This window comes from Chitinophaga silvisoli (assembly GCF_003412465.1).
Taxonomy (GTDB): Bacteria; Bacteroidota; Bacteroidia; order Chitinophagales; family Chitinophagaceae; genus Chitinophaga; species Chitinophaga silvisoli.
In genome coordinates this window covers 576,714-692,056 of sequence record NZ_QTJV01000001.1, presented here as the reverse complement: position 1 = coordinate 692,056, position 115,343 = coordinate 576,714, and the positions used below count along the sequence as shown (strand labels likewise).

At 45.1% G+C, this 115,343-nt stretch carries 101 protein-coding genes and 1 riboswitch (1 of these 102 only partly in view); of the genes, 29 read left to right on the top strand and 72 right to left on the bottom strand.

What is annotated here, in order from left to right; translation table 11 throughout:
• The first annotated feature begins 234 nt into the window (after positions 1-234).
• The gene (gene kdsA / locus DXN04_RS02895; RefSeq protein WP_116851792.1) at positions 235-1,056 is read left to right on the top strand and encodes a 3-deoxy-8-phosphooctulonate synthase; all 822 of its coding nucleotides are present in this window, start codon (positions 235-237) and stop codon (positions 1,054-1,056) included.
• Positions 1,057-1,184: 128 nt separating this feature from the next.
• The gene (locus tag DXN04_RS02890; protein ID WP_116851791.1) at positions 1,185-1,586 is read left to right on the top strand and encodes a hypothetical protein; all 402 of its coding nucleotides are present in this window, start codon (positions 1,185-1,187) and stop codon (positions 1,584-1,586) included.
• 173 nt (positions 1,587-1,759) lie between these two features.
• Here DXN04_RS02890 and DXN04_RS02885 read toward each other — a convergent pair whose 3' ends face one another.
• Positions 1,760-1,981: a PspC domain-containing protein gene (locus DXN04_RS02885; protein ID WP_083720643.1), complete on the bottom strand. Its 222-nt coding sequence runs from the start codon at positions 1,979-1,981 to the stop codon at positions 1,760-1,762.
• A gap of 217 nt (positions 1,982-2,198) precedes the next feature.
• Between DXN04_RS02885 and DXN04_RS02880 the strand changes: the two genes are divergently transcribed.
• Together DXN04_RS02880 and DXN04_RS02875 are read left to right on the top strand one after the other, a co-directional pair.
• Positions 2,199-4,466 (top strand): aconitate hydratase, encoded by a 2,268-nt coding sequence (locus DXN04_RS02880; protein WP_116851790.1) that lies wholly within the window; start codon positions 2,199-2,201, stop codon positions 4,464-4,466.
• Between the two features lie 77 nt (positions 4,467-4,543).
• Positions 4,544-5,179: an HD domain-containing protein gene (locus DXN04_RS02875; RefSeq protein WP_116851789.1), complete on the top strand. Its 636-nt coding sequence runs from the start codon at positions 4,544-4,546 to the stop codon at positions 5,177-5,179.
• Here the strand turns inward: DXN04_RS02875 and DXN04_RS02870 are convergent.
• Entirely contained in the window at positions 5,159-6,163 is a 1,005-nt protein-coding gene (locus tag DXN04_RS02870) for a DUF4421 domain-containing protein (protein ID WP_262512426.1), read from the bottom strand. The genes DXN04_RS02875 and DXN04_RS02870 overlap by 21 nt on opposite strands.
• Positions 6,164-6,261: 98 nt before the next feature.
• Positions 6,262-6,753 carry a metallophosphoesterase family protein gene (locus tag DXN04_RS02865; protein WP_116851787.1) on the bottom strand — a complete coding sequence of 164 codons (492 nt, stop codon included), beginning with the start codon at positions 6,751-6,753 and terminating at the stop codon, positions 6,262-6,264.
• 119 nt (positions 6,754-6,872) lie between these two features.
• On the opposite strand from DXN04_RS02865, the gene purU reads away from it, so the two are divergent.
• Positions 6,873-7,736 carry a formyltetrahydrofolate deformylase gene (purU, locus tag DXN04_RS02860; RefSeq protein ID WP_116851786.1) on the top strand — a complete coding sequence of 288 codons (864 nt, stop codon included), beginning with the start codon at positions 6,873-6,875 and terminating at the stop codon, positions 7,734-7,736.
• A 54-nt stretch (positions 7,737-7,790) separates the two neighbouring features.
• Here purU and DXN04_RS02855 read toward each other — a convergent pair whose 3' ends face one another.
• The 7 genes from DXN04_RS02855 to DXN04_RS02825 all read right to left on the bottom strand — a co-directional run bounded on the left by DXN04_RS02855 (position 7,791) and on the right by DXN04_RS02825 (position 14,755).
• Complete coding sequence (locus DXN04_RS02855; RefSeq protein ID WP_116851785.1) at positions 7,791-8,390, bottom strand: hypothetical protein; 600 nt, start codon at positions 8,388-8,390, stop codon at positions 7,791-7,793.
• Positions 8,391-8,425: 35 nt separating this feature from the next.
• Complete coding sequence (gene hutG, locus DXN04_RS02850) at positions 8,426-9,370, bottom strand: formimidoylglutamase (protein WP_116851784.1); 945 nt, start codon at positions 9,368-9,370, stop codon at positions 8,426-8,428.
• Positions 9,367-10,572: an imidazolonepropionase gene (gene hutI / locus DXN04_RS02845; RefSeq protein WP_116851783.1), complete on the bottom strand. Its 1,206-nt coding sequence runs from the start codon at positions 10,570-10,572 to the stop codon at positions 9,367-9,369. Before hutI ends, hutG begins: the two co-directional genes overlap by 4 nt.
• Positions 10,569-12,239: a urocanate hydratase gene (gene hutU / locus DXN04_RS02840; protein ID WP_116851782.1), complete on the bottom strand. Its 1,671-nt coding sequence runs from the start codon at positions 12,237-12,239 to the stop codon at positions 10,569-10,571. The genes hutI and hutU overlap by 4 nt, the downstream gene beginning before the upstream one ends.
• Positions 12,217-13,785 carry a histidine ammonia-lyase gene (gene hutH / locus DXN04_RS02835; protein ID WP_116851781.1) on the bottom strand — a complete coding sequence of 523 codons (1,569 nt, stop codon included), beginning with the start codon at positions 13,783-13,785 and terminating at the stop codon, positions 12,217-12,219. Before hutH ends, hutU begins: the two co-directional genes overlap by 23 nt.
• A gap of 9 nt (positions 13,786-13,794) precedes the next feature.
• The gene (locus tag DXN04_RS02830; RefSeq protein ID WP_116851780.1) at positions 13,795-14,277 is read right to left on the bottom strand and encodes a MarR family winged helix-turn-helix transcriptional regulator; all 483 of its coding nucleotides are present in this window, start codon (positions 14,275-14,277) and stop codon (positions 13,795-13,797) included.
• A gap of 88 nt (positions 14,278-14,365) precedes the next feature.
• On the bottom strand, positions 14,366-14,755 hold the full coding sequence (locus tag DXN04_RS02825) for an SET domain-containing protein (RefSeq protein ID WP_116851779.1): 390 nt from the start codon (positions 14,753-14,755) through the stop codon (positions 14,366-14,368).
• A gap of 94 nt (positions 14,756-14,849) precedes the next feature.
• Here DXN04_RS02825 and DXN04_RS02820 point away from each other — a divergent pair, with 94 nt between their 5' ends.
• Together DXN04_RS02820 and mgtE are read left to right on the top strand one after the other, a co-directional pair.
• A complete protein-coding gene (locus DXN04_RS02820) occupies positions 14,850-15,719 on the top strand; it encodes a bestrophin family protein (RefSeq protein ID WP_116851778.1) in 870 nt (289 codons plus the stop codon).
• Between the two features lie 51 nt (positions 15,720-15,770).
• Positions 15,771-17,147 (top strand): magnesium transporter, encoded by a 1,377-nt coding sequence (gene mgtE, locus DXN04_RS02815; RefSeq protein ID WP_116851777.1) that lies wholly within the window; start codon positions 15,771-15,773, stop codon positions 17,145-17,147.
• Here mgtE and DXN04_RS02810 read toward each other — a convergent pair.
• The gene (locus DXN04_RS02810) at positions 17,144-17,665 is read right to left on the bottom strand and encodes a histidine phosphatase family protein (protein ID WP_116851776.1); all 522 of its coding nucleotides are present in this window, start codon (positions 17,663-17,665) and stop codon (positions 17,144-17,146) included. The two genes, mgtE and DXN04_RS02810, sit on opposite strands and share 4 nt — an antisense overlap.
• A 193-nt stretch (positions 17,666-17,858) precedes the next feature.
• On the opposite strand from DXN04_RS02810, the gene glmS reads away from it, so the two are divergent.
• The 4 genes from glmS (at position 17,859) to DXN04_RS02790 (ending at position 23,445) form a co-directional block, all read left to right on the top strand.
• Positions 17,859-19,694, top strand: coding sequence for a glutamine--fructose-6-phosphate transaminase (isomerizing) (gene glmS, locus DXN04_RS02805; protein WP_116851775.1), 1,836 nt, complete (start codon positions 17,859-17,861; stop codon positions 19,692-19,694).
• Positions 19,695-19,709: 15 nt separating this feature from the next.
• Entirely contained in the window at positions 19,710-21,920 is a 2,211-nt protein-coding gene (locus DXN04_RS02800) for a DUF4954 family protein (protein WP_116851774.1), read from the top strand.
• A gap of 348 nt (positions 21,921-22,268) precedes the next feature.
• Complete coding sequence (locus tag DXN04_RS02795) at positions 22,269-22,808, top strand: hypothetical protein (RefSeq protein WP_116851773.1); 540 nt, start codon at positions 22,269-22,271, stop codon at positions 22,806-22,808.
• Positions 22,809-22,881: 73 nt separating this feature from the next.
• The gene (locus DXN04_RS02790) at positions 22,882-23,445 is read left to right on the top strand and encodes a DNA-3-methyladenine glycosylase I (protein ID WP_116851772.1); all 564 of its coding nucleotides are present in this window, start codon (positions 22,882-22,884) and stop codon (positions 23,443-23,445) included.
• Here DXN04_RS02790 and DXN04_RS02785 read toward each other — a convergent pair whose 3' ends face one another.
• The 14 genes from DXN04_RS02785 to DXN04_RS02725 form a co-directional block, all read right to left on the bottom strand.
• A complete protein-coding gene (locus tag DXN04_RS02785) occupies positions 23,446-24,492 on the bottom strand; it encodes a cytochrome-c peroxidase (protein WP_116851771.1) in 1,047 nt (348 codons plus the stop codon).
• Complete coding sequence (locus DXN04_RS02780; protein WP_116851770.1) at positions 24,492-25,199, bottom strand: MbnP family protein; 708 nt, start codon at positions 25,197-25,199, stop codon at positions 24,492-24,494. Before DXN04_RS02780 ends, DXN04_RS02785 begins: the two co-directional genes overlap by 1 nt.
• Before the next feature lie 202 nt (positions 25,200-25,401).
• Positions 25,402-25,878, bottom strand: a complete 477-nt coding sequence (locus DXN04_RS02775; protein ID WP_116851769.1) for a hypothetical protein — start codon at positions 25,876-25,878, stop codon at positions 25,402-25,404.
• A gap of 169 nt (positions 25,879-26,047) precedes the next feature.
• Complete coding sequence (locus DXN04_RS02770; RefSeq protein ID WP_116851768.1) at positions 26,048-26,440, bottom strand: hypothetical protein; 393 nt, start codon at positions 26,438-26,440, stop codon at positions 26,048-26,050.
• Between the two features lie 3 nt (positions 26,441-26,443).
• Positions 26,444-26,704, bottom strand: coding sequence for a hypothetical protein (locus DXN04_RS35170; protein WP_199414973.1), 261 nt, complete (start codon positions 26,702-26,704; stop codon positions 26,444-26,446).
• A gap of 373 nt (positions 26,705-27,077) precedes the next feature.
• The gene (locus DXN04_RS02760; protein WP_116851767.1) at positions 27,078-27,413 is read right to left on the bottom strand and encodes a DNA binding protein; all 336 of its coding nucleotides are present in this window, start codon (positions 27,411-27,413) and stop codon (positions 27,078-27,080) included.
• Between the two features lie 153 nt (positions 27,414-27,566).
• Positions 27,567-27,698 (bottom strand): hypothetical protein, encoded by a 132-nt coding sequence (locus DXN04_RS35560; RefSeq protein WP_262512425.1) that lies wholly within the window; start codon positions 27,696-27,698, stop codon positions 27,567-27,569.
• A gap of 922 nt (positions 27,699-28,620) precedes the next feature.
• On the bottom strand, positions 28,621-29,868 hold the full coding sequence (gene fucP / locus DXN04_RS02755) for an L-fucose:H+ symporter permease (protein ID WP_116851766.1): 1,248 nt from the start codon (positions 29,866-29,868) through the stop codon (positions 28,621-28,623).
• A 30-nt stretch (positions 29,869-29,898) separates the two neighbouring features.
• Entirely contained in the window at positions 29,899-30,681 is a 783-nt protein-coding gene (locus DXN04_RS02750; protein WP_116851765.1) for an L-fucose dehydrogenase, read from the bottom strand.
• 45 nt (positions 30,682-30,726) lie between these two features.
• Positions 30,727-31,554: an amidohydrolase family protein gene (locus DXN04_RS02745; RefSeq protein WP_116851764.1), complete on the bottom strand. Its 828-nt coding sequence runs from the start codon at positions 31,552-31,554 to the stop codon at positions 30,727-30,729.
• Between the two features lie 51 nt (positions 31,555-31,605).
• Positions 31,606-31,935 (bottom strand): L-rhamnose mutarotase, encoded by a 330-nt coding sequence (locus DXN04_RS02740; RefSeq protein ID WP_116851763.1) that lies wholly within the window; start codon positions 31,933-31,935, stop codon positions 31,606-31,608.
• 114 nt (positions 31,936-32,049) lie between these two features.
• Complete coding sequence (locus DXN04_RS02735) at positions 32,050-32,901, bottom strand: fumarylacetoacetate hydrolase family protein (RefSeq protein WP_116851762.1); 852 nt, start codon at positions 32,899-32,901, stop codon at positions 32,050-32,052.
• 34 nt (positions 32,902-32,935) lie between these two features.
• Positions 32,936-33,679 (bottom strand): hypothetical protein, encoded by a 744-nt coding sequence (locus DXN04_RS02730; RefSeq protein WP_116851761.1) that lies wholly within the window; start codon positions 33,677-33,679, stop codon positions 32,936-32,938.
• Between the two features lie 89 nt (positions 33,680-33,768).
• Positions 33,769-34,551 carry an SDR family NAD(P)-dependent oxidoreductase gene (locus tag DXN04_RS02725; protein WP_199414972.1) on the bottom strand — a complete coding sequence of 261 codons (783 nt, stop codon included), beginning with the start codon at positions 34,549-34,551 and terminating at the stop codon, positions 33,769-33,771.
• Positions 34,552-34,666: 115 nt separating this feature from the next.
• Here DXN04_RS02725 and DXN04_RS02720 point away from each other — a divergent pair, with 115 nt between their 5' ends.
• Positions 34,667-35,284, top strand: coding sequence for a M15 family metallopeptidase (locus DXN04_RS02720; RefSeq protein WP_158568821.1), 618 nt, complete (start codon positions 34,667-34,669; stop codon positions 35,282-35,284).
• A gap of 88 nt (positions 35,285-35,372) precedes the next feature.
• Here DXN04_RS02720 and DXN04_RS02715 read toward each other — a convergent pair whose 3' ends face one another.
• Genes DXN04_RS02715 through leuC form a run of 5 tightly spaced genes read right to left on the bottom strand, consistent with a single transcriptional unit; the run spans position 35,373 to position 40,839 of the window.
• On the bottom strand, positions 35,373-36,884 hold the full coding sequence (locus tag DXN04_RS02715; protein ID WP_116851759.1) for a 2-isopropylmalate synthase: 1,512 nt from the start codon (positions 36,882-36,884) through the stop codon (positions 35,373-35,375).
• Positions 36,885-36,915: 31 nt separating this feature from the next.
• A complete protein-coding gene (gene leuB, locus DXN04_RS02710) occupies positions 36,916-37,995 on the bottom strand; it encodes a 3-isopropylmalate dehydrogenase (RefSeq protein ID WP_116851758.1) in 1,080 nt (359 codons plus the stop codon).
• Between the two features lie 29 nt (positions 37,996-38,024).
• A complete protein-coding gene (gene leuD, locus DXN04_RS02705) occupies positions 38,025-38,624 on the bottom strand; it encodes a 3-isopropylmalate dehydratase small subunit (protein WP_116851757.1) in 600 nt (199 codons plus the stop codon).
• Positions 38,625-38,672: 48 nt separating this feature from the next.
• On the bottom strand, positions 38,673-39,431 hold the full coding sequence (locus DXN04_RS02700; RefSeq protein ID WP_116851756.1) for a methyltransferase domain-containing protein: 759 nt from the start codon (positions 39,429-39,431) through the stop codon (positions 38,673-38,675).
• A gap of 10 nt (positions 39,432-39,441) precedes the next feature.
• Positions 39,442-40,839, bottom strand: a complete 1,398-nt coding sequence (gene leuC, locus DXN04_RS02695) for a 3-isopropylmalate dehydratase large subunit (protein ID WP_116852410.1) — start codon at positions 40,837-40,839, stop codon at positions 39,442-39,444.
• 241 nt (positions 40,840-41,080) lie between these two features.
• On the opposite strand from leuC, the gene DXN04_RS02690 reads away from it, so the two are divergent.
• A complete protein-coding gene (locus DXN04_RS02690; RefSeq protein ID WP_116851755.1) occupies positions 41,081-42,634 on the top strand; it encodes a hypothetical protein in 1,554 nt (517 codons plus the stop codon).
• Here the strand turns inward: DXN04_RS02690 and DXN04_RS02685 are convergent.
• The 9 genes from DXN04_RS02685 to DXN04_RS02645 form a co-directional block, all read right to left on the bottom strand.
• Positions 42,631-45,207 carry a hypothetical protein gene (locus DXN04_RS02685; RefSeq protein ID WP_116851754.1) on the bottom strand — a complete coding sequence of 859 codons (2,577 nt, stop codon included), beginning with the start codon at positions 45,205-45,207 and terminating at the stop codon, positions 42,631-42,633. The genes DXN04_RS02690 and DXN04_RS02685 overlap by 4 nt on opposite strands.
• Positions 45,208-45,232: 25 nt before the next feature.
• Positions 45,233-45,985 (bottom strand): N-acetylmuramoyl-L-alanine amidase, encoded by a 753-nt coding sequence (locus DXN04_RS02680; RefSeq protein ID WP_116851753.1) that lies wholly within the window; start codon positions 45,983-45,985, stop codon positions 45,233-45,235.
• Positions 45,982-46,464 (bottom strand): hypothetical protein, encoded by a 483-nt coding sequence (locus tag DXN04_RS02675; protein ID WP_116851752.1) that lies wholly within the window; start codon positions 46,462-46,464, stop codon positions 45,982-45,984. Before DXN04_RS02675 ends, DXN04_RS02680 begins: the two co-directional genes overlap by 4 nt.
• A 134-nt stretch (positions 46,465-46,598) precedes the next feature.
• Positions 46,599-49,214, bottom strand: a complete 2,616-nt coding sequence (locus DXN04_RS02670; protein ID WP_116851751.1) for a glycosyl hydrolase — start codon at positions 49,212-49,214, stop codon at positions 46,599-46,601.
• 118 nt (positions 49,215-49,332) lie between these two features.
• Positions 49,333-50,409 (bottom strand): Gfo/Idh/MocA family protein, encoded by a 1,077-nt coding sequence (locus tag DXN04_RS02665; RefSeq protein WP_116851750.1) that lies wholly within the window; start codon positions 50,407-50,409, stop codon positions 49,333-49,335.
• A 15-nt stretch (positions 50,410-50,424) separates the two neighbouring features.
• Positions 50,425-51,297: a YegJ family protein gene (locus DXN04_RS02660; RefSeq protein WP_116851749.1), complete on the bottom strand. Its 873-nt coding sequence runs from the start codon at positions 51,295-51,297 to the stop codon at positions 50,425-50,427.
• Between the two features lie 183 nt (positions 51,298-51,480).
• Complete coding sequence (locus tag DXN04_RS02655; protein ID WP_116851748.1) at positions 51,481-52,833, bottom strand: outer membrane beta-barrel protein; 1,353 nt, start codon at positions 52,831-52,833, stop codon at positions 51,481-51,483.
• A gap of 162 nt (positions 52,834-52,995) precedes the next feature.
• Entirely contained in the window at positions 52,996-54,102 is a 1,107-nt protein-coding gene (locus tag DXN04_RS02650) for a hypothetical protein (RefSeq protein ID WP_116851747.1), read from the bottom strand.
• Positions 54,089-54,730: an ABC transporter ATP-binding protein gene (locus tag DXN04_RS02645; RefSeq protein WP_116851746.1), complete on the bottom strand. Its 642-nt coding sequence runs from the start codon at positions 54,728-54,730 to the stop codon at positions 54,089-54,091. The genes DXN04_RS02650 and DXN04_RS02645 overlap by 14 nt, the downstream gene beginning before the upstream one ends.
• A gap of 475 nt (positions 54,731-55,205) precedes the next feature.
• Between DXN04_RS02645 and DXN04_RS02640 the strand changes: the two genes are divergently transcribed.
• Both DXN04_RS02640 and DXN04_RS02635 read left to right on the top strand, forming a co-directional pair.
• Positions 55,206-56,177, top strand: a complete 972-nt coding sequence (locus DXN04_RS02640; protein WP_116851745.1) for a ribonucleoside-diphosphate reductase small subunit — start codon at positions 55,206-55,208, stop codon at positions 56,175-56,177.
• 107 nt (positions 56,178-56,284) lie between these two features.
• Complete coding sequence (locus DXN04_RS02635) at positions 56,285-58,687, top strand: ribonucleoside-diphosphate reductase subunit alpha (RefSeq protein WP_116851744.1); 2,403 nt, start codon at positions 56,285-56,287, stop codon at positions 58,685-58,687.
• 54 nt (positions 58,688-58,741) lie between these two features.
• On the opposite strand, the gene DXN04_RS02630 is transcribed toward DXN04_RS02635, so the two are convergent.
• Positions 58,742-59,329, bottom strand: a complete 588-nt coding sequence (locus tag DXN04_RS02630) for a TrmH family RNA methyltransferase (protein WP_116851743.1) — start codon at positions 59,327-59,329, stop codon at positions 58,742-58,744.
• A 103-nt stretch (positions 59,330-59,432) separates the two neighbouring features.
• Between DXN04_RS02630 and DXN04_RS02625 the strand changes: the two genes are divergently transcribed.
• Both DXN04_RS02625 and DXN04_RS02620 read left to right on the top strand, forming a co-directional pair.
• Positions 59,433-62,117: an AsmA family protein gene (locus tag DXN04_RS02625; RefSeq protein WP_116851742.1), complete on the top strand. Its 2,685-nt coding sequence runs from the start codon at positions 59,433-59,435 to the stop codon at positions 62,115-62,117.
• A 207-nt stretch (positions 62,118-62,324) separates the two neighbouring features.
• Positions 62,325-62,735 carry a hypothetical protein gene (locus DXN04_RS02620; RefSeq protein ID WP_147319819.1) on the top strand — a complete coding sequence of 137 codons (411 nt, stop codon included), beginning with the start codon at positions 62,325-62,327 and terminating at the stop codon, positions 62,733-62,735.
• A 75-nt stretch (positions 62,736-62,810) separates the two neighbouring features.
• Here DXN04_RS02620 and DXN04_RS02615 read toward each other — a convergent pair whose 3' ends face one another.
• The 6 genes from DXN04_RS02615 to DXN04_RS02590 form a co-directional block, all read right to left on the bottom strand.
• Positions 62,811-65,987, bottom strand: a complete 3,177-nt coding sequence (locus DXN04_RS02615; protein ID WP_116851740.1) for an efflux RND transporter permease subunit — start codon at positions 65,985-65,987, stop codon at positions 62,811-62,813.
• A gap of 38 nt (positions 65,988-66,025) precedes the next feature.
• Positions 66,026-67,180 carry an efflux RND transporter periplasmic adaptor subunit gene (locus DXN04_RS02610; protein WP_116851739.1) on the bottom strand — a complete coding sequence of 385 codons (1,155 nt, stop codon included), beginning with the start codon at positions 67,178-67,180 and terminating at the stop codon, positions 66,026-66,028.
• 56 nt (positions 67,181-67,236) lie between these two features.
• Positions 67,237-68,568 (bottom strand): TolC family protein, encoded by a 1,332-nt coding sequence (locus tag DXN04_RS02605; protein WP_116851738.1) that lies wholly within the window; start codon positions 68,566-68,568, stop codon positions 67,237-67,239.
• A gap of 478 nt (positions 68,569-69,046) precedes the next feature.
• A complete protein-coding gene (gene lipA, locus DXN04_RS02600) occupies positions 69,047-69,970 on the bottom strand; it encodes a lipoyl synthase (protein ID WP_233525506.1) in 924 nt (307 codons plus the stop codon).
• Between the two features lie 186 nt (positions 69,971-70,156).
• Positions 70,157-71,011 carry a hypothetical protein gene (locus DXN04_RS02595; RefSeq protein WP_147319818.1) on the bottom strand — a complete coding sequence of 285 codons (855 nt, stop codon included), beginning with the start codon at positions 71,009-71,011 and terminating at the stop codon, positions 70,157-70,159.
• A 242-nt stretch (positions 71,012-71,253) separates the two neighbouring features.
• Positions 71,254-72,555 (bottom strand): DUF2851 family protein, encoded by a 1,302-nt coding sequence (locus DXN04_RS02590; RefSeq protein WP_116851736.1) that lies wholly within the window; start codon positions 72,553-72,555, stop codon positions 71,254-71,256.
• Positions 72,556-72,668: 113 nt separating this feature from the next.
• A riboswitch (SAM riboswitch) is annotated at positions 72,669-72,792 on the top strand.
• A 128-nt stretch (positions 72,793-72,920) separates the two neighbouring features.
• Here DXN04_RS02590 and DXN04_RS02585 point away from each other — a divergent pair.
• Together DXN04_RS02585 and DXN04_RS02580 are read left to right on the top strand one after the other, a co-directional pair.
• Positions 72,921-74,099: a trans-sulfuration enzyme family protein gene (locus DXN04_RS02585; protein WP_116851735.1), complete on the top strand. Its 1,179-nt coding sequence runs from the start codon at positions 72,921-72,923 to the stop codon at positions 74,097-74,099.
• A gap of 50 nt (positions 74,100-74,149) precedes the next feature.
• Positions 74,150-75,331, top strand: a complete 1,182-nt coding sequence (locus tag DXN04_RS02580; RefSeq protein WP_116851734.1) for a homoserine dehydrogenase — start codon at positions 74,150-74,152, stop codon at positions 75,329-75,331.
• An 84-nt stretch (positions 75,332-75,415) separates the two neighbouring features.
• On the opposite strand, the gene DXN04_RS02575 is transcribed toward DXN04_RS02580, so the two are convergent.
• Genes DXN04_RS02575 through DXN04_RS02560 form a run of 4 tightly spaced genes read right to left on the bottom strand, consistent with a single transcriptional unit; the run spans position 75,416 to position 78,277 of the window.
• Positions 75,416-75,976 (bottom strand): Maf family protein, encoded by a 561-nt coding sequence (locus DXN04_RS02575; RefSeq protein ID WP_116851733.1) that lies wholly within the window; start codon positions 75,974-75,976, stop codon positions 75,416-75,418.
• Positions 75,976-76,917 (bottom strand): geranylgeranylglycerol-phosphate geranylgeranyltransferase, encoded by a 942-nt coding sequence (locus DXN04_RS02570; protein WP_116851732.1) that lies wholly within the window; start codon positions 76,915-76,917, stop codon positions 75,976-75,978. Before DXN04_RS02570 ends, DXN04_RS02575 begins: the two co-directional genes overlap by 1 nt.
• Positions 76,918-76,940: 23 nt before the next feature.
• Positions 76,941-77,462, bottom strand: a complete 522-nt coding sequence (locus DXN04_RS02565) for a KdsC family phosphatase (RefSeq protein ID WP_083720760.1) — start codon at positions 77,460-77,462, stop codon at positions 76,941-76,943.
• Between the two features lie 50 nt (positions 77,463-77,512).
• Positions 77,513-78,277 (bottom strand): Rossmann-like and DUF2520 domain-containing protein, encoded by a 765-nt coding sequence (locus DXN04_RS02560; RefSeq protein WP_116851731.1) that lies wholly within the window; start codon positions 78,275-78,277, stop codon positions 77,513-77,515.
• A 385-nt stretch (positions 78,278-78,662) separates the two neighbouring features.
• Between DXN04_RS02560 and topA the strand changes: the two genes are divergently transcribed.
• A complete protein-coding gene (topA, locus tag DXN04_RS02555; protein ID WP_116851730.1) occupies positions 78,663-81,017 on the top strand; it encodes a type I DNA topoisomerase in 2,355 nt (784 codons plus the stop codon).
• A 125-nt stretch (positions 81,018-81,142) separates the two neighbouring features.
• Positions 81,143-82,018, top strand: a complete 876-nt coding sequence (locus tag DXN04_RS02550) for a transglutaminase-like domain-containing protein (protein ID WP_116852408.1) — start codon at positions 81,143-81,145, stop codon at positions 82,016-82,018.
• A 73-nt stretch (positions 82,019-82,091) separates the two neighbouring features.
• On the opposite strand, the gene DXN04_RS02545 is transcribed toward DXN04_RS02550, so the two are convergent.
• Positions 82,092-84,218, bottom strand: coding sequence for a carboxy terminal-processing peptidase (locus DXN04_RS02545; protein WP_116851729.1), 2,127 nt, complete (start codon positions 84,216-84,218; stop codon positions 82,092-82,094).
• A 284-nt stretch (positions 84,219-84,502) separates the two neighbouring features.
• On the opposite strand from DXN04_RS02545, the gene DXN04_RS02540 reads away from it, so the two are divergent.
• A complete protein-coding gene (locus DXN04_RS02540; protein WP_116851728.1) occupies positions 84,503-85,762 on the top strand; it encodes an MFS transporter in 1,260 nt (419 codons plus the stop codon).
• Between the two features lie 13 nt (positions 85,763-85,775).
• Here DXN04_RS02540 and DXN04_RS02535 read toward each other — a convergent pair whose 3' ends face one another.
• On the bottom strand, positions 85,776-86,267 hold the full coding sequence (locus DXN04_RS02535) for a YkgJ family cysteine cluster protein (RefSeq protein ID WP_116851727.1): 492 nt from the start codon (positions 86,265-86,267) through the stop codon (positions 85,776-85,778).
• A gap of 167 nt (positions 86,268-86,434) precedes the next feature.
• On the opposite strand from DXN04_RS02535, the gene gcvP reads away from it, so the two are divergent.
• The 5 genes from gcvP to DXN04_RS02510 all read left to right on the top strand — a co-directional run bounded on the left by gcvP (position 86,435) and on the right by DXN04_RS02510 (position 93,225).
• Entirely contained in the window at positions 86,435-89,305 is a 2,871-nt protein-coding gene (gcvP, locus tag DXN04_RS02530; RefSeq protein WP_116852407.1) for an aminomethyl-transferring glycine dehydrogenase, read from the top strand.
• Between the two features lie 189 nt (positions 89,306-89,494).
• On the top strand, positions 89,495-90,013 hold the full coding sequence (locus DXN04_RS02525) for a hypothetical protein (RefSeq protein ID WP_116851726.1): 519 nt from the start codon (positions 89,495-89,497) through the stop codon (positions 90,011-90,013).
• Positions 90,014-90,189: 176 nt separating this feature from the next.
• Positions 90,190-90,543, top strand: coding sequence for an MmcQ/YjbR family DNA-binding protein (locus tag DXN04_RS02520; protein WP_116851725.1), 354 nt, complete (start codon positions 90,190-90,192; stop codon positions 90,541-90,543).
• A 5-nt stretch (positions 90,544-90,548) separates the two neighbouring features.
• Positions 90,549-92,441 carry a CocE/NonD family hydrolase gene (locus DXN04_RS02515; RefSeq protein WP_116852406.1) on the top strand — a complete coding sequence of 631 codons (1,893 nt, stop codon included), beginning with the start codon at positions 90,549-90,551 and terminating at the stop codon, positions 92,439-92,441.
• Between the two features lie 67 nt (positions 92,442-92,508).
• On the top strand, positions 92,509-93,225 hold the full coding sequence (locus DXN04_RS02510; RefSeq protein ID WP_116851724.1) for an FKBP-type peptidyl-prolyl cis-trans isomerase: 717 nt from the start codon (positions 92,509-92,511) through the stop codon (positions 93,223-93,225).
• A gap of 128 nt (positions 93,226-93,353) precedes the next feature.
• Here the strand turns inward: DXN04_RS02510 and DXN04_RS02505 are convergent, their stop codons facing one another.
• From DXN04_RS02505 to DXN04_RS02470, 8 genes are all read right to left on the bottom strand, one after another.
• Positions 93,354-94,349 carry a chorismate synthase gene (locus DXN04_RS02505; protein ID WP_116851723.1) on the bottom strand — a complete coding sequence of 332 codons (996 nt, stop codon included), beginning with the start codon at positions 94,347-94,349 and terminating at the stop codon, positions 93,354-93,356.
• A gap of 26 nt (positions 94,350-94,375) precedes the next feature.
• On the bottom strand, positions 94,376-95,665 hold the full coding sequence (gene aroA, locus DXN04_RS02500; protein WP_116851722.1) for a 3-phosphoshikimate 1-carboxyvinyltransferase: 1,290 nt from the start codon (positions 95,663-95,665) through the stop codon (positions 94,376-94,378).
• Between the two features lie 16 nt (positions 95,666-95,681).
• Positions 95,682-96,707, bottom strand: a complete 1,026-nt coding sequence (aroB, locus tag DXN04_RS02495; RefSeq protein WP_116851721.1) for a 3-dehydroquinate synthase — start codon at positions 96,705-96,707, stop codon at positions 95,682-95,684.
• 38 nt (positions 96,708-96,745) lie between these two features.
• Positions 96,746-97,843: a chorismate mutase gene (locus DXN04_RS02490; RefSeq protein WP_116851720.1), complete on the bottom strand. Its 1,098-nt coding sequence runs from the start codon at positions 97,841-97,843 to the stop codon at positions 96,746-96,748.
• Positions 97,844-97,952: 109 nt separating this feature from the next.
• Entirely contained in the window at positions 97,953-98,795 is an 843-nt protein-coding gene (locus DXN04_RS02485) for a prephenate dehydrogenase (RefSeq protein WP_116851719.1), read from the bottom strand.
• Positions 98,796-98,807: 12 nt separating this feature from the next.
• The gene (locus DXN04_RS02480) at positions 98,808-99,968 is read right to left on the bottom strand and encodes a pyridoxal phosphate-dependent aminotransferase (RefSeq protein ID WP_116851718.1); all 1,161 of its coding nucleotides are present in this window, start codon (positions 99,966-99,968) and stop codon (positions 98,808-98,810) included.
• A gap of 22 nt (positions 99,969-99,990) precedes the next feature.
• On the bottom strand, positions 99,991-100,812 hold the full coding sequence (locus tag DXN04_RS02475; RefSeq protein WP_116851717.1) for a prephenate dehydratase: 822 nt from the start codon (positions 100,810-100,812) through the stop codon (positions 99,991-99,993).
• A 557-nt stretch (positions 100,813-101,369) separates the two neighbouring features.
• Entirely contained in the window at positions 101,370-101,603 is a 234-nt protein-coding gene (locus tag DXN04_RS02470; RefSeq protein ID WP_116851716.1) for a hypothetical protein, read from the bottom strand.
• A 252-nt stretch (positions 101,604-101,855) separates the two neighbouring features.
• On the opposite strand from DXN04_RS02470, the gene DXN04_RS02465 reads away from it, so the two are divergent.
• Together DXN04_RS02465 and DXN04_RS02460 are read left to right on the top strand one after the other, a co-directional pair.
• Complete coding sequence (locus tag DXN04_RS02465) at positions 101,856-102,425, top strand: RNA polymerase sigma factor (RefSeq protein ID WP_116851715.1); 570 nt, start codon at positions 101,856-101,858, stop codon at positions 102,423-102,425.
• Between the two features lie 36 nt (positions 102,426-102,461).
• Complete coding sequence (locus tag DXN04_RS02460) at positions 102,462-103,541, top strand: S1C family serine protease (RefSeq protein ID WP_116851714.1); 1,080 nt, start codon at positions 102,462-102,464, stop codon at positions 103,539-103,541.
• A 175-nt stretch (positions 103,542-103,716) separates the two neighbouring features.
• Here DXN04_RS02460 and DXN04_RS02455 read toward each other — a convergent pair whose 3' ends face one another.
• From DXN04_RS02455 to ilvB, 12 genes are all read right to left on the bottom strand, one after another.
• Positions 103,717-104,430 (bottom strand): carboxypeptidase-like regulatory domain-containing protein, encoded by a 714-nt coding sequence (locus DXN04_RS02455; RefSeq protein ID WP_116851713.1) that lies wholly within the window; start codon positions 104,428-104,430, stop codon positions 103,717-103,719.
• Between the two features lie 105 nt (positions 104,431-104,535).
• Positions 104,536-104,685, bottom strand: coding sequence for a lmo0937 family membrane protein (locus DXN04_RS02450; protein WP_116851712.1), 150 nt, complete (start codon positions 104,683-104,685; stop codon positions 104,536-104,538).
• 1 nt (position 104,686) lies between these two features.
• On the bottom strand, positions 104,687-104,872 hold the full coding sequence (locus DXN04_RS02445) for a CsbD family protein (protein ID WP_083721418.1): 186 nt from the start codon (positions 104,870-104,872) through the stop codon (positions 104,687-104,689).
• Positions 104,873-104,942: 70 nt separating this feature from the next.
• Positions 104,943-105,896 (bottom strand): aldose 1-epimerase, encoded by a 954-nt coding sequence (locus DXN04_RS02440; RefSeq protein ID WP_116851711.1) that lies wholly within the window; start codon positions 105,894-105,896, stop codon positions 104,943-104,945.
• A 189-nt stretch (positions 105,897-106,085) separates the two neighbouring features.
• Entirely contained in the window at positions 106,086-107,414 is a 1,329-nt protein-coding gene (gene xylA, locus DXN04_RS02435; protein ID WP_116851710.1) for a xylose isomerase, read from the bottom strand.
• Positions 107,415-107,518: 104 nt separating this feature from the next.
• Complete coding sequence (locus tag DXN04_RS02430) at positions 107,519-108,991, bottom strand: xylulokinase (protein ID WP_116851709.1); 1,473 nt, start codon at positions 108,989-108,991, stop codon at positions 107,519-107,521.
• Positions 108,992-109,056: 65 nt separating this feature from the next.
• Complete coding sequence (locus DXN04_RS02425; RefSeq protein ID WP_116851708.1) at positions 109,057-110,754, bottom strand: sodium/sugar symporter; 1,698 nt, start codon at positions 110,752-110,754, stop codon at positions 109,057-109,059.
• A 104-nt stretch (positions 110,755-110,858) separates the two neighbouring features.
• Positions 110,859-111,968, bottom strand: a complete 1,110-nt coding sequence (locus DXN04_RS02420; RefSeq protein WP_116851707.1) for an NAD(P)/FAD-dependent oxidoreductase — start codon at positions 111,966-111,968, stop codon at positions 110,859-110,861.
• 11 nt (positions 111,969-111,979) lie between these two features.
• Positions 111,980-112,936, bottom strand: a complete 957-nt coding sequence (locus DXN04_RS02415) for an NADP-dependent oxidoreductase (RefSeq protein WP_116851706.1) — start codon at positions 112,934-112,936, stop codon at positions 111,980-111,982.
• Between the two features lie 101 nt (positions 112,937-113,037).
• On the bottom strand, positions 113,038-114,294 hold the full coding sequence (ilvA, locus tag DXN04_RS02410; protein ID WP_116851705.1) for a threonine ammonia-lyase IlvA: 1,257 nt from the start codon (positions 114,292-114,294) through the stop codon (positions 113,038-113,040).
• A gap of 146 nt (positions 114,295-114,440) precedes the next feature.
• Positions 114,441-115,031, bottom strand: a complete 591-nt coding sequence (gene ilvN / locus DXN04_RS02405) for an acetolactate synthase small subunit (RefSeq protein WP_116851704.1) — start codon at positions 115,029-115,031, stop codon at positions 114,441-114,443.
• A 27-nt stretch (positions 115,032-115,058) separates the two neighbouring features.
• Positions 115,059-115,343 carry the final stretch of a biosynthetic-type acetolactate synthase large subunit gene (ilvB, locus tag DXN04_RS02400; protein WP_317128893.1) on the bottom strand. The gene runs 1,473 nt beyond the window's last position, so only the last 285 of its 1,758 coding nucleotides appear in the window; its start codon lies off the right edge, out of view — the gene reads right to left on this strand; it ends in the stop codon at positions 115,059-115,061.

Sequence of the window (115,343 nt, the reverse complement as noted above, 5' to 3'; positions counted from 1 at the left end):
CTAACTCGTGATTAATTTTCAGAACGTAATATTACTGGGTTCCGCAAATATTACGATCATCTCCCTAAATCGCATGACAATGCGGTAACAATTTGTGAAGGTAGCTAAAAGCATAGATAGGCCCAGCAAGCTTTTATATTTGCCAGCTTACAAATTCATGACAATTAGCACTTCCTTCCTAATCGGAGTAATCCCTGAGAATAACCTACCTTTGCATTCTCAAATACAAAAATCATGTCTGTTTCACATTTGAAAGCTCTTTTTAACGAAAGATATAATCCAGAGAATTTCTTCCTGATAGCCGGCCCATGTGTGGTGGAAGACGAAGCGTTGCTGATGCATGTTGCAGAAAAAGTTTCCCGCATTTGTGAACGTTTACAGATACCTTATATTTTCAAAGCATCTTACCGTAAGGCGAATCGTACCAGTATCAATTCGTTCAGTGGTATTGGTGACGTGGAAGGACTGGATCTGCTGCAGAAAGTGGGTCAGACCTTCAATCTGCCTGTGACCACCGATATTCACTCTGCTGCAGAAGCTGCGATGGCTGCTGCTTATGCCGATGTATTGCAGATTCCTGCATTCCTGTGCCGCCAGACAGATATCCTGATTGCGGCTGCAGAAACAGGCAAGGTGGTGAATGTAAAGAAAGGCCAGTTTGTAAGTGGAGAAGCGATGAAGTTTGCAGTAGAAAAGGTAAAACAGGCAGGTAATGATAAAGTGATGCTGACTGAACGTGGTACTACCTTTGGATACCAGGACCTGGTAGTAGACTATAGGAATATTCCTATCATGAAAGAGCATGGAGTACCTGTGATCATGGATTGTACTCACTCATTGCAACAGCCTAACCAGACAAGTGGTGTAACAGGTGGTAATCCAAAGCTGATCAGCACTATTGCGAAAGCAGCGATTGCAACCGGTGCCGATGGCTTGTTCATCGAAACACATCCGGATCCTAAATGTGCGAAATCTGATGGTGCAAATATGTTACATCTGGATCTGCTGGAAAAACTGCTGGAAGATCTGGTAAGAATCAGAGAAGTAGTAAGATAAATTTTTTCAGAACGCTTCTGCCTTTGGCAGGAGCGTTTTTCTTTCAGGTAAAATGGCGGCCTGCTGCCGGTCTGATTTTTGGGTAATTTTCGTAAATTCAGTTAATAACACCCAAAAATATCCACACAATGATCAACTTACATGATGTAAAAGCAGGAGATACTGTTATAGTGGAATATGAAGGCGAAAAACATGAAGGCCTTGTATTGGAAGTAAATCGTGAAGACAAACAGGTTTGTGTGCAAACAGGCGAACAGGAATTCTGGTATGAGCTGGCCGATGTGTATTCTATTCCACTGAACGAAGAACAGTTACTCAAACTGAAGTTCACCAAAGAAGAGATTTCCCCGGACCCTGACAACCGCAGGATCTATGTCCGTGGACCATTTTCCGTAATGTTTCATGATTTGGATGGCCGTGAGGCAACCCGCCTGGATTACAGGGATGAGCACCGGGAAATAAAGGGTGTGCTGACTGTAAACCAGTTACAGAATCACTATCACGAAATGACCAATTTCCACCTTGATTAAGAAAATAAAGGCTGATCAATAGCGATGTTGATCAGCCTTTTTCCTGTAAGAACATTTAACTGGTCTACCTGTAAGTAAAGCGTAGTCAATGCCCTGTATACAGTAAATACAAGGACTATAGCACGCTTAAACCATGCTTATAGCAAGGGGACCATTTTGTTTTAATGTGGTGGTTACAAATACCTTAGGGGGTTCCTTCTGGCATTGAGAATGTAATTCTTCATGTTGACCCAAAAAGCCATGATCAGGTAAACAATGATTGGGGATCCCATCGTCAGGAAAGACACATAGATAAAAAACAAGCGGATGCGGGAAGTCGCTACTCCCAGCCTGTTGCCTATCGCGGTGCACACACCGAAGGCCTGCCATTCCACAAAATCTTTAAATCTATTCATATATCAAATTTATCACAAACTCATATGAAAAACAAGTGCCAATTTTTCCGGAAAAGGCCGCTTGCAGTGTATTAGCAGTGATTTAACAACATATTAATGGATTCATCCTGGAATGAAGGCCTGATGTTTGGGGTTTATCGGGTACATAACTTTTATTAACTGTCTTAAAATGGTTAATTTTGCGGTGCATTTTTAATTGGTCTTAAATATTTTTTCCATGGTGTTTGATATCGAAATGATTAAAAAAGTGTATGCGGCACTCCCGGGTAAGGTGGAAGCTACCCGTAAGCTGTTAGGACGCCCGCTCACACTGTCAGAAAAGATTTTGTATGCCCACTTATATGCTCCGACTACGTCCGCATATGAGAGAGGTAAATCTTATGTTGAGTTTGCACCCGATCGCGTAGCGATGCAGGATGCCACGGCACAGATGGCCCTGTTACAGTTTATGACCTGTGGGCGTGCCAAAGTAGCAGTTCCTTCTACTGTACACTGTGACCACCTCATTCAGGCTAAAACAGGCGCAGAAGCTGACCTGGCAACTGCTAACAACACCAATAAGGAAGTTTACGAATTCCTCTCCTCTATCTCCAATAAATATGGTATCGGCTTCTGGAAACCAGGTGCTGGTATTATCCACCAGGTAGTACTTGAAAACTATGCTTTTCCGGGTGGTCTGATGATCGGTACTGACTCCCATACTCCAAACGCGGGTGGTCTCGGTATGCTGGCTATCGGTGTCGGCGGTGCTGATGCGGTAGACGTTATGGCTGGTCTTGCATGGGAACTGAAGATGCCTAAACTGATCGGTGTAAAATTGACTGGTAAGCTGAGCGGATGGACCTCCCCCAAAGATATTATCCTGAAAGTAGCTGGCGTACTGACCGTAAAAGGTGGTACCGGCTGTATCGTTGAATACTTTGGTGAAGGTGCTGACAGCATCAGTGCTACCGGTAAAGGCACTATCTGTAACATGGGTGCTGAGATTGGTGCTACCTGCTCCGTATTCGCCTACGATAGCAAAATCGCTGCTTACCTGCAGGCAACTGAGCGTAGCGAAATCGCCGCACTGGCTGACAGTGTGAAAGATCAACTGCGTCCGGATGCTGAGGTATACGCTGACCCTACCAAATACTACGACCAGGTGATCGAAATCAACCTGGACGAACTGGAGCCACACGTAAATGGTCCGTTCACTCCGGATCTGGCATGGCCTATCTCCAAATTCGCCCAGGCAGTGAAAGAAAACAACTGGCCTGAAAAACTGGAAGTAGCCCTGATCGGCTCCTGTACCAACTCTTCTTACGAAGACATTTCCCGCGCAGCCTCCCTGGCTAAACAAGCCATCGACAAAAATCTGCCTGTTAAATCTGAATATACAATCACCCCCGGTTCTGAACTGGTTCGCTTCACCATCGAAAGAGATGGCCTGCTGAACACCTTCAACCAGATCGGTGGCGTAGTACTGGCTAATGCCTGCGGTCCCTGTATAGGTCAATGGGCTCGTCACATCGATGATCCTAACCGTAAGAACTCTATCATCACTTCCTTCAACCGTAACTTCGCGAAGAGAAATGATGGTCTGGCAGGTACCCACGCTTTCGTAGCTTCTCCTGAAATCGTAACTGCCCTGGCTATTGCCGGTGACCTCACCTTCAACCCGCTGACTGACACCCTGAAAAACAAGGATGGCCAGGAAGTGAAACTGGATGAACCAAGTGGTTTTGAACTGCCGGTAAAAGGCTTCGCAGTAGATGATCCGGGTTACCAGGCCCCTGCTGCCGATGGTAGTGGTGTACAGGTAGTGGTTTCCCCTACCAGCGATCGCCTGCAACTGCTGGCTCCTTTCGCGGCATGGGAAGGTACTGACCTGAAAGGTCTGAAACTGCTGATCAAGGCTAAAGGTAAATGTACTACCGACCATATCTCTATGGCTGGTCCATGGTTGAAATTCCGTGGTCACCTTGACAACATTTCCAACAACATGCTGATCGGTGCGATCAACGCATTCAACGATAAATCTGACACCGTCAAAAACCAGCTGACTGGCGAATATGGCGCTGTACCTGCTACCCAGCGTGCTTACAAAGCTGCTGGTATCGGTTCAATCGTAGTGGGCGATGAAAACTACGGTGAAGGTTCCAGCCGCGAACACGCTGCTATGGAGCCACGCCACCTGGGCGTTCGCGCAATCCTGGTAAAGTCCTTCGCACGTATCCACGAAACTAACCTGAAGAAACAGGGTATGCTCGGCCTCACCTTCGCTAACAAAGAAGATTACGATAAGATCCAGGAAGACGATACATTCGATATCCTTGGTCTGACTACCTTTACCCCTGGTAAACCATTGACTGTGGTAGCCCACCACAAAGATGGCAGCCAGGACGAGATCACAGTAAACCATACCTACAATGAACAACAGATTGAGTGGTTCAAAGCAGGTGGTGCACTGAACGTAATCCGTGCTGAGTTCGCGAAAGCATAATCAGGAGACTTTCATTAGTAATGATAAAAGACTGACTTAGGAATTAAGTCAGTCTTTTTTTTGTCTACATTTAGGCCATGAAATCCCATCCACTATTTTATGTCTGGGAAAGCCTCGTAAGCAATTATACCAACGACTCGTTGCTGGTACAGGAAGGCTTTAATTCCATACTAACCCATTACAGTGAATCACACAGGTATTACCATAATCTGGATCATATTCAGACATTACTCGTATTCATTGAAGAATATAACCACCTCGTACAGGATCTGGAAACCCTGCAATTGTCCGTATTTTTCCATGATATCATTTATGACGTACAGAGAGCTGATAATGAAGAGAGAAGTGCACTGGTAGCCACGCAATTCCTGGAGCAAACCAGCTATCCCGCAGAGAAGATAGCCCTGGTATCAGAATACATCAGAGCTACGAAATCGCACCAGAATCCCCACAAAGATTCAGACCTGGATTGCTTCCTGGACTTTGACCTGTTTATACTGAGCGGTCCTGAACGAATGTATCAGGCCTATGCTAAGAATATACGCAAGGAATACGGCATCTACCCTGATGCAGTATATATACCCGGCAGGAAAAAGATCTTACAACACTTCCTTGACCAGCCCTCGATTTACAAGACGGAAGGTTTTAGAGAGCGATTTGATGCTGTGGCAAAGGAAAATATAAAGAAGGAATTAGAAAAGCTGTCGCTTTAGTCCAAAACGTCTTGCCAAACTTATTCTGAAATTGCCAGCGCCAATGGTCTGCCAGGAATGTTCAATAGGTGACTGACTACGTGTAGTCAGGTTCACATAGTGAATGCCTGCAAAGTACTTACTGGAATTATAGCCGAAAGAGGCCCGCACAGTATTGTTCAGCTGGACCCCAAACTTACGGAGGTCATTGGCATCATCCCTGAATAAACGGGTGTAATTACCGCCGAAACTACCAGAGAGAGATAAAGTAAGAAAGAAGTGTTGTTTGTAGACAAATGTATAAGCATACCCGGCGTTTGCAGCAGCGCTGAATATGCTGGTGGCCGAGTAGGTAATACCATCAATAAAATCCTGGTTGGTAATATTATGAGGAATCAACGAAGAATCGCCCTTCATCCTGGCTGTAAACAGCTCTCCTCCGATCAGGAACGAGCCTGCACTCTTCTTTTGATATTCATTCTGCAAATAAGCCGCTCTATAGGAGAATTTCTTGTCGTTGAAGACGTATTCCACACTCATCCCTATATTCAAATTTCGGATATCAGGACGCACAGGAAGCGGGCCTTTCTCATCAAAACCATTTAGCAGGCCACGGGAGTTGGCGATATAATAACCTTTGTAACGTTGCCCATAAAAATCTACCACCAGTTTTCGCAGGTAATAATGCGCCTGAAGATCCAGTGCCTTCGTCTTGCCATACTTATCCGTACTGTTGATAACCGGAAGGTTGAAAACAACATTGATACCGATAAACTTATAGTTAAAACCAAAACCGACGTTAAATGGCGTATTCGGGCGGTACATTACCTCCGTCTTCCGCTTACGGTCCACGATGTCGTATAAGTTATATTTTCTGGACCCGACAAGTCGTGTTGTCAAATCTTTTGTATGATCCTCTATGTAAGCAGTATCATTTTCTGTATGAAACCAATCTCCTATCTTATTAATGAAAGACGAACGTTGACCCCTTGCGAAATGAAACATACACAGACAAACGGATATTAATATGTATCCTTTGCGCATTATTGACAGTTGTAGTAACTCTAAGATTTGCAAAAAATGTGCGAGTGCCGGCTTCCGTACTATTTGGGCAACTCTATCACCTCCAGATTCCTGATATTTCCTTCGCTTACATCGAAGCGCAACAAAGTTTTTACCTTATGCCAGCCCTGCTGGCCGCATGCCCCCGGATTCATGTGTAATAGTTGCAAAGCCGGGTCCGGCATCACTTTCAGAATGTGCGAATGACCGCAGATGAACAGTTTGGGGGAATTTTTCAACAATAAGTCTTTGACTCCCGGGGCATATTTGCCTGGATAGCCTCCAATGTGCGTAATGAATACTTTGACTCCTTCCACTTCGAAGAACAGGTTTTCCGGATAACGCAGCTGCAGATCCCTGCCATCTATATTGCCATATACCGCCCTGAAAGGTTTGAAAGCTTCCAGTTCATCCGCAAGGGATGTGGTACCAATATCACCGGCATGCCAGATCTCATCTACTTTTTCAAAGTATTTGAAGACCTGGGGATGGAGATAACTGTGCGTGTCTGACATTAATCCTATCTTCTTCATAATTTTCCCTTAGCAGGCCCAAAAATAGAATAAGAATTCGGGATTGATTGACCGCCAGAAAAAAATCCGGAGAATCCTTTCCCTTTTGTATTTTACATAGTAATATATATTTCATTTTTATGCAGACTGATATAACCGGCAGGCTTTTGATCTCCTGTCCAGACCGCCCTGGTATCGTGGCCGGTGTGTCCCAGTTCCTGTACGCCTGTGGCGCTAATATCCTCGATGCCAGCCAGCACAGTACGGATCCCAAAGAAGGACTCTTTTTTATGCGCATGTCTTTCCAGCTGGATAATCCTTCCTTCACCAAAGAACAACTGGAAAAAGACTTCCAGGAAAAAGTTGCCGCCCCCCGCCAGATGGAATGGCGCATTGACTACCCAGATCGTCGCAAACAAATGGTGATTATGGTATCCCGTTATGACCACTGCCTGATGGAATTGCTCTGGCGCTGGCGAAGCGGGGAATTGCCCGTGGATATTCCACTCGTCATTTCCAATCACCTGGAATTAAAACAATTCGTGGAAGACTTCGGGATTCCCTTCCACTACCTGCCTGTAGATGCAGGCAATAAGCCATTGCAGGAACAGGAAGCGATTAAACTGATCAGAAGAGCGAATGCTGACTTCATCGTGCTTGCACGTTATATGCAGATTCTCTCTCCTGAATTTGTAAGCGTTTTCCCGGGGCGCATCATCAACATTCACCATAGCTTCCTGCCGGCATTCGCAGGTGCCAATCCTTATAGAAACGCTTATAACAGAGGCGTAAAACTAATAGGTGCAACCGCCCACTATGTAACCAATGATCTGGACGAAGGGCCCATCATCGACCAGGACGTAGCAAGAGTGAGTCATAAACACGAGGTAACAGACCTGATTTTGTTGGGTAGAGATATAGAAAGACAGGTGTTAACAAGAGCAGTGATTGCACATATTGACGATAGAGTCATTATTCATGGTAACAAAACTATTGTATTTTAAATAAAAAGAGAGGCGGGTGAATCACCCGCCTCTCTTTGTTACAACTGTTTCTTATTACAACTGTTTTCTGATTGCCTTTGCCAAAGCCTTTGCAGCATCTGCATAAGCTTCCTGGATCCTCAATCCGGTATCAAAGTCAAAACCGCCGAAAATACGACCCTGTGCCTTATCTACCGTGAACTTAGCGATCACCTTACTCTTATCAGCCGTTTCCACTATCCATGCTTCACCATCCATAGATGCATTCTTTCTCCATACACCCACATTGAAACCCGGCTCTATAAATTTGGTCTTGAAGATGAGCGTGTACTTCGCAGAAGGATATTTGCCAGCGCTAATACCACCACTGTTATCAGTAAATAACTGATTGAATTTAGGTTCGAATTTTTCAGCCCTGTCACTCTTCCATGACTTAGCCCAGGTATCACCCCTGCCGGCTTCTTTCTTGTTATAGTCTTCCGTCTTTTTGTGGATGTAATCCTCCTCGTTACTGAACTCACCTACCTTTACATTGTCATACGTAAATTCGGTATTTAGTTCTGTAATACCTTTTAGTGGGGAAACACTGCCTTCTACGAGCTTAATACGTTGTGCACTCACAAACACGGGTGCTACAGTGATGGCGACAGCCATTAATAAAGTGTGAAACTTCATGACAATTAATCTTTTGGGATATCCCAAAGATAATATTATTTCCCACTTAACAAAAAGCTCACTGCTTCAAATATTAATGCAGCACCCAGTTTGGCGGTACGTTGATCTATGTCGAAAGAAGGATTCAATTCTGCTATGTCCATTCCCGCTAGTTTTCCACTTTGCAGGATGGTACGAAAACATTCTAAGAACAAACCATCCGGACGAATTCCATTAAACGCTGTTGCACTTACACCGGGGGCATATGCTGCGGCAAAAACATCCAGGTCTATGGTGAGGTATAACTGGTCTGCTTTTTTTATAAACTCAGCGACAGCTGCTGACAACAGTATACGATCCTGGAAATGAAAGGTATCAGCTTCCAGATAGAGCGCATCCAGCTCTCCGGCTATCCTGAAGAGTTGCTGTGTATTGCTCAGTTGCTGGATGCCAAGTGCCAGGTATTGAAATGGAGCATGCTCCTGTGAGAGCTGCCAGAAACCAGTGCCGGAGCTAACGCCTTCAGGGCGTAAGTCGAAATGGGCATCGAAATTAATCAGGCCCAATCGCTCGCCTGGCATTGATTGATATAAACCTGTTGCATGTCCGTAAGTGATCTCATGCCCGCCACCTAATAATAAAGGAGTATGACCTGCACGTTTGATCAATTGTACCGCACCACTCAGTGCCTGTTGGGCAGCTTCCAGGTTTTCATCAGGACAGATGATATTACCGCCGTCCATCAACATGCCATCGAAGTGCACAGGGAAACTACCCATGGCCTGTCTTAATGCTGCGGGACCTGCTGCAGCACCTACCCGTCCTTTGTTTCTACGCACCCCTTCATCTACAGCAAAGCCTAATAATACAACTCCATTGCCCTCAGGCAAAGACGAAGATAAATCTACACATTGCACCCGCTGATGCCAGCGGCTCACTTCCTCATCATTGCCATCTATTCTGCCGGTCCATGCTACCGGTTGTTGATAATATGCTTTCATATTTTTTCACCTCCTTTCCAGACCTGCGAAGGTTTCATTTTTCCCTGATAATACAAAAGGTCTCTATAATCGTTGGTAGGATATACCTGCATATCCGCAACAAAACCTGCTGCCAGTTGTCCGGCATTCGTGAGCTGCAAAGCCCTCGCTGCCCTGAATGTAAGGCCTGCCAATACTTCGGCTGTAGATAGTTTTTCAGCAGCACTCATCACTGCCGCTTGCAGGAGCAGATCTCCCATGGGTGCGGAACCGGGGTTCCAGTCACTCGCAATCGCCACACAAGCGCCTGCATCCAGCAATTTACGCGCAGGAGCATAATGCATACCTAATCCTAAAGATGCTCCCGGCAATACCACCGATACAATATCAGCTGCCGCCAGCCTGGCTATATCTGCTGCATCACTGGCTTCCAGGTGATCTGCTGAACAAGCGCCTGCTGCTATGGCCACCGCAGAACCACCACTGCTAAACTGGTCTGCATGCACTGTCAGCGAGAAACCCAGTTCTTTTGCTTTTAATAAATACGGTAAAGCTGCTTCCGCTGAAAAAGCTGTTTCTTCTATGAAGATGTCTACTCTTTTGCAGTTGATAACAGGTAATAAGTTCTCCACTACATCCTGCAAATAATCGGTGCCTGTATAGTCTTTCGGCATCATATGCGCAGCCAGACAAGTAGGTATCAGCGTTGCTTTTGTATACTCGCCAGCATGCCTGATAGCCTGGAGCATTTTTATTTCTTCTGCGACAGACAAGCCGTATCCACTTTTTACTTCAATGGTGGTCACTCCTTCCAGCAAATGCCTGTTGGCTCTTTCAGCAGTGTTGATTCGTAATGTTTCAATGTCTGCAGCCCTGGTCTTCATGACAGAATCCCAGATTCCTCCACCTGCGCGGGCAATTTCAAGATATGTTTTCCCCGCTATGCGCATGGCATAATCACGGTTACGATTGCCATCAAAACAGATATGCGTGTGGCAATCAATAAAGCCCGGCAGTAAAACCGCCGGGCCATAAATCAAAACTGGCAGTGCATGGGAATACTCATTACGCAGTTCATTGTAATCACCGACTGCAACTATCTTTCCTTCGTGTGTTACCACACCTCCATCTTCAATGACAGAGAGCTGTGCATCCTGCAAGGCTCCCTTCAAAGGCAAACCCGTCAGGGGAATGATCTGTGAAAATGGTCCTATAAGTTTCATCTGTACAAATCGAATTGAGTGGCTACTTCCTGTGCTTTTTCATAACCGGCATCTGCGTGTCTGTAGATGCCTAATGCAGGATCATTGAACAATACTCTTTGCAAACAGGCTGCGGCCCTGTCAGTACCATCTGCCAGCACCACCATACCTGCATGTTGGGAATACCCCATACCTACACCGCCACCATGATGGAAAGATACCCAGGTAGCGCCACCACCCGTATTGGCCATCAGGTTCAGCAAGGTCCAGTCGGATACTGCATCGGAGCCATCTTTCATTGATTCCGTTTCCCTATTGGGAGAAGCGACTGAACCACAGTCCAGGTGATCTCTTCCTATTACAATTGGGGCTTTCACCTTTCCACTGCGTACCAGTTCATTAAAAATCAGGCCTGCCTTTTCACGCTCTCCCAATCCCAGCCAGCATATCCTGGCAGGCAATCCCTGGAAGGCCACTTTCTCCTGTGCTTTTTTCAACCAGTTGATCAAAGGTTTGTTGTCAGGAAATGCTTCCATCAAAGCCTGATCAGTTGTATAAATATCCTGTGGATCTCCTGACAATGCCACCCATCTGAAAGGCCCTTTCCCCTCACAGAATAAGGGCCTGATATAAGCAGGTGTAAATCCGGGAAAATCAAAAGCATTCGGCTCGCCTCCTTCTTTTGCGAACTCGCGCAGGTTATTACCATAATCAAAAGTAATAGCACCTTTGCGCTGCAATTCAAGCATAAACCCTACGTGCCTTGCCATGCTTTTCAAGGCCAGCTGTTTGTACCCCGCCGGATCATTTTTACGCAGTTCCGCAGCAGCTGCCAGCGTCAATCCATTCGGTACATACCCATTGATAGGGTCATGTGCAGAAGTCTGATCAGTCAGTATATCGGGAACAATATGGTCCTGCAATAATCTTTCCAGCATATCACCTGCATCACTCACCAGTCCGATAGACAGTGCTTCTCCTTTTGCCATCGCATCCCTGGCCCAGCTGATCGCTTCTTCATAAGAATGGGTGATCCGATCAATGTATTTGGTGGCTATACGCTTCCTGATCCTGCTTTCATCCACGTCTGCACCTAAGAACACAGCACCCGCCATGGTAGCGGCCAGCGGCTGTGCTCCCCCCATTCCACCAATGCCGGCTGTCACCAGCAGCTTTCCTTTCAGGTCGCCGCCAAAGTGCTGACGGCCACATTCTACAAAGGTTTCATAGGTTCCCTGCAGAATGCCCTGGGTACCAATGTAGATCCAGCTACCAGCAGTCATCTGTCCGTACATCATAAGACCTTTTGCACGCAGTTCGTTGAAATGCTCCCAGGTAGCCCATTTGGGCACCAGGTTACTATTAGCCAGCATCACCCGTGGTGCCTGCGGATGTGTACGTACTATGCCTACCGGCTTACCGGATTGAACCAACAGTGAATGTTCTTCATCCAGTGTAAGCAGGGTTTCGATGATCTTTTGCAAAGCCTCCCGGTTACGTGCAGCCTGCCCGATACCGCCATAAACCACCAGTTCGTCGGGGTTCTCGGCGACTTCGCTATCCAGGTTATTCAGGAGCATGCGCAGGGGTGCTTCCGTTTGCCAGGAGCGGGCATGCAGCTCAGGGCCATGAGGAGCCCTGTAATGGGGATGTGCTGCGTATTGCTTAATAAAATCCAAACTGGTCATGATAAATACCGTTGAGTGATAAATGATTTGCCAGGGCGGTTTCATTGGCTACCCTGACAATAGATTGCTGGCGTATGAGTGTATGTAACTGCTGGATGTCGTAAGCGAAAATGCGGTCTTTTGCAGCAAAAGGCACTGTCTCTCTTACAAAGGCATGCACAGCTTCCAGTACCGGACCCGATGTAAGTGGTCGTCTGAAATTCACTGCCTGTGCAGCATACAGCAATTCTATAGCGAGTATATATTCGAGATTATCTATTACCTGGTGCAGCTTACGGCCACTGATAGACCCCATGGATACATGGTCTTCCTGGCCTAATGAAGTAGGTACACTATCAGCGCTGGCAGGGAAACACAGCGTTTTATTTTCTGTGACCAGGGCTGCGGTGGTATACTGCGGAATCATGAAACCGGAGTTCAACCCCGCATCTTCAATCAATAACTTAGGCAATCCATACCTGCCTTCAATCATCATATAGCAACGGCGATCTGAGATATTGCCCAGTTCTGCAGCCGCTACAGTCGCATAGTCCAGTGGCAATGCCAGGGGTTGTCCATGAAAGTTACCACCACTGATAGTATCGTCTGCACTAAAGATAATAGGGTTATCAGTTACAGCATTCAGTTCAATCGTTACCAGATCCAGCAAATGCAGCCAGGCAGTACGTGAGGCTCCATGTACCTGAGGCATACAACGCAGGGAATAAGGGTCCTGTACCCTGCCACAATCCACATGTGCGGCCATGATGCCTGAACCATCCAGCATTGTTTTAAGACGATGCGCTACCAGCTGATTGCCCGGGAAAGGCCTGATAGCGTGGATCCTGGGATCAAATGGACGGGCAGTACCCATTAAACCTTCCAGTGATAAGGCACCTACAATATCCGCTGTTTCCAGGGCATTGTGCAGTCGCTGTAATGCCGTTACTGCAAAAGAGAGTATGAACTGTGTACCATTAATGAGGGCTAATCCTTCTTTAGGGCCCAGGGCAACAGGTGCCAGACCTTCCGCCTGTAATACAGCTGCTGCCGCTTGTCGCTGTCCTTTATAATAGACTTCGCCTAACCCGATCAAAGGCAGGAACAGGTGTGACAATGGAGCCAGGTCTCCGGATGCACCTACAGAACCTTTTTCAGGTACCACAGGCGTGATGTGTTCATCGATCATCCAGATAATGCGCTCCAGGGTGGCAGGTGCTACACCTGAGTATCCCTGCGCCAGTGCATGAACCTTGGTAATAAGCATTACCCTGGCTATAGTGACCGGGATAGGATTGCCAACACCTACACTATGGCTTTGCAGGATATTGTATTGTAAGGTCCGGGTGTCTTCTTCATTGATCCGGGTATCGCAGAGGGGGCCAAAGCCGGTATTGATACCATATACCGTACTATGCTGCGAGACGATGGTTTGTACGTGACCATAACTGGTAGCGATACGATCAGCCACTTCCGGCACCAGTATCCCTTTTACATGCCCGTCGGCAATGGCAAGGGCTTTACCGGGAGTGAGCTGATCTACCCCGTATTTGAATTGGTGTATCATTATAAATAGTTATTTCAATGCTTTTAAAATCCTGGCGGACAAAGCTTCTGCTTCCACACTGTTTTCCACAGCAGTTACTGCTTCCAACACCTGTTTGCTCATTTTGTTTTCATTCGCCAGATCGGTCATAGCCTGGGTAATGGCTTCCCATATTGGCTGAATCTGTTGGAGCATTTCTTCACCTTTCTTACTTAGCATCACCAGTTGCCGGCGGCCATCATCCGGGCAGGGAGCGGTCTTTACCAAACCTTTCTTTTTCAGGCCCGTCACCAGCTGACTGATAGCTGAGTGGCTTACTTCCAGCTGTGCAGCGATGTCGATCAGGGGCATAGGCTGCTCTTTGCCTAGTATGTAAAACACCGGAAACCAGCTGGCCTCAAAAGGGATCCCGGCCTGTTCATAAACCTTATTAACCTCGCTCAGGAAGTATTCACTCAATCGCCGTAAACGGCTGCCAAACACCAGGAAGCCCAAAGAAGAATAGAAGCTCATGTAAATTATATAAGTACTTATATATTTAGGTACAAGTATAAGGAATTTCTCAATTCCTTTAATTGGGATCAACAGCCTTTTATGTTAATTATTTTTTCCTGACATCGAACCAAACAGGTGATGAGTCGGATGGTTCCCCATTATAATTGATCTGCAACTCCTCTCCTTTCTTGATTTCCCTTCGGGTAATGATACTCATGGTTTCTTCTTCAAAATCCATTTCGTATATACAATTGGGGTCGTAAGAGTGATTGTAGATGGAGCATAAACCCAATGCTATGCAGGAACGGGTTTCACGCACTCCCCATAAAAAGATGTAATTATGCAACTTTGTCTTATCTACGATTTCTGTGTCATCATAAGATAAAACGAGTACAGGCGAGGTTTCTATTCTGGTGCCGGCAGGTATTCTTTCTTTCGTAAACACCCCACGGCCCTTGCCTTTTGTCTTCTCGACGTATAAATATGGTTTAATCATATAGCTGTAAAAACTTCGTAAAGTAAAGGTAAAGGAAGAAGTTATCAAAATCAGGCATAAAAATTTTAGGTTTGCGGAAATCTAACGTTCAAAGATGATCGATTACAATCCTAAGGCCTGGTTTACTTTTATATTCAGGATTCATAAGGCCGACACAGTACGCAAGTTGTTCCCCATGTTCATTGCCATTGGTTGTTACTCAGCTGTGGTTGCTCTGCTGGAGCTGAAGGTCCTGCACCTGTCGGACATAGCTGAATGGAAAAATATTGTCTTTGTTCACAGTGTACTGGGGTTTGTGATCTCCCTGCTCCTCGTATTCCGTACAAACACAGCCTACGACCGCTGGTGGGAAGGCCGCAGGCTCTGGGGCACCCTGGTGAACAACAGCCGTAACCTGGCCCTTAAGCTCAACGCGATGGTGCCAGCCAGCAATACTGCCTCCAGGGACTTCTTCAGGATCATGATCCCTAATTATGCCTTTGCCCTTAAAAACCACCTGCGTAATAAATATCTCCCTGAAGAGCTGGAACAGGGTCCGGGTATGGAGATAGACGAAAAAAAGCACGTTCCCAATCAGATTGCTGGTCAGATCATTGCACATGTCAATGACCTGTACCGGAAGCAACAGATCACCGGCGAGCAACTCATCATCCTGAATGATGAACTGCAGGCCTTTACTGATGTATGCGGCGCCTGTGAGCGGATCAGGAATACCCCCATCCCCTTCTCCTACAGCGTATTTATAAAGAAGTTCATTTTCTTCTATGTAATGACCTTACCCTTTGGATATGTATTTACCGTAGGTTTCCTGATCATTCCCATAGTCGTTTTCATTTTCTATGTACTGGCCAGCCTTGAGCTGATTGCCGAGGAAATCGAGGACCCGTTTGGTTTTGATGCCAATGACCTGCCAACGGACACTATTTCTGCCAACATTCGTAAGCATGTGGCAGAGATATTGTGATGTTCCAACGTCAACTTTCTTTAATTTCGCCACCTGACAGCCTTTTGGACTATGGAAAATGAAGCTTTACTGGAAAAATTCGAGCAGCTGATCAACGAGCAAGGCTACCAGGAACTGAAAGTGTACCTGGATGATCAGCTCATTACTGATATAGCAGAACTCATTCATGAAATGCCGGAGCAGGCGGGCATTATTATTAATAATTTGTCCATAGGCCGGGCAGCGGCAGCTTTCAGAATCCTGGAATTCCATGTCCAGGAAGATGTAATCAGGGAATTGCCTGCTGCCAAAGTAGCCGAGCTGCTGAACGAGCTCCCTGCCGATGACCGTACCTCCTTTCTGGGGGAACTGCATAGCGACGTTGTAAAAGAACTGATCAAGCTCCTCGACCCGGAGGAACGCAAGATCACCCTGAGCCTGCTGGGTTATAATGAGACCAGCGTAGGCCGTATCATGACCCCTGACTACATCGCAGTCCGGGAGGAATGGTCCGTGAAGCAGGTACTGGACTTCATTCGTGAATATGGTAAGGATAGCGAAACGATCGATGTAATATATGTGGTGGATGAAAAGGGCAAGCTGATCGACGACTTCCGGATCAGGGAATTCCTGCTGGTAGCTACCGATACCATGGTGCACACCCTGATGGATGACCGCTTCGTAGCCCTGCATGTGAATGACGAACAGGAAGAAGCCATCCAGATCTTCAGGATGGAAAACCGTGTAGCGCTCCCGGTAGTCGATGACGAAGGAATCCTGCTCGGTATCGTGACCATCGACGATATGTTGTGGATTGCAAACGAAGAACACACAGAAGATATCCAGAAGATTGGTGGTACCGAAGCCCTGGATGAACCTTACCTGGATATCCCCCTGCTTAAGCTGGTGAAGAAACGTATTGGCTGGCTGGTGATCCTCTTTATAGGCGAAATGCTCACTGCTACTGCCATGGCCTTTTTCGAAGGCGAAATCGCCAAAGCAGTCGTACTGGCATTATTTGTTCCCCTGATCATTTCCAGTGGTGGTAACAGCGGCTCCCAGGCCTCTACCCTTATTATCCAGGCCATGGCACTGGGTGAAATTACCCTGACTGACTGGTGGAGGGTGATGCGCCGCGAGATCATATCCGGCCTGCTGCTGGGTGGTGTACTGGGTATTATTGGTTTTATCAGAATCGTATTCTGGAACTCCCTCTTCCATAGCTATGGAGAGCATTCTATACTGGTAGGTCTTACAGTGGGTATTTCACTGGTCGGCGTAGTATTATGGGGCACCCTTTCCGGCTCTATGCTCCCCCTCATCCTGAAAAGGCTGGGCGCTGACCCTGCTACCTCTTCCGCACCTTTTGTGGCGACACTGGTAGATGTAACAGGATTGCTGATTTATTTCTCTGTGGCTTTTGCCCTGATGAAAGGAACCCTGCTTTAATAGCGGATCCGCTTGCACATGGCTGTATCCCTGCTTTTCCGGACAATAAATAAACTGCTATAATCCGTTTCTTTTACGGAATCTACTGGTGCCTTTGCTTTCAATGAACGAATCACTGGCACCAGTGTTTTTTGTTGCCCTATTATCAACAATCGCTTGCCCCAGTCCTCTCTGCGGGTAATTTCGTACAACAAATCCTCTCCCGAAGAATCAGGCGTATAAGTTACTGTATCTATCTGTGCATAAGTTCTGAGTGATTCTGCCGTTTCCCTGGCAGAAGAGTTAGGAGTAATGTATATACGTTGTACACCGGAGTCCTTCAGGAACCGGTACAAGGCACCTGCTTTCGCATAGCCGCTGTCAGTAAGCATAGTAGAATCACATTCCTGCGCATGCCTTACGAGATAAAATACACCGGTCAGGAACGTACTGTCTTCTGATACAGGTACCGGCTGCCGTTCAGTTAACGGCTGCTGGCATGCCATACAGCTTAACAGTAATATTACAACATATCTCATAGGATAACTTATTCAATTTCCGGGACAAATTACGCATTTTCCAGGCATTCGCCATATTAGAAGCAGCGCTTTCTGACCTTAACTATATCATGATCATTAGATTATATTTAAACTTTCTTACCCTTTATTTGTATGATTTTCACATTTTTTAGGCATATTGCACCCCATCTCCATGTAAAAACTGAAAAACAATATGTGCGGAATAGTCGCTTATATAGGCCAACGAGAAGCCTACCCCATCGTTCTCAAAGGATTGAAAAGATTGGAATATCGTGGCTACGACAGTGCCGGAGTTGCCCTAATGAACGATGGCCTTAAGGTCTATAAGAAAAAAGGTAAAGTATCCGAACTGGAAGATTACCTGACCGGAAAGAACACAAGCAGTCACATTGCAATTGGGCATACCCGCTGGGCAACCCATGGCGAACCATGTGACAGGAACTCTCATCCCCATACTTCAGGGAATGGTAAGCTGGCCATGATTCACAATGGGATCATTGAAAATTATACCCAGCTGAAACAGGAATTGTTGAACAAAGGACATCAGTTCAGCAGCGATACCGATACCGAAGTACTGATTCACTTCATCGAAGAGATTCAGCAAAGCAATCAGTGTGGCCTGGAAGAAGCCCTGCGCATTGCCCTGAAAAGAGTAGTAGGGGCCTATGTAATCGTGATTGTAGACCAGGACAACCCCGATACCCTGATCGCTGCACGTAAAGGTAGCCCCCTGGTAATAGGCGTGGGCAAAGGCGAGCATTTCCTCGCTTCCGATGCTTCACCTATCGTAGAATATACAAAAGAAGTAGTATATGTAAACGATTACGAAATCGCCATTATCAAGGCTGATGAACTGATCCTGAAAAATATCTCCAACGAAAGACAAACGCCTTATATCCAGAAACTGGATATCGAGCTGGCGGCTATTGAAAAAGGCGGCTTTGATCATTTCATGCTCAAAGAGGTATTTGAACAACCACAAACCATCCTGGATAGCCTACGTGGCCGCCTGGATGCGAAAAAAGGAACGCTCACTATCGGTGGTATCCGTGATCACCTGTCACAGCTGGCAGGCGCTAAACGCATCATCATCGTTGCCTGCGGTACCTCCTGGCATGCAGGCCTGGTAGCAGAATATATGATCGAAGAACTGTGCCGCATACCTGTAGAAGTAGAATATGCTTCTGAATTCCGCTATCGCAACCCGGTGGTAGGAGAAGGAGATGTGATCATAGCAGTATCACAATCCGGCGAAACTGCCGATACCCTGGTAGCCATAGAAGCCGCCAAGAAAAAAGGCGCTACCATCTTAGGCGTGTGTAACGTAGTAGGTTCTTCTATCGCCCGTATTTCTGATGCAGGTGCTTATACACATGCCGGTCCTGAAATCGGGGTGGCAAGTACCAAAGCATTTACCGCCCAGCTGGCTGTATTATGCCTGATAGGTCTGAAAGTAGCAATGGAGAAAGGTAGTATCACCGAACAGCGCTTCCAGCACCTGCTCGATGAACTGGACCACATTCCTGAAAAAGTAGCTGCAGCCCTGCAACTGAATGAACAGATCAAAGAAATCGCAGCTAAATACAAGGATGCCCGCGACTTCCTCTACCTGGGTCGTGGTTATAACTTCCCTGTTGCACTGGAAGGTGCCCTTAAACTGAAAGAGATCTCCTATATACACGCAGAAGGATACCCTGCCGCCGAAATGAAACACGGCCCTATCGCCCTGGTAGACGAAAATCTGCCGGTGGTATTTGTAGCCACCCGCGACAGCTATTATGAGAAAGTAGTATCCAACATCCAGGAGATCAAAGCCCGCAAAGGCAAGGTAATTGCTGTAGTGACAGAAGGCGACCTCACCATTCCTGCTATGGCGGACGATGTGATCACTGTTCCGGAAGCTGACGAACTGGTAGCTCCTATTGTTTCTGTAATTCCTTTACAACTGCTCGCCTACCACGTCGGCGTACTGAAAGGATATGATGTGGATAAGCCAAGAAATCTGGCCAAGTCTGTGACTGTTGAATAATCTCAAAACGCTTACATGAACCTGATACAGAAAAAACCGCTCGTTGAGCTGGGGTACAATTTTGTAGCAGCGCCTTATCTGCCGGAAGGAAAAGATGAATACTATCTCCGTAATCAGCAATGGGGAAAGTCCAACATCTACCGGCATCTATCTGCTCTGGAGATAGAGACGCTTGTTAGAAATGACAACACTTCTGACAATTGGAATAATATTTCTGTTACGAATGATTTCAATCCCCAACTGGTCAAGCACTGCCATTTCTTTGGTCTTGTGCGTATCGGTAAACTGGAACCCTATTACCTGGAGTTCCACAACCTAAGGCTCCCTGTGGGATTGTACAACAGTACAATTTCTTCCTGCGACTTCGGCGACAATGTAGTCGTGCACAATGTGAACTTCCTCTCCCATTACCTGATAGGTAATGAAGTGATGATCTGTAATGTAAATGAAATGGCCACTACCGGTCACGCTAAATTCGGGAACGGTATTGTGAAAGACGGCGAACCTGAAAGCGTTCGCATCTGGCTGGAGCTATGCAACGAAAATGGTGGCAGGTCTATCATGCCCTTCGATGGCATGCTGCCCGGCGATGCATGGCTGTGGACACGTAACCGTGACGACAAGACATTGCAGGATAAATTCAAATCCTTTACCGAGCAACAGTTCGATAAGAAACGTGGTTACTATGGTATGGTAGGCGACCGCTGTGTGATCAAGAATGTTAGCATCCTCAAGGATGTAATGATCGGCACTGATGCTTACCTGAAAGGTGCGAATAAAATAAAAAATGTTACCATCAATAGTAGTGCAGAAGCAACCACTCAAATAGGTGAAGGATGTGAACTGGTGAATGGTATCGTAGGCTATGGATGCCGCGTATTCTATGGTGTGAAAGCCGTACGCTTCATCATGGCTTCCCATTCACAGCTAAAGTATGGCGCGCGGCTGATCAACTCTTACCTGGGAAACAATGCCACCATCTCCTGCTGCGAAGTATTGAATTCACTCATCTTCCCGGCACATGAGCAGCACCATAACAACTCCTTTTTATGTGCGGCCCTCATTATGGGACAGAGCAATATGGCAGCCGGTGCTACCATCGGGTCCAACCACAACTCAAGAGGTCCTGATGGTGAAATCATAGCAGGACGCGGCTTCTGGCCGGGACTCTGCGTAAGTTTAAAACACAATTCCCGCTTTGCCACCTTCACCCTCATTGCCAAAGGAAATTATATGCAGGAGATGGATATTCCATTTCCGTTCAGCCTCGTGATTAATGATGAACAGCACAATTGTCTGAAGATCATGACAGGCTATTGGTTCCTGCATAATATGTATGCACTGGCACGCAATTCCTGGAAATACCTGGACCGTGACAAGCGTACTGACAAGACACAGCTGATAGAATACGATTACCTGGCTCCTGATAGTGTAGAGGAAATGATTCATGCCATGGCACTGATGGAAGCTGCTACCGGCAAAGCATGGTACCTGTATACAGAAACTGATTGCCAGGAGCTGACGGAAATGAATTACCGCCAGAAAGGACAAGATCTGTTGCTCAATCATCCAGGTGATGTAGCAAAGCTGAAGATCCTGGTCAAAGGTGTGGAGAATAGCAATCGTGAAGTGCACTTATTGAAAGTACACAAAACCTATCCGCTGTTCCGTGCACTGATCGTATTGTATGCGGTGAAAAACGTAATGCAGTTTGTAGAAACAAATGAGATCAAAACATTTGAGGCTATTCACAACATAGCACTTACCGCACAACGCGAACCCTGGCATAATGTAGGCGGACAACTCATGCCGGCATCTACCCTACACGCATTGAAAGAAGGTATCCGTGAAAATAAAATCAGTAGCTGGGCCGATCTGCACGAGCAATACCAGGAGATAGGCAAACAATATGCGACAGATAAACTGCAGCATTCAATTGCATCACTGCTGTATATCCAGGAGAAAACAATTGCTGATTTTAATGCTGATTTCTTCGTTGAATGCCTGCAGGCATCTATTCAAACCCAGGCAGTATTGACAGAAGGTATTTACAAATCCAGGGCAAAGGATTATGAGAATCCATTCAGGAAGATGACGTATGAAACGGAAGCAGAGATGGATGCGGTGGTTGGGAAACTGGAAGATAATAGTTTTATAAAACAGACGCAGGAGGATCTGGTGGTGTATAAGCAAAAGGTGAAAGCGCTGATTAAATTGCTGGCGTAGGTTATAAATATCATATTTAAGAAGCTGGCCGCAGGCCATTTGTGCCCGCCCCCATTGCTGATGCCTAAGGCATCAGCAATGGGGGCGGTTCTTTTTTGGGGATTATAAATCCATAATAAAATCTTATTCGGCCTATACGCTCAGACTCTTATACTGTGATATCGTTACCCAAAGGTCACTATAAGGTTACCATAAGGTCATTAAAAGGGCGCTTATATATCAATTGGATATTGAGGTGAATATTAAGTGATGTATTAGTACTCATTTAGTATCGAAGAAGCACCGAATTACCAAACTAATCAGTAAATTGATCTTATAACCCCAATTAATAACTCCAAAATTGCTTATATGGCACTTGTTAAAGACAATTTACTGCTACAGGCCGTTACCGGTTCACTCGGCGATGAAATCACGATTTACGAAAGGAATGGACAGATCATCATAGCGAAAAAACGTGGTCCGTCTAAGTATCCACCCACAATAAAACAGCTGGAAGCACGGTATAAAATGAAAGTGGCCGCCGCTTATGCCAAAGTGATCATACAGGACCCGGAAATAAAAGCTTACTACAAATCGCTGGCTGGCCCGGGGCAAAATGCTTACAATATGGCCGTGAAAGATGCCTATCAGTCTCCCGAAATTCAAAATATCCAATTCGAAGACACCACTGTGATAGTAAGAGCGAAAAATGAATTCAGGGTGGCAGAAGTAAGCGTACGTGTCATGGATGCCCAGGGTAATTTACTGGAAAGAGGAAAGGCTGTACCTGCACGGAATGGGGTGGACTGGCATTATAAAACAGACCACTTACCTCCCAACGGGAAAGTGATCATCGTGGCTGTTGACCTGCCGGGCAATGAAACGGTAAAAGAAGTGCTACTTACCTAACGGTATTTACGAAATAAATAAAACTTGCCTCATAATATTTATGAGTCGCCCCCTTTTTGTTTAAATTGCGGCTATGGAACCAAACCGCTGCTCCTGGTCTAACAAAGACCAGCTTTACAAAGACTACCACGACAATGAATGGGGTGTTCCGCAACACGACGATACCCGCTTGTTCGAAATGATCAATCTCGAAGGTGCGCAGGCCGGACTTAGCTGGTACACTGTGCTTACCAAGAGAGAAAACTACCGCAAAGCATTCGATAACTGGGATGCAAAGAAGATTGCTAAATACACCGATAAAAAGATCGAATCGCTCATGGCGGATGCCGGTATTATCCGTAACCGGTTAAAAATAAACGGGACTGTGCTCAATGCGAAAGCATTCCTGGAAGTGCAGAAAGAATTCGGCAGTTTTGATAAATATATCTGGAGTTTTGTTGGTGGAGAGCCAATCATTAATCACTTCAAATCATTAAGTGAATTACCTGCTAAAACAGCTATTTCTGATGCCATGAGTAAAGATCTGCTCAAGCGTGGATTTAAGTTTGTAGGGTCTACTATTTGTTATGCGTTTATGCAGGCAACGGGTATGGTAGATGACCATGTAGCAGATTGCTGGAGGAGAAAGAAAAAGTAATTAATCGTCTATCATCACTTCACTGAATTCCTTATTCTTCAGGAAATGTGTATCCGTAAGGGTATTTAAAAACATATAAAGTTGCCGTTGTTCCTTTGGAGACAGTTGCATACCGCGGACTAAAGGATCAACGGTACTCCCTTTTTCCTGTCCATGATCATACATGGCAAAGACCTGGAAAATATCAAAGAAACGGCCATCATGCATGTAAGGGGCACTCACCAATATATTGCGTAAAGAGGGCACTTTAAATTTCATATAATCTCCCGTATTGTTTGTAATGCGCATCCGGCCCATATCATTCATATTCGGACTGTAAGGAAGCCCATTGTTCCGAGCACTGAAATCAGTAAAGAAAGGCTCTTTATGACAACCTGCACACTTCTGCTGAAAAGTACTGTAGCCGCCTGCTTCTTCTGCTGTAAAGGCAACTCCCGGTTCTTTCCTTTTTACACTGTCGTACTTACTGTCAAAGCTGATCATGGTCGCCATGAACTGTGCCAGCGCCTTGAACATCCGCTGACTTGTCACCTCTTCTGTACCATAAGCTGCTTTAAATAGTTGCTGGTATTTTTCATTGCATTTCAGTCGCTCTATGAGTTCATTCAATGGCATATCCATTTCATTCTCTGCTGTAATGGGCGACATAGGTTGTATGTCCAGGTGATTGACTCCTCCATCCCACATGAAGTCTTTTTGCCAGATCAGGTTGAATAAGGTAGGCACTGATCGTGTTCCCATCCTGCCATATACACCATGTGCCAATGGATGGTCAAAATGCCCGAATGCAGCAAACTGCTGGTGACAGAATCCACAGGAAACAGAGCTATCGCGGGATAACTTAGGATCGTAGAACAGGTATCTGCCTAATGCAATCCCTTCCTTCGTCAGCGGATTTTTAGAAAAGTCATACACGGGCTTCGGGAGACTATCAGGCCATTTGAGCGTAACATAGGTGACACCTGGTCCCGGCCCTCTCCCCCTGAGACTAATTCCCAGCAGGAACAGGCAGAAAGCCATGATTACATATGTCGCCTTTTGATTCATTATTTCGATTTAACGGAAAACATGTGGCTGTAATTATCTGCGATGCGGTCGCCTATCGTACCCGGGGTCATAAATCCCGATGTTTCACTAAACCGGATGGGCGTTGCGCCATTGAACCAGGTAGCGGCATCGGCGACCAGGTTAATTACCGCAGTCTTTTCTGCTGCCACTACGAAAGGAGCATTTAATCGCACCATACGCTGAGACTGGTGTGCACCCCTGTACCCCCCGATATGAAACTGCAATGAATGGTCCGGTACGCGGGAAGCAGGGGATGTGCCTTCCAGCTTAGCCATGATGTAACCACTGTTCCAGGTCCAGAACATGCCATAAATGGGGTCTAAGGCGCCGCTCTGTGCCCCCGTGCAGTTCATGATGCTGTCTACCCCGATCATAAAAGAAACTGCCTTATATCTCCCTAATGGGAGCCCTGTGAGCACGACCTTTTTGCTGGCAGCACTATCCTCACTTACCAGGAAGTATTCGGGAGAGAGCCGGATGTTTTCTTCTGTTTCACTGATAAATGAGAAATTACTGAGATAGTATTTGAACTTGGTAATGGTAAAGGTATCGCCCTGGGCAGTATAGTAAGCCTTGTTTGCCCGCATAGGCTGATGGTTCACCTCGTGGGTAAAGGTGAGGATGACGGACTGTGAAACCGCCGTGTTACCGATCAGAAGGGAGAAGAATAGGAATAACCGGTTCATGGATCGAATGTAGGTAAAAAAACAGGAGGGTGTCTCTTTTTATTATAGAAAATATTAAAGCATTACCCGGGGAGGAGCAAGAAAAAATCTATTACTTTTTGATATGGTTATTACTTACAACGATACTGTAAAAGCTCACTCAAAATCACAACAAATACCTGCCGCTTTGTTGTTTATAATATAATTAGTCCAAAAACTTGAATTACATCCTGAACATATTCCAATGCCAATATTGACCATAAAAAATAAGATATAAGATGAGCAGTAATATTGGAGTAAAAAACAATAAAAGCTTGATCAATTTATTAGCTTGTATATCAGGTAATAAACCATTCTTATTAAAGAGACTTTTTGTAGTAAAGTAAATGCTGGTAAAAACAAGAATCGATGGTAAAGTAATCAACAATAACCTCCAATTAAAAATTTCATCTTCAAAAATGCTTTTTAGAAACATAATACTAAAAGGTAGTATTAATAAACAACCGATTATTCCTACAATTAACCCGACTCTTGTCTTATATAAAATTATTGGAGCAGCGCCTGAAAACAATACCAAAGCGCCTAATAGGGCTGCTACTGGAGCATAGTTAGCAAATCCTGTTGATACCCCATAATAAAGCATAATCACATAAAAATTGAAAACTGCAGCCAGTATATAACCTATGTATAATTTTATCATCGGTGCTGGTGTGGATGTGTATTTAAAAACTCTTATTCCAATTTACTATATTATATTTCTGATCGCCAACTTTTTTAAAATGGATCTGTTACGACTTATGATTATATTTATCAAACAGTAGAATGCATAGCGGCTGCCCCGTCTTTTGGACAGCCGCCTGTATGATGATCTATTCGATTTTTTTATAAAATTTCCTGGGTATGGGTGACTTTATTGTAAACGTTGTATCAATAATAACTTCGTAACTCATTACCTGCTGGGAAATCTCTATAGGCACTGTATATTTTTGAGGATTCCCATAAAACCCAATAGTGATTATATCATTCTGGAATTTTAAATCAGCTACATTATTGGCAATACAAATTGTATCTATTTGCGACCCTTTTTGTATAGTAATATAATCTGGGGTTTCTGATGAGACTGTAGAATAAAAGAACCATTTTAGCTTTATTGAATTACTACTTATTTCTTTTAAGTACAATCTATCTTTTTCCTCTGATTTAAAACTAGGGACACAACCATATAAAATCATCGCTAATAATAACATTTTTACTTCTCTCATTGCTTACTTAGAAAAAAGGTTGTTAAAGTATCCGTAATATATATAACTTCCTGAATAGGTATGTTCACCATAATATGGAGCTCCTGCATTATAGCCGTTACCGCCATTTTGACTTTGATTATAGCTTCCCACTTTCTCCATCACTTTTCTATAATACCCCCAATCAAAACGACTGGAGGTACTTTCAAAGCAATGTCGTGTAAGAACATTGATAACATCAGAAAGGAATAACCCTCTTAAATATTCCAACAATTCGCTAAACATGTACGTATTTTAGTCATCTTTCTTCATACATTACTAAGTAAGAAATCTCCACATAATCGCCAGTGGATTTTCTAATGCCAAATCCTGACTCACTCCCGTTTGAGCCAATCTGAATTATCTCACCTGAAAAACCACCATCCAATACTATTTGGTAGTAAGGGTTAATCTTCAAAATATCCGAAATAGAATATAACTCAATAAAGGAGCTTTTCCATAATCTTCCATATAGACTCCCCAAACAGGTATCCTATTAGTTATGAAAAGTTGTCGACAAATAAATAATTTCTTTTCCAGATAACCCCGCAGGAAATAATTCAGCCGATCGGTGATACTGAATTTTCAGCAATTGTTAGAGCATTTGCACGGCTCACACTCAATATCCATTATCCAATTCTGTCACTATCAACTCTGGAGCATCTATAGCATATCGAAAACTAATGGAATCTCCTTCTTCTAAATTATGAGGATTACTATCCCATCCACCACTATAATTATATTCCTTACCTCCAATCTTATATTTTACATCTAAACTGTGACCTTTATAAGACTTTTTCCGTACAATAATTCCTTTGGAGTAGCCATAGCCTTTATTTATCAGGTTTAGCTTATCTGATTTCGATTTACTCGCATTATTAGCTATCCAATAAAGAGCAGCAACAATAATTCCGACAATTACAACAAATGTCAAAATCAACTTAATTTTATTCATTTATCTATTCGTTTGTTATTGAATTAATATGGGAAAATACCTATTTCTCCATTGGGTTTTCCTCCATCAAGTCGTTCTTTTGAATCATATACATGAGGGTTCTTTGAATTGGGAACGAACTCCTTGTATTATTCTACTTCCAGAATCATCACCTTATGTAGTATACTTATCATCTTCTTCAATCACCCAAACATTTTCAAAGTCTGCAATTCTCTTGATAGTATACTCAAGACAGGCATTTTCATCTTGCTTAAGTATTGAATTGATTTCTTGTTCATTTATCATAATAATATTTTATTCATTTCTTCTACAAGTTTTTTCAACCCGATGTTGATCATTGTGTAAGTCTAAATCTTGAACTTTTGAATGATCGTATCCATAACCCTTTTGCCATTGAAAATAGATACCGAAGGGATAATGGTGAATTGTGAATTTGGAAACGTATATGGATACAGGAAATCATACTATAATTTTAGTTCCCCTTTTACTTTATTATTGATCTTATATTTTTTTGACAATCCTGATAACAAACTGGATTTATTAACTCAATTACGTCCGTCTTCTCTAGCCCAATAGTGAAATGGAATTGTGAATGATCTCCCCTTATTTAAAAGATCGGAGCTCCTTGCTCTCATAGGTCAACACAATACAGTCCTATTCGGAACCTAATCCCAGCTTGTAGATAAAGAAGAACATGAACAATCGATAATGCTGCGGGTTAAGATTACACAGCATTTGAAATTGGGATTAATACATCCACATAAGATTATTATTGTTCCGATTCTATTCAAAGAATCATCTTACATACTATTAATTACTCAATCATGAATATGTATTTTTCCGAAGTTAATAATGGGTAAACGTCCAATTCCTGGCAGCATCTGAACATCGGTATAGAAAAGGATCACATCAATCTGGGATAAGGGTTACTTATTAATATTTACGAACTATTGTGCTAGTTGCAACAAAATAGCTAATGCGAATGTAATGGAATAAACAATTTTCAAACAACTTTTACAGTAAAAAATTAATGATTATCATCATTCTTCAAAAGAGTCTTTCGATAACAAGGGGTAATTGGGGCAAATGTATTGTTCTTTTACCTTAGCAGATAAGACCGGAGATACAACTACCCGGATACTTACAAGACAAAACGGGTGCATCATTTATTCATGAGACACCCGTTTTACAGATTTTATGATAAGAATCATCGTTGTTTGTAGCCCCAACCACCAAAATAGAACACCACCGCGAAGCAGATCATCGGTATTGCATAAGCCATGGCAGTTGACTGTAAATCAGCTACTGTACCCATTACATAAGGTACAATTGCACCACCCACAATGGCCATGATTTGGAACGAAGAAGCTCTCTTGGTATGAACACCCAAATCTTTTACACCTAATGCAAAGATGGAAGGGAACATAATAGACATAAAGAAGAAAATAGCCATCAAACCATATACAGAGATCTCTCCCTGACCGGCAATCACCAGCATACAAAGCAGTATGTTGATAAATGCGTAGATCATCAGCAGCTTATTCGGCTTTATTTTCCGCATGATAGCCGTACCGACAAATCTGCCGGCCAGGAACAATCCCAGGCCTATTGCGAGCAATGAAGATGCCTGCTTGCTGGTGGTACCATGCCAGTATTCTGTAACATAGTTAATGAATAAGGCAGCCACTCCTACCTGAGCAGCTACATAAAAGAACTGCGTGATGATGCCCCATACAAAATGAGAATGGGAGAATAATGGTTTTACCTTTGCAGCGGCATTGCTGCCTTGTTCTTTATCTTCCCTGATCTCCGGCAAGGGTGTACGGAAGAAAAACATTGCAATCAGCACCACAACGATACCAATGACAATATAAGTCGTCTGAACAATCGTCAGGTCTTTTGCTGCATTCGCTACACCCGTTTTATCTTCCAGGAACAGCTGTCCGCCGATGTAAGCACCTAATGAGGATCCAGCACCATTAAAACACTGAGACAAATTCAAACGGAACTCGGAAGTTTCGCTTTTGCCTAATATGGTTACATAAGGGTTTGCGGCAGTTTCAAGACAGGCCAGTCCGCAGGCAAGGATAAACAATGCCGCCAGAAAACCGTTGAAACTAAGTGCACCCGCAGCAGGATAAAACAGGAACGCGCCTATGGCATACAACACTAATCCCAGCAGGATACCTTTCTTGTAGCCAAACTTATTCATGAAGAAACCCGCCGGCAACGCCATCAGGAAGTAAGCGCCAAAATAAGCAAACTGCAGGAGGGTGGACCTCCTTTTCGTCACTTCCAGTACATCCTGAAAATGCTTATTTAAAATGTCGAGCAACCCATAAGCAAATCCCCATAAAAAGAACAGGCTTGTTACAAGTATAAACGGGAACAGGTAACTCTTATTCGAATCGATGTTTGCCTTAACTGTGGAAGAGGGCATTGCGGCTCCGGCCATTGTGGAAATTTTAATAAATTAGAAAATAGACTAGCTCACAGATCTGTCCAGGTGGGTATAACCACCATCGACATAGATGATCTGGCCGGTAGTATGAGACGACACGCCGGACAATAAAAATACCGTCATATTAGCGATTTCTTCGGAGGTGGTCATTCTCTTCTCTAATGGAATTTTAGATACGATAGCAGCCAGTTTCTCCTTTGGATCAGGTAAGGAATTGATCCAGTTTGCATAAAGTGGGGTCCATACTTCTGCAGGGATGACCGTATTTACACGGATGCTGTAAGGCAGCAATTCTACCGCCCACTCACGGGTCAGTGCATTGATCCCACCTTTGGATGCAGCGTAACCACTGGTATTACCCTGGCCGGTTTCAGCTACTTTAGAACCGATATTTAAAATGCTGCCTTTAGTTGTTTTCAGGTAAGGCAGCGCGTAATGCGCGAGATTATAATAGTGGGAAAGGTTCTTTTGGAGAGAAGCCATGAATTTTTCAGGGCTGCCGTTTTCCAGGCCAACACCGTCATTCACGCCGGCGTTGTTTACAAGACCATCGATGCGGCCATATTCTGCCACTACCAGGTCAATTACTTTTTTGCAATCTTCCACTTTACCCAACTCAGCGGCTATGCCAAAAGCTTTGCCACCGGTAGCTTTGATCTCAGCTACAGTTTTATCATTATCAGCTGCATTTCTCCCAGCCACTACAGCAATACCGCCTTCAGCTGCTATCAGTTTGGAGATGGCTTCGCCTATTCCTTTTGCACCACCGGTAACAATAAATACTTTATCCTTTAATCCCAGATCCATGTGAACGATTTAAATATTGTTTTGAATAATGTTGTGTGTTTAGTATCAGAGCCCATAAAATGCGATCGCATTTCCACCCATTATCTTCGCCTGCTCTGCCGCTGATAAATGACTGATATAATCAGTCACAATCCCTTTTACCTGTGTATAACTACCTGCTACCTGGCATACAGGCCAGTCGGAGCCAAATAGTAGTCGGTCAGGTCCGAATGCTTCCAGGCATACATCCAGGAATGGTGCAAAATGAGCCGGTTCCCAGTTGTTCCAGTCAGCTTCAGTGACCATACCACTGAGTTTACAATATACATGCGGATGCTGCGCGATGGCCCGCATTTGTTTTGCCCAGTTGTCAATATTCCCGGTCTTGATATAAGGTTTGGCCAGATGATCAATTACCAGCCTGTGATCCGGGAATCGCTGTACAAACGTAGCTACAGCCGGCAATTGCACCGGGTAGACCAGAATGTCGTAAGTAAAGTTATATTTGGACAGGAGGTGTATGCCCCTGCAAAAGTCTTCCCTGATTATAAATGCAGGATCAGGCTCGCCCTGAACGATATGCCTGAAACCCTTTAACACAGGAAACTGGCTGTAATGTGCCAGCCTGTATTCAAGATCTGCATCACGCAGATCTATCCAACCCACAATGCCTTTAATAAAATCATGTCTGGCAGCAAGACCTAACAGGAAATCAGTTTCTACTTCTGACTGGTCTGCCTGTACAGCGACACAGCCATCTACATTGTTTTGCGCCAAAACCGGTTGCAGGTGTTGCGGCAAAAAATCCTGTTGAATCACTTTCATATCATCAGTGATCCAGGCATCCTTAACAGGATGATATTGCCAAAAATGCTGGTGAGCGTCTATGATCATTTTTCATAACGTTTGCTTCCTAACTAAATGCGCTATCGTAGTAGTCTCTTCTTACAATGCAAAGATCTTCTCCATAAATATCCATTTTTCTCCAGGCTTAGCCACTGGTAATGCCTGCTGGTATTTCCACATCAGTGCTTCCCATTCCTGTACTTTGGGGTTAGCAGCATCTGCAGCATTTTTCTTTTCGAATGAAAAGCTGTCATCTACTTCCATAATCATGAACAGGCGGTCCATGATACGGTATATTTCCATATTCACAATACCGCTGTCTAAAATACTCTTTTTGATCTCCGGCCATATCTCCTTGTGATACGCTTCGTACTCAGCGATCAAAACCGGGTCATTTTTCAAATCTAACGCAAGACAGTGCCTTTTCATATCCTGGCAAATTACAAGTTTAAAGGGAATAATTGTCAGAAATACAGTAAGTGGAAAATTTAGCGGTCAGACGGCAAAAGCAGTCTGACCGCATTAAAATGTCTTACAGCATTCTTATTTGAAAGCAACAGCTGTTTGTTTGGATGTACCCAGACCGTCAATGCCCAGTTCAATCACATCTCCAGCTTTAACATATACATTTGGTTTCATTCCCAAACCTACGCCTGCAGGTGTACCTGTTGAGATAACATCGCCTGGCAGCAGGGTCATAAACTGACTCAGGTAAGATACAAGGAACGGGATTTTAAAGATCAGGTTGGCTGTAGTACCATCCTGCATGGTTTTACCATTCAGCGTTAACCACAGGCGCAGGTTATCTATATCTTTAATTTCCTCTTTGGTTACCAGCCATGGGCCCAGCGGTGCAAAGGTATCGTTGCTCTTACCTTTTACCCACTGACCGCCACGTTCCAGCTGGAACTCACGCTCGCTATAGTCATTGTGCAGCGCATAACCTGCTATATATTCCAGCGCATCTTTCTCTTCCACATAGCTGGCCTTTTTGCCAATTACTACTGCCAGTTCCACTTCCCAGTCAGTCTTTACGCTGTTGCGGGGAATGATTACATCATCATTCGGGCCTACCAGCGCTGTGGTACTTTTGAAAAATACGATTGGTTCCTGAGGAATTGCTGCTCCGGTTTCCTTTGCGTGGTCAGCGTAGTTCAGACCAATGCAAATGATCTTGGAAGGCCTTGTAATGGGACTTCCCAGACGGGTACCTGCAGGCACGGAAGGACAATTTTTTTCATTTTGTGCCCACCATGCAGCCAGACGGTTCAAGCCATCTGTAGCCAGAAATTGCTCCCCAAAATCTTCACCGAATGCGCTTACATCAAACATGCCGGCTTCGGTTACCACTCCCGGCTTCTCAGCTCCCGGTGCTCCAAATCGTATCAGTTTCATATGTTAATTGTACTTTGTTTTTTATTATAAACACTTATCTCAGTGTATTGATCTTCAGGTGACCATTTTCCACTTTGATTTCCACAAGGTTCGTGTACTTTTTGTTCATAATCTGCACCAGAAACGCCTGCTCCGGATGAGATGCTGAATGCACGATACCTGTAGTTGCTTCTGCCGGTACTACCATTCCAATAGTTTTGTTTGCACCACCGTATTCTGCATAGATCTTTACAGAATCAGGAGTAGAAACAGGCAGTTTTTTCACGATCAGGTCAGCGATGATTGTACCGGATTGTAACTGTTGCTCGTAAGAATCAACTGCTTTCATATCCAGGCTGATGGTACCCAAACCAGCTTTTTCTTCAGCATAATGCCAGATTGCTTCAGGAGGAGTACCTACCTGATTGATCTTTGCAGTGCCGTTGTCAACGCTGGCATGGTAATACCTGGTGCTATGGTCACTCTTCAGCACACCAATATATACGCTGTTAGGCTTGTCCCATACGGCACGATACAGGTCCTGTTCGGCCACGTCTCTTGCCAGTGGCAGTTCAAACGTTTTGTCTGAAGACTGTCCATCTGCTTCGAAATGGATAGAGATACGAGTCGTATCCGCATCTGCCGGGAAAGCTACTGCTACCGTACCCGATGGTGTAGCTGGTTGAAACGCAGCTGATGTGTCTGACCCCTGCTGGTCACCGCCAGCCTTAGTACCGTTACCGCCACAAGCGTACATTAAGATTGTGGCTGGTATGATAACTGACCAAATAGATTTCATGAATAATGGAATTGTGGTTGATTAATTACAAATTAGAATTTACGAATATAAGATACCTTTTGCCTTATTTCATAATTCTTTACTTATAATTAATTATTAAGCTTTATAAATCCACCATCCAAAGGATAATCACAGCCGGTAATAAAGCCTGCTTCGTCTGAGCACAGGTATAATGCCAGGGTACCTACTTCAACCGGCCTGGCCATGCGTCCAATTGGTTGTGTCTGAGAGAGTTTCTCAAACATTTCAGCTTCTTTACCAGGGTAATTTTTAGCGATAAATCCGTCTACAAATGGTGTGTGCACACGTGCAGGAGACACGCAGTTACACCGGATGCCGTCCTTAATAAAATCTTTTGCCACGGAAAGGGTCATTGTAAGTACAGCACCCTTACTCATAGAATAGGCGAACCTGTCAGGGATCCCTACGCTGGAAGCAATGGAAGCGATGTTGAGGATCACACCACTCTTTTGAGCTTTCATCTGACCGATTACGGCGTACATACAGTTGTAAGTACCTTTCACATTCACATTATATACCCTGTCCAAATCTTCTTCTGAAGTGGTGTCCAGCCGGCCTACGTGAGCAATGCCGGCGCAGTTTACCAGGATGTCGATGCGGCCTGCGGCAGCAGTGATCTTTTCCATCACGGCGACTACCTCCGACTGCCTGGCTACATTGCAGCCATATACAGCAGCTTTACCGCCTTCGGCAGTGATGTCTGCAGCTGTCTGACGACCACCGTCTTCATTCAGCTCTATGATGTGAACACTGGCACCCTGGGCACCAAATACCTTTGCAATAGCCTGACCAATTCCGCTTCCGCCACCCGTGATGACTGCCACTTTATTATCTAATCTAAACAGGTTCATAATTTCCTTAATTTAAGGGTTCTAAAATAGCCTTTTTAACAAGGGAAAATCTATCTTTTTTTAGCAGTATTCTATACTTTATTACCATATTTTAAATTTTTTAAATAAATTAAGGTTGAAAATCAATTACACTATTGCTATTTTCTTCATTTTATGGTACCATTTTGCTATAGGGCAAAGCAATCCTTACCAGTTAGTTGACCTCACGAAGTATATTCCACATATCAGGCTGGATATCCGGTATGCAACTTCCAATAATTTTACTCACCAGGTATTGTATTCAAAAGCTGCTGCTTATTTGAAATTGCCAGCGGCAAAGGCGCTGAAAGAAGTCCAGGAGGAGTTGGAGCAGCGGGGATTAGGATTGTTGGTATATGACGGGTACAGGCCATTTAGTGTCACAGAAAAGATGTGGGAGATAGTACCGGATGAAAGGTATGCGGCGAATCCGGCCAAAGGGTCGGGGCATAACAGGGGGATAGCAGTGGATCTTACATTGTGTGACCTGAAGACAGGGAAGCCTTTGGCAATGCCGACGGATTTCGATGACTTTACCGAAAAGGCACATCAGGCGTATCCGGTGCAGGATAGTTTGGTAGCCAACAACCGGAAGTTACTCAGAGATGTAATGGAAAAACATGGGTTTGTAAATCTAACTACAGAATGGTGGCATTTTTATTTAAAAGATGGACAGGAATATCCAATTATGAATATACAATTCCAAAAACTATAAAAGGTTTGCTTTCGCAAACCTTTTATAGTTTTTGGCCCTGCAAGTTTCTACGCTCAGCAGAGCTGAGCGTAGAAACTTGCAAACGGGTTTAGTATATTTTATTCAGCGCATCCACATAAGCATGCATAGAAGCATTCACAATATCAGTCGAAGTACCATATCCATAGTAGCTCTGACCATTATGTTTCACCCTCATATTTACCTTACTCACATCCTTACTACCCCCTCTCATTGACTGAATATTAAACTCATCAATATCTATCTGATCTTTGATGATCTCATGGATCGCATTGATAGCCGCATCTACCGGACCATTACCAGCAGAACTGGCTTCCTTCTCCTCACCATTGATCTTCAGCTTCACTGTCGCCATAGGGCGCAGCGGATCGCCACATACTACCTGCAACAAGGTCACCTTAATCGCCTTATCATCTGTATAATTCTGATCATTGCCATTCCCCATCAGTTCCAGCAGATCTGCATCAGAAATCTCTTTCTTGCTGTCTGCCATGACGAGGAAGCGCTGATACACCTCATCCAGATTTACTTTATCCAGCTTATAACCCAGGCGCTCCAGGTGGTGCTTCAGGGCATGACGGCCACTACGTGCAGTCAGGATAATAGCATTGGACTCGATACCTACATCCTCCGGATTCAGGATCTCATAGTTTTCACGATGCTTCAGCACACCATCCTGGTGGATACCGGAACTATGTGCAAATGCATTGCGGCCAATGATCGCCTTATTCGGCTGCACCGGCATACGCATCATAGTTTCAACCATGTTGCTCAGATGATACAGTTTCTTAGACTGAATGCCTGTATGATACCCCAGCGCATGGTGTGTTTTCAGGATCATGGCTACTTCTTCCAGGGAAGTATTACCTGCACGCTCACCAATACCATTGATCGTACATTCTACCTGGCGTGCACCGTTGATCACACCTGCGATTGAGTTGGCAGTAGCCATACCCAGGTCATTGTGACAATGTACAGAGATAATTGCTTTATCAATGTTTGACACATGATCCATCAGGTACTTGATCTTCGCGCCATACTGGTCAGGCAGACAATAACCATTCGTATCAGGAATGTTTACAACAGTCGCACCTGCAGCGATCACCGCTTCGATCATCTGCGCGAGGTATGCATTGTCTGCACGACCTGCATCTTCTGCATAAAATTCTACATCGTCAACGAATTTACGTGCATATTTTACTGCATCAGCAGCACGCTTCAGGATCTCTTCGCGGGTACTGTTGAATTTATATTTAATGTGCATATCGGAAGAACCGATACCTGTATGAATACGCTTACGCTTTGCAAAACGCAGGGCTTCGGCAGCAGCATCAATATCCATAGTGTTCGCACGGGTCAGTGCACAGATCACCGGCTCACTCACAGCTTTCGATATTTCTACTACGCTCTGGAAATCGCCGGGGCTCGATATTGGGAAACCGGCTTCAATAACATCTACTCCCAGCGCTTCCAGCTCCTTGGCTATAGTGATCTTTTCAACTGTGGTCAGCTGACAGCCTGGCACCTGTTCACCATCGCGGAGAGTAGTATCGAAGACGTATACACGATTTTTATCGCTCATCTTATGTTGATTTGTTATTGTTTTTTAAAAATTAGCTTAAGTTTTCCAGTACTTTGGCACCCATCGCATCAGTACCCATCACCAGATGGTTTTCTGTATGCTTGTTAGCAATATCCATTGTACGGAAGCCTTGTTTCAAGGTAGCTTCCACTGCCTTAATCACACGCAGAGACTCATTTTTCAGACCAAAAGAAATGTCCAGCATCAATGCTGCAGACAGGATAGAAGCCAGCGGGTTGGCAATACCTTTACCTGCAATGTCATGTGCAGAACCATGGATAGGCTCATAGAAGCCAACGCTGTCACCTACAGAAGCAGAAGCCAGCATACCCATAGAACCAGCGATCTGGGAAGCTTCATCTGTCAGGATATCGCCAAACAGGTTGCCGGTTACCACTACGTCGAAACGCTTAGGATCCTTCACCAATTGCATAGCAGCGTTATCGATGAACATATGTTCTACCTCTACATCAGTATATTCTTTTTCCAGTGCCTGTACTACTTCGCGCCACAGACGGCTTGCTTCCAGTACATTCGCTTTATCCACAGAGCACAGTTTTTTACGACGGGTGCGCGCTGCTTCAAATGCTTTGCGGGCAATGCGTTCTACTTCATACTTATGATAGATCATCAGGTCAGAAGCAGTGTTGCGGTCTTCTGTACGTTTCTTTTCACCAAAGTAAACATCACCGGTCAGCTCGCGGAAGAACAGGATATCTGCTCCACGCAGGATTTCAGGCTTGATGCTGGAAGCTTCCAGCAGCTCATCAAACAACTTAATAGGACGCAGGTTTGCATACAATCCCAGTTCCTTACGGATCTTCAGTAAACCCTGTTCTGGACGTACCTTCAGCGTAGGATCATTGTCATATTTGGCATGTCCGATAGCGCCAAAAAGGATAGCATCACTCTTGCGTGCTTTATCCAGTGTTTCATCTGGCAGGGGGTTGCCGGTAGCTTCGATAGCTACGTGTCCCATGATGCCTTCTTCAAACGTAAAGTTGTGCTTGTAGTTAGTTGCTATTGTTTCCAGCACTTTCCTTCCCCAGGTAGTCACTTCTTGTCCGATACCATCACCCGGAATTACCAGTATTTTTTTGTCTACGCCCATTTAATGTTTAGTTGAGTTAAAGCGAAAAGTTAAAAATTAAACTCCCGGGTGGCTTCGTAAGCTTCAATATCCTTACGCAGGCTTAACAGGTAGTCAATATCATCATAGCCATTAATCAGGCATGCTTTCTTGTATGGATTGATGTCGAAGGAGGTTTCTTCACCTGTAGATACGATCTTCAGGGTCTGTTTTTCCAGGTCTACAGCCAGTTTCGCATTAGCATCCTTTTCTATTGCGGAGAAGATCTTGTCGAGGAATGCATCAGTTACCTGGATTGGCAGGATGAAGTTGTTCAGTGCATTGTTCTTAAAGATATCAGCAAAGAAACTGCTGATCACTACTTTGAAACCATAGTCAGCAATCGCCCATGCAGCGTGCTCACGGCTGGAACCACAACCAAAGTTCTTACCAGCTACCAGTACCTGCCCACTGTAAGTAGGATTGTTCAGTACGAAGTCTGCTTTGGGTTTGTTGTCGCCATCAAAGCGCCAGTCGCGAAACAGATTTTCCCCGAAACCGTCACGGGTAGTCGCTTTCAGGAAGCGCGCCGGAATGATCTGGTCAGTATCAATGTTTTCGATTGGAATAGGAACTGCTGTAGATTCCAACTGTTGAAAATTCTTACTCATTATATTTCGCCTCCGTAAAGAGGACTTTAAATTTACGTGTTTTACAAATTATTGTGCGTCTGCAATTTTCTCTGCTTTCACGCGCAACCTTACATACTTAGTATACCATTTGCCATCGCGGAAGTTGGTGGCACGCAGGCTTTCCTGTGCTGTTTTAAGAATAGGCAGTCTGTCTGCTTCAGGTATTGCTTCGAGGTAGTGTGCCCCAAACATCTGCAGCCATTCTACGATCCCATTCTCCGGATCAGCCAGCTCAGTTTCACGGTCAAAGTAGTTCAGCTGGTTTACCCGGAAACCATATTCTTCCAGCAGGGAAGTATATTCACCGGGGGATGGAAAATACCAAAAAGGTTTAAATTCATATCCCTTTTCTTCCATCGCTTTACTCAGTGCACCTGTAATATCGCCTACATTGCCTTTTCCTCCCATCTCCAATACCAGTCTGCCACCGGGCTTCAGGTGATGCCAGATCCTGTCCAACACTTTTTCTTTCTGGCGGATCCAGTGCAGGGTTGCATTGGAAAATACCGCATCGAAAGTCTGGTTCAGGGAAAAAGTAGTACCATCTGCTACTTCAAAATCAATAGCCGGAAAATGACTTTTTGCACTGGCAATCATACTGGCGGATGCATCTATCCCTTTTACCTTAGCCCCACTCTCAGCAATCTGAGCAGTGAGTTCGCCTGTACCACAACCCAGGTCGAGAATGCTCTCCCCTGCTTTGGGCTGCAGCCATTCTACTACGCTGTTGCCATAGTTGAATACAAAAGCGTGCTTCTCTTTATATAAATCCGCGTTCCAGGCCATGATAATACTTTTATACGAGTTCTCTTACATCTGTTACTTTACCAGTGATCGCTGCAGCTGCTGCTGACAGTGGGCTGGCCAGGAAGGTGCGGGCATTGGGGCCCTGACGGCCTTCAAAGTTGCGGTTGGAGGTAGAGATGCAATACATGCCGGCAGGAACTTTATCTTCGTTCATACCCAGACATGCAGAACACCCTGGTTCACGCAGCTGGAAACCGGCAGCTTCAAATACCTTGTCGATACCTTCTTTCTTCGCCTGCGCTTCTACCTGTTTGGAACCTGGTACGATCCAAACCACTACATCATCTGCCTTATGCTTACCTTTTACAAATTCAGCCACCATACGCAGGTCTTCGATGCGGCTGTTGGTACAGCTACCGATGAATACATAGTCCACCTTTTTGCCCAGCAGCCCGCTGCCAGCCTCGAGGCCCATATAATCCAGCGATTTTTTGAAGGAAGGTTTTTCTTTCTCATCCAGCTGTTCCAGGGATGGAATGTGCTGGGTTACACCAATACCCATACCCGGGTTGGTACCGTAAGTGATCATTGGTTCGATATCTGCAGCATCGAAGGTGATAACGGAGTCAAACTCAGCATCAGCATCGGAGTACAGTGTCTGCCAATAAGCCAGGGCTTTATCCCAGTCTGCACCTTTTGGCGCAAACTCGCGGCCCTTGATATAGTCGAAAGTAGTCTGGTCAGGAGCAATCAAACCTCCACGTGCCCCCATCTCGATACTCATGTTACAGATGGTCATACGGGCTTCCATGCTCAGGCTGCGGATCGCCTCACCGGCAAACTCCACAAAGTAGCCGGTAGCACCGGATGCAGAGATTTTGGAGATGATGTACAGGATGATATCCTTGGATACCACTCCTTTTTTCAGCTGACCATTTACCTCAATTTTCATTCGTTTTGGACGGTATTGGAGCAGACACTGGGTTGCCAGCACCATTTCCACTTCGGAAGTACCAATACCGAAAGCGATAGCACCAAAGGCACCGTGAGTGCTGGTATGGCTATCACCACACACAATGGTCATACCTGGCAGGGTGATACCCAGCTCGGGGCCGATTACGTGAACAATACCCTGGTAAGGATGGCCCAGACCGTACAGTTCTACGCCAAACTCTGCTGTGTTCTGTGTCAGCATTTCTACCTGCTTACGGCTCAGCGCTTCCTTGATAGGCAGGTGCTGATCCATGGTAGGTACGTTGTGGTCCGCAGTAGCACGGGTCTTGCCGGTACGGAATACCGGAATGCCCCTTTTGCGCAATCCGTCAAATGCCTGTGGACTGGTAACTTCGTGGATAAAATGTGTGTTGATGTACACTACATCCGGAAATCCAGGCTTGCTTACCACGATATGATTGTCCCAGATCTTGTCAACTAATGTTTTTCCCATTCCGTAATTACTTTTTATGAGCCTGTTGCACAAATTTGTTACATAAAATTTTGTATCATACTTTACTTCGTGCAAGCCAGGCGAAATCATTAATTTTGTGCTTCCCTGTTTGTTTGTAACTTCAAATCTAATAGCAAACCTTAATTACCATATAGCTAAATTTGCTTTAATTACGATATATAACATAGCCTGACGAGAACTAGTGGTTTGATTGTCAGTCAATTATAACATATTATAAACGATGTCCAACAGTCAGCATGATGCGCTCTTTATACTGATAAAAACGCTCACCAAAGCAGAAAAACGGAATTTCCAGCTTGCTTTTAACAAAAATAACTCTAAGGAAGACGTTTTATTCATTCAGCTTTTTAACACACTGGACAAACTGAAAGAATACGATGAAGAACAGATCCTGAAGAAAATACCCGCTATCAAAAAGCAACAGCTGAGCAACGTGAAAGCTCACCTGTACAAGCAGTTGCTGACCACACTCCGCCTGCTCTACAAACAAAAAGACCCACTGATAGACCTGCGGGAACAACTGGATTACGCCCGCGTACTCTACAGCAAAGGACTTTATAACCAGAGCCTGAAGCTTCTTTCTAAAGCCAAAGCTATGGCCATAGAGCAGGAAGAAGTAATGCTAAGTTACGAAATCATTGAATTTGAGAAACTTATAGAAAGCAGGCATATTACCCGCAGCCTGGAAAACAGGGCCGATGAACTGAGCGAAGAAAGCCGGGTGATAGAGCAGAAACTGAGCAATATCAGCAAACTTTCTACCCTCTCCCTCCGCATGTACGGACTCTACCTCAAACTGGGCCATGCCCGGGATGAGCGGGATGCCAATATGGTCAAATTGTTCTTCGAAAAAGAACTGCCTGCCAATTGTCACCAGGATATGAGTTTTTACGAAAAGATCCATCTTTACCAGGCCTATAGCTGGTATTACTATATCCTGCAGGACTTTGTGATGTTTTACCGGTATACACGTAAATGGGTAGACCTCTTTACCCTGTATCCATCCCTGCAGAAGACGGACGTAGAACTGTACATCAAGGCCATGCACAACCTGCTCACAGCACAGTTCTATACCAGTAACCATGTGAAGTTTATCCGTGATCTGGGTACATTGGAAACATTCATTGCGGACAACAATGAAACCTTCAATGAGAATACCAAAACCACAGCATTTGTGTATCTGTATACGGCACGGATTAACAGATATTTTCTGGAAGGAACATTCAGTGAAGGACTGGTGATCATCCCCCAGCTGGAAGCGGAGATTGCTGAACACCAGCTCAAGGTAGACCAGCACAGGGTTTTACTCTTTTATTATAAGATCGCCTGTCTGTACTTTGGAAGTGGAGATAACAACAAGGCGATTGTATACCTGAATAAAATCATTCACCTGCGTATTGGCAATCTCCGGGCAGATATACAGTGTTTTGCACGCATCCTGCACCTCATTGCTCACTATGAACTGGAGAATTATAGTCTCGTAGAATACCTGATTAAGTCAGTATATCACTTCATTGCCAAGAACAAAGACCTTGGGCAAATGATGGAAGAAATATTAAAGTTCCTTCGTAAGAATATTTATGCGAATCCGAAGGCATTGAAAAGTGCATTTGCTAACCTGAAAGAGAAACTTGTACAGCTATCGCAGAACCCTTACGAAAGAAGATCATTCCTGTACCTGGATATCATCTCCTGGCTGGAGAGCAAGATCGAAGGTATCCCTGTACAGGACGTGATCAGAAGGAAATTTGTAAAGAGAGAAAAAAGAATTTAATAATCCCACTTCACATCCTTACTCAGGATATAAAGGTTACGCAGGTCATTGAACTCACGGTGTTCCCATTTATCTTTGATATCCATCTTCAGGTTATTCAGACTATTTGTGGATAATACCCAGTTCAATGGCACCTGGCTACCTGACTTCCCAATACAAAGCTGAATGACTTTTCCATGCAGTTCATCCTCTGTATAATGACGCAACTCATCCATCGCCATCGCTGAGCGCCCCGCACGGGTATCGTAAATACCTGCCAGGATTTCACTCAGCTCATTACCAAAACTCAGGTTCTTGGTATCCGCCTCTCTCGAATCACTGAAGTTGAGCACAAATACAAATGGCACTACTTCGCCATTTCTGAATGCTTTGGATTTTAATTTCAATGTCTGCAATATTTCCAGCATGGTAGCAGTGCCAGTGTTTTCCACATATCCACCATCTACATAGTGGTATTTGGTCTCATCATCCTGCTTTAAATTTCCGCCGGGAGAGAACAGTGGGAAACGTGTACTGAAATTTACGACCGTACTGTAACGGATACCTCCGCGTATTTTTTTATTAAAAAGATCTCTTCGCTGTGATAAGAGCATCGTACTGTCAGGCCGAACATTCGTCATCCAGCATTGCAGTCCTGTTTCTACTTCTGTAGTGTTAATAAATAAGGCAGGCAATGTGTTTCTGGAGGAATATAATTTCTGGAAATTATCGGAAAAGATATTACTCGCATCGGGGGTTACGACTCTTCTATAGCCACTCTCCCAGCCTTTTTCCAATGCTGCCGCCCTGTCAAAAACAGGTATTTGGAATGGTAAAAACAGATTGATCAGATCACCATAAAACATCTTTCCAATTACAGGAGAAAGATAGTCCTGCTGGAAAAACAGATCCGTCATATTCGTCAGCGAATCTACTTTGTGTAAACTATCTGGTGTGAGGTAAGCCATGGCATTAAAAAATGCAATACCCAGGCTTCCGCCGGAGACACCTGAATAAGCATAAATCGCACGCTTGAAGTTGAAGGGATGACTCACCACCGGCTGAATAATATCGGCCCCTTTTAAAGTGTCAGGATGTAATTTTTTATAAACAGAATCCTGCGCATTCGCCAGGCTTTCCTGCAGAAAACTCAGCATCAGTGAAGTAAAGGCCCCCGTTCTTAAAGCGCCCCCTTCTGCACACACAAACACCACAGGATATTTAGGAATGGGCCGTCCTGCTGTATCTCTTACCCAACTAAAGAAATACCGGTGATCACCTTCAGCTTTATATTGCTCAAACCAATTATCAAAATGTGAGGACATCAATGGCCTGCGGTCATAATTACTTTCGCTGTCATAGCGTACTGGATGATCATTATTCAGCAGTGATGAAAAGATCAATACGACTACCAAAGTAATGCGCAATGAGAAAGGTTTCCTTCGCAACAAGGCATAATCCACGTACAGCAAACCGATATAAATACCGATCCAGCAGGCAAATGCAAAGATGACAAGACCGGGAGCTCCAATCTTTTCATAATACCGGATAGGCAGTACACTTACGATGAAGAAAATACTGAGACTGGTGAGCGCGATAATCTTCAATTGAAGATGTAGTTGCTTATAAAACTTCAATGGAATCCGGTAGATCCATCTGTACATCGAATCTGGTTTATCATCCTGTATCAGACCTGTAGGAAATGGTACAAACGAAGCGGGTACAATAGTCTCAGGGGGCATTTTACCCGGGTCCTTCAGAAATTCGCTTTGCTCTGCCCGCGACAGATTTAAAAACTGCTCCGTAAAATCTTCATACCGCCCGTTGATATTGTCAGAGAAATTAGATGGCTTGCGCAACTGAAACACATAGTCATTATAAATGCCGATCAGCTTATTGCACCATTCCATTTCCTGTTTGGGCAGGCGCATGAAAGACATTATTCCCGATGGCTTTTTAGACACCAGTTCACCTGATTTTGGATCCATAATGATCTCATCCGGACCTTCTTTTTTATCATCCAGGAAATAGGCTCTTGCTACCAGGTTCACTAACAACAGCATGCAACCCATTGGGATGCCAAAGCCCCAGTTGCGCTGATTGGCAGTGAGTGTATTTTCACCGATGTAATTGATGACGAAACCTAAGAGCAGGATGAAATAAGGCATGAGCAGGGAAGTCTGCGCAATGGTTTTCTGCACAGCTTTTCGCCATTGTACTCTTTCGTCAGAGAGGCTTTTGCCGGAGTGGTCTGTTACATAGATGGCATACCTGCTTCCATATTCCGATACCACACTCCATATAAAAGCACCGCCCAGCAACCAAAGCAGATTACCTACATGATGCTGGACGGCAATTTCTTCCACGACTATCAGCAATACATCCCTGCCCTGTGGCAATACGGTAAATACCAGTAAGGCTACAATATGCAGGGTGACGAACATACCACAGCTGCGGAGCACACTTACAAAGTCGCTAATCATATACCGCAGGGGCACATGATTCCGGGCTTTGTTCAGTTCATTATACAATCCTTTGTAATGATAAAACAAAAAGCCTGCGAAAGACTTTAACAAGTCTAACAGTTTTTCCATAACTATTTTTTTGGGGTTGAACAGGTTACTTTACACCTCCACTCCAGAACCAGCTTCCTTCTTCAGTGTAGTACCATTTACTGTTGTTATTGATCTTTTCACCGTTGTTCACATACCCATCATATGCAAGCTGGATGCCTGGTTCCACGATATTGACAGGAGCTTTATGGGTATCCGGAGCAGAGCGGATATTGAGTCTGGACCGGGAAGTGACTTTACCTGTTACTTTTACTTTTTGTGGGATGTCGCCATCGTCGTCATTATTTACGGGAGTAGTATGGTTACCATTGGCCAGTGCGATCAGTTTATTGAGATCTACTTTTGTACCCGGACAGGTTTTAGCACCATAAATTTCATGATGTCCGATTACATGTTGCCTATCCAGCGGAATATGCCAGCGATCAGCAATATCTCGGATCAGGGCTGCGCTGGCGGCATACATGGCATCAGACCATGGTGTATCACCTTTACCTTCGTGTTCGATACCGATGGTGTAATAATTTGGATTGATGTACTGACCATTAGAAGTTTTGATCAGCGACCATGAAGGTGTGTACACACGGCCTGCATGCCAGGCACTGTCTGTTTCCTTCACGTATTGATGCACTTCGCCCTGCTGGCCTACGCCGTAGTGGGCTGATACTTTGGATGCAGGATTGCTAAACCAGCTGTCAGTGCCGGTGAGAGTGCCATCCATGATGTGGATAACGATGGCAAATGGGGTATAATTCTTTCTTCCTGCGGTGAAGTTGGGGCTAAATTTTGTTACGATACTCATCCTAATGCATTATTATGTTGTGGGGTGTATTCATCTGCAACCAGCTCTGGTTCTTCGTCTACAGAGACAGGTGCAGATGTTGTTTGTTCAACTGAGACAGTCACCGGTGGTGTGGCAGTGATGGTGACCGGGGCGGCAGCTTTTACTTTGCTAAGGTATGTCTGGAAGAAACCTTCAATGAAATCCGCGCCTGCGTAGCCGATAGCAATAATAGTTACAATAGCTTCTGTCTGGTAACCATCTGCGGTTTTGAGTGAGGCACCTTTAATAATCATACCAATGGCACCAGCTACAAAGCCGATGAAGATACTTACCCAGAGGCGGCCTGTATCCATTTTCTCAGGCGTATTACCTGTTGCTACCTGCTGTGCGTTGGAATCACTTAGTTTTTTCAGTCCTACGGCAATTCGTATTCCCTGGCCTAATGCACCAAGGAGACCACCGGCAATTACGGTGTAGATGATGTCTGTGATGGACATAACATTCAATTTTGGGGTTGTGGTTTTACAATATCTTTCTGGTATATCGAGTTTTGGGGCTTGTGCTTTTTTCTAATAAGTCAAATATAACAAATATGGTGGAGTGTTGTTTAAAAAATAATTAATGAATTGCGCTATTGCTCAGCCAGGCGGCCGATCTGCACCGGACCTAGCAAACCGGAAGGCAATAAATTCCATTCTGGTCGGATAAAGATATTAGTGTGTGTCACGCGCTGGGCATCGGTTAGCCCCCGGTCTCCGACAAGCCGGTTTCGCCAGCTGTTAATGACAGTGATCTGCAGATCATTCTTCCCCTTTTTCAATGATACAGGTACCCTGAATGGAGGTGTCCATACAATGCCTAGATCTGTTCCATTTAAATTGATCTTAGCAATACCTACGTCTTCAATTTTTCCCAGATCGAGGTATAAAGAATCAGTTGTTTTACCATTCCAGTCAAATGACTGTTGGTAAGTTGCAGCACCTGAATAATACTTCACTGCGGAATCCTGATTGTTGGTCCAGCTTTCCAGCCTGGTGAATGTTTTGACCGGCATATTCCTGAATTGCACCTGCCAGGGATTTCGCAATGTATCGAGGGGAATAAATACAAAGTTGTTGGTTCCTGTTTTTCCATCGCCCGAAACAGGCTTTCTAAAAACAACAAAATAAGACCCATATGGCGCAAAAGTCAGGGGGATGACCGTTCTACCCTCCTGCTGTCTGAAAGTTGAAATTTGGCGAACTTCTCCCCTTACAGGATCCCAGCATTCCGGTTGCCTGCCTGCGATCCTGAAACTCACATCCAATTTCACGGCGGTATCAGCGGTGTTACTTACAAAGTAATAATCTACATTCTCCTGCTGGTGATGAATCCAGTTAATGTTTTTACCAATAAAATCGGGTGTGAGAGTTGTATTTGTTTGTAATGAATTTACTTTTTGCTGCACTGCATCAGACAATTTGTAGTCTGAAGGAACCACCAGTTTTTTGTACCGCATACCTCCGGGTAATTCAAGCATTCCATTCTTCAGTTCTAATTTCATCAGCTGTTCTTCGTTGATTACATCATAGTCGTTATAAGGCAATACATGTGCAGGATCGCTTTCTTTATTCCTTGCAATGTTCGGTACATGATCGCCATAATAATAAACTACATCTGCTACAAATCTTCCCTGCTGCATCATGTATTGAACCCTGGCCATGTAATTGAAGAATGCCTCAGCAAAGGGCCACCAGGTAATGTGCCTGTTAAAATGCGTACCTGCAAAATATTCCTGGCCCGGTTCTCCCATGGATGCAGGTGAGGAGGTAAATGTATGCAGGAATACCAGGTTCAGACCAGCACATACTTCATGGTCAAAAGAGCTTTTCATATCGCGCCAGATCACATCGTTCCAGTGTTTTCCTATGGTGGTAAATGCCTCGGCTCCTACTAGTTTTTTATTGTAAATATGCGCTGCACTTGCTGCCTGTTTTACAAAAAAACGGCTATCCGGATCTGGTCGGTGAGCAGAAGGTGACCAGAATTCACTCATCATAATATCACTATGCCCATAGTTTTTCAATCCATCAAAGAAGCCTACGTGCGGCCCGGAACATTCAGGGCCTGTACCCATCCCATATTTTGCGGCATGTTCTTTAAATACCTTGTAGTGATAATCAGCTACCAGGTCTCCGATCGTTTTCCTGAAATCATTCAGGAACTGGTTGCTGGAATCAGGACTGTCGATAATCTTTCCGGCTACTACAGGCAGGTAAGGCAACAGATCATAGCCTCTGCGGGTCTGAAATTCTTTACGGAAATTTTCAGTCCAGTTAATTCCTCCGAGTTCCCAGCTGTCCGTCTGCAAATAACGTAAAGTAGTGCCTGCGTCATCACCAATACTATCCAGTAGCGGTTTAACATGGGAGTTCCAATACCTGTCAAAATGAGTGGCATTCATGTAGTCGATCACAAGGCCCTGCCATTTGCCACTTGCAGTAGAAATGTGCGCACCATTGTTGGTATAACCAAAACGCATGACCACCCATTTGCCTGCAGGCGCTTTCCATTTCAAATGACCGTTATGATCCATATAGCGACTGATATCACGAACTTCGCCGTGCCTGGCATTCGCATTACCAGTTACATCATTCTTTAATAAATAGCGGGTATCTGCAGCGGAAAAACCGGCTTCTTCAAAAGCCGCTTTCTTATGCAGGTCTTTTAGTGGATGAATACCTGCAGTATCTCTCCAGGGAAATGCCAGTACTGCAATATCCCTGTAAAATCCTACACGCCGGGGAGGGGTAGCCAACTGCACCTGGATGGTGCTATTTCCCGCCAATATTGTATCTGACCAGGTAATATGCTTTGTCGATTCCTGTGGTGTCACATCCGGTGCTCCCAAGTTCCAGCCACTCTGAATATTCATACTTAACTCCAGTCCTAACCTGTGCGCTTCGTGCACTGCGTGCTGAAATAACGCCACCCATGCAGGGGACCCAAACATGGGGCCTTCGGGTACATTCCCATTATCCCGCTGATCCTGCCCCCCTGCATCTACAATACAGGCACCACTCAATCCTTTGGCTTTCATAGCTTCCAGATCCAGCGTAATGCTTTCCTTTGTAACATTGCCATTGAGCCACCACCACCAGCAACGGATACCAGCGCTGGCGGGAGGATGAGCAAATAAAGCAGGATCTATTTGTTGTGCATAGCTAAACTGGCAAAGCAGTATTAGAAGTAAGTAGCAGTTTTTCATAACTTAGAGGCCGGGGTTGTACCAACAGTAATTTGATGTATGTAGCATTCAATAAAGAAAACCCTGTCATCTGGGACCTGCATTAAATTTTGTAAATTTTACTTTTGGTACAACCTATTTATAGAGTGATCCGTTTTCCCTCCTTTGCAGACTTTCTGGCTGCCTCCAGGATTTTTACCACAATCAGGTTATTATTCAGCGAAGAAAGATCATTACCCGGTTTTACGGTGCCGTTCAATACCGCTGCCAGATAAGTCAGGTTGTCCGTATAAGCCGGCACAGGTACGGTGAGTGCCTCTGTATTATCCTTCTTCCTCTGTTGTAATTGATTTGCATTCAGTGCATGCAGATAACCGCTTTTACCAAACACCTCCCAGTCTTTGATGCTGAAAGGCCAGTTCCAGCTGGCTTCGATGATGCCTGTAGCAGCAGGATATTCAAGTAATATAGTAGCATCGTCATCCACCTTAGGATATACCGATGGCTTGATATGCCGGGCTACCGCTGTCACTGCAACAGGTGCCTTACCATCCATGAGCCAGGTCATCAGGTTCGCACCATAGCAACCAAAATCAACAATCGCCCCTCCCCCGTTTTTAACAGGATCTGTGAGCCAGTTCGTAAAATCCTTGCTGCATCCGATTTCTATAGGTCCCTCATGACCGTCATGTACGATCATTTTCCTTACAGGCCCCACAGCATCTTTTTTGACCAGGTCATACACATACTGATTGGTGCTATACCAGGTAGTTTCGTAGTTGGTGAGCACAGGTATGTGGTACTTATCTGCCAGCGCTGCTATCCGCGTGGCTTGCGCCACCGTAGTGGCAAGTGGTTTTTCTACCATTACCGGAATACCTTTGGGCGCACAGGCTTCTACTACCAGGATATGTTCTGCAACAGGATTGTACCCCAGCACAGCATCCGGATGCACCTTTGCCAGCATGGCATTCAGACTTGGATAAAAAAGAGAATCAGGCAGGTGGTAGCTCTTCTTGTACCTGGCTACCAGCGCGGTATCCGATTCGGCAATACCGGCTATATGCACCTTACCTTCCTTAAACTGATGCATGAGCAAGTGCACATGATCATGACTGAGACCTGCTACGCCCACATTGAGCAGCTGCTGGGCGGTAGACATACACGTGGATAACAGTCCTACACATAACAGACTGTATCGGATTAACTGCTTCATAAAAATGTTTGTTTATTACTCGGCTACATTCAACACTTTCCAGCCATCCTCGTCCCTGAAGGTATACAATTGTTGGCGACTTTTTCCACCATCAGGGAAAATACAATATTCTGTAATGAGATATAAGTTTTCTGTGATTTTCGTACGGGCAGGAAAAGCCCTGAGGAGGTTATGAAATACAGGAAATCCTTTTTCTTCGAGGTTTTTGATAAAAGAAAGTCGGAGTACTTCGGCAGTAGCCTCGACTATTTCAGGGCTATTGAACCTGTCATTCATTTTCTTAAGTAGCAGCTTTGCTTCTTCATTAAAATTTTTGCAGGACAATGCTTTTTCAATATCCTGCTCGTCATAGGCATCTTCCAGGCATAGAATAGCACCTTCAGGTGTGGTAAAATCATGCGCAAAATAGTCGACCCCTTCGTCAATATATAAGCCTACCTGCCTGTCAAAATCAGCCACCTCATGTTCCGGCAATCCCTCGCGGATGGCACGGATCGTATACCCGCCTATCAGGCGACCGTTTTCTATAATCATCCAGTCAGTTATAAATTGGGGATCGATACCTATTCGTTGATTAATGTTTACAGAATTGACATAAACCGGCTTATTGCCTACTTCCCCATACAGGTTGCCTTCGTCGTCAAAGCTAGGTGTGGTCAGCCAGATATGCTCCCGGTTGGTGCCGTCATCAATCAGTACTTTTACAGAGAAGTATTGCTGTTCAGGCGTTGGTTCTGACAGGCTGTCCTGGAAATGATGCACCGTAGCCCTGGCTTTTTCAATGGCCCAGTTCATACGCTCATCAGAATCAGGGATGTGTACTACAGGTAGTTGTTCATTGGAAGCAAGTTCGCTGCGCTTCCTAAAGAGTCTTGAAAATAAGCCCATGGATAATCTCAATTAAAGACAGTGGTTGATCGGTCTCCCAGGTTTACGAACCAGAGTTACGAATATACTCAATTTGAAATAATAATTATCATGTATAAATGCAATAAGGGTCACCTTTCGGCAACCCTTATCTGCGTTCTCTTAGGTTAGTTACAGCATTTCGATTACATGTATAGCGATTATTTACAGCCTGAATAAAATGGCACAGATAATCCTGTCTTCTGATTTCACGAGGTCTGGCCGCCAATCCGCCGGCAAGGGGGTCGTGGTATAACCAGTAGGTGAAGTCACCCCACCTTTACCAGCGAAGTAAGGAACGTTCGCATGCCTGTGCACATACTCGATTCTGAAAGTCAGGTTCTGATTTGGCATCCAGTCCAGATTTGTGCTGCAATCCCATGCGGCAAACTGATCACCGGGATTGGCAGAGAATGGATAAGCGCCTTCTGTTTTAGTAGGATCTGCCGGATTAGGCAATGGGCTTGCCTGACCTGTAGGATACAGCACCAGGTACCGGCCGGGGTTTTTCATGACACCGCCACCAATGGTCCATGCAAAATGATCATGGGCAAACCAGGTACGGTTATAGAACATGGCACTTAAGAAATATTGTGCCGGCCCTTTGGTACTGTCGCCATTGGAAAATCCATTTACCCCACCACCTTTTTCAAAACCGACATCACCGGTGAGAGAGAAAGCCATCTTTGTAATTCCGTTGGAATTTGGTTTATTGTAATATCTGTACAGCACACTGTTGTCTGAGTGAAAACGCTTACGGTCCGGAATCATAGCAGCATCAGCACCATAATAGTTGTTTGTAATCAGTTTCAGATTATCATGCGGTGCATAGGTAATGTTAAAACCTACTCCGGGCATAGCATTGAACTTACCATAGCTCTGCCAGCCATTGATCAGCCAGGGTTCGATCTTCAGGTGTTTGGAGGGGAAGATCTGTACACGCACACCATTGAAGAACCAGGGTGTGTTATCCGATGTAAAGCTCGCCTGGTATTCCCAGTTTTCCACCTGGTAATAAGAGTTCAAACCTATATAAGACATAAACATACCGGCATCCACATTGATACCATACCACTTGTTAAAGTGATAACCTGCATAAGCTTCACTGATATACCTGTAAGCATTTGACAGTTGATATTGTCCTCTGTACACACTGTAATCATTGCGTGGTACAACGATAGAGCGGGTACCGAATTGCGTAATGATACGGCCTCTGGCACCATTATAATTAAATTCACCACCCAGTGCAGCACTGGATACCTGCACTTCATTGTTACGCGCCAGTGCGGTAGAACCTACTACAGTATTGTCATTAGGATTGTTGAAAGAATGTGTGTAGTTCACATCCAGCATTACGATGCCAGTCACATACTTCGACTGCAGGTTGGGTTGGTCCCTTCTGTCATTCCCGTTTTGCCAAGTCATATCCATTCCGCTAAAAGGCACTTTGGTAGTATCAGGTGCCTGTGCGAATGTTTGAACAGATGCAAGTAAAAGTACGCTTAAAAGGTTGTTCATTTTGTATAAGTTTATTCAATGCCCGACATTAGCCGAAAATTGTTCCGGTTCTGGCACGAAATCACCAAACAACGCACAGATAAGCATTACAAGAAAAGGTAAACTTTCCAGGCATAAAAAAAGCCTCTCAAAATGAGAGACTTTCTAAGAAAATGAGAAGGACTATTGTACTTCTGCCAGGGGCGGTTCGTACTTATAATATCGTAAACTAAATATTGTAAATGCCAGTACCTGTAAACCAATTACAAGGTACCAGTACAGATACCCCAATATCATGAACAAAGCAACAACTATTGAAATGAGTACCCAGCGGAAATATTTATCCTGGTCCAGACCTGGGAAATACAGCAGCATTCGCCACATGACCAGCATTGATACACTCAGGGAAATAAATAACAGCTGGTCTAATGGGCCTGCTACCTGGTATGTTCTTACAACAAGAAAAATAAACTCAGGTAATAACAACACAAAGTAACCTAATAATGTATGTGCATATCTTTTCCATAGCGGCAAAGGAAGTTGAATAGACATGGATAATTTCAGATCATCGAATTGCCTGTGATTAAATACTAATACTGTATGTGCCAGTAATACAAGCAATAACCCTACAAGCATAAAACGCAGTTCATAAGGCTGTTCCATTAAAGAATAAGTAGCGATGATGATAAGGCCTGTCACTCCTTTTGTAATGAACAATGAACGACTGCCATTATTCAGCAATTCATAAATGTAATATGCCCATAAAGGTTTTGTGAATAAGCGATTCAGCTTTTGCTGCCACCTGATAAACAGCGATGTAGTACCTGGATTTTTAATCTTCCGGTCATAGACAAAAAGCGGCAAAATTAACATTAGTAACTGGAACAGGACAATAGTAACAACGGCACCTATATGTTTATCATTCCAGGCGATACATACTGCAGCTGCACTATATGTCAGCGCCGGCAGGTACAGGGAGAAATGAATACGAAACCAGGTACTCCATTTTTCCCTTCCCTCCAGTACACCCAGCGTTGCATACAGGTACAGCGATTCCCGTGCACTCAGTGTTTTTAAAATAAATAATACACACTTTGCGTTGTATACAGCCCATCCCAGCAAAACCAGGCATAAGAAGTCCACATTACCGGTAAATCCCCGGATCAAAGTCAGATGATAGGAAAGCAACATATTACCTGGCACTATTCCGAAAAAGAAATAAAATACCAGGAAAAAGATAGCCGCATTTTTTGCATAAAAGCTGCCTGTAAATATTTTAGATAACGCCATGAGCTGCTACAATATTTTTATCCTGTACCTGTAAGCGGATAGAACTGCCCGAAACTGGCTGATGTGAACTAATAATAAAAGTAACGCCGAATTGTGTATGGAATTCTTCCACCAGCTTATTGATTAAAGGAACTGTTTGTACATCCAATGTAATCAGGGGCTCATCCAGCAGAATCACCTTGGGCATACCTGTAAATGCCAGTACCAGTGACAGCTTTTTCAACATGCCACTGGAGTAGCCACTTACAGGTCTGTGGATAAACTCGTGAATTCCTAATAAATGTATGATCTGATCCAGGTCTCTATAGCCTTTCCCTTTGGTTTTCAGGTATAAACCAAGCAGATCCTTTCCGGTTAAAAAACCGGGGTAAACAGGCTCTGCTTCAGCATAATTTACAAGTCGGCGGAATTGAACAGGTTGCTGTTTAGCCTGCACGTTTTCCACACTGATTTCTCCCTGGCTGGGGATCAATGCAGCCATTACCTTCATACTTGTAGTCTTGCCGGCTCCATTTTCTCCTAATAACCAATAGGTTCCATAGTCCAATTGGAGCTCGGGGATATTCAGAACTACGTGATCCTCATAGGCTTTAATCACATTTTTTAAACAGAGAACGGGTGCCGGCATGACGAATGATTATACTTTCTGCTAATATTGTACAAATTATTTTTTTTATCCTACTGGTAGTAAAGGAATTAACAAAAAATTGGTGAAAATTTAGTCCGATTTCCGGAAAAAAAACTAAATAATATCTAAATTATTTTCTATGTGCAAAACGATTGCGGATAGATTTAACATCGGTGAATTCCCCTGTCCTGCTTCATTTTCTAATTACCCACATGTGTTTTCCACAGTCCGTTAATAACTTAAAATATAGCCAGTGAAGATCATTATTACATTTGTATTAGTTCATGGCGAAGTTGTGCCCCGAGAAAACATTACCAGCGCAATCCACCAGTCCTGAACAAACCAGCGTACACGTATTATAAAAAGGGTATCACAGAAAAAAGGGTTCATATGCAATTAATTGGCGGGAACGTCTCCTTTCCGTAATGTCCTGGCATGTCTATATACGTTAACCATAATTAAATTTAATTGAGTGATGAACTACGAGAATGAACTCCTGTTAAGGGAAAATAAGGATCGATTTGTATTGCTGCCAATCAATTATCCGGCTGTATGGGAAAAATACAAAAAGCACGAAGCCAGTTTCTGGACAGCGGAAGAAATTGACCTGAGTGGGGACCTGAAAGACTGGGCGAATCTGAATGATGGGGAACGTCACTTTATTACACATGTACTTGCATTTTTTGCTGCCAGCGATGGCATTGTAAATGAGAACCTGGCTGTGAACTTCATGAGTGAAGTACAGTTACCGGAAGCTCGTTGTTTCTACGGTTTTCAGATCATGATGGAAAACATCCACTCTGAAACCTATGCATTACTGATCGATACTTATGTAAAAGATCCGGCTGAAAAGGATCGTCTGTTCCATGCCATCGATACAGTACCTGCTGTAAAGAAAAAAGCAGAATGGGCGCTGCGCTGGATTGAGAATGGCAACTTTGCTGAACGCCTGGTAGCATTTGCTGCAGTAGAAGGAATCTTCTTTTCAGGTAGTTTCTGTTCTATCTTCTGGCTCAAGAAAAGAGGGCTGATGCCTGGGCTTACATTCTCCAATGAATTGATCAGCCGTGACGAGGGACTGCATTGTGAATTTGCTTGTCTGCTCTATAGCATGCTGGAACAAAAATTATCAGAAGAACAGGTTCACCAGATTATTTCCAACGCTGTAGAAATTGAAAAAGAATTTATTATCGATGCGCTGCCTGTTGCATTGATTGGTATGAACAGTAAGCTGATGGCCGAATACATTGAATTCGTGGCGGACCGCTGGTTATCAGAATTAGGCTATAGTAAAATATATAATACTGCAAATCCGTTTGATTTCATGGAGATGATTTCTCTCCAGGGGAAAACCAACTTCTTCGAAAAACGCGTGGGTGATTATCAGAAAGCAGGTGTAATGTCTGGAAAAGATACACAGACTTTCAGCCTTGATGAAGATTTTTAATTATTTACCGGATTCATGTATAAAGGCATAATAATTGCAAGCTATAAGCTGACATTTTTTTGCCCACACATATTCTATTAATACTAACCTTTTAAATTCATTTAACCATGTTTGTAATTAAGCGCGACGGCCGCAAAGAAGCGGTAAAGTTTGATAAGATTACTGCCCGCGTTGAAAAACTTTGTTATGGATTAAATGCGGATTATGTAGATGCTATCGACGTTGCCAAGAAAGTAATTCAAGGTTTATATGATGGTGTAAACACGACCGAGCTGGATAATCTGGCTGCAGAAACAGCCGCTTCGCTTACTACAAAACATCCGGATTACGCACTGCTGGCTTCACGCATTGCAGTAAGTAACCTCCATAAAAATACAGTGAAATCATTCTCCCAGACTATGAGGAAGCTGTATGAATATATCGATCCTAAAGTCGGTAAACCCGCTCCACTGATCTCTGATGATGTAATGGAAATCATCAGCAAAAATGCAGAGGTCCTGGACTCCAATATAATTTACGATCGCGATTTTGCATTCGACTACTTTGGTTTCAAAACACTGGAACGTTCTTACTTATTAAAGATAGACGGAAAAGTGGCAGAACGTCCACAACATATGTTGATGCGTGTGGCAGTCGGTATACACAAAGAGGATATCGATGCGGCAATCAAAACGTATAACCTGATGAGCGAACGCTGGTTCACACATGCTACGCCTACCCTGTTCAATGCAGGTACGCCAAAGCCACAGATGTCCAGCTGCTTCCTCCTCACCATGCAGGACGATAGTATCGAAGGGATTTATGATACCCTTAAGCAAACTGCAAAAATCTCGCAAAGTGCAGGCGGTATTGGTCTGAGCATTCACAACATCCGCGCTACAGGTTCTTATATCAGCGGTACCAACGGTACCAGCAATGGTATCATTCCTATGCTGCGTGTGTTCAACGATACTGCACGCTATGTAGACCAGGGTGGTGGTAAGCGTAAAGGCGCTTTCGCTATATATCTGGAACCATGGCATGCGGACATCTTCGAATTCCTGGATCTGCGCAAGAACCACGGTAAGGAAGAAATGCGTGCAAGAGATCTCTTCTATGCACTGTGGGTACCAGACCTGTTCATGAAACGTGTGGAAGAAAATGGCGACTGGAGCCTGTTCTGCCCTCATGAAGCACCAGGACTGCATGAATGCTGGGGCGAAGCTTTCGAGAAATTGTATACACAATATGAAAGCGAAAACCGCGCACGCAAAACAGTGAAAGCACAGGACCTGTGGTTCGCTATTCTCGATGCACAGATTGAAACAGGTAATCCTTACCTGCTGTATAAAGATGCTGCAAACAGCAAGTCGAATCAGCAGAACCTGGGTACCATCAAGAGCTCGAACCTGTGTACAGAAATCATTGAGTATACAGATGCCAATGAAGTTGCAGTTTGTAACCTCGCTTCCCTGGCACTGCCTCGCTTTGTGATCGATGGTAAATTTGATCATCAGCGTTTGTTTGATGTCACTTACCAGGTAGCTATCAACCTGAATCGTATCATCGACCATAACTTCTATCCGGTTGAACAGGCCCGTAATTCCAACCTGCGCCATCGTCCTATCGGACTGGGTGTACAGGGGCTGGCAGATGCCTTCATCCTGATGCGTTATCCATTTGAAAGTGAAGAAGCTAAACAGCTGAATAAAGATATCTTTGAAACCATCTACTTTGCAGGCCTCACCGCTTCCAAAGACCTGGCTATAAAAGAAGGCGCTTACGAAACCTTCCCTGGCTCTCCTGCCTCTAAAGGTATCCTGCAGTTTGACATGTGGGGCGTATCACCTTCCAGCCGCTGGGATTGGGCTTCACTGAAAGCAGAGATCAAAAAACATGGTATCCGCAACTCCCTGTTGCTGGCACCAATGCCGACTGCATCTACTTCCCAGATCCTGGGTAACAACGAATGTTTCGAACCATATACTTCCAACATCTATACCCGCCGTGTATTGAGTGGTGAATTTGTAGTGGTAAACAAACACCTGCTGAAAGATCTGGTAGAACTTGGCCTGTGGGACAACGATATGAAGAACAAAATCATTGCTGCAAACGGCTCTATCCAGCATATCCAGGAGATACCAGCTAATATCAAAGCACTGTACAAAACTGTTTGGGAAATCAAACAACGTACTATCATCGATATGGCAGCTGATCGTGGGGCTTTCATCTGCCAGTCTCAGTCACTGAACCTGTTCGTAGATACACCATCTGCTGCGAAGCTGACATCTATGCACTTCCACGCGTGGAAGAGAGGTCTGAAGACAGGTATGTACTACCTGCGTACACAGGCCGCTGCCCAGGCAGTACAGTTTACGGTAGAGAAACAAGGTGGTCAGAATATGGAACCTGTGATTGCCGCAACAGCACCTGCAGGTGAAAAGAAAGTAGACCCGAAATTAGATGAAGTGGAGATCATTGAAGGTGCAGTATGCACCATGGAAGAGGGATGTGTGACTTGTAGTGCTTAATCTAAAAGAATTCAGATAAAATAAAAAGCTGTTGCGGACTGCAACAGCTTTTTTTTATTCTTCTTCATATCCCCATTGTTCTAACAAGGTGTTGTACTGTTCATCCGGCAAACTTCTTTTATCATAATGCCCTGCAAGCGTCTTCTGCCTCATAGCTTCATAAATACTCACCGCACAGGCGACAGATACATTCAATGACCGGATAATCCCCATTTGCGGAATAATAAAATTACCATCCGCAGCTTCCAGGAATGCTTCCGATACTCCCGTCTGCTCATTTCCAAACACCAATGCAACAGATTCTTTGAAATCAATATCATACAGGCTCACAGAATTATGTGCAAGATGAGTCGTCATCAATTTATCATACCGCTGCTTCAACACTTTAATACATTCATGTACATCAGTATATTTATGATGAGTCAACCATTTATTAGCACTTGAGGAACTTTTGGCCCCCCATTTCTTCACCCTTGGCGGCTTGTTATTCACCGTAAAAATCTCCTGGATTCCCACAGCATCACAGGTACGCATGATTGCAGCAATATTATGCGGGTCCTCTATATTCTCCAGCACTACCGTAAGGCCAGCCTGGCGTCTATTCAGTACGGATAGTATTCGTTCTCTACGTTCAGGAGTCATAATCAATTAGATATAAAAATTCAGGAGCAAAAATAAGCTAATTTGAAGAATACGGCATTTACTTGTTATCTTCAATCGGAATATATAAACCTATATCTGCCACATGTTAAAGAAGATCCTGAAAGTAACGGGTATACTGCTGCTCGTATTAGTAGCCGCAGCTATTGCCATTCCTTTCCTGTTCAAGGGAAAGATTATGTCCATCGTAAAAACTGAACTGAATAAGCAGTTGGAGGCGGACGTTGACTTTAAAGACGTAGATATCAGTCTGATCAGACATTTTCCACGCCTTGCTGTGGCGCTGGAAGATCTGCAGGTGGTAAACCGCGCACCATTTAACGGAGATACGCTGATCTCGGTGAAAAAAATCGATGTGGCATTGAACCTGATGAGTGTAATTAAGGGTGAATCTTACGATATCTACAACATCAATATCGAGGCACCTCGCATCCACGCCATCATCAACAAAGACGGTAAGGCTAACTGGGATATCACCAAACCTGATACTGCCCAAATCAATCCTGCAGATACTGCTGCAACGAAGTTTGCTATGAGCCTGCAACAGTACAAAATTGAAGATGCTTATATCGAGTATACTGATCGTCAGGGAGATATGGGCCTGATCATTGAAAACCTTGACCACTCAGGAAAAGGGGATTTCACGCAGGACCTCTTTACCCTCACCACCACTACTGAAGCTGAAGCGGTTACCTTCCGTTATGGCCTCATTCCTTACCTGCTGCGTACGCACACCAAAATGGATGCTGACATTAAGGTAGATAATAAAACCAGCACTTACACCATTCAACAGGCAAAAGCCAGCCTGAATAACCTCCAGCTCACAGCACAGGGTTCTTTCACATTGGTTAATGACAGCACCTATGGTATGGATCTGAGCATGAAAGCACCTTCCACCCAGTTCAAGGACATCCTTTCCCTGGTACCGGCTATTTTCATGACAGATTTTGACAAGATCAAAACTTCTGGTACTGCATCATTCGATGGTTATGTAAAAGGTACATACAGTGCTACCCAGATGCCTGCATTTGGCCTGAACCTGAATGTAAAAGATGGTTACTTCCAATATCCTGATCTGCCTAAACCAGTGAAGAATATTCAGATCGCCCTCAAGGTCAACAATCCCGACGGGGTGCCCGATCACACTGTTGTAGATATGCCATCTGCTCACCTGGATATGGACAATACTCCCCTGGACCTGCGCTTGCTGGTAAAAACACCTGTATCTGACATGTACGTAGATGGCGCTGCCAAAGGTAGCCTCGACCTTTCTAAAGTAACACAGTTTGTAAAACTGGAAGGCGGTACTGCCCTTAGCGGTATTGTAGATGCAGATGTAAGTGCAAAAGGCAACATGAGCGCAATCGAAAAGCAACAGTACGATCGCTTCTATGCAGCAGGCAGCATCCTGGTGACCAATCTCCTCTATCGTAGCAAAGACTACCCTGATGGCGTAAAGGTGAACAACCTTTCCATGAAATTTAATCCGAAAAACGTAACTGTCGAATCATTCGATGGCCAGTACATGGGTACAAATTTTAAAGCCAATGGTGCAGTTAATAATATGCTGGCTTATGCATTTAAGAATGAACCGCTGGATGGTAACCTGACCGTAAAAGCAGACCAGATTGACCTGAATAAATGGATGGGGACCGAAACTACTGCTACCACAGCTACGGATACACCGAGTGCCCCTTTTGCGGTACCTGCTAATCTGGACCTGAGCCTGAATGCCTCTGCCGACAAGGTGCATTATGACAACTTGGACCTGACCAATGTAACCGGTGCGCTGCTTGTAAAAGATCAGACTGTTACCATGCAACAGGTGAAAGCCAATGCCATGCAGGGTACTATGGAGGTAAATGGTAGCTATAGCACCAGGACCAATCCAAATACACCAGATATCAGCATGGCGTACAATGTACAGCAGATAGATATCCAACAGGCATTTAAGTCTTTCAATACCGTACAAAAACTGATGCCGATTGCACAGTTTATAGCTGGTAAGGTAACTTCTCAATTAAGCCTGAAAGGTCAGCTGGGCAAGGATATGATGCCTGTACTCAGCAGTTTGAACGGAGACGGTAATCTGCTGGTACTGGAAGGTGCATTACAGAAATTTGGGGTGGTGGACCAACTGGCTAATACACTGAACGTGACAGCCTTGAAAAACCTGTCGCTCAAAGACCTGAAAACATACTTCTCCTTTGAAAACGGAAGGGTTAATATCAATCCATTTACCGTAAACTTCAATGGTATGCATATGCAGATCGGCGGCTCCCACGGCTTTGATCAGTCACTGGACTACACCCTGCTCATGACCCTGCCAAGAAGCGTAATCGGCAAGCAGGGAGATGCCCTGATTACGAGCCTGGCCACCCAGGCAAGTAAAAAAGGTATACCCGTAAACGTAAGTGACAGTATTCATTTAAATGTTTTATTGGGAGGAAATATCTTAAAACCAACTTATAAAACTAACTTGCAGGAAACCGCTGGAAATACAGTGAATAACCTGAAAGATCAGGCTGCTACTTTAGTCAAAAATAAAGTGGATACTGTAAAGACCGCGATAAAAGATACACTGCAATCAGTTAAAAACCATGCCGTAACTACGGTAAAAGAAGCGGCAAAAGAAGAGCTGACCAAGCAGCTATTAGGAGGAAAGAAGGATTCTTCGAATACTACTACTAATAAGACCGAAGAATTGAAGAATGCTGGAAAAGAGGCGGTAAAGGGGATCGGGAACATTTTCAAGAAGAAAAATAACTAGGGGAACACATTAAAACCATTTATATACACCTAAAACAGGGATAATGCGCCCTTAATTCGAATTATTTTTGAGGATTTTCTTAATTCACTAAATTGGACAACTTTTTGTCTGACATTTTTATCACCTTAGCAAAGCCGTGGAAAATTGCTTATTCTCCATCCTTTGAATGGATGACATGTTAACTTGAGAGAAAACCTTAATAAGTATATGGAATACGAGCGTTACATATCAGATGGCCTAATCGAAAAACACTTTCTCGGGTTTACTACTCTTGAAGAAGAAGAAGACCTGCGAATCCATTTGAATATTTTTCCTGAATTACATACAGAAATGGAAGAAGTAGAACGTCGTATGGAGCGGGCCGCATTTAAGGATGCACCGATGCCTCCCGCACATATTAAAGCTGCTTTGATGCAGCGGATTGCGCTGGAAGAAGCAACCAGGCAAGCAAGTGTGTCATCCCGTGCCCAAAGTAAGGTGTATAGAGATGTTGCGCCACCGGAAGACAAAATAACTGTTCATATAGGATGGAAAATATTCCTGATATTCTTTCTATCCTCGATTGCCCTGTCCCTGTTAGCCATTTTGCTATACTACAGACAAGTGGTTGGTAAGTAAAATGTTAAAGCCCGCTCAATTGAGCGGGCTTTTTTATAAGCTTGAAATAAGGTGGCCAATGGCCACCTTATTCGTTTATACATCCATATGATCCTGCATTACCTTGTAATTGTCCTGCATCGCCTTCAGCTTCTCTTTCCCATAAGCCAGTCTTGTAATCGTTACAAACAACACTGGTACAATAAAGATTGCCAGGAAGGTAGCGGTAAACATACCACCCAATACAGTCCAACCCATCGTCTTACGTGATTCCGCACCCGCACCGGAAGCCAGTACAAGCGGCAGAATACCCAACAGGAAGGCCAGGGAGGTCATGATAATCGGGCGCAGACGCAGCTTTGCAGCTTCCACAGTCGCCGTTACCAGCTCCATACCCCTATCCACACGTTCCTTCGCAAACTCCACAATCAGGATCGCGTTCTTCGCCGACAGACCAATCAACGTAATCAAACCAATCTGTGCGTATACGTTATTACTAATCTTTGGCAGGAAGGTAAGCGTCAGGATCGCACCAAACGCACCAATCGGCACCGCCAGCAGTACGGAAAACGGTACAGACCAGCTTTCGTACAACGCCGCCAGGAAGAGGAATACGAACACAATAGACAACGCAAAGATGTATACCGTCTTACTACCGGACAACAACTCCTCACGGCTCAAACCGGAGAACTCATAGCCATAGCCTTCAGGTAATACTTCTGCAGCTACTTCCTTCAATGCATTGATCGCATCACCACTACTATATCCAGGTGCAGGACTACCATTGATTTCCGCAGAACGGAACAGGTTATAGTGAGAAATTACCGGCGCAGTTTCAGTCACCCTATAATTAGTGACGGCACTTAATGGTACCATATCTCCGTTCGAATTCTTCACAAACATCTGGTTCAGATCCTTGATATCACCACGATAGCTGGAATCAGCCTGTGTGAGTACACGGAAGTTACGGCCATAGATGGTGAAGTCATTCACATAGGAGCTACCCATATAGGTAGACAAAGCAGTCGCCACAGAAGATATAGATACCCCCATTTTCTTCGCTCTTTCACGGTCTATATCCAACTGGTAACCTGGTGTACGGGCAGTGAAGAAAGAGAAGCCTCTTGCTATTTCCTTACGTTGGTTGATAGCAGCTGTAAACTTCTGTAATACGCCTTCAAACGCCTTGATATCAGGATCACCACTACGCTGCTCCAGGATAAAGGAGAAACCTGCGGTACTACCCAGACCCGGAATAGCCGGTGGCTGAATGACTACAACAGATGCCTGTTTCCAGCGGGAGAGTTTCGCCTGGATGTTAGCCGCAATCGCCTGGATCTGTGTTTCCTTAGACTTTCTGTCATCCCATGGTTTCAGCTGTACGAAGATGGTCGCACTGTTTGACTTGGTCGCAAAGCTAATTACGTTCAAACCACCCAATGCTGCATAGTGACCAATACCTGGCACGCTGTCCAAAGCCTTCATCATTCCATGCAGTGCATCAACGGTACGCTCTGTAGAAGCAGATTCCGGTAAGTCGAATGTGATATACAACCGGCCATCATCTTCTGTAGGAATGAACCCTGTAGGCTTGGTTCTGAATAGCATGAACACACCCACACAAATACACAGCAGGAGGATCATGACATATCTTGCCCAACGGATACTCTTCTTTACGCCCAGTGAATAACGGCTGGTCAAATGACCAAACCAGGTATTGAAACGGTAGAATAATTTGTTCAGACCTTTTGAATCCTTATCCAGGTGCATAGGACGCAGAATCAGCGTACATAATGCCGGAGTCAGAGACAGCGCGATGAAGGCGGAGATCAGTACAGAGATCGCGATAGTAATCGCAAATTGCTGGTACAGGCGACCTACGATACCAGGGATAAATCCTACTGGTACGAATACCGCTGCAAGGATCAACGCAATCGCGATAACCGGACCGGAGATCTCCTTCATAGCCTGCAGGGTGGCTTCCTTCGGCGACATCTGCTCATGGTCCATATTATGTTGGACCGCCTCCACCACCACGATGGCATCATCCACCACGATACCGATTGCCAGTACGAAACCGAACAGGGTCAGGGTATTGATGGTAAAGCCCAATGGTATGAAGAAGATAAATGTTGCAATGATCGACACCGGAATCGCCAGCACCGGAATGATGGTAGCTCTCCAGCTCTGCAGGAAGAGGAACACCACAATTACCACCAGCACCAGGGCTTCGAGCAAGGTTTCAACCACCTCATGGATTGATACCTTCACCACTGATACTGACTCGAATGGTACTACGTAATCTACATCTTTAGGGAAAGCTTTTTTCAGCTCTTCCATAGCTGCGGTCACATTCTCAGCAGTCTCGATTGCATTACTGCCCGGTGCCTGGTAAACCAGCAGGTAAGAAGCCCTTTTACCATCTACAAAGGAGTTACCTGTGTAGTTGAATTTACCCAGTTCTATACGTGCCACATCTTTCAGGTACACGAGACCACCATTGTTAGGCTGGGTCTTTACAACGATATTTCCAAACTCCTCGGCATTTGCCAGACGGCCTTTTACGAAAATGTTGTATTCGTAAGTCTGACCAGTCTTTTGTGGAGGTGCACCCACAGAACCCGCTGCGATCTGAGCATTCTGCTCTGTGATGGCAGCTTTCACCTCATCAGCAGATACGTTCATTTCGGCCAGCTTATCAGGCTTCAGCCACACACGCATACTGAAATCATCCGCACGGGTAAAGATATCACCCACACCCTTTGCACGGAGCAAGGCATCTTTAATAAAGATGTTGGTGTAGTTATCCAGGAAGGTCACATCATGTGTTCCGTTCGGGGAGTATAATGCCACCAGCATCAGGATACTGGGGTTACGCTTTCTTACAGTAAGACCTAAACGCTGTACTTCCTGAGGCAGGGTTGGCTGAGCAATACCAACACGGTTCTGTACATCCAGCGCTGCAATGTTGATATCAGTACCTACTTCGAAGTTTACAGTAAGGCTCATAGAACCACTGTTCGTACTGTTACTGGTCATGTATGTCATACCAGGTGTACCGTTTACCTGTACTTCCACAGGCGTGGCTACCGTCTGCTCAATGGTCTGGGCATCCGCACCGGTATATGTACCTGTAACCTGCACCGTAGGAGGTGAGATTTCAGGATACTGACCGATAGGCAGGTTGAGCATCGCCAATATCCCTACCAACACCAGTACGACAGAAATTACTATCGCGGTGACCGGTCTGCGTATAAAAGTATTTGCAATCATGATCTTCTTCTATTGATTCAAACTCAAACTGTTTACTATTATTTTTTAGGAGCCTGGCCAGGAGCCTGCTGTGGTTGTTGAGCAACACCGGAAGTATCGATCTTACCACCATCACGCAGACGCTGGAACCCATCGGTTACTACCACTTCTCCAGCTTTTACACCATCGGTTACTACCACACGGTCTCTTAGTTTTGGACCCAGGTGAATCTTACGCTGTTCAGCAGTCAGAGAGTCTGTCGCTACGAATACAAAGAACTCACCCATCTGTTCTACTACAGCTCTGTAAGGAATGATCACGTTTTCACCACTCTGCTCATTCAATACCTGCAGTACCGCACTCATACCATCTTTCAGCTCATCCTTAGGATTAGCAAATTCGATACGTACTTTGATAGTAGCTGTCTGGTTGTCTACCCCGCGGTCAACAGCAAGGATCTTTCCTTTTTCAGAGTATGCAGTGCCACCTGGCAATGTGAGGCGGAAAGTAGAGTCACCAGGAGTAATGGTCTTACCCTGCATAGCTGAAAAGCGAGGAATATCGGTTTCGCTCACCACGAAATCTACAGCGATTGGATTCTCACTGGACATCGTGTTCAGCAGTGTAGTTCCCTGGCTGATCTGTGCACCCAGTTTTACCTGAGAGATACCGATACGACCAGTGAAAGGGGCTTTAATAACAGAGTAATCCAGATCAGTACGGGCGGAGAGCAGTGCTGCTTCGGCAGCAGCTACGCTTGCACGACTGGTTTCCAGGGTTGCATCTGCATTATCCAGGGTCTGGCGTGCTATCGCATCCTGTTTCGCCAGTTGGTGATAGCGGTCTGCATCTTTCTGTGCACGCACCAGTGTAGCCTTTGCACTGGCCAGGTTGGCTTCAGCCTGACGTACAGCGGCTTCATATTTACGACGGTCTATTTCATACAGGGCTTTTCCTTTCTGCACGACCTCCCCTTCTTTAAAAAAGATACCGGTGATATAACCGCTTACCTGCGCACGCAGTTCCACCTGGTTCAGGGCCACCACTGAAGCCGGGTATTTATCGTAATAAATAGCCTGTCCCATAGTAGCAGCCGTTACATTTACCTTAGTTGCCGGCATCGCCATAGCACCTTTTTGTTCCGGACCTTTACAGGAAGCCAGAAAAAACATACCTGTAGCGCCAATGAGGAGAATGTGTTGCTTTGTTTTCATCTGAAAATATTTGTCCTTTCAATGACTGATTATTCTTAATCAGCCAGTTTTATCATTTATTGAATTGATGGTGTTAATGTACCCAATGCCACTTCCAGGTCTATCTTGCTCGATAATACAGTGTACATGGCATTATAGTAATTCAGTTCTGCTGAACGGAGGTCTGTCTGGGCAGTGATCACTTCCAGGTAGGTCTTTATTCCTTCCCTGTACTGCAGATCAATCAGGTTAAATACCTCTTTGGCCAGCTCCACGTTTTCCTGCATTACAAAGTATTCATTCAGATTACTCTTGTAAGTAGCCATTGCCTGGGTATATTGAGTGTTGATCTGTTGCTTCAGTGCCTCTACATCCCAGTCAGTACGCTTGATGTTCAGCTCAGCAATCTTAATATTATGAGTACGTTTGAAACCCTGGAAGATCGGCAGGGAAACGGTCAGGCCAACCAGTGAGTTAGGGTAGTTATTATTGTACAACTTCCCGAAATCCTTATTGAAATACGCAAAGGTATAACTGCCGGATGCTGACACAGTAGGCAGATAACTCCACTTATTATAGCGCAGTTCTGCCTCCAGCAATGAACGCTGGGTTTGCAGCAACTGGTACTCAATCCTGTTCTGGTAAGTAACCGTAGTGTTGGTATCCAGCTGTACGTTTTGTGCCATCTGGATGGTATCATATCTCACATCCAGTGCAGAATCGGCCGGGAAGCCCATATATTGCTTCAGCAGTGCGTTCTTGGCTTTCAGTGATTCTTCTCCTGTTTTCTTTTGCGCTTTGGCATTGTTCAGGGAAATGGTCGCTCTCTTGTAGTCTGTTTTGTCTACAATACCGCTCTGGTATTGATTGTAGGCATCTTTGAGGCTACGTTCCAGGCGCACAATATCTTCATCCAGTACTGCAACCTGTGCTTTGGTCAGCAACATGTCGTAATAAGCCTTGGATACGTTGGATACCACGTCAATCTGATTGCTGGTGGTATTTTGTGCGGCTTGCTGGCGTACAACTTTTGCCGTTCTGCTGGCCAGCAATACATCCCTGTTAAAGATGTTCTGCGTTAAAGTAAAGGCTGCAGAAGAGGTATTAGCCACACCGGTGGTGATAGCAGCTCCATTAAAATAAGATGTCTGCAACTTCAGATAGTGGTTCAGGCCGGCGGCCAGATTCAGCTGGGGATACCAGTCAGCCAGTTTGCTCTTGATGGTATGTTCCGCAATTTCCTGGTCCAGCAGGGATTGTTTCACCGCTGGCTGGTGGGTCAAAGCGTACTGGATGCAATCCTGCAATGACGCTTTTGGCATGACGGAATCAGATACCTGCTGTGCAGAGGAGGAGGTGCTTATAAGCCCCGCTCCCAACATGGCGGTCAGATAAATTACTCTTTTCATAAAAGGTTTTGACAATCAGTTTCTTCTTTAGACCAATCGTAGAACAAAGCAATAATGCTATATGTTCTTTGCTTGCGCAGTAATTAATTAAGATTTTAATAGACACACAATACCCGGCTTAAGCACAGATCAATATGTACTAACAATCAAACAGGTAGGTTACAGGTAATGTAGGTGTAATCTGCGGTACTGGTCGTATATACGGGCATATACCGGGAAATATCCGCTTATTCCCCTGAAACTATTCGAAAAATGTGTTGCGAAGATAACTATTCAATTAAAATTTTCTATCTCTATTAATCATCAGATAGTCAATATTTTGCTACCTAAGGAATCTGTTGGATAGTAACTGAGGTCTACTGGTTATACAAATGCACCCCTATTTTTATAAAATACTTCTATTCGCAATTGAAGTGCGAAGATATGATGGAAATAAAAAAATCCATCACCGCTGATGGATTTTAATAAATAAGATTAATTACTTAGCAGGCCGACCACTGTGGATATGCTTCTCTGCATGGTAGGAGGATCTTACCAATGGTCCTGATTCTACATAATCAAGGCCCATCGCATAACCAATCTCTCTGTACTCTGCAAACTCATCCGGGTGTACAAAGCGTATTACAGGAAGATGCTTTGGTGTAGGCTGCAGATACTGACCCAGGGTCACTACGTCACAACCATTATCATACAGATCCTGCATTGCCTGGATTACCTCTTCTTTGGTTTCACCCAGACCCAGCATGATACCGCTCTTGGTACGCATGCCACCATCCTTCAGACGGCGAATTACTTCGAGGCTTCTGTGGTATTTAGCCTGGATACGCACCTGCTTGGTAAGGCGCTCTACAGTTTCCAGGTTGTGAGACACGATTTCAGGTGCTACATCGATGATGCGCTGCAGGTTTTCCCACTGGCCCCTGAAGTCAGGAATCAGCGTTTCCATAGTCGTCTCAGGGTTCAGCGCCCTTACAGCCTTGATGGTATTGGCCCAGATTATGGAACCGCCATCTTTCAGCTCATCCCTGTCTACAGAGGTGATAACCGCATGTTTTACCTTCATCAGGAAGATCGCTTCCGCTACACGCTGAGGCTCATCCCAATCTACTGCTTCTGGTCTGCCGGTGGCTACGGCACAGAATCCGCAGCTACGGGTACAGATATTTCCTAATATCATGAAGGTAGAGGTACCGGCACCCCAGCACTCACCCATGTTAGGGCAGTTTCCGCTTTCGCAGATGGTATGTAATTTATGGTTATCTACCAGGCTACGGACCTGTTTGTAGTTTTCTCCTATCGGTAATTTGACACGCAGCCAATCAGGTTTTTTAATCCTGGGGGCAGGTGCAGCATCAGGTGCTGTACTGCAAGGTGTTGCGGTCGTGAGTGTTGGTTCTTGCATCTCTGATCCTTTCTTTAAGATTACAAAAATAGTACTTCTCGGGGGATTTTAAGCCAGCATATTATAGGGACAGGCTCAATGTCCTCCCATTCGCTAATCTTCACAAAAAAGGGGCCTTCCCCCTACCTTAAATAAAAAACGCTTTTACCAGCAGGCAAAAGCGTTTTTTATATTATTTCTCATTTTTTACTTCTTCTTATTCCAGCGCTTACCAAACTGTAAAGCTATGTAAGCATTGAAAAAGAACTTCTTAGGATCATTATTAACCATTATAGCTACGTCCTTAGTGTAATATTCAGCGTTGACACCCACCTCCAGCGCACTCACCACTTCATTAAACCTGGCCCAGTCAAAACGGAGCCCTGTCTTGGCATGTACACCGGGTGCTACAGATACTTCTCCCCAGCCTTTCCCAAATCCGCCGCCTCCGATTATCTTATCCCTGTCCAGGAATGCCTGGTTATACTCTATGCTCTCACCATATTTAATGGTCTTCACGGTTACACCATCTGCCGGGTCAAGTACATTTACATAGTAAGGTTTCAGTAACCCGATTGAAAGACCACCATAATAGAATGCATTCACCAGCACCCCATTTTTATTGGCCTTACCACCTATCAGTCTTTGCTGACCTAAACCGATCTTCACCTGGTAAAAGTTATTCTGCTTACCATAGATATAAGGTTTTTCAGAATATACAAATCCGTATTGATCTACCCCTTTGATCGCACCTGATTTCTTATCTTCCTTCGGATCTTTCTTTTCTGCAAATTCAAACTGGAAGAAAGTCACCTTGGTCCTGCTGCTGCGATACCCCTTTTCAAGAAAGCCACTCCACCCGTCAGTATTAAGACGGGCACCTACTGAAAACTCACGCTCATACACGTTTTCCAATTCTTCCTGCGCTTTAAATGTCGCAACGGGCTTAGACTTCTTCTGCTCCCTGTGCTGTACTCCTGACTTTACCGACGAGGTACTGTCCTGTGCCTTCAATCCACCCGCCACTACCAATAAAAGCAAGAATAAGTGTAATTTTTTCACCTGTATAGATTTGTTTTTGTTAAGGGAGTAAATTTAAAATATGATTGATCAGCCTCATCACGAATTACAAACAAAAGTATCCTGAGTCTAACTGTATCGCCCACCATTACTAATAAACGTAAGGGGCGTGATATTGGTATACTTATCGTTACAAACCTACACGTTTTTTCTTTCATGTGTAAATTTGTTTTTATCCCCCGGCCGCGTTTCCCCTTAGATATAACGCACTCGGAGTAAAATGGTTACAGGGAGATCCCTGTCTTAAGTAATTTGCATCCTATAGCGCATTGCAAACAGCGCTTTTCCTCGCAATAATACTGTTTCAGGTGCAGCAATGCCTGGGAATCGGCAGCATCTCCGGCCTGTATTCCGACCTTTTTCCAACCCTCCATTATATTGTTTTCCTCCGCAGGCAGCGATTCCATCATACCCAATGCCCTTTCCTGGTATTCCGGTAATCCCTTCTCCCTGCCATATAAATATAACAGGGGTAAGATACTATTGATGATCACATTCCTTGTCACCAGCATACCCGGCCGGCGCATGATTACGGCCGGTGTATCAAACCTGTAATGGTCTTTCCAGTAACCTTCCGGCTGTACAAACAATACCTGCTGGAAATGTTGCAGATCTTTTATCTCCAGCAGCCGGGCAAAGAGGTCCCTCCCCTGCTGTAACAATACTGCCAGACTAGCCAGCCTTACCGAAGGAAAAGATGAAGGCCGCATCCGCAACCACCTCCACTGATGAGGCAACAGGGACAACAAATGATATTTCCGCTTCAGAAACGCATATTCTGCCTGCAAGTCCAATGGGTATTCATCATTAAACACCCCATCCAGCATACCCGCCTGACCAAATAACAATGCTTCCAGCTGCGTAAGATTATGTTTATTCCGCATCAGCATTGTATAAGGCAGACTTTGCGCCAGCTTCAGAAAAGCCTCCCCGTTTACCGGCATCCCATAACTATAGGCAATAGCCCAGTAACAACACTCTTCCCAATTATTATGACTCTTTTTCAGCCATTCCTTCATCATGTCAGCACGCTTCTCCATCCGCTCCACCAGCAGGCGATCTTTCCAGCTTCTCCACGTGAGCCGCTCCACTGATGCCACATTCCCCGCACAGGGCACAAAATCGCCTGAGTGCTTCAGCTTTGCATACCTGTGCAGCACCATTTTGGGAATCGCCGACTGCAACTCCAAAACAGGAATTCCCTGCGTCGTCTTCTCCTCCAGATCGTTTTCAAACACCACGTGCAGTATAACATTCCTATAACGCAGATCGCGCTGATGATTATGCCTGAACCAGTCAGACGTTTTTAAATGTAATTCAACATTTCCTGCCCAGATTGTATTGCCTATCCGCAACCTGGCGTTGCTGAAATCCGGACCATCATTACTGTTTAGTACTCCCGGTTGAAGTACCTGCACAGCATCTCCTTCTATCGTATGTAAATTGGAAATGGTAAACAAACGATGCTTCCAAATATATTGGAACAGCTCCTCTGTGAGGAGCGGGGCTATTTGAACAATGGTCATACATCTTCCTTTACTAATAAATTTAGCATTTCCTGAATCAGATTTCCAAATTTTTCTTTTTTTGGAAATCTGATGCAGTTACCATTAACTTTGCACCCAGTTCTTTAACACATGACTTATCCAGAAAGGCGGAGGGACTTGGCCCTGCGATGCCTTAGCAACCAACCTTGTTTAACAAACGAGGAAAAGGTGCTAATTCCGGCTTCGGTTATACACATAACCGGAGATAGATAAGTTGGCAGAGATTGACATTTTCATCGTACTTATATACTGAAAAGGCTCTTCCAACTTCGGAAGAGCCTTTTTTGTTTTGGGTAGTTATCTGTTCTGAACGCTAAGTTTCATAACCGTATAATTGCTTTGCGTTGAAAATAGCCACACAGTTATTACACAGTATCCCAGTAGATGAATTAACGGGGGCCATCTCCGTTCCCATCTATCAGACCTCTACCTTCGTACAGGAATCACCCGGCATCAACAAAGGGTTCGAATTCTCCAGGGCCAACAACCCTACCCGCAAGGTGCTGGAAAACATCATCTGCAGCCTCGAAGAAGGCCACGCAGGTTTTGCCTTTGCCAGCGGTATGGCTGCGATAGATGCAGTAATGAAACTGTTGAAATCAGGTGATGAAATCATGGCAGTCGAAGATACTTATGGCGGTATCTTCCAGATGTTCCAGCATATGTTCGAACGCTTTGGCATCAAAGCAAACTTTGTAGATACCAGCAATACCGACAAAGTATTGGCTGCTATCACACCAAATACAAAGATGATCTGGCTGGAATCACCCACCAATCCTACACTACGTGTTTCTGATATCAAATCAATCAGCAAGATTGCCAGGCAGCACAACGTACTGCTGGTGGTTGACAATACCCTCTGCACACCACTACTGCAACAACCCATTCCATTGGGTGCAGACATCGTGATCCACAGTGCTACCAAGTATCTCGCAGGTCATACCGATGTAATCGCAGGCCTGGTAGTCGTCAATTCCAAAACACTCGCCGACCAGTTACGCTTTAATCAGAATATTTCAGGCAGTATACTCAGTCCGTTCGAAGCATGGCTCACCATCAGGGGCATTGAAACCCTGTGCCTGCGCCTCGACAAGCAATGCAGCAATGCCATGGCCATCGCCACATGGCTCTCTGCCCATCCTGCTGTGGATAAAGTATTTTATCCCGGACTGGCTTCACACAAAAACCACCACATCGCCCGTAAACAACAAAAGCAATACGGTGCACTCGTGAGCTTCTCTCTCAAAAATGACAACATCAAGAATGCAATCAGAGTAGTGAACGCCACCCGGCTGTTTAAACTCGCCGAAAGCTTTGGTGGTGTAAAGAGTATGCTGGATCACCCGGCTACCATGACACACCGGAATATTCCGGAAGAACACCGCAAAAAAACAGGTCTGCAGGACTCCTGCATCCGCCTCTCCGTAGGTATCGAAGATGCAGAAGACCTGATCAACGATCTCAAACAGGCACTGGATAAACTGAACCTGCCTGCCGGTAAACAAATTACAGTTTTACAATAAACGCAAAACCGTTTTGCAACGGACACTGAATGCAGCACTAAGTATTGAACATGGAAAACAAAATTATCAATCTGGGTATTTTCGGATTTGGTTGTGTGGGACAAGGACTTTACGAAGTATTGAACAGAACTAAAGGTATCAATGCGCGTATTAAGAAAATATGTATCAAAGACCCCAATAAGCCGCGTCCAATCGATGCCAGCTATTTCACAACAGACAAGAACGATATCTTACAGGACCCTACCATCGATGTAGTAGTGGAACTGATCAACGAAACCGAAGCCGCTTTCGAAATCGTAAGCACCGCCCTGCGCAATGGTAAAGCAGTAGTAAGCGCCAGCAAACGCATGATCGCTGAAAACCTGCCGGCCCTCTATCAGCTGCAGGTTGAAAACAAAGTACCTTTCCTCTACGAGGCATCCAGCTGTGCAAGTATTCCTATCGTGCGCAACCTGGAAGAGTATTATGACAACGATCTGCTCAATGCCGTTGAAGGTATCTGTAACGGTTCTACGAATTACATCCTGACCAAGATCTTCGAAGAAAACCAGGGCTTTGATGAAGCCCTTAAAAAAGCGCAGGAACTGGGATTTGCAGAGACTGATCCTACCCTGGATATCGAAGGCTACGATCCTAAATTCAAGATCGTGATCCTACTGTTACACGCTTTCGGCACATTCGTAAAACCTGAAGAAGTATTCAACTTTGGTATTCATCGCCTGAATGATTTCGACATCCAGTTTGCGAAACAAAGAAACTCAACAGTAAAACTCATCGCTGGTTGCAGAAGACAAAATGGTAGTGTAAATGCATCTGTATTACCACACCTCGTTAAAGAACACAACCTGCTGTATGATGTATACAATGAATACAATGGAATCCTGCTCGAAAGTGCATTTACAGACAAGCAGTTCTTTGTAGGAAAAGGCGCTGGTGGAACCGCTACAGGTAGCGCAGTACTGTCCGATATATCTGCACTGACTTACAATTACAGATACGAGTATAAGAAGATAAAGCAGGCAAACTCTCCGGCATTTACAAACGATGTGCAGTTAAAAATCTACCTGCGCTATCGTACAGCCGACCAGGTACATCTGCCAGACTTCTACAATATCTCTGAAAAATATGAATCCTCTACCTGGCGTTACGTTGTTGGGGTGATCAATCTGGAAAAACTGAAAGAAGCCAAATGGCTGAAAAATCCGGATGTGAACCTGCTGGTATTGGAATAGGAATTGCGTTAATAGGAAGTATAAAGGTATTAACCAACCAAAATGAAACGGTGTCCCTGCTCTGATCAGGGCACCGTTTATTATTTATAACTTTTCTACAACATTGCTCACAGGTAATCCCATGACGTTATAAAAACAGCCATCGATCCTGTCAATGCCCACTGCCCCAATCCATTCCTGGATCGCATAAGCACCCGCTTTGTCATAAGGCTTGAAGTTGTCCACATAGTAAGTGATCTGCTCTGTTGTCAATGGCTTAAAGTGTACCGCTGTCTCTTTTGAAAACGCTTCTTCCCTGCCATCTCTCAAAATGATTACACCCGTAATTACACGATGCTCCCTGCCACTGAGTGCACTCAGGATCCGAATCGCATCCTCCCTGTCCTTTGGCTTACCAATAATAATATCATCCAATACTACGACCGTATCGGCAGTAATAATAATATCATCTGCCTTACACAACGGTGCTACGGCTACCGCCTTTTGGCGCGCTATATGCACAGGAATATCAGGAATGTGCATATCAGCAGGAAAAGTTTCCGCAGTATCCACTACTTTCACTTCAAAGGGAATACCCGCCTGCTCCAGCAGCTGCTTGCGCCGGGGTGACTGGCTCCCTAGTATAACACGTTTGCCTGTATACATCAGAGGAATAATTTAAAGAAGACCATCGACAGGATACCTGACAGCATCACCAGTTTTACCAGTGAGCTCACTTTGTGATAATGCTCTGGCAGGTGCGCCTTTTTCAATAAAGAGTAAATATAAAAACAAGGGGCCTGTACAAAAATTAACAGGTAGGCAATAGCAATATACCAACCTATCAGTGCAACTCTTATCTCAACCACTACAATAAGTACCTGCAATCCCAGGAGTAATCCATAACAGATCTTCTTCGCTGGCTCCACCCCCCAAATAATTGGAATGGTACGGCAACCATCTTTGCTGTCACCGATTACATCTTCCAGGTCTTTTACGATCTCTCTTACCAGCGAAATCAAAAAGGCAAATACCGCATAGATCCCGATTATCTGAATCAGCTTTCTGCCCTCAGGAGACATGATGGCTTCAAAGCTTTCATAAATTTGTTTCTCATAAAAGCCTACCACCACTACAGCCAGCGCTGTAAGCAATGAGATCAATACATTTCCGATCAGCGCCTGACGCTTGAAGGAAGTAGAATAGAACCACAGCAGCAGCGAACACAATACCTGCGTAAAACCCAGGTAGATCTGGCCGATTTTCCATGCGGCAATAAAACCGATGCTCACCCCGGCGAGATTAAAAATGGTGTGCCAGGCCATAGCCCAACGACGGTTGATCACCTTGTCCAACACCATCTTGTCAGGCTTATTAATGATATCAATATTAATATCGAAATAGTCATTAATAATATACCCCGCTGCCGCAATCAGCACTGTGGATAAACTCAACAGGCAGAAAGATGCCACGGAAAGTGAAGGTTCTACACCATTATAATGGAGTATAGGAGCGACTACACAGTATTGCAGTAAATATTGCGTGAGGGCTATGTATATAAGGTTTGGATACCGTACCAGTCTAAAAAATGCTGTCAGCAACTTCATAATCAATTAATTGGAAAAATAACTTAGCGGCTGGCTATTTCTTCGTCGATCGTCCAGTGCCCGTTAAGCTTTAGCACTTTCTCGATGACTTCCCTTACGCAGCCATTGCCGCCATTTACCGGTGAGATATAACGGGATATACTTTTGATCTCAGGTACGGCATCGGCCGGACATACCGGCAGACCTACCAGCTGCATAGCACGGTAATCGGGGATATCATCTCCCATAAAAATGACCTGCTCCCATTGCAGGTCATTCTCGAATACGTAATCTTGCAGCTTTTCCTGTTTATCAGTAATACCGGTATATATATCTTTTATTCCTAAACCCTGTAGCCGGCTTACCACACTTTCCGACCTGCCACCCGAAATGATGGCGATACGGTAACCTTTCTTCACAGCCAGCTGCAAAGCATACCCATCTTTAATGTTCATTCTGCGGGATTGCTCCCCGTTCGGTAATAATTGCACGGTACCATCTGTGAGCACGCCATCTACATCAAACACAAAAGTGGTGATGGGCTTAAAAAGAGATAAAACGTTCATTGCGTTTATTAAAATATCGTATTGCGCAAAAGTAGTATAGATTTTTGATGTCAGGCATTATAGAATTCATAAATACTGTCCGACATCACCCTGTATATTTCCTGCAGATGTGGCTGATCCTGAATCAGTGCCCGGTGTTTAGCCATGGTTGCTTCATCTTTCCTCACAGCTGGCCCGGTCTGCACCGTTTCGGGGGCAAACTTCTCAAGCCTTTCAAAAGTTTCCCTGATAATGGGTTGAAGAAGATTGAAATCCAACCCCTTTTGCTCACAAAACTGCTTGGCACGCACAATCAGGTGATTGGTAAAATTATTACAGAGCACTGCACCCAGGTGCAATTGCAGCCTTTGTTCCGAACTCACTATCTCAATCTGCGACGAAATACTCTGCGCTATAGATTGCAGCCTGCGCATCACCTCGTCATTGCTGGCTTCCAGCAAAAGGGGAATAGCAGGGTAATTTTTTACTTCCTTACGGATTGATTGTAAAGGATACATCACCCCGGTATGGGTAGAGATGCGCCTGATAGCATCCAGCGATACGGCTCCTGCCGTATGCAATACAATCCTTTTACCCAGGCGGAGCTCCTCGTTCAGTTCCGGAAGGGCGGCATCACTCACCGCCAGCAAATAAATGTCAGCCTCCATATTGATATCCAGGAGGTCGTCGGTGGCCGATGCGTGCAAAGTTTCTGCCAATGCCTGTGCATTTTCCTTCCTCCGGCTGATTACCTGCAAAATCTGGTGCCCGTGTATTTTTAATAATGTTCCGAAACAATGCGCAATATTTCCCGCGCCAATAATTACTATGTTCATCGGGTAAAAGTGGTTATTAATATATTATGGTGTACCGGTCAGATAAAAAGGCAAAATGGGTTACCGGGCTCATACAATTATATGGTACAGCACGTTTCCCTTCCGTTCAGCGTTGTTATCCAGCAATTTAACCATTAAACTGTTAATCATTCATTTTTAATGGATTTCCCAAAAATATTACATTTATATTCAATGTTTTAAAAGAGACTGATTTTTTATTCTACCACTTCTTTTATATACTTGCAAAAATCGGATGGCCCCATTTTGATCAGTTGGCTATCCTCCCGCCCAAGAGGAACGCTAAATTTTGAGGCACTAACTTAAAGCGGGTTATACAATTTAATACGGAATTTTACGTATCTAGTAGCACATAAAGACGGCATTCATGGCAAAAAATCTAGTAATTGTTGAGTCTCCGGCCAAAGCCAAGACGATTGAAAAAATACTGGGCAAGGACTTCGAGGTCATTTCCTGCTTTGGTCACATCCGTGATCTGGAGAAGGATGATATGGGCATTGATATCAACAATAACTTCAAACCTAAGTATATAATCCCCGACGACAAGGAAAAAGTTGTAAAGGATCTGAAGAAGTTAGCCAAGTCAACCGACGAGGTTTGGTTAGCAACGGATGAGGACCGTGAGGGTGAAGCCATCAGCTGGCATTTGTGTGAAGTATTGGGATTAGACCCCGAAATAACAAAACGTATTGTATTCCACGAGATTACGAAGCCAGCCATTGAAAAAGCCGTGCAACAACCCCGCCTGCTCAACATGAACCTGGTCAATGCGCAGCAAGCCAGACGTATCCTGGACAGGATCGTAGGTTTCGAGCTGTCTCCGGTGCTCTGGCGTAAAATGAGTATGCGTAATCACCTCTCTGCCGGCCGTGTTCAATCCGTAGCCGTAAGACTAATCGTGGAAAGGGAAAGAGAGATCAATGGCTTTACTGCTGTAAGCAGCTTTAAAGTGGAGGCTTTCTTCATTGCCAAAGACCTGAATGGTAAAAACATTACCTTCAAAGCCGAAGGCCCAACCCGTTTCAAAACCGCCGAAGATGCGGAGAAATTCCTACAGCAATGCGTCGGCGCAGCTTACGCCGTAAAAGATATTCAGGTAAAACCCGGCAAGAAATCTCCTGCCGCTCCCTTTACTACATCTACCCTTCAGCAGGAAGCCAGCCGAAAACTCGGCTATAGCGTGTCTAAAACCATGCTGCTGGCACAAAAACTGTACGAAAGTGGTAAGATCACCTACATGCGTACTGACTCAGTCAACCTGTCAGATACCGCGTTGGCTGATATCCAGAAAGCGATTACAACTAACTACGGAGCGCGCTACCACCAGCACCGCAAGTTCAAAAACAAGAACGAGTCCGCCCAGGAAGCGCACGAAGCCATCCGCCCCACCTATATGGAGAATGCTTCTATAGATGACAGCGATAGCCGTAAACTGTATGAACTGATCTGGAAACGTACCATCGCCAGCCAGATGAGCGATGCGGAACTGGAAAAGACAATCGCCAAAATCGATATCTCTACCAACCACGAAGAGCTGACCGCCAGTGGTGAAGTACTGAAATTTGATGGTTTCCTGAAAGTATACATGGAAGGTCGCGATGATGAAGATGAAAGTGAAGAGGACGAACAGGATGGTTCCCTGCCACCACTCGCACTGAAACAGGTACTGGACCTGAAGGAAATGAAAGCAACCGAACGCTTTACCCGCCCGGCTCCCCGCTATACGGAAGCCAGCCTGGTAAAGAAACTGGAAGAACTGGGCATAGGCCGTCCATCTACCTACGCGCCAACTATTACCACCATTCAGAAGCGTAACTATGTGGAGAAACGTGATAAAGAAGGTGTGAAAAGAGACTTCCGCATACTCGTGCTGAAATCAGACAAACTCACTAAAGTAACAGAATCCGAAAATACCGGTGCCGAAAAATCCAAACTGTTCCCTACAGACCTGGGTATGATTGTAACCGACTTCCTGAGCCAATACTTCGGAAATGTCATGGACTACGGCTTTACCGCCAAAATCGAAGAGGAGTTTGACGAAGTGGCACATGGTAAGAAGATCTGGAACAAAATGCTGAACGAGTTCTATACTCCTTTCCACAAGGATGTGGAAAACACCCTGGAGAATGCTGAAAGGGTAAAAGGAGAAAGACAACTGGGCACTGAAGAATCTACCGGCAAACCTATCGTAGCACGTATGGGACGTTATGGCCCAATGGTTCAGATAGGAAAGGCGGAAGATGAGGAAAAGCCCCGTTTCGCAAAATTAAAAGCAACACAAAGCATCGAAACCATTACTTTAGAGGAAGCAATGGAGCTGTTCAAACTTCCCCGCAATCTGGGTAAATTTGAAGACGAAGATGTAACCGTGAACATAGGCCGGTTCGGTCCATATGCAGCACATGACAAGAAATTCTATTCCCTGAAAAAGGAAATGGACCCCTACACAGTGGAACTCGATGAAATAGCCCCGCTGATCGTGGAAAAACGTACTGCAAAAGATGAACGCACCATCAAAGTATTTGAAAAAGAAAAAATCCAGATACTCAAAGGCCCCTATGGTCCGTATATTAAACAAGGCTTAAGAAACTATAAGATACCAAAGGAGAAGATCGATACCGCTGCGGATATTACAGTGGAGGAAGCAAAAGCTATAATCGAAGATGTGAAGGCCAACCCTCCTAAGAAGAAAGCACCTCCTAGAAAGAAAAAAGCCGAATAATGTGCTATTACAGGAATGTGCCGATGTGTATATAAGGTAGTCCTTTTACTAAAAAGACTACGTCCTATACCATTTGGATGATTCAGGGATTAGCATATTTGCACATCGGCACATTTACATTTGTTATGCACGAGACCAAAGAAATAAATGCTTTGTTCCATCTCCTGGACGATCCGGACCAGGAGGTATATGATACCGTCGCCAGCAAAATTTTATTGTTTGGGAAAGAAATCATTCCCAACCTGGAGAACCTGTGGGAAAACACTGTAGATGAATCTATTCAGGAAAGGATCGAACAACTGATTCACAGAGTCCACTACATGGACCTCCAGATGGCGCTTGCGCAATGGAATAAAGCTGAAGTGCCCGACCTTTTACAGGGAGCTATCCTTGTTGCCAGGTATCAGTTTCCTGATATGCAGGCCAATTCCGTCCACAACGAAATCGAAAAAATCAAGCGTAATATATGGCTGGAGCTCAATAACTACCTCACCCCCCTGGAGCAGATCAACGTGCTGAACAGCATGATCTACAACTACTTTGGACTTAAAGGTGAAGAGGTAGCCTATGTGCGGAAGAACCAGTTTTTTATTAATCAGGTGCTGGAATCCAAGAAAGGGAATCCGCTTACCAATGGCATCGTCTACCAGAGCCTCTGTGCCATGCTGGACCTGCCGGTGTATGCAGTGAATATCCCCAGGCAGTTTATCCTCGCATATTTTGACAGCTTCTACGATTTTTCTGAACCCGCCAGCCCGGACGACTACAGGATCCTTTTCTTTATCGATCCCATTCAGGGACAAATCTATTCCCATCAGGATGTGGAAAACTACCTGAAGCGGATGTCCCTCCCCCCTACCCCCTCTTATTATACACCACAGTCAAATACCAGGATTATCCAATTCCTGCTGGAAGAATTGTCCAAGTGCTTCCAGGATGATAAGGATATGTATAAACAGGAGGAACTAAAGAACCTGATCAGATTACTCAGCGGAGAATAGTTTCGCCCTTCGGCATAAAAAAAAGCATCTGTCTGAGACAGATGCTTTTTTTTTATGCCGGATAATATCAATCTTATTTATTCGCTAACCTTCCATTCACCTTGGAAGCAGTCATTCCAATCAGATCATTCATCACATTCACGGCTTCATCCAGGTAGATATCCTTCTGTCTGAACTTCAACCAGTCCTTATTACGGGCCAGTTTTGAAGTATCATTTCCAATCTTGTCCAGGTCTACTTTCAGGCTGGAGATTTCCAGGTCCTTCACTTTATCATTTACTGAGTCATAACGCTTCAGGGCATTTGCATTATTCTTCTGCTCAGTTTTATAAGTCTGATAGTTCAGAGAATAGCTTTCCTGTGCGTCCATTTTCTTCAGGGTGGCAATGTTTTCGTTCATAGTCCTGAAGGCTTCGTTGCTAGCCAGGCGTTTTTCGCTATTCGCTTTCAGCGCAGCTACCGGCACCGGATCCACCCAGGGAGTGTAATTAGCCTTTGGAATTTCGTCCCAGTTCAGGGCATCTTTATCCTTACGCTCTGCTACCTCATAATATGGATCTGGCAGTACGATATCGGAAGCAACACCTTTCAGCTGGGTAGAACCACCATTTGCACGGTAGAACTTCTGCTGGGTCAGTTTAATAGCACCCAGTGGCCCCAACTCCTTATTGGAATAGAACTCATCCAGGCTGAACATGCGCTGTACGGTACCCTTACCATAAGTAGAAGTGCTGCCGATGATCACCGCACGTTTGTAATCCTGCATAGCAGCTGCCATAATTTCAGAAGCAGAAGCGCTGTATTCATTTACCATGATCGCCAGCGGACCACCATACTGAACACTCTTGTCACGATCGCGCAGTACCATTGGCTCTCCGCTGCGTGACTTCACCTGTACAACCGGGCCTTCCGGAATGAACAGGCCGGCCATCTGCACTACATCCTGCAGGGAACCACCACCATTGAAGCGAAGGTCGAGGATGATACCTTCTACATTTTCAGCTTTCAGTTTCGCAATTTCTTTCGCTACATCTTCGGAGCAACGTGCACCGTTTCTGTCCTGGAAGTCTGCATAGAACTCAGGCAGGTAGATGTAACCAATTTTATGTTGACCACCGATTATTGCAGATTTTGCAAATGTTTCGTCCAGTACGATCTCATCACGTACAATAGAAACATCCTTGATCGTACCGTCTACACTCTTCACGGTCAGCTTTACCACGGTACCTTTTTCACCTCTGATCACCTTTACCGCATCCTCCACCGCATAACCGGTGATGTCCAGCGGCTCCTTGTCGCCCTGGGCAACTTTCAGGATCACATCATTTGCTTTCAGGTTACCTTCTTTCCAGCTAGGGCTACCTGTTACGATGCTAACGATTTTGATCTTACCATCTTCTTCACGCAGCTGAGCACCGATACCGAAGAATTTACCAGCCATCTGCTCTTCGAACGCTCTCTTTTCATCAGGAGGGAAGAAGTCAGTATGCGGATCCATAGTAGAGGTAATGCTATTTACATACGTGCTGAAGCGCTCATTGTCATCCTGTCTGTTTTTCAAACGGTCGAAGTAACGATCGTATACCTGTTTCACCTTTGCACGGGCATCGGCTTCCAGTTGAGCATCGGTCTTTGCCTTTGCTGTATCTTTCTTATCCTGCTTATCGCGGGCTTCTACCAGTTCAGAATATTTTTCCAGGGTACGGTATTTCAGCACCTTACGCCATGCTTCTTTACGCGCTGCCTCATCAGCAGGATAGTCGACCTTATCAGGATCCAGGGTTACCTTTTCTTCTTTGGAGAAGTCAAAAGGCTTGGCGAGGATTTCAGGATAGAGCGCTGCTGCTTCAGCGACACGTTTCTTAATCAGGTCATTGATTGCATTAAAACAATCCAGGGGTTCACCCATCAGTTCATTATCAATGTGAGTAGATAATGGTTTGAGGTTCTCGATATCACTCTTCAGAAAGAATTTCTTTTCACTGTCAAGGTTCTTGAGGAACTTGTCAAAGACTTCCTTTGAAAATTTATCGTCTATAGCCTTTGGCTGATAGTGCCCGTCTTTTAATATTTGCCCTACCAGACCAATGATTACTTCATTTTTGCCAGGGGGGTCTTCTTTACGCAGTTTGCTGAAAGCCAATACGCCCACCGAGATGGTAATCAGCATAACTGGTATAATCACTTTCATTCTTCTCATAGAAAATCCTAATTGAACATCATCAAATATAGCATAAAATTGCCCATTGTGCTAGAATGGCAGTCTTCTTTTAACAAAAGATTGAGAAACAGGGTAATGTAGCATAGGCGCTATTTTTAAAGGAGCTGGCGGCCACATTCACTTCGGTTATTTGCTACTAAAACCAGACCAATATCTTATAAAATTAAGGTTCCTGGTTGAATTTAACGATACCGCTTATCAGTTTTAAGTTATGGCATTTATTCAAATTATATATTTTTGCAGTGGTTTAAAAAACTGATTACGTGGATAATCCGGCTAACACTAAGAATGACCCTTACGCTTCGCTTCGTCTTCCTGAATTTAACTACTATCTAATTATTCGATTCGCGCTTGTCTTTGCCCTTACAATGCAGTTCATCATCATAGAATGGAAAGTGAACCTTCTCTCCAACCATGATCCTTTTGCACTTGGCCTGATAGGCCTTGCCGAGGTCATCCCGGCTGTATTGCTGGCTCCTTTTGCAGGGCACATTGTGGATAAGAGAGAGAAAAGAGGTATCCTGCTCAGGTGCGTTATCGCTTACGTTATCATTGGTTCAGGACTCTTCTTCCTCACCTGGGATAAGGCAGTGGCAGGTTACGATACCCACCATATCCTGATGGCTATTTATGGTCTGGTTTTCCTGGGAGGCATCGTCCGGGCCTTTGTAAGCCCGGCCAACTTCTCATTACAAAGTCTTATCGTACCCCGTACATTATATGCCAACGCCTCTACCTGGGCCAGCAGCGCCTGGCAGATAGGCAGTATGGCTGGTCCTGCACTGGGGGGCCTGCTGGTATATGCAATAGGAGTACACTGGTCTATGCTGCTGGTGGTAGCAGTGTTTTTACTGCCCCTGTTCAGCCTGATCATGATCAAACCCAAGCCTGTGCAATACTCCGCCAAAGGTGAAACGTTCCTGGATGGTTTGACGAAGGGGATGCGGTTTGTATGGAATACAAAAGTGGTGCTGAATGCCATGGCCCTGGATATGTTTGCAGTATTGTTTGGCGGGGCGGTAGCCATGCTGCCGGTGTTTGCATCCGATGTACTGCACGCCGGTGCGCTGGAATTTGGGTTACTCCGTTCTGCAGTAGCGGTAGGTTCACTGGTTACCATGTTCATCCTGGCTTACAAGCCACTGGTCCACAAGCCAGGTATCAAACTGCTGGCAGCAGTCTTCGGCTTCGGCATCTGTATTATCATCTTCGGCTTGTCGAAGAACTTCTATCTTTCCTTCTTTGCATTATTGCTGAGTGGCACCCTCGACGCAATCAGCGTAATCATCCGTCAGACCATTCTGCAATTGAAAACACCCGATGAAATGCGGGGTCGTGTGGCAGCTGTAAGCTCTATGTTCGTAGGTTCCTCCAATGAGCTGGGTGCCTTTGAAAGCGGGTTTATGGCCAGGATGATGGGCCTCGTACCATCTGTCGTGTTTGGTGGCTGCGTCACACTCGGGGTAGTGATTACCACTTATATCATTTCGCCGGCTATGCGTAAGCTGGACCTGAAGGCATAAACCTCTTTCTCATTTATTTCACTACATCCCGCAGCTTTTCCAGCACATAGAACACCGCAGGACAAATGGTACTGTTCAGGTAAGTAGTATTGGGCCGCTTCACAAACTCGTAGCTATCTGTATAAGGATAGTTCTCACAGTCACCAGGCCTTGCATCGTAGATGCTGCAATAATTGTCTGCCCCCAAAAACGGACAGGGACTGCTCTTCACCACATAATCCCCATCTTCGTCCAGGCGCAGGTACGTCTCGATAAACACCGATTCCCGCATACCCAGGTATTTTGAAATGCGCTTGATATCAGGCGTTTTGAACCTGGGACTGATCGATTTACAACAACCCGCGCACTGCAGACAATCAATGTGGCTGAAAGCCTCCTCATGCAGGTCCGGCAATAGTTTCTCCACCCCCCTACCCTTCTTGGTCTGTAGCTTCTGCAGAAACTGCTTATTGGCTTTTTGCTGCTCAGTTGCCCGCTGCTTCCAGTTATTTAGTAATGCATCCATTTGCTGCAAAGGTAATACTCTCCCTTGAACGACAATCATGTGACAATTCCCGGAGATATCCAAGGCACAATTATCACCACAATTTCCACAAGCCCGTGGCAGGTTTGGCCATTGCTAAAAAACAGAATACCTTTGCACATTCTTATTATCATACCTGCTTTCACATCATGAATCTTTTTGATATACAACAAAATGAGTTTGTAGGTCGGCACATTGGACCTAACGAAACAGAGACCAACCACATGCTGGAGACCATCGGTGTATCTTCGCTGGAAGCATTGATCAGCAAGACAGTACCAGGTGCAATCCGCATGAATCACCCGCTGGCAGTACCCGCGGCAATGAGTGAAAGTGATTATCTCCGTCATCTCAAAGAAGTATCTCTCAGGAACGAAGTATTCCGTAACTACATTGGTCAGGGATATTACGACACCATCACACCCAGTGTGATCCTGCGCAACATCTTCGAGAATCCAGGATGGTATACCCAGTATACTCCCTATCAGGCAGAGATTTCCCAGGGTCGTCTGGAAAGCTTGCTGAACTATCAGACAATGGTCAGCGACCTTACCGGTCTTCCAATCGCCAATGCATCCCTGCTGGATGAGGCGACAGCTGCTGCAGAAGCCATGAGCATGTTCTTCAGCGCACTGAACAAGGACCATGACAACCTGACCCGTCCTAAATTCTTTGTGGACGTAAATGTGTTCGCTCAAACCAAAGATGTAATCATCACCCGTGCTACTCCGCTGAATATCGAAGTAGTTAGCGGCGACTATAAAACTGCTGCGATTGATGAAACCTATTTCGGTGCATTGGTTCAGTATCCAAACAGCATTGGTGCTGTAGAAGACTACCAGGACTTTATCCAGAAGGTACACACTGCGGGTGCTTATGTAGCGATGGCTACCGACCTGCTGGCACTCACCATCCTCACCTCTCCGGGTGAACTGGGCGCTGATGCAGCACTGGGTTCCGCACAACGCTTCGGTGTTCCATTAGGTTTCGGTGGTCCGCACGCTGCTTTCTTTGCTGTAAAAGATGAGTTCAAACGCGCTATCCCGGGCCGTATCATCGGCGTAAGCCTGGATGCACAGGGCAACCGCGCACTGCGCATGGCCCTGCAGACCCGCGAACAGCACATCAAACGTGAAAAAGCAACTTCCAATATCTGTACCGCCCAGGCATTGCTCGCTAACATGGCTGCAATGTACGCTGTATACCATGGCCCTGCCGGTCTGAAAAATATCGCTACCCGCGTAGCTATCCTCGCCACTGCACTGGGTACCGCCCTGCAGGCAAAAGGTTATGCACTCGCAGCTACCAGCTATTTCGATACCCTCGAAGTATCTGTAAAAGCAGTAGCCGATATCAAGGCAAAAGCAGAAGGTGCCGGAATCAACTTCTTCTATCCCGGTACTGACAAGGTGATCATCTCTCTCGATGAAACCACCACCATCCAGGATGTGAATGACATCCTCGCTATCTTCGATGCAGGCCGCCTTCCTGCAGACAGCAACAGCCTCACCGCTACCGCTGTTCCTTCAGCACTGGTGCGTACTTCCGAATACCTTACACATCCTGTATTTAACAGCCATCACAGCGAGTCCCAGATGATGCGTTATATCAAGATGCTGGAAAATAAAGACCTCTCTCTCAACACTTCCATGATCTCCCTGGGTAGCTGTACCATGAAACTGAACGCTGCTACAGAAATGATTCCTTTGAGCTGGTCTCACTGGAGCAGGATCCACCCATTTGCACCTAAAGCGCAGACTGGTGGTTACCAGCAGATCGTTGATGAACTGGGCGAATACCTCTGCAGGATCACTGCTTTTGATGCCTGCAGCCTGCAGCCAAACAGTGGAGCACAGGGTGAATACGCTGGTCTGCTCGTTATCCGCAAATATCATGAAAGCAGAAATGAAGGTCACCGTAATGTAATGCTCATTCCTATCTCCGCTCACGGTACCAACCCTGCTTCCGCAGTAATGGCCGGCTTTAAAGTGGTGGTAGTAAAAGCACTGGAAAATGGTTATATCGATGTAACTGACCTGAAAGCTAAAGCTGCCCAGTATGCAGATAAGCTGGCAGGTATCATGATCACCTACCCTTCTACTTACGGTATCTACGAAGAAAGCGTAAAAGAAATCTGCGCTACCGTACATGAATTTGGTGGTCAGGTATATATGGATGGTGCCAATATGAACGCTCAGGTAGGTTTAACCGCTCCGGGCCTCATCGGTGCCGACGTTTGTCACCTGAACCTGCACAAGACATTTGCAATTCCTCACGGTGGTGGTGGTCCTGGCATGGGTCCGATCTGCGTGGCTAAACACCTCGCTCCTTACCTGCCTGGTCACGTAAGCCTGAATGATGGTAAAACAGGAAATGCAGTATCTGCAGCACCTTATGGCTCTGCAAGCATCCTGCTCATCTCTTATGCATACATTCGTCTCCTGGGTGCAGAAGGCCTGAAGAAAGCATCTGAAAATGCAATTCTGAACGCCAACTACATGAAAGCACGCCTGGAAAAATCATACGAAATTCTTTACAGTGGCAGCAATGGCACATGTGCACACGAGTTTATCGTAGACCTCCGTCCATTCAAAGCAACTGCCGGTGTAGAAGCGGAAGATGTGGCAAAACGCCTGATGGACTACGGTTTCCACGCACCAACCATGAGCTTCCCGGTACCAGGTACGATCATGATCGAACCTACTGAAAGTGAGGACAAAGCAGAACTGGATCGCTTCTGCGATGCACTGCTGGCTATCCGTGCAGAAATCAGCGCTGTTGAAACAGGTAAAGCAGACAAAGCAAACAACCCACTGAAGCACGCACCTCATACCCAGTTTGTGATCACTGCCGAAGAATGGAATCGCCCTTACGGCCGCCAACAGGCAGCTTACCCGCTGGAATATGTAAGACTCAATAAGTTCTGGCCTTCTGTAAGCCGTGTAAACAATACACATGGTGACAGAAACCTGATTTGTACCTGCGAACCCGTAAGTTCCTACGCAGAAGCAGAAGCTTAAGAGGAAAATAATTAACGTATACGCAAACGGCTAAAAGCGAATGCTTTTAGCCGTTTTTTTATTTATAAAAGAGAAAAACCTAATATTTTTTTGTTCACACACATACTAAAAGTGCTTTTCTGTCGTATTAAGACTTACTTATATTTAGAAAAATTTTACATATATTAGAAATTAGAAAAACCCTTATCTATGCAGGACTACTCTTTTATGACCATCGAGGAGATCTTCCTCCTTCAGGATGCGTTGAAAAAGAACAAAAGGCAAATCCTTAAGTTCATTTTGATTGGCCTTACGCTCGTGCTCATCGCAGCATATGTACCTCAGTTTTTTCTCAAGAGAAGGTATTCCGAAGAAGAAATCGATGCCACCATGTTCAGTTACAGGAACACATGGTTCTGGGTATGGTTACTCTCCTTTGTGCTCGTACTTGTCTTTGCCCTGATCAAGGTGACTGATGTACGGTACTTTACCATCAAAAAAGACCTGACCCTTCTCCAGAAAGGACAAATCAAAGTCCCCCTGGAACATGTGTATCAGGGTAACAATGATATGCAGACCAGCTTTATCGTAAAACAGGAAGGTGTAAGAAAAAGAAAACGCCTCTTTTACTGGATGCGGGGCAGGCTGGATGATTTTAAATCAGGACAGGAAGTAGAAATCATATACGGACGCTATTCCCGCATCATTCTCAACATCAGCAAAGCCTGATATCTTCAATACCAACCATATCAACTGCATGTAGCTATCAATTTTTACAAATACTGGTATCGGCTCATTACATATTTTATAAAAAATGACTGATAACCGAATACATAACCGGGGCAACAGGTATACTGTCTGCCCCGGTTTTTTTATACCTTTGGCGCTCTTAGATTCAATGGCTTATGAATATTGAACAGTTTCGTGATTTTTGCATCGCCCTGCCCGGTGTTACCGAAGAGTTTCCCTTTGGTGAAGAAACACTTGTGTACAAGGTGATGGGAAAAATGTTTACACTCACCAGCCTCGATAGCTTCGAAAGCATTAACCTCAAATGCGATCCCGAAATTGCTATTGAACTGCGCGAACGCTATGATGGTGTCTCGCCGGGTTATCACATGAACAAGAAACACTGGAATACAGTCGATGTACATGCCGGTATTTCTGATAAACTGATCTATCAGTGGATCAGAGATTCATACAATCTGGTAGTAGATTCACTGCCTAAGAAAACAAAAGAACTACTGAAAAATACATAATGCTTATGAAACGGATCTTATGGCTGTTTGCGATTGTTATCGCCTTTAGCACCAGGGTGAAAGCTATCAATGCAGATTCACTGTGGATGTACGAACACTACACCAAAAAAGAAGTATATATCCCCATGAGGGATGGTGTAAAACTGTTTACAGCCATTTATATACCAAAAGACAATACAGAAAAACACCCATTTCTGATGGTACGTACCCCCTACTCCTGTTCCCCCTACGGAGAAAAAGAGTTCAGACCTTTCTATGCCAGGTATACCAATACATACCTCCGGGAAGGCTATATAATGGTCATACAGGACGTACGGGGCCGTTGGATGAGCGAAGGTACCTTCATGGATGTTCGTCCTTATAATCCCGCTAAAAAGGGCAAAAACGAGATCGATGAAGCAAGTGATACTTACGACACTATCGACTGGCTGGTGAAAAACATCGCCAACAACAATAATAAAGTAGGTGTATTCGGTACTTCTTACCCTGGTTTCTACAGTACTATGGCAGCTTTGAGCGGTCACCCTGCCCTAAAGGCCGTGAGCCCGCAGGCACCGGTGACTGACTGGTACCATGGCGATGACTTTCACCACAACGGTGCATTCTTTGTTGCAGATGCCTTCTCCTTCTATACCAGTTTCGGCCAGCCAAGACCCAAACCTACCACTGTAGGCCCTAAAGGTTTCGATTATTTCACTACTGACGACAACTATGAATTCTATCTCAAAACAGGTGCACTCTCCAACTTCTCCAAACTGATGGGAGACAGCATTGCATTCTGGAATGACCTCATGCATCACGGTGACTACGATGCCTGGTGGAAAGCCAGAGATGTAAGACAATACCTGAAAGGTATTCAGCCGGCCATGCTGGAAGTTGGCGGCATCTTCGATGCGGAAGATTGTTTTGGTGCCTGGAATACCTACAAGGCGATTGAAAAACTGAGCCCTGATGCAAACAACCGTATCGTAATGGGCCCCTGGTATCATGGCCAGTGGGGAAGTCCTGACGGTACTCACCTGGGCAATGTGCACTTCGGTAGCAACACCTCTGAATACTATCAGCAGCATATCGAAGTACCCTTCTTCAATTACTACCTCAAAGGCAAGGGAACAGCTGCTGACATTGCAGAAGCAACCGTTTTCTTTACCGGCGAAAACCAATGGCGTAAGTTCAATCAATGGCCTCCCGCCAATGTACAGCCACAATCCATCTATCTGCAGGCCAATGGCAAACTGGATTTCTCCAAACCACTACCTGGCAGCAGCTTCTCCGAATACGTAAGCGATCCGGCAAAACCGGTTCCTTACACACAGGATGTGCATTTCTATCGTACTATCAATTACATGACAGATGACCAGCGTTTTGCTGAACGCCGTCCTGATGTAGTGACTTTTTCAACTGATGTACTGAAAGAAGACCTCACACTGGCAGGTCCGCTCACAGCGAAACTGGTGGTTAGCACCAGCGGTACTGATGCTGACTTTATAGTAAAACTGATCGATGTATTCCCCTACGATTTCAAATATGAAGACAAGGCGCAAAGCGAACATTACCGGGTACCCTCTTCCACCTATCCCATGGGTGGTTATGAAATGCTGGTAAGAGGCGAAGTAATGAGAGGCAAGTACAGGGAAAGCTTTGAAAAACCAGTTCCTTTCACGCCGGATGCGCCTGCTAACGTGGATTTTACCCTGCCTGATGTAGCCCATACATTCCAGAAAGGACACAGGATCATGGTACAGGTACAGAGCAGCTGGTTCCCGCTGGTAGATCGTAACCCACAGGTGTTTACAGATATCTATCACGCTACAGACAAGGACTTCAAAAAAGCGACCATCCGTATTTATCATGATGCGGGCCATCCGTCAGCGATAGAATTGCCGGTGTTGAAATAAAAATTAACTTGCGGTCGTTCAAATATGTAAATTTCGTAAGTCCATTACCATTGATAACTACTATTTTATGATCAAAAAAGCCCTTCTACTGGGAGCACTCGGCGTCATTTCCCTGAATGGATTTGCGCAAAAAAAATCTAAAAAGAACAAAGGCAAGGAGCAAACTGTTGTTCCTGCGGCACCTTTATTGCAAACTAAAATCGATACAGTAAGCTACGGCCTCGGTCAGGATATCGGAAATACCCTGAAGACACAGGGATTAGACAGCCTGAACCTGAACGTACTGAAGCATGCCATCGAGGATGCACTGAAGGACACTACCTTACTGGCAAAAGAAACAGCAAATATGAGTATTAGTAATTATCTCCAACAGATAAAAGCGGAAAAGATGCAAAAGAACAAAGAAGCAGGTGAAAAATTCCTGGCAGAGAATAAGACTAAACCAGGGGTGGTTGCACTGCCTAGCGGTTTACAATACCTGATTCTGAAAGAAGGTGATGGTCCAAAACCTACCGCCGCAGATAAGGTGAAGACACACTATCATGGTACACTGATTGACGGTACTGTATTCGATAGTTCTGTAGAAAGAGGTCAGCCAATCTCCTTCCCTGTGGGTGGAGTAATTAAAGGTTGGACTGAAGCACTGCAGCTGATGCCTGTAGGTTCCAAATGGAGGTTGTTTATTCCTTCTGAGCTGGCTTACGGTGAGCGCCAGGCAGGACCGAAGATCGGACCAAACAGCGCACTGATTTTTGATGTTGAATTATTAGGCATCGAGAAATAATAAATAAAAAAGAGGTTGTATCAAAAGTAACCTGAAGGCATTGAGAATTACATTAAATCCTCTCCGTCAGATCCCCGAATAAAATCCGGGACATTTTACTTTTGATACAACCTCTTTTTATTAATAACTTATTTCCAGATTCTCGGGCTTCGCTGCTCTATCATCATCAGGTCTGCCAGCGCCATTGCGGCTACTGCTTCCAGCACCACCGGTACTCTCAGCGCTATACACAGATCATGTCTTCCCTTCACACTAAATGCCTCTACCTGTCCACTCTTAATATTCAGGGTATGCTGCTCCTTAGGCGTGCTTGAAGTTGGCTTTACCGCTACACGGAATACCAGTGGATTCCCGTTCGTAATACCTCCTACTACCCCTCCTGCATTGTTGGTAGCAGTCTTTCCGCTTGCATCCAGGATCGCATCATTGTGTTCTATTCCTTTCATCTTCGCCGCTGCAAAACCAGCACCGAACTCAATGCCTTTGATGGCAGGAATAGCAAACACCGCATGCGCAATAGTAGATTCTACCGAGTCGAAGAATGGCTCTCCCAATCCAATAGGCAAGCCTTCTACCACGCATTCTACAATACCACCTACAGAGTCTTTCGCTGCAATTGCCGCTTCCAGTCCCTTTTCTGCATCAGGCAATCCCGCTACTTCTTTCAAAGTTGCAGTGACCTTAATGCTGTCACCCAGAATCTTCTTGGCAATTACACCTGCCGCTACCAGGTTCAGTGTGAGCCTGCCGCTGAAGTGACCACCACCACGGTAATCTTCAAAGCCACCATATTTATGCGTAGCTACAAAGTCCGCATGACCAGGACGTGGAAACTCACGCAGCTTCTCATAGTCAGTACTGCGGGTATTGTTGTTTTCAAACAAAATTGTAATCGGCGCACCAGTAGTATGGTCATTGAAAACGCCGGATTTTATGTAAGGCAGATCATCTTCCTTACGGGGTGTGGTGCCTTTAGCGCCCGCCTTGCGCCTGTCCAGATCTGGCAGGAAATCCTCCTGCTTCAGCGGAATACCTGCCGGTACACCGTCAATATTCACGCCTACACTAGCGCCATGCGACTCACCGAAAACATTCACCCGGAATAATCTACCGAAACTGTTCATTAGTATGCTGATTTATCAATGTCGTGTTAATGTACCTGACTGGTGGCTCCTTCCTTTTTTACCACACCGCCTAACTTCTGCAAATGTTCATAAAATTCAGGATAAGATTTATTAATCGCCTCCGCATCTTCAATCACTACCGGACCACTCGCCGTCAGTGCAGCTACTGCACATGCCATCGCAATCCTGTGATCGTTGTGAGAGCGAACGGTACCACCTGTGATACCCGTACCTCCATGCACCAGCATTTCATCGCCATGCAGTTCAATGCTGATACCCAGTTTACCAAATTCTTCCTGTAAAGTTTTACCACGGTCACTTTCCTTATGTGCCAGTCTGCTCACGCCCAGTATTTTCGTAGTGCCTTCGCAGTTAGCTGCCAACGCTACGAGCGGAGGGAACAGGTCAGGACAATCAGTCGCATCGAAATCAAACGCTTTCAACTGCTGCTTTTCCACATTCACAGTGAATACACCTGGCATCAGACCAGCGCCTGCTTTTTCCAGTGCTTCCAGAATCGCTTTATCAGATTGTGCAGACTGTGTATTGAGGTGGTGTACTTCTGCCTTACCAGCTACCGCAGCAGCTACCAGCAGGAACGCTGCACCGCTCCAATCGCCTTCTACAGTATATTCTCCGGCTTTGTATGCCTGTTTCTTACCAAAGGAGAACCGCTCAAAGTTTTCCTCTTTCACCTGTACACCAAACTGCTGCATCAGCTGCAGGGTAAGGGCGATATATGGTTTACTTTTCAGATCCTTCACAGTAATGGTTACATCCTCTGCAACAGCACCAAAGGCCATCAGCAAGCCTGTTAAGAACTGTGAGCTGAGTGAACCATCGATCGTGATATTCTTAGCCTGCAGGGGGCCCTGAATGTGCAAAGGTAGCTTGCCCTCGAGGGTGCTGATCTTTACACCCACCTGTGGTAAAACTTCTTCGAAGAAGTTCATCGGCCGGGTGGTCAGGCTACCATGACCATTGATGGTAATAGGTAGTGGAGAAAGAGAAGCGATCGGGGTAAACATGCGGATACCTAAACCCGATTCTCCACAATTGATTTCGTTACCGGCAGATTGTACCGGGTGAATACCATTGCTGCTGATCTCGATATAATCTTCCTGGCGGTTGATAGTTGCACCCAGTTTGCTGGCTACATCCAGTGCTGCGAGACAGTCATTGCTCAAACCCGGATTCCGGATAATGCTTTTACCATTGCTCAGCAACGCTGCGGCTACTGCCCTTTGCATAGCGCTTTTGGAAGGATTGGCTGTTACGGTGCCATTGATGCTGCCGGGTAATATTGTTACTTGCATGTGTGTGTTTGGTTGTTTATAGCTCCTCCAGCAACTGCTTCAGCGTTGCCAGCGGTACAGCCTTTGTATGCGCGCTACCTACCTGTTCCAGCAGCACAAAATTGATCGCATCCTTTTCCCGCTTCTTATCCAGTTTGAAGATATCATACATCTCCTCCTTGTTCGAAGTAAGGGTCACCGGCAGCTGGTAATCATTGATCAGCCTGATCAACCGGTTGGTTTGCTCCACCGGCAAAGTAGATAACTTTTCCGAGATCTTGGCAGCTGCCACCATCCCGATAGCTACGGCTTTACCGTGGGCGATGTTCTCAATTTTTTCTACTGCATGCCCCAGGGTGTGGCCGAAATTGAGCCAGCGGCGGGATGACTGCTCAAATTCATCTTCCAGTACTACCTTGGTCTTCAGCTCCACAGAGCGTTCCACCAGGTACTCCAGAACGGCAGGATCCTTTTGCATGGCCTTATCCCGGTTTTCTTCCAGGTAAGTGAACAAACTTGCATCCAGGATACAGGCATACTTGATAATCTCCGCAAAACCATTATGCCATTCTTCGTCAGGCATAGTCAGTGGCAGTGAGTAGTCAAACAGGATAAACTCAGGTTGCCTGGTAGTACCCAGCATGTTCTTATGTTTACCATGGTTGATCCCATTCTTGCCTCCGATAGATGCATCTACCTGTGCGAGCAATGTAGTAGGTACAAAACCTACCCGCATCCCGCGCATGTATATGCTGGCGGCATAACCCGTTAAATCCGTAGTCATGCCACCACCTATACCTACGAGCATCGTCTTGCGGTCAGCTTCCAGCTCTATGAGCCCATCAATAATCTGTTCGAGTACTTCCTCACTTTTATTCTCTTCTCCATCCGGAATCACCAGCTTCCTCCAACCCTGCAATTTCATTCCATGGTGTTTATCCACATTCTCATCCACTACCAGTACGGTACGGGATGGATCGGCGTAATTGCCCAGCTGGTAGAGGCTTTCTCCCAGGTAATATTTGGTAGCACTATGCTGGAACTGGTAAGATAATGTTCTCATATATAATTTATGGTTGTGCCTGATTGCTCAGGACGCCACTATTTTCCTTCGTTCATTACTCTGTTCTGTCTGTTGATGGACTCCAGGTGAACTGCATCGAAGTATTTCAGGATGAAATCTTTGGTCAGACCCAGTTTATCACCCTTTGCAATACCACGTTCCAGGATTTCATTCCAGCGGTTTGTCTGCAGAATGGTAACGTTGTTTTCTTTCTTGTAAAGACCAATCTTCTCAGCAATCTTCATACGGTTACCCAGCAGCAGCAGAATTTCATCATCGATCTGGTTGATCTGACCACGCAGCTTATCCAGTGCAGAGTTGAATTCTTTTACGTCAGTACGTTCGTGGCGCCATTTGATACCATCCAAAATTTCTGCCAGTCTTTCAGGAGTTACCTGTTGTTTCGCATCGCTCCATGCTTTGTCAGGATCGATGTGAGATTCCAGCATCAGACCATCGTAATCCAGGTCGATTGCTTCCTGACCGATTTCCTGCAGAATGTCACGACGACCACCGATGTGGCTGGGGTCACAAACGATTGGCAGTTCAGGCATACGACGCTTCATTTCGATTGGCAGGTGCCACATTGGAGCATTACGGTATTCAGTATTGCCATAGCTGGAGAAACCACGGTGAATCAGGCCTATCTTGGTGATACCGGAGTTACGCACACGCTCTACAGCACCTACCCACAGTTCCAGGTCAGGGTTGATTGGGTTCTTGATCAATACAGTTGTATCCACACCTTTCAGCGCATCAGCTACTTCCTGTACTGAGAAGGGGTTTACAGTGGTACGTGCACCAATCCACAAAATGTCTACATCATGTGCCAGCGCTTCTTCTACCTGTTGTTTAGTCGCTACTTCCACTGCTACCGGCAGGCCAGTCAGGGCTTTCGCTTTCTGTAACCATGGCAGCCCCTGTACACCAATACCTTCGAAAGATCCCGGACGGGTACGTGGTTTCCAGATACCAGCACGCAGTACATCTACTTTACCTGTCTTTGCCAGGCGCTGTGCGGTTTCAATTACCTGCTCTTCAGTTTCTGCACTGCAAGGGCCGGAGATGATCAACGGCTTCTTGTCTGAGCCCGGATCAGAGAACTTTGTGTTGGAGAGGATGTTTGCTAATACCATCGTTGTAGTTTTTTAGTCCACAGACTATAGTCGATAGTCCATAGTGTTTGATTTGATTATTGGTTTGTTACTATGAGCCATCGACTATAGCCCACGAACGATTGATTACTTATTTCAGAATCTTCCTGATCTTATTTGATTTCTGGATCAGTTTATAAAAAGCGTCATAATCTTCATTCTCCAGCAGGTCCTTCATCTGTTGCAGCTGGTGGATATGTTCATCCAGTACATCCAGCACATTATGACGGTTATGCTTAAAGATGGGTACCCACATATCAGGGGAGCTTTTAGCCAGACGTACGGTAGATTCAAAACCACCGCTTGCCAGTTCAAAGATGCGTCCGTGCTCCTTTTCCTTTTGCAGTACAGTCAGCGCCAGGGCAAAGGAGGTGATATGAGAGATGTGCGATACGTAGGCAGTATGCAGGTCATGCTCTTCTGCATTCATATATACGAGGCGCATCTGCAATTTGTCTATCATATCTTCAACAATTTCTACGGCATCTTCATCACTGTTTTTCACATCGCACAGCACCATGGTTTTGTTGGTGAACAGGTTTGGTATAGCTGCTTCAGGGCCGGAATACTCCGTGCCGGCCATCGGGTGGGCAGCTACAAAGCGACCTCTGTGGGGATGACCGGCTACGAGTGCAAGGATCTTTTCTTTTGTAGAGCCCACATCCATAATCACCTGTTGTGGCCCCGCGTTGTCAAGAATCGAAGGCAGCACTTTCAGCAATCCATCTACAGGTATCGCCAGTATCACTACTTTGGATCGCTGCATCGCTGCTTCCAGGCTTGCTCCCTCATCGATAATATTGAGCTCCTGCGCTTTTTTAAGGTTGTCTTCGTTCTGGTCCACACCGATGATGTGGGTGGCTACCCCCTTTGATCTCAGGCTGATGGCCAGCGATCCACCGATTAAACCAGTACCTACTATCGTTACGATCATACGTTTGTCTGTTTATTTAATTGCCCTGATCCTTTGCAGCACCTCGTCAAATACTTTTTCATCTTTACAAAGGCTCACTCTTATATATCCGTTCCCGTTACTACCGAAGATCCCACCCGGCGTGATAAATACCTGTGCTTTCTGCAGAATTTCATCCGTAACTGTAAATCCGTCTTTTGCATCTGCAGGTATCTTAGCCCATACGAACATACCTACCTGGTCACGATCGAAAGTACAGTTCAGCAATTCCAGCAGTTCAAATACTTTTTTGCGGCGGCCTGTATAAATCTCATTCAGTTCAGCATACCACTCAGGCCCCAGTTCCAGTGCTTTTACAGCGGCCATTTGCAATGGCTGGAACATACCGGAATCCATATTGCTCTTGAAGCGCAGTACTTCATTAATCCATTCCTGTTTGCCTACCAGCATCCCCACGCGCCATCCCGCCATGTTAGACGATTTGCTGAGGGAGTTCAGTTCCAGCACCACATCCTTTGCTCCCGGGGTCTGCAACAGGCTTTGCGGCTGTGCATTCAGGATAAAACTGTAAGGATTGTCGTGGCAGATGAGGATATTATGCTCACTGGCAAATTTAACCAGCTTTTCAGCAAAGGCCGTGTTGAAGCGGGCACCGGTCGGCATGTGCGGGTAGTTTACCCACATCAGCTTTACCTTGCTCAGATCAGTTTTAGCCAGCGCATCCAGGTCAGGCAACCATCCATTTTTTTCTTCCAGGTCATAGTCTCTTACAGTAGCACCACTCAGGTTCACAGCGGAGCGGTAAGTGGGGTAACCCGGATTGGGTACCAGGGCCTCATCACCTTCCTGCAGGTAGGTCATGCAGATGTGCATGATGCCTTCTTTGGAACCGATCAGTGGCAGTACTTCTTTCTCAGGATCCAGGGCCACGCTGTAGTAGCGCTGGTACCAGCCGGCCATTGCCTGGCGCAGTGCCGGAATCCCTTTGTACCCTTGATAGGCGTGCGTATCAGGACGATGAGCATTTTCAGTCAGCGCCTCGATCACAGAAGGATGCGGGGGCAGATCAGGACTACCAATGCCAAGGTTAATCACTTTGGCACCAGCCCTGTTCATTTCATCTATTTCTCTCAGCTTTTTGGAGAAGTAGTATTCTTCTGTTTGTTGCAGCCTTTTTGCTACCTGTAAGTTCATATCGTATGATTGAAAAATAGGATTATAATGTTTTGCCTTTCTTGTAGATGCCGAGCACTTTCAGATGTTCAGTCAGCGGCGTGATTTTGCTGATGCCTTTCTGGAAAGTAGCCAGATCTTCGAATTCGAAATCGGCATGGAAATAATAATTCCATTCCTTGGTAGGCATTGGGAAAGACTGCAGTTTGCTCAGGTTAATACCTGCATTTGCTACCTGTGTCAGCACTTTTGCCAGGGTACCAGATTCGTTGGACGTCTGGAAGTATACAGATGCTTTGTTGGCATCTTCCGCAGGCTCTACACCATTTGGAGAGATAACCAGGAAGCGGGTATAGTTGTTCTTGATGGTGTGGATGTTTGGTGCAATAATTTCCAGACCATAAATTTCAGCAGCCAGCTTGCCGGCAATAGCCGCTGTAGTTTTCAGTTTCTTTGTAGCCACATGCTTCGCACTCAGGGCGGTATCCTCAGTTTCCACCAGCTTCATAGCAGGATACTTGTCCAGGAAGTCAGTACACTGCAGGAGCGCCATGTGATGGGAATGTACTTCCCTTACATCTTCCAGTGCGGTACCAGGTAATGCCATCAGATGCTGCTTGATGTGGAGGTAGATCTCTCCTATCACATGCAGATTTGAGTTTTTCAGCAGCGTGTAGTTTGGAAGAATACTTCCGGCAATCGAATTTTCGATGGCCATCACACCCGCATCAGCTACCTGCGTTTTTACTTTCTTAATCAATTCTGCGAATGAAGCACAACATTCGATCGTTATATCCTTTCCATAGTATCCTTGTGCCGCTATTTGGTGAAAACACCCTTCGAATCCCTGAATTGCGATGTGCATCTTATTGTGGTTTGTTTATGTTTGATAGTTGCTACAACAACTACCGGATAAAATGAAAAAGGGCCCCGGTTGAGCCGGGACCCTTTTAAGTGCAGTTATATGTTTAGTGCATTTTTTACAAAAGAGTCCCGGCCTTTACGACGTAAAAGAAAAAGTAAAAAAAGTAAAAGAAGTAAAGACTGAAACGACGTAACATAGATCAAGTTATTAGAAAAAAAGAAGGCCTCCCTTATCGGGAGGCCTTTTTGTTAGTTTCTTTTTATGTTTAAGTACTACAAACGACCTCCCTAATTCTGGTACCAGAAAAAGTAGAAACCATAAAAGTAACCAAAGGTTGTTTGCTGTATCATAATTTGCTGAATTGCCCAACAAAAATACATCAGGATTTGAATTGTCCAAGCACTTTTGTAAAAAATTATATTCTATTCAATAAACAGGCACAATTTCAACGATTTATTCAAAAAGAAGGGCCTGGCTGCCCCAATAGGTAAAAAAAAACCGCCCTGCGGTTGCAGAGCGGTATATAAAAAGCTATTATTTGCTTTGTCAGGTAAAGATTAGTGCTTAGCAGCAGTATCTTTTGCAGCAGCAGCAACTGAATCAACAGCAGCCTTAGCGGTATCAGCTTTAGCAGCGATTGAATCGTTAGCAGCGTTAGCAACTGAATCAATGTTCTGAGTAGTTGCAGCAGCAGTTGAATCAGTAGCAGATTCGCTAGCGCCACCGCCACAAGCAGTTACAAATACACCCAGAGCCAGAGCTAAGAAACCAATTTTCAGTGCGTTCTTCATTTTTTTATTTTTTAGGTTTTTTGAAATATTGTTTCTTCTTTATACCTGGTTCGAAGAAAGGTAACCCAGCTTTTCAGAAATATTTTTAAAAAAATCTCTTTTTCCTATAAAACACCCTATGGGCAAGGTTTTTAATTATATAATTTATAAGTTTATATGAAAAAAGATTGCAGCCTGCATCTAACATCTGGCTGAAAACTTATTTTTTTTCCCCTACTTTGGGTTACCAAAGCGATATAATAGTATTAATAAGTGAAGCATAATCTGAACATAGAAAGGGATCGGGAATTATTACTGGGACTGACCCGGAATGACGATAAAGCGCTGTCTACCATCTACGTGGAAAATTTTCCAGCAGTATTAAGGATGGTACTACAGCACAAGGGTTCTGAGGATGATGCGAAAGATCTTTTCCAGGAGGCCATGATCGTACTGTATGAGAAAGCACAGACAAGTGAATTCGATCTATATAGTAAGCTCAAGACCTATTTATACGCCATCTGCCGCCACCTCTGGCTCAAAAAGCTCCAGTCAGGCAGCTGGCAACTCTCCCTGCCGGACGAACTTGAAGAAGTATTACCGGCAGACAACCACATGGAAGACCATGATAAAAAGGACGAACAGTTCCGCATCATGGAGCAATCTATGGGTAGCATGGGAGAACCCTGCAAAACCATCCTGGAAGATTACTATATCAGGAAACTCTCTATGGCGGATATTGCAGAGAAATTCGGGTACACCAACGCTGAAAATGCGAAGAACCAGAAGTATAAGTGCCTGATGCGGTTAAAGAAACTCTTTTTTGATAAATATAAATTATAGGGCCCGGCACAGGACCCGCAAAGTGGTTTACAGGCGATGAATGATTCAAATTTAATACGTGACATTGAACGCTATCTGGAAGGCGACATGAATATGCAGGAAAAAGCTGCATTTGAAAAGTTATGCCAGTCCGACCCGGTAGTAAATGAGCAGTTGAAAGCCCATCAGCACATTACGGCACAGCTGGAAAGTTACGGCCGCAGATTGGCGCTACAGGAGAAAATGGACCAGATCCATGCCTCCCTCGATATGGACATGCTGCGCAATGCAGCTACCCCTGCCCCGGCCAGAGTCATCTCCTTCCGCAGAAGGCTGCTGACAAACGTTGCTGCTGCAGCATGTATCGCACTCGTTACCTCACTTACTACCATTGCCCTCATCCAGAAGGCAAACAGGCAGAAAACAACCGCTCAATATGAGGATGTAAGAAGAGTGCTCAACAATATACAGCGCTCTCAGAACGCCCTTATCAACGATATCAACAATAAGAAGCGTGTACCTGCCAACCCCGGCACTTACGGAGGCACAGGTTTTGCCATTACCGATAATGGTTATGTGGTTACCAACTACCACGTAGTAGCCGGTGCAGACTCTATCTATATCCAGAATACAAAAGGTGAAGCCTACAAAGCTACCAGCGTATTCGAAGACATTTCAAGCGATCTGGCCATCTTAAAGATTACAGACAGCACCTTCAGAAGCCAGCCTATTCCTTACTCCGTAAAGTTCCAGAAAGCCCTGCGTGGCGAGAAGGTCTTTACACTGGGGTATCCCCGTGATGAGATTGTTTATGGAGAAGGTTATATCAGCGCTCAAACCGGTTTCAACGGTGACTCTGCCGCTTACCAGGTATCCATTCCTGTAAATCCGGGTAACAGTGGTGCACCACTGATGGATGCAAAAGGTGATATAGTAGGTATCGTAACAGGAAAACAAACTACTGCCGACGGTATCGCCTTTGCAGTGAAATCAGCACAGCTGAAGCGCCTGCTGGAAGAAATGCCTAAAGAGAAAATGGGTAAATGGAATCACAAGAATCGTCTGGAAAACCTGACCCGCGTAGAGCAGATCAAAAAACTGGAAGATTTCGTATATATGGTTAAAGTATACAACTGATAAAATATTTTTTCTATTGGCCTCTGCAACCAAAACGGCCACTCTGGATTCAGGGTGGCCGTTCTTTATTTATAAAACCATAGGCTGGTAATGATAAAACCCATAAAAAGATCTTTGTTACTTAAAGCCCAAAGACCCTTTTATGGGTTTTTATAAATTTCTTTCCTTTATAACCCTACTTCTTCTTCCATGCCTTGTACTTATCCGTAATCCAATACATCAGGTCTTCCGTCGGCATCATCCTCAGGGTATCGTAATCCGGATAATTCTCCATCATAAACAATTTCAGGCTATCCCCCTTCAAACTCGTTACCCTGCTCACAAATAATGGTGTATACCTTGAATCGATGTATTTATCTTTCTCCGCCTTCGCATAAATCTTCTTGAACTCACGCTTCTGTTTCTCCTTTCTTGAATACCTGGTAAACGGACTAAATACAATCCCTGCGCCTACCGGTGTACTGCCACCTGCCAGCGGCTTGTTGGGATTATCCAGGATATACCCAAACTGATCACGCCTGTTGATAGAGTCCAGCTGGTAAGGCGTATACTTCGTGGTCACCTCTACCCCATGCAATTGCCTGCTCTCTACTACCAGGTGGATCTCCCTTGTCTCAGTACCAGTTTCCGCACTCACGACCAGACTATCCGGATTGTACCCCAGGAAACCAAACACCACCATGTCACCCTTTTTCGCTGATATCTTATAAAAACCGCCCTTATCAGAATAGGACCTTCGCCCGGTGGTCTTGTTTGTAATACTAGCATATGGTAAAACCAATCCATTCTCCTTGTCTACAATCGTACCGGTCAGGGTAACCTGTGCCTGGCTCTTTTCTGCCAGTAAACTGCAAAGTACCAGCAGGAGCAATAAGGGCAATCGTTTCATATATCTGTTCTGTTTATTCCACCAAGTTCCTTAAAAAAAACAAAAAATCCCCCCGTTGCCAGGAGGATTTTGCATGATTATTTTGCCACAGTAAAGCAAGATAACTCAACTGGCACCTCTTATCACCTGTAAAAGAATGGCTATTATAGCTATCACCAACAGGATGTGAATTAATCCACCTGCGGAATATACGAAGAAGCCTAACAACCAACCGATAATAAGTATTACTGCAATGATATATAAGAGACTTCCCATTTTACACAGATTTAAGCATTTTAATAACTTCATCCCTGCTCTTGCCCAGCTTTTGCTGGATCTTTCCGATCAGACGGTCCTCCTGTCCTTCTTCATACAGCAGATCATCATCTGTCAGGTCTGCGTATTGTTGCTTTATCTTGCCCTTAATCTCGTTCCAGGCACCTTTAATTTGTAAAGTATCCATAACATTAACTTTTTTGGGTGAAACAATGCTTTACAAAATCCAAAGACTATGCCAGAGGGGATGCCAGTTATCAATAGGCTACTGCTGTGATGGCTGTACTAAATACCTTCTCTTCCCCCGGTTCCAGGGTCACCAGCCCCATGCCGTTATTAAAGGCATTTGGCGCACCGGTAAGGTGCTCTATCGCAATACTGTTGCGGTGAGCAGGGATATAAATCTGTAAAATCGGATAACAGGGTTCAGGGAAAAAATGAATCAATACCCGCTTCCGCGGATCCCGCAGGGTGGCCAGGGCACTATGCCTGCTGAAATCCAGCAGGAAACTGTTGTCCAGCGGTATTCCGGCCAGACTTTGCGCTTCCAGGAAACGGTCATAGGGCAATACATTGCCTGTAGGTATCAGTTGCGCATTAAATTCTACTATTTGTTCCGAAGCAAATTGCAATTCCAGCTCATCGACAGGAGTTCCTGTACTAAAATAAGGATGCCAGCCATCCATGACAGGAATCGCCACTTCAGCATTATTCAGTATAAAAGTAGAGATCCGCAGCTGCTGGCCTGGTTCCAGGTGATATTTTACTTCACAGTCATAAGGAAAAGGGTAACCCGCATCATTCCCTGTATAAGTATGGCGCAATGTCAGCACAGCACCTTTTTCACTGGCCTCCTTACTGACTACCTCAAACGGTACATCGTAGAGCAAACCATGAATGGCGCTGCCAGACGTAGAGAGTGTTTTCCCGATAGTATATTCCTGCTCCTCCCAGCGGTAAGTACCTGCAGGAATACGGCATGCAAAAGGACTCAGTTTCGCGCTTTTGTAATATTCAGGCAGGTTTACCTTATAATCTTCCAGGCTTTCATAACTATCAATGACGTTCAGGAAACCTTCGCCATGCGGTATTTTGAAAGCATGCAACAATGCACTGTGTGCTGGGATGATTTCTGCCTGTGTGCCGGTATCACCATCTATGAGAGCAATGATATCGAACCCTGCCTGATGGATAGATTGAATAGAAAACATAGCGCTATATCAGTTTACGTTTGCAATAGTGTCGTTACCGACCAGGTGTTGCACGCCCCGGCCGCACATACTTCCAAGTTACGCAAACTTTGCGGGCAATTAAAACTGACAGCGATACAGCGCTTCTACTTAAAAAAAATAGCTCCTGCCACGCGGCAGGAGCTATTCATGTAAAAAATAAAATGACTATCAGATATACTGATTGATGATATTTTCTAACCATTCCTGTTTGCCACTGATCATCTTTGGTTCGCCGTTAGCAATTGCAAAACTGCGCAAATCTTCCAATGTCAGTTTTCCATCTTCGAATTCCTTTCCTTTACCGCTGTCGAAAGATGCATAACGGTCTTTACGGAATTGTTTGTAAGGAGACTGCTCCAGAATCTTTTCTGCAACGATCGCAGCACGGGCAAATGTATCGATACCACCGATGTGTGCATGGAAGAGATCTTCCAGGTCTGTAGAGTTACGACGTGCTTTCGCATCAAAGTTCACACCACCACCTGCAAATCCACCAGCTTCCAGGATCACCAGCATTGCTTCGATCAGGTCATTCAGGTTCATTGGGAACTGGTCAGTATCCCAGCCATTCTGGTAATCACCACGGTTCGCATCAATACTACCCAGGAAACCGGCATCGGCAGCTACCTGCAGTTCATGCTGGAAGGTATGTCCCGCCAGCGTAGCGTGGTTAACTTCGATATTCAGTTTGAAATCCTTGTCCAGACCGTAATGACGGAGGAAACCGATTACAGTTGCAGAATCGTAATCGTACTGGTGTTTAGTAGGCTCACAAGGTTTAGGCTCGATGAAGAAAGTACCTTTGAAACCCTGTTTACGTGCATAATCACGCGCTATGCCAAGGAATCGTGCCAGGTGTTCCTGCTCACGCTTCATGTTGGTGTTCAGCAGGGTCATATAACCTTCACGGCCACCCCAGAATACATAGTTTTCCCCACCCAGTGCAATGGTTGCATCCATGGAGTTCTTTACCTGTGTACCTGCGTACGCCACTACAGAAAAGTCAGGATTAGTGCTGGCACCGTTCATATAACGGGGATTGCTGAATACATTCGCTGTACCCCAGAGCAGTTTTACACCACTGGCTTTTTGTTTTTCTTTTGCATACTCTACGATTGCCTGCATACGGCTTTCATATTCAGCAATGTTAGCCCCTTCGTCTACCAGGTCCACATCATGGAAGCAGTAGTAAGGAAGACCCAGTTTGGTGATGAATTCAAACGCTGCATCCATCTTGTCTTTTGCACTCTGCACAGCATCCGGAGCGGTGAGCCATGGAAATTCTTTGGTACCAGGACCGAATGGGTCGCCACCAGTTCCGCAGAAGGTATGCCAGTAAGACACCGCAAAGCGGAAGAGTTCTTTCATGGTTTTACCACCAATCTTTCTGTTCTCATCATACCATTTATAAGCAAATGGATTGTTTGACTGAGGACCTTCATAGGCAATCTTACCAATGCCTTTGAAGTATTCCTTGTTTCCTAAAGTAATGCTCATTGTCAATGTTTTTTTTGATCCTAACGTGTAATATATGTGTGTGTGTCTTTGAAAGTAAAATTCAATTCCTCAAGAGTAGAATTACAATCCAAAGCAGTTAATAACTAAATAATTCTCTTCAGACCCTCTACCCATTCCTCATAAATACCTTTATATGCACTATTCGTCTCCGGTTCTATCGTAGCCAGGCACTCCATACCCTTAAACGCATCTTCCACCGCATACAATCCTGCTCCTACACCCGCCGCTCTCGCAGCCCCCTGTGCACCATCCGTATTGTACAACTCAATCACCACATCGGCAGTATTTGCAAATACCTCTCTGAATAAGGGACTCAGGAACATATTCGCATGCCCTGCCCTTACCCGCTTAATTTGCAATCCCATATCCTGCATAATATCCATACCGTATTTCAGCGCAAATACAATTCCTTCCTGAGCCGCCCGCAGCATATGCTCCCTGCCATGAATATTGAAGTTGAGGCCTTTGAACTCCGCACCAATTTCCTTATTCGCGAGTATACGCTCTGCCCCATTGCCAAAGGGGTAGATCTTTAACCCACGTGAACCAACAGGAGCCACAGCTGCCAGTGCATTCATCTCTTCGTAAGATGGCTTGCCTACCAGGTTGCGCATCCAGCTGTTCAGAATACCTGTACCATTCAGGCACATTAACACACCATTACGATGCGCTGCTGCCGTATCATTCACATGTACGAAAGTATTTACCCTGCTTTGTTCATCAAATGCAATATGATCATGCACTGCATATACCACACCCGAAGTACCTGCGGTAGTCGCCGCTTCGCCAGGCTGTAATACATTCAGTGAAAAAGCATTGTTTGGCTGGTCGCCCGCACGGTAAGTAACCGGCGTACCTGCTGCTATTCCCAGCAAAGCCGCTGCCTGCGCAGTCACCTTGCCCTGTACACCAAACGTAGGTACTACATTGGATAACAGCTTCCCGCTGATACCATAATGTTTCAGCAACACCGGCGATACCTGGTGCATACTGAAATCCCAGAAAATTCCTTCGGACAAACCGGAGATGGTAGTCGCTGCATCACCCGTCAGGCGCATAGCAATGAAATCGCCCGGGAGCATCACCTTGTCAATGCGCTCATAGATGCCAGGTTCATGCTCCTGCACCCAACGTAATTTAGAAGCTGTAAAATTTCCGGGGGAGTTTAAAAGATATTGCAGGCACCAGTTAGGACCCAGCTTCTCAAAAGCCGTATTTCCTATTTCAACAGCCCTGCTATCGCACCAGATAATTGCAGGACGCAATACCTGCTGGTCCTTATCCACACATACCAGCCCATGCATCTGATAGGCAATACCTATCCCTGCTACAGCCGATCCTTCAAAAGGGTGAATTTGTTGTAATTGCTTTGTCGCATGCTGAACTTCCCGCCACCACATCTCAGGGTCCTGTTCTGCCCATCCCGCCACCGGGGCATGCATAGGCATTTCCTGGGCAGGGCTGATCGCCGTAGCCACACATTTGCCTGTATCAGTATCCAGCAGGGCTGCCTTCACTGAAGACGATCCGATATCATAACCAATCGTATACCTCATAACGCTTGCAGGTTTATAAAAAAGAAGAGGTTGTATCATAGATACAACCTCTTATCAAAAATCTCTTACCAGAAAATGGTATATAATGCTACCAGGATACCACAAATCAAAATCGCTGTAATTGCAAATGGCATTGAAGTCCTGAACATAGAAGGATCCACTTCCAGCCCTTTGGACTCATCTACTACCTCAGCACCAGCTACCTTCACCTTAGCAGGGGCAACCAGTGAAATCAGGATCATTGCAATCACGCACACTACGAATACAATACCCATACGATCCAGGAACGGAATTTCATACACACCGTTTGCTGCAGGTACGGAGAATCCGATGCCACTCAAACCGGAAAGATCAGCCCAACCTGGCAGGAACTTCAGGATGATAGACAGTGCAAAACCACCGATCATCGCAAACAAGGCTGCTCCTGAAGTAGTACGTTTCCAGAAGAATCCCAGCAGGAACATCGCAAAGATGCCCGGAGATACGAAGCCAGTGTATTCCTGTATAAACTGGAAGCCGCCTTTCTTATCAATACCCAGGAACGGAGAGATGATAATGGCGAGGATCATGGCTACGATCACTACAATTTTACCAGTACGCACCACGTGCTTTTCATCTGCATTCTTCGCAAAGTGTTCCTTGTAGATATCCAGTGTAAAGATGGTAGAAATACTGTTTGCCTTACCAGCCAGGGAAGCTACTACCGCAGCAGTCAGCGCAGCAAAAGCCAGCCCTTTCATACCGATTGGCAACAGGTTCATCAACACCGGGTAAGCATTGTCAGGATTGAGTTCACCACCCTTCACCATCTCTGCCTGGAACAAACCGCGGCTGTGCAATACATAAGCAGCGATACCAGGTATTACCACGATCAGTGGCATCAGGAGCTTCAGGAAACCTGCAAACAGCAGACCGGAACGCGCTGTTTTCAGATCAGCACCCAATGCACGCTGCGTAATATATTGGTTACAACCCCAATAGTTTAAATTTACAATCCACATACCACCTACCAGGATAGACAACCCAGGCAGATCCAGGTAATGAGGATCCTTTCTGTCCAGGATCATATGGAAGTGATCACCGGCATGTTCTGTCATCAGGTGGAACCCATTTAATACACCAGTTGTCCCAAAGTGCTCTGATACCAGGTTCAGGGCCAGGTAAGTAGTAGCCAGACCACCCAGGATCAGGAAAAACACCTGGATGACATCTGTATAACCAATCACCTTCATACCTCCCAGCGTAATAAACACCGCGAAGACAGCCAGCAGGATCATACAAACATTAAAGTCAATTCCTGAAATGGTGTTGATCGCCAGGGCACCCAGGTACAGTATGGAAGTCAGGTTCACCACTACATAAAGCAGCAACCAAAACACCGCCATAATGGTACTCACCGTTTGATTATACCTGCGCAGCAGGAACTGCGGCATCGTATAAATCTTGTTTTTCAGATAAATAGGGAGGAAAAACACAGCTACGATAATGAGGGTAGCAGCCGCCATCCATTCGTAAGTGGAAATTGCCAAACCTATATTAAAACCGGAACCGGCCATACCAATAAACTGCTCCGCGGAGATGTTGGATGCAATCAGGGAAGCACCAATGGCCCACCATGTGAGGGATCCTTCTGCCAGGAAAAAGTCTTTGGAGTCAGTAGTTTTTCGTTTCTTTTTCTGGTAGATATATATACCGTAACCGGCAACTATCGCGAAATACACCAAAAAGACGACATAATCGAGGAATTGTAAACTCTTTTGCATAAAATCAACGTGGTATAAAATAAATGTTGGTCAATATAGTAACATTTTTATTAAACGTAAAATTTACATTTAAAAATTATTTCAGTGGGTGGAGTTGATCATGGTTATTCTCTTATAAGGATATCGGCCAGTTGTGCCCCGATAGCCGTTCCAATTGCAACGCCCATACCGCCCATTCTTACGCCCAGCGCGATTCGGGCTGAATGACGGCGGATTACCGGCTGCCGGTTCTGGCCAAAAGCCATGATGCCCGCCCAGCGGTCAGCAATATTAAACGAAAAACCCGGCAAAATAATATGGCGTAAACGGTTTTCCAGTTCTGTATGAATATTGGGATTTAATTCAAAAGCCGTGCTTCGCTCTCCGGCAAAGTCCATATTACGACCTCCCCCAAAGAGGACACGCCCCTCCAGCTCACGGAAGTAATAATAGCCTTCATCCATATGGTAGATGCCCTTAAATGGTAGCCCGGGTATTAGATCGGTAATCAATACCTGCCCCCTGCCAGGCACCACATCCAGCTCAGGAAGGATGTCTTTTGTAAAAGCATTGGTACAAATACCTAATTGCCTGGCCTCAAAAACATATTCTCCCACTAATACCTGTATGGTGTCTTCCTTTTCAATGATCTCACTGATCGTGCAACCCGTTTTTATCTCCACACCATAAAACAAGGCCAGGTCAATCAACCTGCGCATCATCTTCCCCGTATGCAGCTCTCCCTCATAATTATTCCGAATCAGCCCCTTTACATAATCAGCACTAAATCCAAATTCATTGGGTACATACGTAAATGCATTCCCACCCAGCAAAGGCCGCAATAACTCATTCATGCGATCAATTTCTGACAAGGCCGGGAGTTCCTGCTCTCCGATCAGCTCATAACTCCCGTTCTCCCTGTAATCCATGTTTTGATCGCCTATACGATGCCGCAATGCCTGCAATCCCTTCCATCTTAACTCCAGCAAGGCCAGTACATCATCAGCAGGCATATCCCGCAGATCCGCCAGCAACTCGGTCAAACTTCCGATACAGGCAAAACCTGCATTCTTTGTACTCGCCCCCGTGGGCAACACCCCCTTCTCCAATACAAGTACACGGGCCTGCGGCTGCGCTTCGCGCAGACTGATCGCCGTGGATAAACCCACGATACCACTGCCGGCTATTATGTAATCGTATTGAAGAAGAGATTGTTTTTCCCAGTAGCTGAGCATATAAATATCTTTTAGATCACCAGCACTACCTTGCCGCTCACATGACCTGTTTCCACCGCTTCATGCGCTTTCCCCACATCTTCCAGCGGGAACGTCTGATCCACCTTTACTTTCAGATCGCCACTAGCCAGCAAGGCTGCCACCTGCTCCATTCTCTCACCTGACGGACTTACCACCATCCACTTTACCCGCACATTTTTGGCAGCCGCTTTTGCAAGAATGGCCGGATCATCTTTATACATGGAAGGCAGGCATATCAACACGCCTCCGGGTTTCAATACATCTATAGAGCGGAGTGAGTTCTCTCCACCAATACCATCCAGCACTACATCCATATCATTTACGGCGGCAGCAAAATCCTGTGCTTTATAGTCCAGTGCCAGATCCACACCCAGTTCCTTCAGCAAACCATGATTCTGCTGCGAAGCAGTACCCACCACATACGCCCCCTTCCACCTGGCCAGTTGTACTGCTATATGGCCTACACCACCGGCAGCTGCATGAATCAGTATTTTTTGTCCGGCACTAAGACCTCCCTGGTCAAACAGTGCCTCCCAGGCAGTCAGTGCAGCCAGTGGTGTTGCAGCAGCTACCTCATTGCTTACAGAAGCTGGTATCAGGGCAAATTCATCCTCCTGTACTATTGCGTATTCCGCATATGCATTGCCGGCATGTGGGAAATTGCTCATTCCAAACACACGTTCATTTCTGTCAAATCGGCTTACACCTTCTCCAAGACTCACCACTTCTCCCGCTATATCCCATCCCAGGATGGCAGGAAGCTCCAGTTCTTTGGCAGGCAGACCTTTGCCTGTACGGGTTTTATAATCAACAGGGTTGATACCTGCGGCGCGTACTTTTATGAGTAATTGACCTGCAGCCGGCAGGGGTACCGGTATTTTTTCGATAGTCAGGTTACTGGCGGGGCCAAATTCCCGCAGCAGGGCTGCGCGCATGAGATTGCTCATCTTCCGGAATTATTTATCTAAATGTAATTAAAAGGGGCAAAATAAAACCTCCTGCGTAATACAGGAGGTTAATTTCTTGTTACCAGTTATGTGGCGATCGCTTATACTAAATAACCAAATAAGTTATCGTCCTCATTCAGTGCAGTATAATGTATACCGTACTTCTTAAAGTTTGCCACCAGGATATCGTAATCCTCCTTCTTTTTCAGCTCCACACCAATCAGGGCAGGACCTGTTTCTTTATTATGCTTCTGGATAAATTCAAATCTAGTGATATCATCATCAGGACCCAGCACATGATTCACAAATTCTTTCAGTGCGCCAGGACGCTGTACAAAGCGGATGATGAAGTAATGTTTAAGCCCCTCATACAGCAATGACCTTTCTTTGATCTCCTGCATGCGGTCAATATCATTGTTACCACCACTCACCACACACACTACTTTTTTGCCTTCGATCTCTTTTGCAAAATCGTCCAGTGCTGCAATAGACAGGGCACCCGCAGGTTCCACCACGATTGCATCTTCATTATACAATTTCAGGATGGTCGTACAGATCTTACCTTCTGCTACCGTGTGCATTTTGTCCAGCACATCTTTGCAGATTTCGAAATTCAGCGTACCTACCCTCTTTACGGCGGCACCATCTACAAAGCGCTCAATTTCTTCCAGTGTCACAGGCTCACCTTTTTCCAGTGCAGCTGTCATAGATGCAGCTCCCTTAGGTTCTACCCCGATCACTTTCGTATGCGGACTGTATGTTTTAAAATACGTACCGGCACCGGCAGCAAGTCCGCCCCCACCGATAGGTACAAAAATATAATCGATATGTGACTGGTCTTCCAGTACCTCTACAGCTACTGTACCCTGTCCTTCTATGATCTTGGGATCGTCAAAAGGAGCGACGAATGTCATACCATGTGCTTTGGTAAATGCCTGTGCTTCGGCAGCACAATCATCAAATGTATCTCCCACCAGTCTGATCTCAATATTATCTCCGCCAAACATATTTACCTGGTTCACCTTCTGCTTGGGGGTAATAATCGGCATGAAAATTACACCTTTAATATCCAGCTGACGACATGCATACGCTACACCCTGGGCATGGTTGCCCGCACTGGCACAGGTTACACCTTTGGCCAGCAGGTCTTTTTCCAGACTGCTGATCTTGTTGTAGGCCCCCCGCAGTTTATACGAGCGTACGATCTGCATGTCTTCCCTTTTCAGATAAATATCAGCATTGTACCTGCGTGACAATGTTGGACTATAGGTCAGGGGTGTTCTGTTCACCACTGGCTTCAACTTCACCGCTGCATCGAGAATATTGAGCGGATTAACACTTGTTAATACCTGAGACATGTGATTGAGATAAGAATTGAGGTTGTATCAAAAGTAATTTGATGGCTTTTAGAATTCAATTAAAGAAGATTCTCTCCATCAGGGATCCGGATAAAATCCCGGAAATTTTACTTTTGCTACAACCTCAAAGAATTGATTATAGTTTATTAGATACTCTCTGCCTGATGTGAACCTGGCTGTCCGTGCGTATAATCCACTTCTGCCAGATCATCTGCTTCCTGTTCAGACAGATTTTTCAAATGATCATGGAAACGACGACTCCATTTCACGATTGCAACGCGACCGCTTTTGGAATATTCGATCAGTCCATAAGGTGCCAATTTCGCCTGCAGCGCTATCAGCTCCTCCTGGTGACCTGTCTTCTCCAGTACAAAGTATTCGTCTGTAATAGTCAGGATCCTTGCCGCATTTTCACGGATCAGCTTTTCGATGCTACCGTTCTTCAATGCTTTTGTCGATATCTTATACAATGCCAGTTCCTGATACACTACTTCATCTTCATCGTGTACGAATGCACGGTGTATTTCCACCAGGCGCTCGATCTGACCAACTACTTTATCCAGCAGTGATCTTTCAGCAAGTACAGTGATGATGAACTTATAAACACCTTCGATCTCCGTCGGTGCGGTAGTGAGACTGGTGATATTGATACGACGGCGTGTAAAGATAACAGTGATACGGTTCGTGATACCGATCCTGTCTTCTGTATATACCGTGATTGTATATTCTTTTTGCATAATAATTCTTCGTTGTTAAAAGGTTTACTACTCGAGCCTGATGTTAGCAATTGGAGCACCAGCTGGTACCATAGGGAATACGTTGTCTTCCTTCTCTACGACTACCTCCAGCAGGTAAGCACCATCGTGGCTGATCATTTCATCAATCGCCGCCACAATATCAGCACGGTCAGTTACCTTCTTGCCCGGAATGTAAAAACCTTTCGCAATCTGTACGAAGTCAGGATTCGTCATTTCGGTTGAAGAATAACGCTTGTCATGGAACAGCTGCTGCCACTGACGCACCATACCCAGGAAGTTGTTGTTCAGGAT

Excerpts from the sequence above, each read along its gene's own strand:
- DXN04_RS02460 (WP_116851714.1), top strand. The coding sequence starts at position 102,462 with ATGAATGATTCAAATTTAATACGTGACATTGAACGCTATCTGGAAGGC.
- DXN04_RS02640 (WP_116851745.1), top strand. The coding sequence starts at position 55,206 with ATGAACTACGAGAATGAACTCCTGTTAAGGGAAAATAAGGATCGATTT.
- DXN04_RS02550 (WP_116852408.1), top strand. The coding sequence starts at position 81,143 with ATGCACGAGACCAAAGAAATAAATGCTTTGTTCCATCTCCTGGACGAT.
- fucP (WP_116851766.1), bottom strand. The coding sequence starts at position 29,868 with ATGGCCGGAGCCGCAATGCCCTCTTCCACAGTTAAGGCAAACATCGAT.
- DXN04_RS02770 (WP_116851768.1), bottom strand. The coding sequence starts at position 26,440 with ATGAGAGAAGTAAAAATGTTATTATTAGCGATGATTTTATATGGTTGT.
- lipA (WP_233525506.1), bottom strand. The coding sequence starts at position 69,970 with ATGCAAGAACCAACACTCACGACCGCAACACCTTGCAGTACAGCACCT.
- topA (WP_116851730.1), top strand. The coding sequence starts at position 78,663 with ATGGCAAAAAATCTAGTAATTGTTGAGTCTCCGGCCAAAGCCAAGACG.
- DXN04_RS02515 (WP_116852406.1), top strand. The coding sequence starts at position 90,549 with ATGAAACGGATCTTATGGCTGTTTGCGATTGTTATCGCCTTTAGCACC.
- DXN04_RS02685 (WP_116851754.1), bottom strand. The coding sequence starts at position 45,207 with ATGGAAAAACTGTTAGACTTGTTAAAGTCTTTCGCAGGCTTTTTGTTT.
- DXN04_RS02725 (WP_199414972.1), bottom strand. The coding sequence starts at position 34,551 with ATGAACCTGTTTAGATTAGATAATAAAGTGGCAGTCATCACGGGTGGC.
- DXN04_RS02455 (WP_116851713.1), bottom strand. The coding sequence starts at position 104,430 with ATGAAACGATTGCCCTTATTGCTCCTGCTGGTACTTTGCAGTTTACTG.
- hutG (WP_116851784.1), bottom strand. The coding sequence starts at position 9,370 with ATGAAAGCATATTATCAACAACCGGTAGCATGGACCGGCAGAATAGAT.
- DXN04_RS02825 (WP_116851779.1), bottom strand. The coding sequence starts at position 14,755 with ATGATTAAACCATATTTATACGTCGAGAAGACAAAAGGCAAGGGCCGT.
- DXN04_RS02715 (WP_116851759.1), bottom strand. The coding sequence starts at position 36,884 with ATGAGCGATAAAAATCGTGTATACGTCTTCGATACTACTCTCCGCGAT.
- DXN04_RS02810 (WP_116851776.1), bottom strand. The coding sequence starts at position 17,665 with ATGAGATATGTTGTAATATTACTGTTAAGCTGTATGGCATGCCAGCAG.
- ilvN (WP_116851704.1), bottom strand. The coding sequence starts at position 115,031 with ATGCAAAAAGAATATACAATCACGGTATATACAGAAGACAGGATCGGT.
- DXN04_RS02615 (WP_116851740.1), bottom strand. The coding sequence starts at position 65,987 with ATGATTGCAAATACTTTTATACGCAGACCGGTCACCGCGATAGTAATT.
- DXN04_RS02430 (WP_116851709.1), bottom strand. The coding sequence starts at position 108,991 with ATGAGGTATACGATTGGTTATGATATCGGATCGTCTTCAGTGAAGGCA.
- DXN04_RS02590 (WP_116851736.1), bottom strand. The coding sequence starts at position 72,555 with ATGACCATTGTTCAAATAGCCCCGCTCCTCACAGAGGAGCTGTTCCAA.
- DXN04_RS02870 (WP_262512426.1), bottom strand. The coding sequence starts at position 6,163 with ATGTTTCATTTCGCAAGGGGTCAACGTTCGTCTTTCATTAATAAGATA.
- DXN04_RS02665 (WP_116851750.1), bottom strand. The coding sequence starts at position 50,409 with ATGAAGCAGTTAATCCGATACAGTCTGTTATGTGTAGGACTGTTATCC.
- DXN04_RS35170 (WP_199414973.1), bottom strand. The coding sequence starts at position 26,704 with ATGTTTAGCGAATTGTTGGAATATTTAAGAGGGTTATTCCTTTCTGAT.
- DXN04_RS02855 (WP_116851785.1), bottom strand. The coding sequence starts at position 8,390 with ATGAAGTTTCACACTTTATTAATGGCTGTCGCCATCACTGTAGCACCC.
- DXN04_RS02580 (WP_116851734.1), top strand. The coding sequence starts at position 74,150 with ATGGAAAACAAAATTATCAATCTGGGTATTTTCGGATTTGGTTGTGTG.
- DXN04_RS02630 (WP_116851743.1), bottom strand. The coding sequence starts at position 59,329 with ATGACTCCTGAACGTAGAGAACGAATACTATCCGTACTGAATAGACGC.
- DXN04_RS02745 (WP_116851764.1), bottom strand. The coding sequence starts at position 31,554 with ATGATCATAGACGCTCACCAGCATTTTTGGCAATATCATCCTGTTAAG.
- DXN04_RS02605 (WP_116851738.1), bottom strand. The coding sequence starts at position 68,568 with ATGAAAAGAGTAATTTATCTGACCGCCATGTTGGGAGCGGGGCTTATA.
- hutU (WP_116851782.1), bottom strand. The coding sequence starts at position 12,239 with ATGACCAGTTTGGATTTTATTAAGCAATACGCAGCACATCCCCATTAC.
- DXN04_RS02785 (WP_116851771.1), bottom strand. The coding sequence starts at position 24,492 with ATGAATCAAAAGGCGACATATGTAATCATGGCTTTCTGCCTGTTCCTG.
- DXN04_RS02735 (WP_116851762.1), bottom strand. The coding sequence starts at position 32,901 with ATGAAACTGATACGATTTGGAGCACCGGGAGCTGAGAAGCCGGGAGTG.
- kdsA (WP_116851792.1), top strand. The coding sequence starts at position 235 with ATGTCTGTTTCACATTTGAAAGCTCTTTTTAACGAAAGATATAATCCA.
- DXN04_RS02780 (WP_116851770.1), bottom strand. The coding sequence starts at position 25,199 with ATGAACCGGTTATTCCTATTCTTCTCCCTTCTGATCGGTAACACGGCG.
- DXN04_RS02545 (WP_116851729.1), bottom strand. The coding sequence starts at position 84,218 with ATGAGAAGAATGAAAGTGATTATACCAGTTATGCTGATTACCATCTCG.
- DXN04_RS02485 (WP_116851719.1), bottom strand. The coding sequence starts at position 98,795 with ATGATCGTAACGATAGTAGGTACTGGTTTAATCGGTGGATCGCTGGCC.
- DXN04_RS02760 (WP_116851767.1), bottom strand. The coding sequence starts at position 27,413 with ATGAATAAAATTAAGTTGATTTTGACATTTGTTGTAATTGTCGGAATT.
- DXN04_RS02800 (WP_116851774.1), top strand. The coding sequence starts at position 19,710 with ATGAACCTGATACAGAAAAAACCGCTCGTTGAGCTGGGGTACAATTTT.
- DXN04_RS02505 (WP_116851723.1), bottom strand. The coding sequence starts at position 94,349 with ATGAACAGTTTCGGTAGATTATTCCGGGTGAATGTTTTCGGTGAGTCG.
- DXN04_RS02420 (WP_116851707.1), bottom strand. The coding sequence starts at position 111,968 with ATGCTCAGCTACTGGGAAAAACAATCTCTTCTTCAATACGATTACATA.
- DXN04_RS02525 (WP_116851726.1), top strand. The coding sequence starts at position 89,495 with ATGCAGGACTACTCTTTTATGACCATCGAGGAGATCTTCCTCCTTCAG.
- DXN04_RS02670 (WP_116851751.1), bottom strand. The coding sequence starts at position 49,214 with ATGAAAAACTGCTACTTACTTCTAATACTGCTTTGCCAGTTTAGCTAT.
- DXN04_RS02565 (WP_083720760.1), bottom strand. The coding sequence starts at position 77,462 with ATGAACGTTTTATCTCTTTTTAAGCCCATCACCACTTTTGTGTTTGAT.
- DXN04_RS02415 (WP_116851706.1), bottom strand. The coding sequence starts at position 112,936 with ATGAGCAATCTCATGCGCGCAGCCCTGCTGCGGGAATTTGGCCCCGCC.
- leuB (WP_116851758.1), bottom strand. The coding sequence starts at position 37,995 with ATGGGCGTAGACAAAAAAATACTGGTAATTCCGGGTGATGGTATCGGA.
- gcvP (WP_116852407.1), top strand. The coding sequence starts at position 86,435 with ATGAATCTTTTTGATATACAACAAAATGAGTTTGTAGGTCGGCACATT.
- aroB (WP_116851721.1), bottom strand. The coding sequence starts at position 96,707 with ATGAGAACATTATCTTACCAGTTCCAGCATAGTGCTACCAAATATTAC.
- DXN04_RS02680 (WP_116851753.1), bottom strand. The coding sequence starts at position 45,985 with ATGAGTATCGTAACAAAATTTAGCCCCAACTTCACCGCAGGAAGAAAG.
- DXN04_RS02490 (WP_116851720.1), bottom strand. The coding sequence starts at position 97,843 with ATGGTATTAGCAAACATCCTCTCCAACACAAAGTTCTCTGATCCGGGC.
- DXN04_RS02675 (WP_116851752.1), bottom strand. The coding sequence starts at position 46,464 with ATGTCCATCACAGACATCATCTACACCGTAATTGCCGGTGGTCTCCTT.
- DXN04_RS02660 (WP_116851749.1), bottom strand. The coding sequence starts at position 51,297 with ATGGGCTTATTTTCAAGACTCTTTAGGAAGCGCAGCGAACTTGCTTCC.
- hutH (WP_116851781.1), bottom strand. The coding sequence starts at position 13,785 with ATGATACACCAATTCAAATACGGGGTAGATCAGCTCACTCCCGGTAAA.
- DXN04_RS02560 (WP_116851731.1), bottom strand. The coding sequence starts at position 78,277 with ATGAACATAGTAATTATTGGCGCGGGAAATATTGCGCATTGTTTCGGA.
- DXN04_RS02865 (WP_116851787.1), bottom strand. The coding sequence starts at position 6,753 with ATGAAGAAGATAGGATTAATGTCAGACACGCACAGTTATCTCCATCCC.
- DXN04_RS02775 (WP_116851769.1), bottom strand. The coding sequence starts at position 25,878 with ATGATAAAATTATACATAGGTTATATACTGGCTGCAGTTTTCAATTTT.
- DXN04_RS02655 (WP_116851748.1), bottom strand. The coding sequence starts at position 52,833 with ATGAACAACCTTTTAAGCGTACTTTTACTTGCATCTGTTCAAACATTC.
- purU (WP_116851786.1), top strand. The coding sequence starts at position 6,873 with ATGCAGACTGATATAACCGGCAGGCTTTTGATCTCCTGTCCAGACCGC.
- DXN04_RS02620 (WP_147319819.1), top strand. The coding sequence starts at position 62,325 with ATGGAATACGAGCGTTACATATCAGATGGCCTAATCGAAAAACACTTT.
- DXN04_RS02645 (WP_116851746.1), bottom strand. The coding sequence starts at position 54,730 with ATGCCGGCACCCGTTCTCTGTTTAAAAAATGTGATTAAAGCCTATGAG.
- DXN04_RS02425 (WP_116851708.1), bottom strand. The coding sequence starts at position 110,754 with ATGCAAAAGAGTTTACAATTCCTCGATTATGTCGTCTTTTTGGTGTAT.
- DXN04_RS02700 (WP_116851756.1), bottom strand. The coding sequence starts at position 39,431 with ATGGCCTGGAACGCGGATTTATATAAAGAGAAGCACGCTTTTGTATTC.
- DXN04_RS02625 (WP_116851742.1), top strand. The coding sequence starts at position 59,433 with ATGTTAAAGAAGATCCTGAAAGTAACGGGTATACTGCTGCTCGTATTA.
- DXN04_RS02730 (WP_116851761.1), bottom strand. The coding sequence starts at position 33,679 with ATGAAATCTATTTGGTCAGTTATCATACCAGCCACAATCTTAATGTAC.
- DXN04_RS02610 (WP_116851739.1), bottom strand. The coding sequence starts at position 67,180 with ATGAAAACAAAGCAACACATTCTCCTCATTGGCGCTACAGGTATGTTT.
- DXN04_RS02795 (WP_116851773.1), top strand. The coding sequence starts at position 22,269 with ATGGCACTTGTTAAAGACAATTTACTGCTACAGGCCGTTACCGGTTCA.
- DXN04_RS02890 (WP_116851791.1), top strand. The coding sequence starts at position 1,185 with ATGATCAACTTACATGATGTAAAAGCAGGAGATACTGTTATAGTGGAA.
- mgtE (WP_116851777.1), top strand. The coding sequence starts at position 15,771 with ATGGAAAATGAAGCTTTACTGGAAAAATTCGAGCAGCTGATCAACGAG.
- xylA (WP_116851710.1), bottom strand. The coding sequence starts at position 107,414 with ATGAGCATTACTTTAGGAAACAAGGAATACTTCAAAGGCATTGGTAAG.
- DXN04_RS02740 (WP_116851763.1), bottom strand. The coding sequence starts at position 31,935 with ATGAAAAGGCACTGTCTTGCGTTAGATTTGAAAAATGACCCGGTTTTG.
- DXN04_RS02570 (WP_116851732.1), bottom strand. The coding sequence starts at position 76,917 with ATGAAGTTGCTGACAGCATTTTTTAGACTGGTACGGTATCCAAACCTT.
- DXN04_RS02480 (WP_116851718.1), bottom strand. The coding sequence starts at position 99,968 with ATGAACTTACAGGTAGCAAAAAGGCTGCAACAAACAGAAGAATACTAC.
- DXN04_RS02830 (WP_116851780.1), bottom strand. The coding sequence starts at position 14,277 with ATGAGCTTCTATTCTTCTTTGGGCTTCCTGGTGTTTGGCAGCCGTTTA.
- DXN04_RS02750 (WP_116851765.1), bottom strand. The coding sequence starts at position 30,681 with ATGGATCTGGGATTAAAGGATAAAGTATTTATTGTTACCGGTGGTGCA.
- DXN04_RS02635 (WP_116851744.1), top strand. The coding sequence starts at position 56,285 with ATGTTTGTAATTAAGCGCGACGGCCGCAAAGAAGCGGTAAAGTTTGAT.
- DXN04_RS02520 (WP_116851725.1), top strand. The coding sequence starts at position 90,190 with ATGAATATTGAACAGTTTCGTGATTTTTGCATCGCCCTGCCCGGTGTT.
- aroA (WP_116851722.1), bottom strand. The coding sequence starts at position 95,665 with ATGCAAGTAACAATATTACCCGGCAGCATCAATGGCACCGTAACAGCC.
- DXN04_RS02885 (WP_083720643.1), bottom strand. The coding sequence starts at position 1,981 with ATGAATAGATTTAAAGATTTTGTGGAATGGCAGGCCTTCGGTGTGTGC.
- DXN04_RS02820 (WP_116851778.1), top strand. The coding sequence starts at position 14,850 with ATGATCGATTACAATCCTAAGGCCTGGTTTACTTTTATATTCAGGATT.
- DXN04_RS02475 (WP_116851717.1), bottom strand. The coding sequence starts at position 100,812 with ATGCACATCGCAATTCAGGGATTCGAAGGGTGTTTTCACCAAATAGCG.
- DXN04_RS02510 (WP_116851724.1), top strand. The coding sequence starts at position 92,509 with ATGATCAAAAAAGCCCTTCTACTGGGAGCACTCGGCGTCATTTCCCTG.
- DXN04_RS02440 (WP_116851711.1), bottom strand. The coding sequence starts at position 105,896 with ATGTTTTCTATTCAATCTATCCATCAGGCAGGGTTCGATATCATTGCT.
- DXN04_RS02875 (WP_116851789.1), top strand. The coding sequence starts at position 4,544 with ATGAAATCCCATCCACTATTTTATGTCTGGGAAAGCCTCGTAAGCAAT.
- DXN04_RS02880 (WP_116851790.1), top strand. The coding sequence starts at position 2,199 with ATGGTGTTTGATATCGAAATGATTAAAAAAGTGTATGCGGCACTCCCG.
- DXN04_RS02650 (WP_116851747.1), bottom strand. The coding sequence starts at position 54,102 with ATGGCGTTATCTAAAATATTTACAGGCAGCTTTTATGCAAAAAATGCG.
- DXN04_RS02470 (WP_116851716.1), bottom strand. The coding sequence starts at position 101,603 with ATGAAGAACGCACTGAAAATTGGTTTCTTAGCTCTGGCTCTGGGTGTA.
- leuD (WP_116851757.1), bottom strand. The coding sequence starts at position 38,624 with ATGAGTAAGAATTTTCAACAGTTGGAATCTACAGCAGTTCCTATTCCA.
- DXN04_RS02575 (WP_116851733.1), bottom strand. The coding sequence starts at position 75,976 with ATGTATACAGGCAAACGTGTTATACTAGGGAGCCAGTCACCCCGGCGC.
- leuC (WP_116852410.1), bottom strand. The coding sequence starts at position 40,839 with ATGGGAAAAACATTAGTTGACAAGATCTGGGACAATCATATCGTGGTA.
- DXN04_RS02450 (WP_116851712.1), bottom strand. The coding sequence starts at position 104,685 with ATGGGAAGTCTCTTATATATCATTGCAGTAATACTTATTATCGGTTGG.
- ilvA (WP_116851705.1), bottom strand. The coding sequence starts at position 114,294 with ATGTCTCAGGTATTAACAAGTGTTAATCCGCTCAATATTCTCGATGCA.
- DXN04_RS02690 (WP_116851755.1), top strand. The coding sequence starts at position 41,081 with ATGTCCAACAGTCAGCATGATGCGCTCTTTATACTGATAAAAACGCTC.
- DXN04_RS02445 (WP_083721418.1), bottom strand. The coding sequence starts at position 104,872 with ATGGATACTTTACAAATTAAAGGTGCCTGGAACGAGATTAAGGGCAAG.
- DXN04_RS02535 (WP_116851727.1), bottom strand. The coding sequence starts at position 86,267 with ATGGATGCATTACTAAATAACTGGAAGCAGCGGGCAACTGAGCAGCAA.
- hutI (WP_116851783.1), bottom strand. The coding sequence starts at position 10,572 with ATGAAACTTATAGGACCATTTTCACAGATCATTCCCCTGACGGGTTTG.
- DXN04_RS35560 (WP_262512425.1), bottom strand. The coding sequence starts at position 27,698 with ATGATAAATGAACAAGAAATCAATTCAATACTTAAGCAAGATGAAAAT.
- DXN04_RS02790 (WP_116851772.1), top strand. The coding sequence starts at position 22,882 with ATGGAACCAAACCGCTGCTCCTGGTCTAACAAAGACCAGCTTTACAAA.
- glmS (WP_116851775.1), top strand. The coding sequence starts at position 17,859 with ATGTGCGGAATAGTCGCTTATATAGGCCAACGAGAAGCCTACCCCATC.